Origin of the sequence: Pseudomonas sp. RC4D1 (assembly GCF_018390395.1) — a bacterium.
In the GTDB taxonomy this organism is placed as follows: Bacteria; Pseudomonadota; Gammaproteobacteria; order Pseudomonadales; family Pseudomonadaceae; genus Aquipseudomonas; species Aquipseudomonas danubii.
The window spans coordinates 1,505,810-1,621,152 of the sequence record NZ_JAHBAW010000002.1; the positions used below are offsets into that span (position 1 = coordinate 1,505,810).

A 115,343-nucleotide genomic window follows, 5' to 3' on the forward strand; every position below is an offset into this window, starting at 1 on the left:
TGTTCGTCGCCCCCGACCACCGCGGCCAGGGGCTGGCCGGACAGTTGGTGGAGCGGGCGCTGAAGCAGGTCGAAGGGCCAGTCTGGCTGTTCTGTCACCCGGACCTGGAAACTTTGTATCAGCGCATGAGTTTTTCCACCGCGACCCGATTACCCCAGCCCCTGGCCGAAAGGCTGGCTCGCTATCAACGCAGCAAGCCGCTGCTGGCCATGGGGACCGACAGCGTTTGCCTGGGTCCGTAGGCTTGGGCGTTACGCGTCAGCGTTGGGATCGAGGTCGGGAAACAGCACCTCGGTGAAACCGAACTTGCTGAAATCACTGATCCGCGACGGGTACAGCCGCCCGATCAAGTGATCGCACTCATGCTGCACCACCCGGGCATGAAAGCCCGAGGCCACACGCACGATAGGCTCGCCCTTGGGGCTGAAACCTTCATAGCGAATGTGCTGGTAGCGCTGCACCGCGCCCCGCAGCCCCGGCACCGAGAGACAACCTTCCCAGCCCTCTTCCAGCTGCGGACTCAAGGGCGTGATCAAGGGATTGATGAGGATGGTCTGAGGCACTGCCTCCGCCTCCGGATAACGTTCGCTGTGCTCAAAGCCGAAGATCACCAGTTGCAGATCGACACCGATCTGCGGTGCTGCCAGGCCAACGCCACCGACACTTTCCATGGTCTGGAACATATCGTCGATCAGTTGCCACAGCTCGGGGCTGTCGAACATCTCGGGCGCCACCGGGGGCGCAACACGCAGCAGGCGTTCATCGCCCATTTTGAGGATTTCACGGATCATGTTCAGGCTTCGTCAGTGGTCGGATGGCGCGAGTGATCCCGGCCCAGTCCCGATACGTGTTGTTTATCGCCGGGCCCGTCAAAGTCCTTTTCGCCAGGTTCCTTGCCTTCGGCCGACATGTGTTCGATCACCGCGTTCATCTCCGCCCCCAGCAACAGCACTGCAGCAGAGATGTAGAAGTAAAGCAGCAACACGATGATCGCGCCGATACTGCCATACATGGCGTTGTAGTTAGCGAAGGTTTTCACGTAGTAGGCAAAGCCCAGGGACGCGACAATCCAGACCACCACCGCCAGCACCGAGCCCGGCGTGATGAAGCGAAACTTCTGCTTCACATCGGGCATCACGTAGTACATCAAGGCCACGGCCACCATCATCAGCAGCACGATCACCGGCCAGCGCAGGATGGTCCACAGGGTGACGATGAACTCTTCCAGGCCCACCTGCCCAGCCAGCCAGGTCATCACCTGGGGCCCCAGTACCATCAGGGCTGCCGCGGCCAGGAGCATGCCGGCAATGCCCACGGTATAGAACACCGACAGCGGAAAGCGCTTCCAGATCGGCCGGCCCTCGACCACATCGTAGGCTGCGTTCATTGCGCTCATCATCAGGCGCACGCCTGCCGAGGCGGTCCACAGGGCGATGACGATACCCACGGAGAGCAATCCGCCCTTGGACTGTTGCAGTTGATCGATCACCGGATTCACCTGCTCCAGGGCCTGGGGCGGCAGCACCAGTTCCGATTGCAGGCGCAGCCAGGTAAAGAAGTCCGGCAGATGCAGGAAACCGATCAGGGCAATGAGAAACAGGATGAAGGGGAACAGCGAGAACAGCATCTGGTAGGCCAGCGCCGAGGCATAGGTGGACATCTCGTCCGCGATGAATTCATTGACCGTGCGGATCAGCACACGGTGCAGGGGCAAACCTTTGAGGTCCGGAAAAATCATAGCGTCTCCTTTCGCCGCAAAAAGGTTGAAGTCGATGGCGACTCAGGGGGCGTTTTCTACAACAAATTAGCCTAGTTGGCGAACCGCAACCATTCGCACGGGCTGATTACGGGTCCTCGACGGTAACGCACACATGAAAACGGCCATCCGAGGATGGCCGCTGCGGTGCATCATCGAAGGCCTCGTACTCAGGCCTTGTCGATGGTCTTTTTCACTGCATCCTTGGTCTTGCCAAGGGCTTGCTGGGCTTCGCCTTTCTTCTCCTGCAACTTGCCCTCTGCCTGCAGTTTGGGGTTGTCGGTGGCCTTGCCAACACCCTGCTTGACGTTGCCGATGGCTTCGTTGGCCAGACCTTTTGCCTTATCTGCTGTGCTGCCCATGGTATTTCTCCGTAGAACATTCATTGATCAAACAAAGAGGATTTGCGTCGTTACCCAAGGTTGACTCGTGGCCGTTGCGCAGAGTTTCAATTATTTTTCGTCAGGCATTTCATCGCAGGCCCGAGGTTGCCCTTTATGTTTGTCGGGCAACCCGGGAGAATGCTCGACCTGTTCAGGCCAAGCACTGAAGATCCAATCCCCGTAGGAATGTTATGAAACTCGATAAAAAGCAGGCCATTGCCCGTAGAAACCAGGAACTGGGCGGTGCGGTGCTGGGCGTCAACAACTGCCATTTCGCGGAACTGAACCGCAATCGCAATATCTGGTGGTTCGATATCCTGGTGACCCGTCTGGCCATTGGTCAGTACGAATGGGTGCACCTGCTGCTGCACACCCCGGACACCAACCAGTTGCTGCACCTGAAAGTGCCGACCGTGTTCCTGCGGGAAAAGATGGAAGGCCTGGTGATCCGCAATGAAGGCAAGCGCAAGGCCGCCCTGAGCCTGGAGTTGAGTGCCGACAAGGACTCCTTCCTCAAGGACGTGCGCCCGGCCGGCACCGGCGTGAACTTTGCCCAGTTCCAGCAGTAAGCCGGCACAAGTTACGAACCCATGAAAAAGCCCCGCACTGGCGGGGCTTTTTTGTGGATGCTGCGGCTTACTTCTTCACGCCGAGCTTCTTCAACTCTTCGTCACGCAGTTCACGGCGCAGGATCTTGCCGACGTTGGTGGTCGGCAGCGCATCGCGGAACTCCACGGCCTTGGGCACCTTGTAGCCGGTGACATTGGCGCGCATGTGTTCCATCACCTGCTCCTTGGTCAGGGTCACGCCTGGCTTGGCGACGATGAAGATCTTGATGATCTCGCCAGACTTCTCGTCCGGTACGCCGATCGCTGCACACTGCAGGACCCCCGGCAGGGAAGCCAGGACGTCTTCCAGTTCGTTGGGGTACACGTTGAAACCCGAGACCAGGATCATGTCCTTCTTGCGGTCGACGATGCGGATATAGCCGTCCGGCTGAATCAGGGCGATGTCACCGGTCTTCAACCAGCCGTCGCTGAGGACTTCGTCAGTAGCGTCCTGACGCTGCCAGTAGCCCTTCATCACCTGCGGGCCCTTCACGCACAGTTCACCCACTTCCCCGAGGGGCAGTTCGTCGCCCGCGTCGTTGATCACCCGACACAAGGTCGAAGGCACTGGAATGCCGATGGTGCCGATCTGGATGTTCTGGATCGGGTTGACCGTGGCCACCGGACTGGTCTCGGTCATGCCGTAGCCTTCACAGATCGAGCAATTGGTGACCGACTTCCAACGCTCGGCGGCCGCCAGTTGCAGGGCCATGCCTCCGGACAGCGTGACTTTGAGCGCGGAAAAATCCAGTTTGCGGAACGCTTCGTTGTTGCACAGGGCAACGAACAGGGTGTTGAGACCGACAAAACCGCTGAACTTCCACTTCGACAGTTCCTTGACCATCGCCGGCAGATCCCGCGGGTTACTGATCAGGATGTTGTGGTTGCCCATGAGCATGATGGCCATGCAATGGAAGGTGAACGCATAGATGTGGTACAGCGGCAGCGGAGTGATGAGGATCTCGCAACCTTCATTGAGGTTGGAGCCCATCAGCGCCTTGCACTGCAGCATGTTGGCCACCAGATTGCGATGGGTCAGCATCGCCCCCTTGGCCACGCCGGTGGTACCGCCGGTGTATTGCAGTACCGCCACGTCGCCGCTGGCAGGGTTGGCTTCCTGTACTGGCTGGCCGTGGCCCTTGCTCAACACCTCATTGAACTTGACGGCCTGGGGCAAGTGATAAGCCGGCACCATCTTCTTCACGTACTTGACCACACTGTTGATCAGCACACGCTTGAAGGTGGGCAAAAGGTCCGCCACTTCGGTGATGATCACGTGCTTGACCGAGGTTTTGGGGACCACGGTCTCTGCCAGGTGGGCCATGTTGGCCAGGCAAACCAGAGCCTTGGCTCCAGAGTCGTTGAACTGGTGCTCCATCTCCCGCGCGGTGTACAGCGGGTTGGTGTTGACCACGATCAGGCCGGCGCGAATAGCACCGAACACCGCAATCGGGTATTGCAACAGGTTGGGCAACTGCAGGGCGATTCGATCGCCAGGCTGCAAATCGGTATGCTGCTGCAGGTACGCGGCGAAGGCCCCAGACAGTTCGTACAGTTCACCGTAAGTGATTGTCTTGCCGAGGTTGCTAAAGGCCGGTTTGTTAGCAAAACGTTGGCAGGACTGCTTCAACACCGCCTGAATATTCGGATACTCGTCAGGATTGATATCGGCAGCAATCCCAGCTGGGTACTTATCCTTCCAAAAGTCTTCGATCATGGAAGCCCACTCCTCAGCAACGCGAATTCATCACCGCATTTGATGCGATTATTATTTGTCTGTGTTTTTTATTGGTGTCTATTGTTGGTGAGTCTGGCTTTTACTTAGGCCGAGAAGTCACAAAGCGCGCCGAGAGTAGCAGCTTTGGAAAAGGCCGCCTAGAGCCAAAAAAGGCCTCAATAGTCACATTTATGACTCAAGACATTCTAATAGTCATTTTTAGAGTAAAAATTCTACAACCTTGAATTCCGCTCTGGCACGGGGCTTTGCGCCCCCAGAATGCATCGCGGGCAAGCCCGTTGAGCCAACAGGCTTGCCCGCGATGGAAAAAGCCAGGGATCAGGCGATGTCGCGCAGCTCGCGACGCAGGATCTTGCCCACAGGCGTCATCGGCAAAGACTCACGCAGCACGATGTGCTTGGGCACTTTGTACCCCGTGAAATTCTCCTTGCAGTAGGCCTTGAGCTCTTCAAGGCTGACCCCCGCCTCACGAGGCACCACAAACAGCTTCACCGCCTCGCCGGAACGCTCGTCCGGCACCCCGATCACCGCGCAGTTGGCGACCTTGGGGTGAGCCATGACCACATCTTCGATCTCGTTGGGGTAAACGTTGAAACCCGAGACGATGATCATGTCCTTCTTACGATCAACGATGCGCACGAAACCATCGGGATCGATCACTGCAATATCGCCGGACTTGAACCAACCCTCGGCATCCAGCACTTCGGCCGTGGCCTCCGGCTTGTTCCAGTAGCCCTTCATGATCTGTGGTCCCTTGATGCACAGCTCGCCACGCTCGCCCAGCGGCAGCTCGGTGCCCTGGTCATCGATGACCTTCAAGGTGGTGCCCGGCACTGGCAGACCAACCGTACCCAACCGCGAGCGGTCGCCATAAGGGTTGGTGCAGGCCACCGGCGAGGTTTCGGTCAGGCCATAACCTTCGGTGATCCGGCAGCCGGTGAGTTTCTGCCAGCGCTCAGCCGTGGCCTTGACCAGGGCCGTGCCACCGGAGTTGGTCAGCTTGAGGTTGGAAAAATCCAGGTTCTTGAATTCCGGGTGATCCATCAGGGCCACGAACAGCGTGTTGAGCCCCAGCAAGGCGGAAAAACGCCAGTTCTTCAGTTCCTTGATAAAGGCGCCGATATCCCGCGGATTGCTGATCAGCACGTTGTGGTTGCCCGTGACCATCATGCACATGCAGTTCGCGGTGAAGGCATAGATGTGGTACAGCGGCAGCGGCGCGATCATCACTTCCTGCCCTTCACGCCACTGGCTATGACCGTCGGGCCCGTGCTGGCCGAGGCAGGCCCGGGCTTGCTGCATGTTGGCCACCAGGTTGCCGTGGGTCAGCATCGCGCCCTTGGCCAGGCCGGTAGTACCGCCGGTGTACTGCAACACGGCAACATCATCGAGCCCCACCTGCAGCGGCTTGATCCCCTGGCCACGCCCCAGGCGCAGGGCACTCTTGAAGGAAATGGCCTGGGGCAGGTGATAGGCCGGGACCATCTTCTTGACCTTGTCCACCACCATGTTGACCAACCAGCCCTTGGCGGTGGGCATCAGGTCGCCCATCTTGGCCTCGATCAGGAACTGGATATCGGTATCCCCCAAAACTTCCTGGACCTTCTGCCCGAAGACATTCAGGTAGACCAGGGCCCGGGCTCCTGAATCCTTGAACTGATGACGCATCTCCCTGGCGGTGTACAGCGGATTGGTGTTGACCACCACCAGACCGGCCCGCAGCGCACCGAAGACCGCGATCGGGTACTGCAGGACGTTGGGCATCTGCACCGCAATACGATCCCCCGGAACCAGATCGGTATGGCTTTGCAGATAACCGGCAAAGGCCGCGCTGTAGCGTTCCAGCTCGGCGTAGGTGAGGGTCACCCCCATATTGCTGAAGGCCGGGCGATCAGCAAATTTCTTGCAGGAACGCTCAAACACCTCGATCACCGACTTGAAGGCCCCCAGGTCAATCTCGTTGGGGACGCCGGCGGGGCGCTTATCATTCCAGAAATCAGGTTGCATTATTCTTGTCCTCTCATTACCTGAACGGTCCGGGCCGCCTCTGTAACGCTATCAGCGGCGGGGCTCCTCGGACGTTAGCAGCTATGGTGAATCAGGCAAATATGCGCAAGTGTGTCATTAATTTTATGAATCTTGCTTCCAACAGGCGTGCGCATCAGACGCACACGCGGCGATACGCTATAAAGTGCAGCGTCTTCGTGCAAAGGAATCGCCATGACCCACGACACGTTCTGGTTGACCACGAGTGATCACCAACGCCTCTTCGTCAACCTGTGGCTGCCCGAGCGCCCGCTCAAGGCACTCATCCTGCTGTCCCACGGCATGGCCGAGCACAGCGGGCGTTACGCTCGCCTGGCCGAGGCCCTGTGCGCCGAGGGTTATGGAATCTATGCCCCGGATCAACGCGGCCACGGTAAAAGCGCGGAACACGGGGTCCTCGGTCACTATGCAGACCAGGGTGGCTGGAACAAGGTCGTCGGCGACCTGGCCAGCCTCAACCAGCACATCGGCCAGCAACACCCCGGCACGCCCATCGTGCTGTTGGGCCACAGCATGGGCAGCTACATCGCCCAGGCCTACCTGCAACATCACAGCGCCAGCCTCCACGGGGCGATTCTCAGCGGCTCGAACTTCCAGCCAGTGGCCCTGTACCGCGCCGCCAGCCTGATCGCGCGGTTCGAACGCTGGCGCCAGGGCGGCCAGGGACGCAGCGCACTGATCGAGTGGCTGTCGTTCGGCTCCTTCAACAAGGCCTTCAAGCCCAATCGCACCGCCTTCGACTGGCTCAGCCGCGACCCGGCCGAAGTCGACAAGTACGTGAACGACCCGCTGTGTGGCTATCGCTGCACCAACCAGCTGTGGATCGACCTGCTCGGTGGCCTGCAGCAAATCAGCAAGATTTCCAACCTGGCGCAGATCGATCCCGGCCTGCCGTTGTTGGTCATGGGCGGAGAATGTGATCCGGTGAGCGATGGCAAGCGTCTCAAGGATCTGGCCAACGCATTGCGCGAGGCCGGCAGCCAGTGCCTGCAACTCAATATCTACCCACAGGCACGTCATGAGCTGTTCAACGAAAGCAACCGTGATCAAGTGACCCACGACGTACTGGCCTGGCTGGACCAAGCGCTGCAACATCGCCGGCCTCCACGGTCGGAGTAAGCGACGGCGCGGTCAGTGCGCTCATTTACCTGTCAGAGGATTTCAGCAACATGACCCAGGTTACCAACACCCCTTACGAAGCCCTGGAAGTCGGTCAGACCGCCCAGTACAGCAAGACCGTCGAGGAGCGTGACATCCAGCTGTTCGCCGCCATGTCCGGCGATCACAACCCGGTGCACCTGGATCCCGAGTTCGCCGCCGCCACCATGTTCAAGGAGCGCATTGCCCACGGCATGTTCAGCGGCGCCCTGATCAGCGCCGCCGTGGCCTGCGAATTGCCTGGGCCGGGCACCATCTACATCGGCCAGCAGATGAGCTTCCAGAAGCCTGTGAAGATTGGCGACACCCTGACCGTACGCCTGGAAATCCTCGAAAAACTGCCGAAATTCCGCGTCCGCATCGCCACTCGCGTATTCAACCAGCGCGACGAGCTGGTGGTGGACGGCGAAGCCGAGATTCTCGCCCCACGCAAGCAACAGACCGTGACCCTGCCGACCCTGCCGGCCATCACCATTGGCTAAACCGCGCCCCACGTAGTCCTCCAGGAGCCGGCTTGTCGGCGAAGGCTTTACTCGTCATGGCTTGCGCCAGCAAGCCGTCTCCTACCGTCCACTGCCCTCCTCGACCTGCACGCTGGCGGTCATCCCGGCGCTCAGGTTGATGCCTTCAGGCACCTTGTCCAGCTTGATCCGCACCGGAATCCGCTGGGCCAGACGAACCCAGTTGAAGGTCGGCTCCACCTCCGCCAGCAATTGCCCGTCAGGGGTGGCATTGCGGTCGGTGATCCCCCGGCTGACGCTTTGCACATGGCCCGGCAGGGCATCGCCGGCACTCATCAGCCAGACCTTAACCCGGTCGCCGACCTGGATTCGCGGCAGCTTGGTTTCCTCGAAATAAGCCTGGACATAGAACGTCGAATCATCGATCAGCGCCATCACTGGCTGCCCGGCATTGACGTAGTTGCCCTCGGCCAGGCGCAGGTTGGTGATATGCCCGTTACGGGGGGCGCGTACCTGACTGCGGGCCAGGTTGAGCTCCGCGACCTTGGCCTCGGCCTGGGCCTGACGCAGTTCGCCCCGGGCTATGCCGGCATTGATCTGGGCGTTCTCGCGCAGCTCGGCACTGATGGCCTGGGGACCCAGGGCAGCACGGCGACTGGCCTCGTGCTCGCGCAGACTCAATTGCTGCTGACGGGTCTGAACCACGGCCTGGGCCTTTTCCAGGGCCGCCTCGAACCGGTCGCGGTCGATGCTCAGCAACAAGTCTCCGGCCTTCACGGGCTGGTTGTCCGCCACCTTGAGCTCGCGCACCCAGCCGGATACGTCCGGGGCCACGATCACCACGTCGGCGCGAATCCGCGCGTCCCGGGTCCAGGGCGTCAGCATGTAGTACTGCCACAGGTGATAACCGGCGAAGATCGCCACCGCCACCAGGCACAGGGTAAATACGACACGTACGGGTGTACGCATAATCAACTCCTTATAAAGGTCCCAGGACCACAGTGATCACCGTCAATACACAGACGTACAGGGCACAATCGAACAGGGCTTCATGCCAGATCCAGCGCCCCAATCCGGTGACCCGTACCAGCACTCGCAGCACGCCGGTGACCACCAGCGCCAGCACCACGTAAATCAGAAACGGGCTGAGCAGCACCCCGCCCAACGACCACTCACGCAGCCCCATGACTGTCCTCCTGCTGCCGGCACCAACTGCGCCAGCTGTTTTGCAATTGCAGCACCGCCCCCTTGGCCAGTTTCAGCGCGTCACTGGGTGGCTGCCGGTCCAAAGCGTCAAGCAAGGCCGCACTGGGCGCCACCAGGGCTTCCTGGCGATGACCGGCCGGGCCCTGTTCGAGGATGCGTTGCAACTGCTCGAAATACTCGCGCTGCGCCGCACTCACCGGCACCTGGGCCACCGCCAGGCTCAGACGCAGGTGCATCAGTTCATCGCCGACGTCCAGGCCCAACAGGCCATCGTCCCAGCGACTGCGGGCCTGTTCCGGCAGCTCCGGATAATGCCGGGCCAGTTGCAGCAGGCGATCGGCCATGCGCCCGCCGAACCAGCTTTCCGCGCCCCGCAGGTTGCGTCGGGTCAAACGCACCAGATCACTCAGGGTCGCCGCCAGCAGGCGCCGGCCATGCCAGGCCGGGTTACGCAGAATCAGCAGATGGAAGGCCAGTACCGCGGCGCCCACCCCCAGCACCATGGCCTGGGCATTGTTGAAGAAGCTGGCGACATCGAAACTCATGCGGTTCATCGGCGAAATCAACACGATGAAATGCAGGCAGAACGAAGTGGCAGTGGCGCCTATCTGTGGCTTGGCCATGCCCAGGGCGCCGAAGAACAGCGGCACGCCCATGGCCATGGCCAACATCGCAAAGCCGCTCCATTGAGGCAGGAGGATCTGCCCCACCAGAAACGCCGCCGGAATCGCCAGGAAGATTCCGCGCATGAAGCTCATGCCAATCTGCGCGCCGTTCTCACGGCTGGCGAACAGGCTGCAGACCACACACGTCAGGAGCATGGCCCCGGAGGCAGCAGGCCAGGCAGTGGCCAGCCAGAAGCTGGCTACCGTGAGGAACGCCAAGGCACTGCGGGCACCGAATACCAGGGCCAGCGACAGATCACGATGGGGAGTCAGGGTTGCCGGTTGCTCCACCGGCGCCCGCCCCTCCTGCACCGCGTCCAGGGCCTGGGTTGCCGCCAGGGCGGTATCCAGCAACAACGCAAAACGCGCCAGGCAAAAGCTCTGCGCCGGACTGATCTGAAGCTCATGGGACGCTTCCTGCAGGCGTGGACGCAGCGCTTGCAGACCAGCCTTGTCGGCCACCGCCAGGGCTTCCTGAACCCGATCCATCCAGGGCTGCAGTTGCCGGGCTTCGTCGGCGTCCAGTTGTTTCCACTGGCGCCGCACCGAACGGGAGATCCGCAACAGCATCAGCAGCTTCTGGCTCAGGCCACTGATGGCCCGGGCCCGCTGGCGCCCCGATGGACCTTCGAACCAGGCGTGTTCGCGCTGGGAGTCCACGGCGACGATGCGCCCGAGAATTTCCAGCAGGCCCTTGCGCGCCAGGGCATCGCCGGCCAGGGTGGCGCGGGCCGCCTGCATGCCACTGTGCCAGGCGCTGCGGGCCTGATCCGCCAATTGCCGCTCTACCCGCATCGGCCAGATCAGGGCACTGCTGGCAGTGGCGCAGATGATCCCCAGGGAGATTTCCGTGCAACGGGCCACGGCCTGATCGAACACGGTCAACGGGTGACTGATGGCGGGCAAGGCGATGATCGCCACGGTGTAGCCCGCCAGCACGAAGGAATAGGACCAGGCACTGCGCAGCAGCGTGGAACTGGCGGTGCACAACCCCAGCCACAGGGCCAGGGCCAGCAGGAACAGCCAGGGCGTCTGGGCGAACAGGCCCATGAACAGCACCGACATCAGCGTACCGACCAAGGTCCCCAGCAGCCGGGCCAGCCCCTTTTGCAGAACCATTCCGGACAACGGCTGAGCGACGATGAACGCGGTCATCAGGGCCCAGGCCGGCTGCTCCAGGCCCCAACGCAACGCCAGCCACAGCGCCAGGCCGCCACCCAGCAGCGTCTTGATCGCGAACTGCACCGCAGGAAGGCTGGGAGCAAGCAAGGCCTGCAAGGTAATGGGCACGAACAAGGACTCTTTGAAGGACTGAATAACCATAGTCGGGATCGCCACGAGTGGGCGCGAGCTAATTATTAGCTAGCTAACTAATTCCCGTCCAGCACTAAATCACAGGCATAAAAAAACGCCAGACTGGCTGGCGTTTTTGACAGGTTTTAACCGTTACGAACGGGCACGGGCCTGGTTGCGCAAGGCTTTGACCTGATCGTGATTGCGTTGCACGCCGTGGTACTGGCGCTCTACCACATCACGAATACCCACCAGGTTGTGCTTGCTGATTTTATCCAGCGCCTCCTTGTAGGACTTCAAGGCATGGTCTTCGCCACGCTCGGCCTCGTTGAGCACCGATTCCTCATCCTTGCCGGTCACCAGTGACTTGAGGTCGACCCAACGACGGTGCAGATCGCCACTGACGCTGGTGGAGGTTTCCGGTTCGCCACCCATGGAGCGCACCACGGACTGCAGTTCGGCGGCGGCGGTAGCGCAATCGGTGGAGCGCTTGATGAACAGCGCCTTGAGTTCTGGGTGCTTGATGTCTTCAGCACAGGTCTTGAACCCTTCCTGACCATCCTTGCTGGTCTCGATCAGGCTGTTGAGCACCGAAATTGCTTCTTTATTCAAGTCAGTCATTTTCTGGTTCCTTGCGGGTTGGGAGAGTTGAGTCAACTGCTGAGTTAACTGCTGAATTAACCGTTGCACCCGCCATGCCAGACTTTGAATTTATATTTTTTGCTTAATTTTCAATAAGTTATCTTTTAACTGAAAATCTGTATCCGCGTTATTTGCATGATCTGTCATTTGGCCTGCATGCAGAATGCCTGTATTTTCCATGGCGTTCGAATCACACGAAAGTTGCGCCATGACCCCCGAGACACTTGAACTGCTGATCACCCGGGAAATGCCCTTCGGCAAGTACAAGGGCCGCATCCTGGCCGACCTGCCCGGCCCCTACCTGAATTGGTTCGCCCGCGAGGGCTTTCCCAAGGGCGAACTCGGCGGCCTGCTGGCCCTGATGCAGGAGATCGATCACAACGGCCTGTCCGACCTGCTCGACCCGCTGCGCGCCAAACACGGCAAACCCAAGCCCCGTCACTGAAAAAGAGCCCACCATGCCAAGGACTGCAGCACCCCTTGCCCATGACGAAGACCATTGGCGTGCAATCGCCCGGCAGTTCGACATCGATCCTGGGCCGATCAATCTGGAAAACGGCTATTTCGGGCGCATGACGCGCAAGGTGGCCGAGGAGTACCAACACAATATCCAGTGGGTGAACCGCAGTAACTCGGTGCATGTGCGCCAGCGCTTCGAACAGATCGAGGCCCTGCAGATCCGTGGCCAGCTGGCAGCTCTGCTGGAGGCCCCGGAGAATGCCGTGGCCCTGACTCGCTGTGCTTCCGACGCCCTGCAATCCTTGATCCGCAACTACAACCGCCTGCAACCCGGCGACCAGGTGCTGCTCAGCGACCTGGAGTACGACACGGTGAAAAGCGCGATGCGCTGGCTGGCCCGTCACCGGGGTGTGGAGGTGATAGAAATCGAGCACCAGCACCCTGCCAGTTTTGACAGCCTGGTCGACACCTATACAAGCGCGTTCGAGCGTTACCCGCGACTCAAGCTGATGCCGCTGACCTATGTCACCCATCGCAGCGGACTGGTCATGCCAGTCCAGGCCATTGCCGCCGCCGCCCGGGAACACCAAGTCGACATCATTCTCGACGGCGCCCACGCCCTGGGCCAGATCGAGTTCGACCTGCCCCAACTGGGGATCGCCTTCGCTGGTTTCAACCTGCACAAATGGATCGGCGCGCCGCTGAGCCTGGGCTTTATCTACATCCACCCGGAACGCCTGGAGGATATCGACCCGGACATGGGCGAGTTCCACTTCCCCACCGACGACATCAGGGCCCGAACGCCCTACAGCACACCGAACATCCCGGCGCTGATGACCTTGCCCCTGGTGTTCGAGGAGCATCGAGCCATGGGCGGTTCGGCGGCCAAGGGCGCACGCCTGAACTACCTGCGCGCGACCTGGACCGAAGCCGTGCGCGAGACGCCAGGGATCGAAATCCTGACCCCGAAAGACCCGCGCCTGTGCTGCGCCATCAGCGCCCTGCGCTTTACCCGCCACGCCGACCAGCAAGCCCTGGTGGAGCGCCTGCTGCGCGACTACAACCTGTTCGCCGTAACCCGCACCGGCGCCGGTTTTGGCCCCTGCATCCGCATCACCCCGGGGCTGGTGACGCCTCTGGAGCACATCCAGTGCTTGATCAGGGCCCTTGGGGAATTGGCCAACCAGTGACGCCTCCCTCTCTTCAAGCGAGGGGCGAGGCTTTTTCTCCAGGCAAAAAAAAACGGTGCACCGACCAAGCGCACCGTAAAGCCGTAGAACACACCAACGAATCAGGTAAAAATTTCAGTCCAGCAGAGACAGGGCCTCGGCCGTGCACTCTTGAATCCGCGCCCAGTCGCCGTTCTTGATCCACTCGGGATCGAGCATCCAGCTACCGCCCACGCACATCACATTCTTCAACGCCATGTAGCTCTTGATATTGGCCGGGCCAACGCCGCCAGTCGGGCAGAATTTCACCTCACCGAACGGACCGCCCAGGGCCTTGATCGCCGCCACGCCACCGCTGACTTCAGCCGGGAACAGCTTGAAGCGACGATAACCCAGGGCATAACCCTCCATGATCCCGGAAGCATTGCTGATCCCCGGCAACAGCGGGATCGGACTGGCGACACTGGCCTGCAACAAGTCACGGGTGATACCCGGGGTGACGATGAACTGCGAGCCTGCCGCTTCCGCCGCGGCGAGCATGTGCGGATCAAGCACAGTGCCGGCACCGGTCACCAGTTCCGGGCGCTGCTCGCGCAGGATCTGGATGGCCTTGAGGCCGAACTGCGAACGCAGAGTCACTTCCAGGGCCGTCAGGCCGCCTGCCGCCAGGGCGTCTGCCAGTGGCAGCACATCCTGCTCACGGGCGATGGTGATCACCGGCAGAATCCGCGCCTTGGCACAGAGGCTGTCGATCAGGGCAACTTTGTCCGCCATGGAAACGGTCGGGGGTAGGTTTGTCATAGCGGCTGATCCTTGGCTCATGGGCACCAGTAAATCTCTAACGGGGTTTGCAGGAAGGCGCGAATCGGCATTTCGGCAACAGCGTCACCGGCCAGTGCGGCACTCAGGGTGGTCAGCTTGGACTGACCGGAAATCGACAACAGCTGATGGCGGGCCGAGGCCAGCAAGGCCCGGCTCATGCTCAGGCGCTGATGGGGCACAGTGGGCGCCAGCATTGGCCAGCAGCGACGGCTGCCATCGACCCGAAGCGCCTCGGCCAGGTTCGGGCTGTTGGGGAACAGCGAGGCGGTATGACCGTCATCACCCATGCCCAGCACCAGCACATCAATCCCCGGCAACTCGGACAACAGACGATCGGCCTGCTGGGCCGCTTCTTCCAGGTTGGCCGCCGCGCTATAGAGGCTGAGGAAGCTGGCCTTGGCCACCGGCCCCTGGAGCAGATAGCGCTTGAGCAGACCGGCATTGCTGTCGGCATGCTCCACCGGCACCCAACGCTCGTCCGCCAGGGTGATCAGCACCTTGGACCAATCCAGCTCCTGCTTCACCAGGGCCTGGAAAAACGCCACCGGGCTACGGCCACCGGATACCACCAGGGTCGCGTTGCCGCGGGCGGCAATCGCCTCGCGCAGCAGCTCGACCACTCTCAGTGCCTGGCCTTCAGCCAACAAGGTAGGACTGCGGAATTCGTGGGCTGCTACCCCCGCCGGCAGTTGCAAATCAGATATCGCCATACCAAGACCTCCCGTCCCGCGTGATCAGTGCAATGGAGCTCATCGGCCCCCAGGACCCGGCCGCATACGGCTTGGGCGCATCACCGGATTTTTTCCACCCGGCGATCAACTGGTCACACCACTTCCACGCGGCTTCGATTTCATCTTTGCGGACAAACAGGTTCTGATTGCCGCGCATCACTTCCAGCAACAACCGCTCGTAGGCATCGGGAATCCGTGCACTGCGATAGGTATCGGAAAAATTCAGCTGCAACGGACCGCTGCGCAGCTGCATGCCCTTGTCCAGGCCTTGTTCCTTGGTCATCACCCGCAACGAGATGCCTTCATCCGGTTGCAGGCGAATGATCAGCTTGTTGCTGATCTGCAGGCGCTGCTCGGGGGCGAAGATATAGTGCGACGGCTCTTTGAAGTGGATGACGATCTGCGACAGTTTTTGCGGCATGCGCTTGCCGGTACGCAGGTAGAACGGCACCCCGGCCCAACGCCAGTTGCGGATGTCGGCACGCAGGGCGACGAAGGTTTCGGTGTCGCTCTGGGTGTTGGAGTTTTCTTCCTCCAGGTAACCGGGCACCGATTGGCCCTCGCTGTGACCGGCAATGTACTGGCCACGCACCACCTGGGTGGTCAGGCCTTCCGGGCTGATGGGCGCCAGGGCCTTGAGCACCTTGACCTTCTCGTCACGGATGCTGTCGGCGGACAGGTCGGCCGGTGGGTCCATGGCGATCAGGCACAGCAACTGCAGCAAGTGGTTCTGGATCATGTCCCGCAGCTGGCCGGCCTTGTCGAAATAGCCCCAGCGGCCTTCGATGCCAACCTTCTCGGCCACGGTGATTTCCACGTGGGAGATGTAGTTCTGGTTCCACTGGGTTTCGAACAGGCTGTTGGCGAAGCGCAAGGCGATCAGGTTCTGCACCGTCTCCTTGCCCAGGTAGTGGTCGATCCGGTAGATGCGGTTTTCCGGGAAGAACTGGGCCACCGCGTCGTTGACCTTGCGCGACGATTCCAGGTCCGAGCCAATGGGTTTTTCCAGGACCACGCGAGTGTGCTGGTTGAGTCCGACCCGGGACAGGTTCTCGCAAATCGCGCCATACACCGCCGCCGGTGTGGCGAAGTAGGCGATCAAGCGTTGTTCGCCGCCGGCGCGCTCAGCCAGGGCCACATAGTCCTCGGCCTTGAGGAAGTCCACATGCAGGTAGCTCAGGCGAGCGAGAAAAGTCTGCAGGACCTCACTGTCGATGTCCTTGTCGCCGACGTACTTGCGCAGCTCGGTTTCGATATTCGCCAGGTGATCTTGCTCGCTGCCCGGCTCACGGGCCAGGGCCAGAATCCGCGTGTCTTCATGCAACAGACCGGCGGCATCGAGTTGGTACAAGGCAGGAAACAGCTTACGCAGCGCCAGATCGCCCAGCGCGCCGAACAAGGCAAAGGTGCAGGGTTCAACCGTTATCGAAGGCATGATGTTTGTTCTTTTATCAAGTTAAGCTACAAATACCTTTTTTCAAGGCATCACTCAAGGAAAAATGTAGTAATAAACACAACATTTTTACAAAATACAGATTCCAGGTGGTGGTCGATCCAGGCCATCAGTAGGATAGGCCACCTCTCAACTTCGCATTGCGGGCGCTCTAGCGGCTCTGCTGCTGCGCCTGTCTAGCCGATCTAGGAAACCTGAATGGACCGAGTGCGAAATCTTCTGGAGCAGATCCAGAACCGCCTTGAAGAACTGAACAAGGCGGAACGTAAAGTCGCCGAAGTCATCCTGCTCAACCCACAGCAGGCGACTCGCTTCAGCATCGCTGCGCTGGCCCAGGCCGCTTCGGTCAGCGAACCGACGGTCAATCGCTTCTGCCGCTCGTTCGGTGTCAGCGGCTACCCGGAACTCAAGCTGCAACTGGCCCAGAGCCTGGCCAGCGGCGCCGCCTACGTCAGCCGCGCCGTAGAGGCCGACGACAACCCCGAGGCCTACACACAAAAGATCTTCGGCAGTGCCATCGCCTCCCTGGACAGTGCCTGCCAGGCCCTGGACCCGAACCTGATCAGCAAGGCCGTTGACCTGTTGATTCAGGCTCGGCAGATCCACTTCTTCGGCCTCGGTGCCTCGGCCCCGGTGGCCATGGATGCGCTGCACAAGTTTTTCCGCTTCAACCTGGCAGTGACGGCCCATGCCGATGTACTGATGCAGCGCATGATCGCCTCGGTGGCCCACACCGGCGAATTGTTCGTGATCATTTCCTACACCGGCCGGACCCGCGAACTGGTGGAAGTGGCACGCATTGCCCGGGAAAACGGCGCATCGGTGCTGGGACTGACCGCGGAAAACTCGCCACTGGCCAAGGCCAGTACCTTGAGCCTGAACATCCCACTGCCCGAAGACACCGACATCTACATGCCGATGACCTCGCGGATCATCCAGCTCACCGTGCTCGACGTGCTGGCCACCGGCATGACCCTGCGCCGTGGCGTGGACTTCCAGCCGCACCTGCGCAAGATCAAGGAAAGCCTCAACGCCAGCCGCTATCCGGTGGGCGACGAGTTCAACTGAGGCTGGCCGGTTCGCCGGCCTGCCGACTCCTACACCGCTGCCCGCGCCTGCAAGCTCAGGTGCGCCTGCTCCCCCGGCGCCAGGCACAGGCTGTCGGTGCCGCCGGCAGCCGCTTCGACGCAGACAAACCGCGACACCTCATTCCAGCTCACCCCCAGCAAGGGCCGGGTGCCGGGGTGCCAGACCACGGTGTCGGCATCGTCACCGGTATCGATACACAGCTCGCGCTGCCAGGCGTGGTCCTTGAGCTGCAATTCGCCTTCGTGCTGGAACACCCGCTGGCACCCGCCCTCGACCCGCAACTCGCCCTGCTGCTGACAGACCTGGCGGTTCAACTGGTCATAACCCTGGGCGCCATCAAGCCCGGACAGCGCTACCTCACCGACGTCACCAATACGCCAGTAGGCATGCAAAGCCTGGCTCAACTGACAAGGTTCACTGTCCTGGTGCTCGGTGCTCAGGCGCAGATCCATGCTTTGCCCCAGGTGTGCGTGCAGATCGACCTTCCAGTCGCACAACTGCAATTGCCAGTGCAGGCGCACGCCGTCCTCTTCGCTGCTGCTGTCCAGCAGTTTCCAGTCCAGCAGCCGCGCCCAACCGTGGGACGGCCAGGCATTTTCACTGGGATGGCGACCGTACCAGGGCCAGCACACCGGCACACCACCGCGGATCGCCCCCACTTGCGGCCACTTCGAGGCACACCACAGCCAGGGCTTCTGCCCGGCCGGCTGAAAGTGCAGCAGTTGAGCGCCCTGGCGACTGAACACCGCCTGGCACAGCGGGTGATCGATCACCAGCACATCGCGCATCTGATAGCGCTCCCAGGCGAACACCGGGCGTTCGCGCAGGGATTTGAAAAAGCGTTGTAGCGGATGCTCATGCATGGGCCGCGGTCCTGAAATTCACTGCTGTCTCGATACTCATCAGGGGGACTTGCAATCCCCACAAAAAAAAGCGGACGGCCTGGGCCATCCGCAAAATGCGCACATGGAGGAGGAGCTTATCGCAACAGCTCTAGAACACCGACTGAATTTTCAGACCGGCCACCAACGCGTTATCCACTTCATCCACACCGCCCGGATGGGTGATGTATTGCAGGTTGGGGCGTACGGTCAGCCAGTTGGTGACGTGGAAACCGTAGTTGATCTCGTAGTTGTATTCCGTGTCGCGCAGCGGCATGTACAGCGGGTTGTCGTAGTTGCTGATGCCGTTGTCCTCGTTGATCAGCTGGGCGTTCTTGCGCACATCGTCGTTGACGTGGATCCGCGCAAAACCGATGCCCACGTCATCTTTCGGACGCGCATCGAACGGCCCCTTGTACACGAACATCAGCGACTGGTAGTTGTCGACGACGTTGGTGTCCTTGTCATGGAAGGTGGCGTTGGCGGCGATGTTCAAGCCACGGGAAGCGTCACCGTTGTGGGTGGTGAGTTGCTGCTGAGCGACGAACCAGTAGCCGTGCTTGCTGTTGTGCACGCGATAGGCGTCGCCCGTGTCCGCGGCGTCCTGGCCGTTGGCGTCCTTGCGCACATCATTGGCGTCGGCCGTGCTCTTGTAGTAACCCACGCGGTACTCGCCCGGCAGGCTATTGAGCTTGGGCGACCAGACCAGTTCCACCGGCAATACCGTGCCCTTGGTGCCGCTGCCGCTGAGCTTGAAGCCGTTGCCGTGCTCCAGCTGCGACGGGTTCTGGTTGTAAGCGCCGATCTGCGCATACAGCTCGGGGGTGATGTGGTATTTGACCCGCAGCGCTGCCTGGCTGACCGGCCAGTTGTACCAGATACCGGTGGCCCAGTTGCCCACCTGGGAGCCGCAGAAGGCCAGGTTCTGGAACTCGCAGGGGAAGGTGTTGAAGTCTTCGCCTTCGCCGAAGTAACCGGCCTTGACGTCCAGCTTGCCGTCGAGGAACTGGTGCTGAATCCACAGCTGGGTCAGACGCACCATATGGCCACGACCGTACACCTCCTGGGAAGAACTCAGGGTGCCGGCACGCGGGTCGCCGATGCGATCGTTGGAAATGTTCTGGCCGTTACGGTTGGTCAGCTGGATCTTGGCCTGGGTATTGTCCCAGCCCAGCAGCTTCTGCAGATCCAAGGCCACGCCGAGACCGAACTGATCGCTGTAGCGCCCGGTCTTGTCGTCGTTGTAGCCGCCATGCAGGTTGGCGCCCATTTCACCGACGTAGTCGGCCTTGATGTCGATCCCCTGCTCGATCAGCTTGGTACGCTCACCCCCCCAGTCGCCGGTCATCCACTTGGAGTCGGCGCTGAACGCCTCGTCCGCCATGGCATTGGCGGACAGGACCAATGCCGCAGCCGCTGACAACTGGCAAAGCAGCCGGGTATTGCTGTGTTGCTTTTTCATCCCTACATCCTCGTCTTTATTGTTATTAACGATTTATCCAACGCGGTTTACAGCGGGTGCGACGGATGACAGGCCATCCGCCACGGATTCATCGCCCCTTGAACTGCGCCACGTTGCCGCTACGGGGCTCGGACACAGGCGCGCCGGCCGCTCCCAGGCGCTCGCCGCTCTGGGCATCGAACAGCAGCACTCGGGCCGGATCGAACTGCAAGGTCAGGGTTTCTCCTGCCTCGGGCGCCTGATCCGGAGCCAGGCGGCAGCAGACCTTGGTGCCATTGAGGGTGACGAACACCAGGGTGTCGGGACCGGTGGGCTCAACCACCTGGACCTCGGCGCGCAAGGTCGGCAAGCCATTGGCTTCGGTGGCGGCCAGGGCAATCTGCTCCGGACGAATGCCGAGGATCACCTCGCGGTCTTCGAGCCCCGCGTCCTGCATGCCCAGAGGCAGCTCGCAACGGGCCTGGCCACTGTCCAGTAGCGCCAGCAGGCGGCCGTCCTTGCGTTGCAGGCGCAGGGGGATGAAGTTCATCGGCGGCGATCCGATAAAACTCGCCACGAACAGGTTGGCCGGATCGTTGTAGATCTGCTTCGGGGTGCCGAACTGCTGGATGATCCCGTCCTTCATCACCGCGACCTTGTCGCCCAGGGTCATGGCTTCGATCTGGTCGTGGGTGACGTAGACCGTGGTGGTCTTGAGGCGCTGGTGCATCAGTTTCATTTCGGTGCGCATCTCGACCCGCAGCTTGGCGTCGAGGTTGGACAGCGGTTCGTCGAACAGGTAGATCTTCGGCCGCCGCGCCAGCGCCCGGCCCATGGCCACCCGCTGCTGCTGACCGCCGGAGAGCTGGCCCGGCTTGCGGGTCAACAGGTGCTCGATCTGCAGCAGCTTGGCCACCCGCGCCACTTCCGCGTCGATCTCGGCAGTGGGCATCTTGCGGATCTTCAGGCCGAAGGCGATGTTGTCGCGCACGCTCATGGTCGGGTACAGCGCGTAGGACTGGAACACCATGGCGATGTCACGATCCTTGGGGCTCATGCCGCTGATGTCGGCGTCGTCCACCAGGATTGCCCCGCCGCTGATGTTCTCAAGGCCTGCGATGCAGTTCATCAGGGTGGATTTGCCGCAGCCGGACGGGCCGACGAGGATCAGGAACTCACCGTCGTCGATCTTCAGTTCGATGTTCTTCAGGGTGTCCGGCAGGCCGGCACCGTAGGTCTTGTTGACGTTGCGTAATTCGAGAGTGGCCATGCTTTACCCCTTGACTGCGCCGGACGTCAGCCCGCGCAGGAAATACTTGCCGGCGAAGATGTAGACCAGCAGTGTCGGCAGCCCGGCGATCATCGCCGCCGCCATATCAACGTTGTATTCCTTGGCCCCGGTGCTGGTGTTGACCAGATTGTTCAGGGCCACGGTGATCGGTTGCGCATCGCCGCTGGCAAACACCACGCCGAACAGGAAATCGTTCCAGATCTGGGTGAACTGCCAGATCAGGCAGACCATGATGATCGGCACCGACATCGGCAAAAGGATCTTGCCGAAGATGGTGAAGAATCCGGCGCCATCCAGGCGCGCGGCCTTGACCAGGGCATCGGGGATGCTCACGTAGTAGTTGCGGAAAAACAGCGTGGTGAAGGCCAGGCCGTAGACCACGTGCACCAGCACCAGGCCGGTGGTGGTGTTGGCCAGGCCGAACTTGCCAAGGGTGAACGAGGCCGGCAGCAGCACGGTCTGGAATGGCAGGAAGCAGCCGAACAGCAGCAGGCCGAAGAACAGCTGGGAGCCGCGAAAGCGCCACATCGACAGCACGTAGCCGTTCATTGCACCGATGAAGGTGGAGATCAGTACCGCCGGCACGGTGATCTTCACCGAGTTCCAGAAGTAGCCGCCCACAGCGTCCCAGGCTTTGATCCAGCCGATGCCGTCCACCACCTGGGGCCAGCTCAGCAGGTTGCCGGTGCGGATGTCTTCCGGGGTCTTGAAGCTGGTCAGCAGCATCACCACCAAGGGAATCAGATACACCGCCGCCGCCAGCAGCAAGGTGGCGTAGATGGCGATCCGACTGAAGTTCAGGGTCGGCTTGGCGAGGGAGTTAGTCATGGCGCTTGCCTCGCAGTTCGGAGTACAGGTACGGCACCAGGATGGTCAGCACGGCACCGAGCATCAGCATGGCGCTGGCCGAGCCGATGCCCATCTGGCCCCGGCTGAAGGTGAAGGAGTACATGAACATCGCCGGCAGGTCGGAGGAGTAGCCCGGGCCGCCCGCGGTCATCGCCGCCACCAGGTCGAAGCTCTTGATGGCGATGTGGGCGAGGATCATGAAGGCACTGAAGAACACCGGTCGCAGGCTCGGCAGCACGATCCGCAGGTAGATGGTCGGCAGGCTCGCGCCGTCCACCTGGGCGGCGCGGATGATCGACTGGTCAACACCGCGCAGACCGGCGAGGAACATCGCCATGACAAAGCCCGAGGCCTGCCATACGGCGGCGATCACCAGGCAGTAGACCACCCGGTCCTGATCCACCAGCCAGTCCAGGCGAAAGCCTTCCCAGCCCCAGTCACGGAGCATCTTGTCCAGGCCCAGGCCAGGGTTGAGCAGCCACTTCCAGGCAGTACCGGTGACGATCATAGACAGTGCCATGGGGTACAGGTACACGGTGCGGATGAAGCCTTCCTTGCGGATGCGCTGGTCCAGCAGCACCGCCAGGAACACCCCCAGCACCAGGCTAATGGCAATGAACATGCCGCCGAAGAGCGCGAGGTTCTTGCTCGCCACCCACCAGCGGTCGTTGTCCATCAAGCGCAGGTATTGCTGCAGGCCGACCCACTTGTAGCTCGGCATGAAGCTGGAATTGGTAAAGGACAGAATGAACGTCCAGATGATGTAGCCATAAAACCCCACGAGCACGATCACCATGCTCGGCGCCAGCACCAGCTTGGGTAGCCAGCGCTGCAGTGCGTCCAGGGGTGAGGCCTTGCTGAAAACCGCCACAGAGCTCATCGCAAAAACCCAGTTATTGAAGTGAATCCGGGATGCACGCCGCCGCTGCATGGACGTAAGCCCTGCAGGGCGGCAACACAGTCACAGGTCAGCCGCCGGCGTACCGGCGGCGGGGTCAAGGATTACTGCGCGGCTTTGACCGCCGAGGCCAGTTGCGCACTGGCCTTGGCCGGGTCCGCATCCTTGTCGTTCATGAAGTTGGTGACCACATCGAAGATCGCACCCTGCACCGCCAGGGAAGTGGCCATGTTGTGCGCCATGCTCGGCTGCAGGCCCCCGGTCTTCTCGTCGGCCAGGAAGTCCTTGGCCGCTGCCTGGGCGCAGGAGTCGAAGCCCTCGGCGCTCATGTCGTTGAGCATGTCGGTGCGCACCGGGATCGAGCCCTTGTTGATGCTGAAGACCTTCTGGAAGTCCTTGCCCAGGGCGACCTTGGCCAGGTCCTGCTGAGCGGCGATATCACCTTTGCGATCGGCCTTGAGCTTGAACACCGCCAGGGAGTCGATGTTGTAGGTGAAGGCCTTGTCAGTGCCCGGGAACGGCACGCACTGGTAGTCCTTGCCGGCAACTTTCTTCGCCGCCGTCCATTCGCTCTTGGCCCAGTCGCCCATCATCTGCATGCCGGCCTTGCCGCCGATCACGTCGGCAGCCGCAATGTTCCAGTCACGCCCGGCACGGTTGGGGTCCATGTAGCCGGTGATTTTCTTCAGTTCGGCGAAGGTCTTGGTCATTTCCGGGCCGGAGAGGGTTTTCTGGTCCAGGTCCACCAGGGCTTTCTTGTAGCCTTCAGGGCCCATGACCGAGAGCACCACGTCTTCAAACACGGTGCTGTCCTGCCACGGCTGGCCACCGTGGGCCAGGGCGATAAAGCCCGCGGCCTTGAGCTTGTCGCCGGCGGCATAGAACTCTTCGAGGGTGGTCGGGGCCTTGTCGATCCCGGCCTTCTTGAACACTTCAGGGTTGATCCACAGCCAGTTGACCCGGTGGATGTTCACCGGCACTGCTACGTAATCACCTTCGTACTTGACGGTATTGGCCACCTTGGACGAGAGCAGGCCGTCCCAGTTTTCCGCTTTGGCCACGTCCTTGAGGGTGTCGGTGCTGAGCAGGCCGGTGCTGCCCCATTCCTGGATATCCGGGCCCTTGATCTGGGCTACGCCCGGCGGGTTGCCGGCCACGGCGCGGCTTTTGAGCACGGTCATCGCAGTGGAACCGCCACCACCGGCCACGGCGCCGTCCTTCCAGGTGAAACCGTCTTTTTCCACTTGGGCCTTGAGCACATCGACGGCAGCTTTTTCACCACCCGAAGTCCACCAGTGGACGACTTCCACGGAACCTTTGGAATCGGCGGCGAGGGCACTCAGGGGAAACAGAGAGGCAAGGGAAATGACAGTGGCGAGGCGAGAAATCGCATTCATTTGAAGTACCTTTCTTGTTGTTATGCATGCAAGTCTGGTGCTTGCGCTGCATACGAGTCTAAACAGCCTAGTCGAACGTTCGGGTAACGAAGCGACGGGGAAATGTCACGACATGGTTACACAAGGCCCGGAACAGACGCTTGGGCCAAAGCCGAGGCCATGCTCGGTGCCAGAGGCAGACGCGGAATCAGCACGGCTTGCCAGGCGTGATAGAGGTCCGGCTTGCCGCCCCAGATCTCGGCAGCCGGGCGGTTGTCGCGGCCCAGTTCGTGATGCCAGCTGCCCTGCTGATGATCGATGAAATGGGCTTCGCAGAACTCCCAGAAACGCCGGTACCAGACCTCGTATTGCTCCTGGCCGGTGCGCTTGAGCAAAGCGCTGGCGGCGGCGCTGGCCTCGGCATGGGTCCAGTGCAGGCGCTGGTGCACCACTGGCCGGTTGTCCCAGTCCAGGGTGTAGACGATGCCCGGGGCACCATCCACGTCCCAGCCGTGGCGGCAGTTGCTCGCAAACAGACGTTGCGCATCCAGCGCCAGCCAGCCCGGGGTCAACAGGCCGGCCTGGACCCGCGATGCCTCCAGGTGCAACAGCAGGCGCGCCCATTCGAAACCGTGGCCCGGCGTGGTGCCGAAGGGCCGGAAACCATCGGCGGGAAAGGCCCGGTTGTAGTCGCGCAGGGGCTGCCAGTCAGCGTTGAAATGCTCGATCACCATGAAGTCATTGGCGGCGGCGTGCTGATGGATCACCCGCTCGACGATGCGCAGGGCGCGGTTGAGCCAGCGCGGGTCCTGGGTGACATCGGCCAGGGCCAGGAAGGCCTCGGTGGCGTGCATGTTGCTGTTGGCGCCGCGATAGGCTTCCGGCTCGCGCCAGTCACGGTTGAAGGACTCGAGCATGGCGCCCTCCTCCTCGCTCCAGAAATACCCGTCGACGATCCGGATCGCCTCCTCAAGTAGGGCCTGGGCACCCGGCCGCTGCGCCACCACCGCAGAGCTGGCGGCCAAGGCGACAAAGGCATGCAGATAGGCAGCCTTGGTGCTGTTGCCATCGGCCTGACCGGCCACGGCGAACCAGCCGCCGTGCTCGGCATCGCGCAACGGCCCCATGAGCGCGGCGATGCCGTGATCCACCAGCCCGGCATAACCCGGCAGGCCCTGGATGTGCGCCATGGCGAAGCTGTGGGTCATGCGCGCGGTGTTCATGGTTTCGGCCTGGGCACCGGCGGGCAGGCAGCCCCGGGCATCGAGGTTGCCGAAGCCTTCGGCGAGTCGTGAAGCCTTGGCGAAATCAAGCAGGCGCTGGCCTTCGGCGGCGAGCCAGGAATGGTGAGCGGGCGCGTTCAGCCAACTGCGCAGCGGCAGGGGGAGAGAGTCCATGAGTGGCCTGTTGTTGTTTTTATCGAAGGCTTGAGTCTAATCAAGCCGCTCGCAACCGCAGGTAACGAAGGGCCAGCACAATGTCACCAAACCGTGACATTGCGCGGCTCCACCCGTAGGAGCCGGCTTGCCGGCGAAAAGGCCCTTGAGTCCTGCAGTGCCCTTGGGAACGCCTTCGCTGGCAAGCCAGCCCCTACACAAGTCAGCGTCTGCACAGGCCAGCCGCTCAGTCGAAGGTCCGGGGCAGGTACAGGGTCACCCGCAGGCCGCCTTCGCGCAGGTTCTGCAGGCTGACTTCGCCGCCATGGCTGTGGGCAATGTTGCGGGCAATCCCCAGGCCCAGGCCGTAGCCCTGCTGCTGGCCGGCCAGACGGAAATGCGGCTCGAACACCTGCTCCAGGCGCTGCTCCGGTACGCCCGGGCCTTCGTCGTCTACATGCAGGACAAAACCGCTGTCGTCGTCTTCGATGTGCAGATGGGCGTTCTGGCCGTACTTCAGGGCGTTGTCGATCAGGTTGCCCATGCAGCGCTTGAGCGCCAGGGGCTTGCCCGGGTAGCTGGCCAGCGCCCGGCCCTGCTGGGTCACGCGGCCATTGCCGTTGGGTGCCAGGTAAGGCTCCACCAGGCAGTCGAGCACCTGATTGAGGTCCACCGGCTCGATGTTCTCGTGGATGTCGGTGTCCTTGACGCATTGCAACGCACCTTTGACCAGCAGTTCCAGTTCGTCCAGGTCGCGGCCGAACTTGGCTTGCAGTTGTTCGTCCTCCAACAATTCGACCCGCAGGCGCAGGCGGGTGATGGGGGTGCGCAGGTCGTGGGAGATGGCGCTGAACAGCTGGCTGCGCTCGGTCAGGTAGCGGCTGATGCGTTCGCGCATGCTGTTGAAGGCCCGCCCCACTTCCACCACTTCACTGCCGCCGCCCTGCGCCACCGGCTCGACATCGGCGCCCAGGGACATGTCCCGCGCCGCCCGGGCCAGACGCTTGAGGGGCCGGCTCTGCCAATGCACCAGCAGGCCGATGAACAGCAGCAGAAAACCGCTGGTGAGCAGGATGAACCACACCTGCTGCGCCGGCAGCCCCTGCTCTTCGAGACTGGTGTAGGGCTCGGGCAACAGCGAAGCGATGTACAGCCATTCTCCCGGGGCCATCTGGATCTGGGTCACCAGCACCGGCGGGTTCACCGGCTCCAGGGTCAAGGCGTAATGGGCCCAGGAGCGGGGCAATTCGTCGAGCTTGAGGCCGCCATTGAAGATCCGCAGATCATCGGGGCTGACAAAGGTCACGGATAAATCCGCGTCGTTGCCCAGGGACTGGCGCAGCACTTGCTCCACCGCCTGCAATACCGCCTCTTTGCGCGGTGTAGCGGGCAGCACCTGCATGCCCAGGGGCTTGTCATTGAGGGTCACGACAAAACGGGTACCGCCCATGCTGCGCAACTGGTCGAGCACCAGGGGGCGATAAGCCACCGGCAGCGAACGCAGGTAACTGACGCTGGCGGTCATCGAGTGAGCCAGGCTGCGGGCGCTGGTCACCAGGCCTTCGAGCTGGGTAGCGCGCAACTGCGAAACCCAGATCACGCTGGACAGGGCCTGGGCGAACAACACCGCCAGCAAGGTCAGCAGAAGCATGCGCCCCAGCAGCGAGCGGGGCACCGGCACCCGCCGCAATACTCTGCGCACTGCCTCAGTGACCATTGCCGGCAACCACATTGGCTGCCAATTGATAGCCACTGCCACGCACGGTACGGATCAGCCGCGGCGGCTTTTCCGTGTCCCGCAGACGCTGGCGCAGGCGGCTGACAGCCATGTCGACGATGCGGTCCAGGGGCATCAGGTCACGCCCGCGCGTGGCATTGCCGATGGTGTCGCGGTCGAGGATTTCCTGGGGGTGGTCGAGGAACAGCTTGAGCAGGGCAAAGTCGGCGCCGGAGAGGATCACCTCCTCGCCGTCGTTATGAAACAAGCGGTGACTGATCACATCCAGGCGCCACTCGTCGAAGCACAGCACGTCACCTGCAACCCGCTCCTGGGCGAACTGCACCCGGCGCAACAGCGCCTTGATCCGCGCCTGCAACTCCCGTGGGCTGAAGGGCTTGCCCAGGTAGTCGTCGGCCCCCAGCTCCAGACCGATCACCCGGTCGGCCTCGTCGGAGCTGGCGGTGAGCATGATGATCGGCACCTGACTGCACCGTGGGTGCTGGCGAATCCAGCGGCACAGGCTGAAGCCGTCTTCGTCGGGCAGCATCACGTCGAGGATCACCAGGTCGCTGGGTGCCTCGCTCAGGGCCTGGCGAAAGCCGGCGCCATCGGCGGTCGTGCGCACCTGGAAGCCGCAGCGGCTGAGGTAGGTTTCCAGCAGCTCGCGAATTTCCTGATCGTCGTCAACCAACAAAATCGACTTACTGACTGAACTCACCGGGGCCGTCCTTATTGTTAGGCAGGGAGCGCGATTATGCCTGATGCCGGGAGGCGTGTTACCGCCTCTTCGCCGGTAAGCCTGCTCCTACGCCGTGCGGCTCAAGGTCAACCCTGGGCCTGCTCCAGCGCTACGCCAGCACCGGTCAGCCCGGAATAGGGCGCCGTCACCAACCACACCGGAATGCCCTTGAAGTAGTCGCTCATGCAGCCCTTGTCGGCAAAACTCCTGGCAAAGCCGCTGTGGATGAAGAAATCGGCGAAACGGGGAATCACCCCACCGACGATATACACCCCGCCCCGCGCGCCCGTGGTCAGCACGTTGTTGCCCGCCACTCGCCCCAGCCAGCAGCTGAACTGCTCCAGCACTTCCCGGGCAATCGGGTCGCCGGCCAGCCCGGCAGCGGTGATGGCCTCCGGGGTATCGAGGCGCGGCTCATGACCGTCCACCGCACAGATCGCCCGGTACACCCGCGGCAATCCACTGCCGCTCAAAGCGGTCTCGGCGCTGACATGGCCAATTTCATTGTGGATGTGCTGCCACAGCTGGGTTTCCCGCGGGCTGCTCAAGGGCAGGTCGACATGCCCCCCCTCCCCCGGCAAGGCCATGTAGCGGCCGTCGCCGAAATTCAACAGGGTACCGACGCCGAGACCAGTGCCCGGGCCGATCACCACCGCCGGACGCAAGGGCTCGGCAACGCCTTCGCAGACCACGCGAAACTCATCGGGCTGCAAGCGGGTCATGCCCAGGGCCATGGCCGAGAAATCGTTGACCAGCAGCAACTGCTCCACCTGCAAGGCCTGGCAGAACGCCTGGCGACTCAGGCGCCAGTGGTTGTTGGTAAAACGGAACTCATCGCCGCTGACCGGACCGGCCACCGACAGGCATACCGAACCGATGGAACCCAGGGCCAGGCCCTGGTCTTGCAGGTACGCCTTGATGGCGTCTTCCGGGCAGCGATAGTCCGCCGTTGCATGGACCTGGATCGCGTCCAGTTGTTGGTCTTTCCACAACGCGAAGCGCGCGTTGGTGCCACCGATGTCACCGACCAGGGCCAGTTTCAATTAAGCGTCTCCAGAGCAGAGGTAAAGGCGCTGGCGCCCTGCTCTGCCGAGCTGAAGGCCATGCGCATGAAAGCGAAGAGTTCACGACCGGTGCCGACGTTGTTGCCCAACAGGCCCTTGGCCGGTTCCCGGGCGGCGAATTCGGCGGCGTCGACCTTGAGTTCCAAGGTGCCCTTGACCCCGTCAACGCGAATGATGTCACCGTCCAGCACCCGAGCCAGCGCACCGCCGACCTGGGCCTCGGGGCTGACATGGATCGCCGCCGGAATCTTGCCCGAGGCACCCGACATACGTCCATCGGTCACCAGCGCCACCTTGAAACCACGGTCCTGCAGAACCCCGAGGAACGGGGTCATCTTGTGCAGCTCGGGCATGCCGTTGGAGCGCGGGCCCTGGAAGCGCATCACCGCGACGAAATCTTTTTCCAGCAGGCCGGCCTTGAAGGCGTCGGCCAGGTCCTGCTGGTCCTGGAACACCACGGCCGGGGCTTCGACGACCTGATGCTCGGGGGCCACGGCGGACACTTTCATCACCCCGCGGCCGAGGTTGCCTTCCATGACCCGCAAGCCGCCTTCCGGGGAGAAGGCCCGGGCCACCGGCCGCAGGATGTTTTCGTCGAGGCTTTCGATCGGGCCTTCGCGCCATACCAGCTTGCCGTTATCGAGGAACGGCTCCTGGGTGTAGCGGCTCAGGCCGCGGCCGGCCACGGTATTGACGTCCTCGTGAAGCAGGCCGGCTTCCAGCAGTTCACGGATCAGGAAGGACATGCCGCCCGCTGCCTGGAAGTGGTTAATGTCGGCCTTGCCGTTGGGATAGACGTGGGACAGGGTCGGCACCACCTCGGACAGATCGGCCATGTCCTGCCAGGTCAACTGGATGCCTGCCGCCTGGGCTATGGCCGGCATGTGCAGGGTGTGGTTGGTGGAACCGCCGGTGGCGTGCAGAGCGACGATGGAGTTGACCAGGCAACGCTCGTCGACGATTTCGCCGATGGGCGTGAAGCTGCCGCTCTGCTTGGTCAGGCGCGTGACCTGCTGCGCCGCCTCATGGGTCAGGGCGTCGCGCAGCGGCGTGTTGGGGTTGACGAAGGAGGCGCCCGGCAGGTGCAGGCCCATGACTTCCATGAGCAACTGGTTGGTGTTGGCAGTGCCGTAGAAGGTGCAGGTGCCCGGGCTGTGGTAGGACTTCATTTCCGATTCCAGCAACTCCTCGCGGCTGGCCTTGCCTTCAGCATAACGCTGGCGCACATCGGCTTTCTGCTTGTTGGAAATCCCCGACACCATCGGCCCGCCCGGGACGAAGACCATCGGCAGATGACCGAAGCGCAGGGCGCCCATCATCAGGCCCGGGACGATCTTGTCGCAGATCCCCAGCATCAGCGCCGCGTCGAACATGTTGTGCGACAGGGCCACGGCCGTGGACAGCGCAATCACCTCGCGGCTCGGCAGGCTCAGTTCCATGCCGGCCTCGCCCTGGGTCACGCCATCGCACATGGCCGGGGTGCCGCCAGCGAACTGGCCCACCGAACCGATCTCGCGCAGGGCTTTCTTGATCTGCTCGGGAAAACGCTCGTAAGGCTGGTGAGCCGACAACATATCGTTATATGACGAAACAATTGCCACGTTGGCCGCATTCATCATCCGCAGGCTGTGTTTGTCGTCGGCGCCACAACCGGCCACGCCGTGGGCGAAGTTCGCACACTGCAACTTGCCGCGCTGCGGACCATCGCTGGCGGCACCACGGATCAACGCCAGATAAGCCTGGCGAGTGGCGCGACTGCGAGCGATAAGCCGTTCGGTGACCTCAAGAACGCGGGGATGCATATGTAGAACTCCAGGCTAACGGATGTGGCGACCTGTTTGTCTATGCTGATCAGAAGCCCCGCCACCGAGGGACAGTGGAGGACATTTCTGACCATTTGGACCAGTTGATTCAGGTCACTCGTTGTAGATAAGACAAAATATTGCCACTAAAAAGGCTTGTTTTCTATTTCTATGCGAATAATCTTGTAATTCCAACAACAAATTTAACGACAGGCGTTTGCACATGACTCTTCGAATCGCAATCAACGGTTTTGGCCGTATTGGCCGTAACGTCCTGCGCGCACTCTATACCCAAGGCTATCGTCAGGATCTGCAGATCGTCGCCATCAACGATCTGGGGGACAGCGCGATCAATGCCCACCTGCTGAAATACGACACCGTCCACGGCACCTTCGACGCCGAAGTCCAGCACGACCAGGAAAGCCTGACCGTCAACGGCGACCGGATTGCCGTCAGTGCCATCCGCAACCCGGCCGAACTGCCCTGGGCCGCGGAAAAGATCGACGTGGTCTTCGAATGCACCGGCCTGTTCACCGACCGCGCCAAGGCCGCAGCCCATCTTACTGCCGGCGCCCGCAAAGTGATCATCTCGGCCCCGGCCAAAGGCGCCGACGCCACCGTGGTCTACGGGGTCAACCACGACATCCTGCGCCAGTCGCACCAGGTCATTTCCAACGCTTCGTGCACCACCAACTGCCTGGCCCCGGTGGCCCAGGTGCTGCACCGCGAGCTGGGCATCGACAACGGCCTGATGACCACCATCCACGCCTACACCAACGACCAGAACCTCACCGACGTCTACCACAGCGACCCCTACCGCGCCCGTTCGGCCACCCAGAACATGATTCCGAGCAAGACCGGCGCAGCTGAAGCTGTGGGCCTGGTGTTGCCGGAGCTGGCGGGCAAGCTGACCGGCATGGCAGTGCGGGTACCGGTGATCAACGTATCCCTGGTGGACCTGACCGTGACCCTCAAGCGCGACACCACCGCCGAAGAGGTCAACGCCCTGCTCAAGAGTGCCAGCCAGCATTCGAAGATCCTCGGCTACAACACCCTGCCGCTGGTCTCCAGCGACTTCAATCACAACCCGCTGTCGTCGATCTTCGACGCCAACCACACCAAGGTCAGCGGCGGTCGCTTGCTCAAGGTGCTGGCCTGGTACGACAACGAGTGGGGCTTCTCCAACCGCATGCTGGATAACTGCCTGGCCCTGTGCAACGCGGAATAAAACGGATATTCGTCGATGATCGGTATCAGTTTTACCCAAAAGACCATGGCGGCGCGCAAGCGCATCGCCCTGGTCGCGCATGACCACTGCAAGGTCTTTCTGCTGGACTGGGCCGAGCGGCAGAAGTCACGCCTGGCCGAACATGAACTGCTGGCCACCGGCACCACCGGGCTGCTGCTGAGCAAACGCCTGGGACTGCCGGTGCAAAGCATGATCAGCGGCCCTCTGGGCGGCGATCAGCAACTGGGCGCGCAGATTGCTGAACAGCGGGTCGACCTGCTGGTGTTCTTCTGGGACCCCTTCGAACCCCAGCCCCACGATCCGGATATCAAGGCCCTGCTGCGCGTGGCGGCGGTGTGGAACATTCCCGTGGCCTGCAACGAGTGCAGCGCCGACTATCTGCTCAGCAGCCCACTGATGAGCCAGGCCCATGAACACCGGATTCCCGACTACCAGGCGTACCTGGCCGCTCGGGGATAAATCACACAAGGCTTGACCATTGACGCAGATGACAATCATTATCATCTGCTGCAAAAATGGATCAGGCCTTGCTGTGAGTCAATCGCACTTCAACCACGTCTTCCTCACTCAACGAATTTCTCTGCTGCGAACGCTGGAGCGGATGGTCAACAACCACAGCACCGCCGAAGACCTGCTGCAGGAAACCTATCTGCGGGTGACCCGCGCCCTCAGCGAGCGGCCGATCACCCACCTTGAGCCCTTCGTGTTCCAGACTGCACGCAACCTGGCGCTCGACCACCTGCGGGCCCGGCGTATCCAGGGCCGCACCCTGCTGGAAGATGTGCCACCGGAGGTGGTGGAGAGCGTCGCCGCTCCCCTCAGCAGCGCCGAGGACGCAGCCCACGCCGAGCAATTGCTCGAACGCCTGAACCTCAGCCTCGGTCAGCTCAGCCCGCGCCAGCAGCAGATCTTCATCCTCAGCCGCCTGCACGGCCACAGCTATCAGGAGATCGCCGACGCACTCGGGGTGTCGCTGAGCACCGTGCAAAAGGAACTGAAATTGATCATGGCCATCTGCATCGGCGTCGCCGAACGTCTCGACGGCCAGTGAGTCTCAACCGCTGAGCACAATGACTGCGTCAGCCCCAGGCCTTTGTTAACCTTGGCCGGCTTTCGCTCTCTCTTGAAAAAACAGCTGCGCACAGACGCCGCCGAGGAACACCCGTGACGGATTTTCACAGCGCCGAGCCGCCCACCCCTGCCGGCTCGCACTCAAGCACCCTTGCCATGGATCAGGCGCTGGATTGGCTGATCGAGCTGGAACATCCGAACGAGGAACACGTGCGCCAGTTTCATCAGTGGCTGGCGGCTTCACCGCTCAATGCCCAGGCCTTCGAAAAGGCCCAGGCCATCTGGAACGGACCGCAAGTGGCGCTCTGTGCCCAGGCCCTGGCCGCCCCTGCACCGAAGGTTTCACGCCTGGCTCGCCTGCGCCCCCACTGGAAGCCCCTGGCCACCGCCGCGGTGCTGGTGCTTGGGCTGTTCAGCTTCAGCAACCTGCCCCTGCGCCTGCAGGCCGACCACCTGACCCTGGTGGGTGAACGCCAGCGCCTGCAACTGGAAGACGGCTCGAAAGTCCTGCTCAACACCAACTCGGCGTTTTCCAGCCAGATCAACGATCACCAGCGCGTGGCTCGGCTGTACCAGGGCGAAGCCTTCTTCGAGATCCCGGCCACTCTCGGCCGGCCCCTGGAACTGGACGCCGGTCCGGTCAAGGCCAGCGTGGGCGACACCGCCTTCGCCGTGCGCTATCTGGACGGCATCGCCCAAGTCCAGGTGCAACGCGGCGATATCGACCTGCGGGCGACCCACGCCGACCAGCGCATTCGCTTGAGGGCCGGAGAAAGCGTACGCGTCGGCCCTCAGGGGTTTGAGCGCCCGGCCAAGCTCGATGCTGGCAAGGACCTGGCCTGGGTCGAGGGGCGCCTGGTGTTCGAGAACTGCCCCCTCAATCAGGTGCTGGCGGAACTGCGGCGTTATTACCCGGGCTGGATCGTCAACAACAACGAGCAGTTGGCAAGTGTTGCGGTCACCGGCAACTACCGCCTGGACCAGCCCCTGGATGTGTTGCGTTCCCTGGCCCATATCACCTCGGCGCGACTCTCGGAATTCCCGGCGCTGGTGATTCTCAACTGAGAATAATTATTTTTACGCGATAGCCATGGGTCATACGTCTCGTTATAGCCAATGCAACTGATTCGCATTTTTAATGCGTGTCTGCACCTATAAGATTCGTGCGACCCGGAGCGCTCTCGATGTCCCCTCGCCTCAACAGCCGATCCTCTGTTCCCTGTACCCGTCTGCAGAACTGCACGCTGTCGCTGCTCACCGCAGCGATCCTGCTGGCCGGCGCTCACGCCACTCCTGTCATGGCCGCCGATGCCCCGGCGCCTTCCAGCCAGCGCATGGGCAACTACAACTTCGCCATTGCCGAGCAACCTCTGGTCTCGGCGCTCAATGCCTTTACCGCGGTCACCGGCTGGCAAGTGGGCCTGCCCGCTGAGCAGGGCTCCGGCGTTGCCTCCCCCGGCGTACGCGGCTCGCTGCCGCCGGAAAAGGCCCTGGATCGGCTGCTCAGCGGCACCAGCCTGAGCTACCGCAAACTGGGCAACAACAGCATCGTCCTGGAGAAGCGCAGCGGCGCCAACGTGGTGAACCTGCAGCAAGTGACCATTAGCGCTACCCGCCAGGAGCAGGACATCAACTCGGTGCCGAGCACCGTGAGCGTGCAGACCCGGGAAGAACTGGACCGCCAGAACGTCAACACCATCAAGGATCTGGTGCGCTACGAGCCTGGGGTGTCCGTCGGTGGTGCAGGTCAGCGCGCAGGACTCAGCGGCTACAACATCCGCGGCATCGACAGCGACCGGATTCTCACCCAGGTCGATGGCGTGGAAGTGCCGGATCACTTCTTCAGCGGTCCCTACGCCAAGACCAACCGCAACTATGTCGACCCGGAAATCGTCAAGCGCGTGGAAATCCTCCGTGGCCCGGCCTCGGTGCTCTACGGCAGCAGCGCCATCGGCGGCGCCGTCAGCTACTACACCCTGGACGCCGACGACATCATCAAACCCGGCCAGGACGTTGGCGCGCGCCTGAAGAGCGGCTACAGCTCGGCTGACGAAAGCTGGCTGAAATCCGCCACCGTCGCCGGCCGGGCCAGCGACTTCGACGCCCTGCTGCATCTGAGCCGGCGTGATGGCCACGAAACCGAGTCCTATGGCAGCAACAACGGCACCGGCCTCAACCGCACCGCCGCCAACCCGGAAGACGCCCGCACCACCAACGTCCTGGCCAAGCTCGGCTGGAACTATGCACCGGATGCTCGCCTGGGCCTGACGTACGAAAAGTACAAGGATGACCGCGACACCAACCAGAAAAGCGCAGTAGGCGGCCTGTTTCTCAACGGCGTCGGTCAGAACTGGTATCGCTCGCGGGTCGGCAACGACACCATCACCCGTGAGCGCTTCGGCCTGGAAAACAGCTTCGCCGTGCAATCGCCGATCGCCGACCAGATCAAGTGGAGCCTGAACTACCAGATCGCCAAGACCGACCAGACCACCAGCGAACGCTACAACATTGCCCGCGACGTGCTGCGCCAGCGCGAAACCCTCTACCAGGAGAAGCAGTGGGTATTCGACGCCCAGATGGACAAGGCCTTCAGCCTGGGTGAAACCGAGCACCAGCTGACCTACGGCACCACCCTCAAGCAGCAGAAGGTCACCGGCTCGCGCTACGGCACCGCCACTTGCCTGAAAGTCGGCGGCGGCTGCACCGCGGTTGGCGCACCCAGCCCAAGCGCCAGCGACAGCGTGAAAAAATCCAGCGACTTCCCGGACCCCACCGTCAGCACCTACAGCCTGTTCGCCCAGGACCAGATCAGCTGGAATGCCTGGACCTTCACCCCTGGCCTGCGCTACGACTACACCCAGCTCAAGCCGAAACTGACCCAGGAGTTCCTCAATGTCGCCAACCCTACCGGCAACTTTCCGGTCAGCGACGACAAGAAGACCTGGCACCGGGTTTCGCCCAAGTTCGGCCTGACCTACGCCTTCGACGAGCACTACACGGCCTATGGCCAGTATTCCGAGGGCTTCCGCACGCCGTCGGCCAAGGCGCTCTACGGCCGCTTTGAAAACCTCGCCACCGGGTACGTGGTCGAGCCCAACTCCAACCTCAAGCCAGAAACCAGCAAAGGTTATGAAACCGGCCTGCGCGGCAACTTCGACGCAGGCTCCTTCGATGTCTCGGTGTTCTACAACCAGTACCGCGACTTCATCAACGAAGACGCCATCACCGCCGGCGCACTGCAATCGGTGATCCAGAGCAACAACATCAAACACGCCACCATCAAGGGCGCCGAAGCCAGGGGCCGTCTGAACCTCGATGCCTTCGGTGCACCACAGGGCCTGTACAGCATCGGCTCGCTGGCCTACGCCTACGGTCGCAACAATGACAACGGCGAGCCGATCAACAGTGTCAACCCGCTCAAGGGCGTATTTGGCCTCGGCTACGACCAGGACAACTATGGCGCGCTGCTGAGCTGGACCCTGGTCAAACGCAAGGACCGGGTCGACAACAGCACCTTCAAGGCCCCGGATGGCCGCGCCACCAGCGGTCAGTTCAAGACACCGGGCTACGGCATCCTCGACCTCAGCGGCTTCTACAAGGTCACCGATGACCTCACCGTGAACGCCGGCCTGTACAACCTGACCGACAAGAAATACTGGAACTGGGACGACGTGCGCGGCTACGACAGTGTCGGTGAGGCCGGACAAACCGCACCCGCCAACCTCGACCGCCTGACCCAGCCGGGCCGCAACTTCTCGGTCAACCTGGTGTGGGACATCTGACCCCAAACCGCCTCACTGCCCTTTTTCATCCGGGGCAGTGAGGATTTTTTACTGTGTCGCGTCTTCTTGTTCGTCTAGTCACTAAGTGCCTCTCATTCTCAAGGACATCTGCATGACCTCCCAGGATTCCTCCCAGCGTCATCACCTGCGCTCCCAGCGTCTGAACCAGATCACCCACGAGCCCCATTCCAAGCTCGACGCCCTGGTCAAGGCCCACGCACCGTTTGAAACCCAGGGCGCCTTCGCCCGCTTCGTGGTCGCCCAATACCTGTTCCAGTCGGAACTGGTGGAGCTGTACAACGATGCCGAACTGAACCGCATCGTGCCTGACCTGGCCGAGCGCTGCCGCGCCGAAGCGGCCAAGGCCGACCTGGCGGACCTGGATACTGAAGTGCCAGCACCGGTAGCCGGCGCCGTGCGCAACCCGAGCAAGGCCGAAGCCCTGGGCTGGATCTTCGTTTCCGAGGGTTCCAAGCTCGGCGCCGCGTTCCTGATCAAGCGCGCCGTGGGCCTGGGCCTGAGCGAAACCTTCGGCGCCCGGCACCTGGGCGAACCGGCCGGTGGCCGTGCCGAAGGCTGGAAGACCTTCACCCGCATCCTCGACGGCCTGGAATTCACCGCCGAAGAAGAAGCCGCAGCGGAAAAAGGCGCCCTGGATGCCTTCAACCGCTTCACCGTACTGCTGGAGCAGGCTTACTCCAGCGCCGCGCAACCGGCCTGACCCCGACGTTGTGGGCACGGTGGCGGCTGACCCCTCTGCCCTGCCCACAGCGGTATTTTGTCGGCCGGCATCTTCCCCGGATTGAGCCACACGACGCGTTACCTCATCATCGAAGCCATGACCCCCACTCGCCCCTCCTCGTCGAAAATATCCCGCCTGCTGTTTGGCGTGCTGGCCTATATCAGCCTGGCTATCGGCCTGATCGCCATCGTCGTACCGGGCCTGCCGACCACCGAATTCATCCTCCTGGCCGCCTGGGCCGCTACCAAGAGTTCGCCACGCCTGAGTGCCTGGATGGAGAACCACCGGCTGTTCGGCCCGATCCTCTGCAACTGGCGTAACGGCCGGATTGTCAGCCGCAAGGCCAAAGTCAGCGCCACCCTCAGCATGCTGCTGTGCGCCGGCCTGATGCTGACCCTGCTCAATCATCACTGGACGATGTACGCCGCCATCGCTGGCATGACCCTGGGCAACCTGTGGATCTGGTCGCGCCCCGAAGCCCTGCCGCAAACCTGCACCCCGCCTCTGTAACAGCCCGCTTGCCGGGTAGAGCGCCCTCAGCATTGCCATGAAGTTCACGGACCTTTTCGCTGGTAAGCCGGCGCCTACGCGGCGAAGGCCTCATACCTACCGTTCGTCGGCTAAACCTCACGCAAAAGCTGGCCAAGCCGATGTTCCAAACATGGCGCTGAAAGGACTTGGCGACCGGAATCAACCGATTCCGTGCTTACCATCCGTCCTTTCGCGAGATCGCCTCATGTTCGACTCTCTCTCCATCCGCCTGAAAATCGTGCTGTTGTCTGGACTGTGCCTGTTGGGCGTGGTGGCGCTGATCGTCGGCATGAACATCTATCAAAGCCAGCAGAACAACCAACTGGTCAACACCTCCAGCACGCAGATGCTGACGGCCGGTGTCGAGGACCTGCTGCAGGCCAAGGCAGCCGAACAAGCGGCACACATTCAGAAGACCTTCGGCGAAAGCCAGCTGGTGATCACCGCCCTGGCGGATCAGGTCCGGGACCTACGAGACCTGGCCAACCAGCGCGGCCTGGATGCGGCAGCGCTGCGCGAAGAACTCAACCGCAGCCTGAAAACCGCCTTCGAGCGCAACCCCAAGGTGCTCGGCATCTGGCTCGCCTATGAGCCCAATGCCCTGGATGGCAAGGACAGCGAGTTCGCCAACGATGCCACCCGGGCCTCCAACGAGCGCGGACGTTTTGCTAGCTACTGGAGTCGCGCCGGCGGCCAGCAACTCAATACCGTGATGGCTGAGGAGGACATGACCAAGACCACCCTCAACCTCAGCGGCACACCCTACAACATCTGGTACACCTGCCCCCGGGACACCCGACGCATCTGCTTGCTCGATCCCTATGCCGACACCATCGGCCAGGACAAGAAACAAGTGCTGATGACCACCATCTCCCTGCCCCTGCTGGTGGACGGCAAGGTGCTGGGGGTGATTGGCGTCGACATCGCCCTGGACTCCCTGCAAGCCGCCGCTGTCGAGGCACAGCGGGACCTGTTCGACGGAGCCGGGCACATGATGATCCTCGCCGGTAGTGGGCTGCTGGCCGCTGTCGGCACCGATGCCGGCCAGGTCGGCAAGAACATCAATGAAACCTATGGCGCCCAGGGCAAGGACATCCTCGCAACACTCAGCGGCAGCCCATCGAAAATCCTCCAGCAAGGCGACCTGATCCGCGCGGTCTATCCCTTCAGCCCGATTGCCGATGCCAAGGCCTGGGGCGTGACCATCGACCTGCCACAACAGGTGCTGCTGGCGGACTCGGTCAAGCTGCAAACCCTGCTGGATCAAGCCCAGACCAGCGGCACCCTGAAAACCCTGCTGGTCGCCGTCGGTGCCGGCCTGCTGGGCCTGCTGTTGATGTGGCTCAGCGCCTCCGGCGTGACCCGGCCGATCAACAGCGTGGCGCAGATGCTCCAGGCCATCGCCAGCGGCGACGGCGACCTGACCCAGCGCCTGAACTACAGCAAGAAAGACGAACTGGGCGAGCTGGTGAGTTGGTTCAACCGTTTCCTCGACAAGCTGCAACCGACCATTGCCCAGATCAAGCAAAGCATCATCGAGGCCCGCGGCACCGCCGACCAGTCTTCGGAAATCGCCCGCCAGACCAGCGAAGGCATGCAAGTGCAGTTCCGCGAGATCGACCAGGTGGCCACCGCCTCCAACGAAATGAGCGCCACCGCCCACGAAGTCGCCAGCAGTGCGTCCAACGCCGCCCAGGCCGCCCGTGGCGCCGACCAGTCGGCCAAGGAAGGCATGAGCATCATCGAACGCAGCACCCGGGACATCAGCCTGCTGGCCGACGAGGTGAGCAAGGCGGTGGGTGAAGTCGAAGCCCTGGCGGTGAGCAGCGAGCAGATCGGCTCGGTGCTGGAGGTGATCCGCAGCATCGCCGAGCAGACCAACCTTCTGGCCCTCAACGCCGCCATCGAGGCGGCCCGTGCCGGCGAAAGCGGCCGCGGCTTTGCCGTGGTCGCCGATGAAGTGCGCAACCTGGCCAAGCGCACCCAGGACTCGGTGGAGGAAATCCGCGTGGTGATCGAACGCATCCAGAGCGGCACCCGCGATGTGGTCAGCACCATGCACGCCAGCCAGAGCCAGGCGCAGAACAACGCCGGGCAGATCCAGCAAGCGGTCCAGGCCCTGGGCAAGATCAGCGACGCGGTCACCGTGATCAGCGACATGAACCTGCAGATCGCCAGCGCCGCCGAGGAGCAGAGCGCGGTGGCCGAAGAGGTCAACCGCAACGTCTCGGCGATTCGCAGCGTGACCGAGACCCTGACCGAGCAAGCCAGCGAGTCAGCCCAGGTCAGTAGCCAGCTCAATGCCCTGGCGACCCAGCAGATGAAGCTGATGGATCAATTCCGGGTATAAGCGCAGGTTCTCGCCCCCCGGCCGCCCGCCGCGGCCGATGACCGGGGGTGATCGACAGGGGCGGCGGTTTCAGGGTGCAATGCCCTCCTCTGAACCGGGGAGTGCGTCATGACCGAACTACTGGTCACCCTCCAGGCCGCGCTGGGCCTGGCGCCCGCAAGCGTCCGACAAACCGGCCAGGGCGCCCTGCCCTCGGCCTTCGCCGTGACCGACCTGGCCTGCGCCAGCATCGCCGCCGCCGGGCAAGCCCTGGCCGAACTGCTGTACAGCCAGACCGGACGCCGGCCAGAGGTCAGCGTCGACCGGCGCCTGGCCTCGTTCTGGTTCGCCGGTTCAATCCGCCCGCAAGGCTGGAGCCTGCCCTCTCCCTGGGACCCGATTGCTGGGGATTACCCCAGCCGCGACGGCTGGATTCGTCTGCACACCAACGCGCCCCACCACCGCGCCGCCGCCGAACGGGTGCTGGGCGCGGTGACCGGGCGCGACGCGATGGCCGCCCGAGTGGCCACCTGGGACGCGCTGGAGCTGGAACAGGCCATCGTCGATCAAGGCGGTTGCGCCGCGCAGATGCGCAGTTGGGCGCAGTGGCAGGCGCACCCGCAGGGTCAGACCGTCAACGCCGAACCCCTGGTGCACTGGCTGCCGCACAGCGGCTCGCGGCCAAGCACCTGGAGCGGTTCCAGCGCCCGGCCCCTGGCCGGACTGAAGGTGCTGGACCTGACCCGGGTCCTGGCCGGCCCCGTGGCCAGCCGCCTGCTGGCGGGGCTGGGCGCCGAGGTACTGCGCATCGACCCGCCGGGCTGGAACGAACCGGCCCTGGAGCCGGAGGTGACCCTGGGCAAGCGCTGCGCACGCCTGGACCTGCACGACCTTGAACAGCGCGCGGTATTCGAGGGCCTGCTGGCCGACGCCGACCTGCTGCTGCACGGCTATCGCGCCGATGCCCTGGAACACCTGGGTTACCACGCCGAGGCACGCCAGCGCATCGCCCCGGGGCTGATCGAGGTCAGCCTCAACGCCTATGGCTGGAGCGGCCCCTGGCGCAACCGCCGGGGCTTCGACAGCCTGGTACAGATGAGCGCCGGCATCGCCGCAGCCGGAATGGACTGGAAAGCTGCGGACCAACCGCTGCCACTGCCGGTCCAGGCCCTGGATCACGCCACCGGCTACCTGATGGCCGCCAGCGCTCTGCGGGCCCTGAACCTGTCCTTGAGCGGCGGCCAGGGCCGCTCGGCGCGCCTGTCCCTGGCGCGCACCGCCAAGCTTCTGGTTGAGCATTGCCCGTCAGCGGAAAACGCAACGCCGCTACGCTCGGAAGACGCTGACGATCAGGGGCTGGTTCAGGAACAGCCCCCTTGGGGACCGGCCCGACGCCTGCGGGTGCCGTTGCATATCGCAGGAACTCCCGTGCAGTGGGATTGCCCCGCCGGCACCCTGGGCGCCCATCGCCCCCAATGGTGATGAGCCCTCGATCACAGCGCCAGCAGACCGCTGTACAGGCCATAAGCCGCCAGCGAAGCGCCGATGATCACAGCACTGAAGATCAGCTTTTCCAGCGGGGTGAACAGCGGCTGGCCCTGCTCGCGCTTGGCCTGGGCAAACAGAATCACCCCGGGCGCATAGAGCAGCGCCGACAGCAGCAGGTACTTCAAGCCGCCGGCGTACAACAGCCAGATGGCGTAGCTCAGGGCCACGACGGCGATGAACAGGTCCTTCATCCGCTCCCGGGAGGCTTGCTCGTAGGTTTCCCCACGGCCGCTGAGCAACACCGCGTAGGCCGCCGACCACAGGTAGGGCACCAGGATCATCGACGATGCCAAATAGATCAGGCTGGTATAGGTGCCGGCGGAAAACAGGGTGATCAACAGGAAGATCTGGATCATCACGTTGGTCAGCCACAGGGCATTGACCGGCACATGGTTGGCGTTCTCCTTCTTCAGGAACGCCGGCATGGTCCGGTCCCGGGCGGTCGCGTAGAGAATCTCCGCGCACAGCAGGGCCCAGGACAACAGCGCCCCCAGCAGGGAAATCGCCAGGCCAATGCTGATCAGCAAGGCGCCCCAGGGGCCGACGATATGTTCCAGCACCGCTGCCAGGGAAGGGTTCTGCAGCTTGGCCAGTTCAGGCTGGCTCATGATCCCCAGGGACAGCACATTCACCAACACCAGCAGCGCCAGCACCCCCAGGAAGCCGATCACCGTGGCCCGTCCGACGTCCGCGCGTTTCTGCGCCCGGGCCGAGTAGACGCTGGCGCCCTCGATGCCGATGAACACGAATACCGTGACCAGCATCATGTTGCGCACCTGGTCCATCACCCCGCCAAAATTCGGATTGCTGCGGCCCCAGATATCGCGGGTGAAGATGTCGGCCTTGAACGCCACGGCCGCAATGACGATGAACATCACCAGCGGCACAATCTTCGCCACCGTGGTCAATTGGTTGATGAAGGCCGCCTCCTTGATCCCGCGCAGCACCAGAAAATGCACGGCCCACAGCAGCAATGACGCACAACCGATGGCCACCGGGGTATTGCCCTGGCCGAACACTGGGAAGAAATAGCCCAGGGTACTGAACAGCAGGACGAAGTAGCCGACGTTGCCCAGCCAGGCACTGATCCAGTAACCCCAGGCGGACGAGAAGCCCATGTAGTCGCCGAATCCGGCCTTGGCATAGGCATAGACTCCGGAATCCAGCTCCGGCTTGCGATTGGCCAGGGTCTGGAAAACGAACGCCAGGGTCAGCATGCCCACAGCGGTAATTCCCCAGCCGATCAGCACCGCACCGGCATCTGCCCGGGCGGCCATGTTCTGCGGCAGGGAAAAGATCCCACCGCCAATCATGGAACCCACGACCAGAGCGATCAGTGCACCGAGTTGAAGCTTCTGCGCCGGTTGTGTCATCCCTACCTCTGCCTCAGTGAGTCGATCTGGCGATAAACCTGAAGTTTATTAAATAACGTCTACAAACGTGCGTCTAACAGTAACAGTCAATTAATCATCCTTTATCCGCACTGGCTTTAGATACCCTGCAGAAGACACTGAATAACCGAGTGTTTTGTTCTGTAAATGTACTAAGTGCCATCATCAGTAAGTGATTAATAAACACCCGTAAAGATTTGCACATTCTGCAAAAGGGTCTAGTTTCAAACATCGTCGGTAATGAGAACCCCTACTGATTAGGAGATCACAAAGCGTCTGGAATGGCCCTTTCAGGGCAGCATTCTACCTCCCGTAATAAATCTTAAGTCATTCATTCACAACGGAATGTAGCGATGAACTGATCTAAGTCAGCTGTTCGGATTGCCAGCAGATTTACTCTGAAGTCTCTCTTCTCCTGCATTGGAGTCACGCAATGTCTGAATCCCCCGGTAAACTAAGACTGGGCGCCTTAGTCGCCCTGGTAGTGGGTTCCATGATTGGCGGCGGGATCTTCTCCTTACCGCAAAATATGGCAGCCAGCGCCGATGTCGGTGCAGTTCTTATTGGTTGGGCAATTACCGCTGTCGGCATGTTGACCCTGGCATTTGTCTTCCAGACCCTGGCCAATCGCAAACCTGATCTGGACGGTGGTGTATATGCCTACGCCAAGGCCGGATTCGGCGACTACATGGGTTTCTCGTCAGCCTGGGGCTACTGGATCAGCGCCTGGCTGGGCAACGTCGGCTATTTCGTCCTGCTGTTCAGCACCTTGGGCTATTTCTTCCCGATCTTCGGCGAGGGCAACACCCCGGCCGCGGTGATCGGTGCCTCGGTGCTGCTCTGGGCCGTGCACTTCCTGGTGCTGCGCGGCATCAAGGAGGCGGCCTTCATCAACCTGGTGACCACGGTCGCCAAGGTCGTACCGCTGCTGCTGTTCGTGCTGATTGCCCTGTTCGCCTTCAAGCTGGACATCTTCACCGCCGACATCTGGGGCGTGAAGAACCCGGACCTGGGCAGCGTGATGAACCAGGTGCGCAATATGATGCTGGTCACCGTCTGGGTGTTCATCGGCATCGAGGGCGCCAGCATCTTCTCCTCCCGGGCGGAAAAGCGCTCGGACGTGGGCAAGGCCACTGTCATCGGCTTCATCACCGTGCTGCTGTTCCTGGTGCTGGTGAACGTGCTGTCCCTGGGGATCATGACCCAGCCGGAACTGGCCAAGCTGCAGAACCCGTCCATGGCTGCCGTGCTGGAGCATGTGGTGGGCCACTGGGGCGCGGTGCTGATCAGCGTCGGCCTGATCATCTCGCTGCTGGGGGCGCTGCTGTCCTGGGTGCTGCTGTGTGCGGAGATCATGTTCGCCGCGGCCAAGGACCACACCATGCCGGAGTTCCTGCGCCGCGAGAACGCCAACCATGTACCGGCCAACGCCCTGTGGCTGACCAATGCCATGGTGCAGATCTTCCTGGTCATCACCCTGTTCTCGGCCAGCACCTACCTGTCGCTGATCTACCTCGCCACCTCGATGATCCTGGTGCCCTATCTGTGGTCCGCGGCCTACGCGGTGCTGCTGGCGGTGCGCGGCGAAAGCTACGAACAAGCCCTGGCCGAGCGCAAGAAGGACCTGATCATCGGCGGCATCGCCCTGCTCTACGCGATGTGGCTGCTGTATGCCGGCGGGGTCAAGTACCTGCTGCTCTCGGCCCTGCTCTACGCCCCCGGCGTGGTGCTGTTCGCCAAGGCCAAGATGGAACTGCACAAACCGATTTTCACCAACGTCGAGAAGCTGATTTTTGCCGCGGTGGTCATAGGCGCCCTGGTGGCGGCCTACGGGCTCTACGACGGCTTCCTGACCCTGTAACACCGCCTTTCAAGCAACACCCGATTGTTTTGTCTCTGGAGGATCACAGTAATGACCACGGAAAAAGTTAAGTACGGCGTCCATTCCGAAGCCGGTAAACTGCGCAAAGTCATGGTTTGCTCCCCAGGCCTGGCCCACCAGCGGCTGACCCCGAACAACTGCGACGAACTGCTGTTCGATGATGTGCTGTGGGTGGCCCAGGCCAAACGCGACCATTTCGACTTCGTCACCAAGATGCGCGAGCGGGACATTGATGTGCTGGAAATGCACAACCTGCTGACCGACATCGTCGCCATCCCCGAAGCCCTGGACTGGATTCTGGAGCGCAAGATCACCGCCAATCAGGTCGGCCTGGGCCTGGTCAACGAAGTCGGCTCGTGGCTGCGCAGCCTGGAACCACGCAAGGTCGCCGAGTTCCTCATCGGCGGCGTCTCCGCCGACGACCTGCCCAGCAGCTTCGGCGGCAAGACCATCGAGATGTTCCGCGACTTCCTCGGCCACTCCAGCTTCATCCTGCCGCCGCTGCCCAACACTCAGTTCACCCGCGACACCACTTGCTGGATCTACGGTGGCGTGACCCTGAACCCGATGTACTGGCCGGCGCGACGTCAGGAAACCCTGCTGACCACTGCCATCTACAAATTCCACCCCGAGTTCACCCACGCCGACTTCCAGATCTGGTACGGCGACCCCGACCAGGAACACGGCAATGCCACCCTGGAAGGCGGCGACGTGATGCCTATCGGCAATGGCGTGGTCCTGATCGGCATGGGCGAACGCTCCTCGCGCCAGGCCATCGGCCAACTGGCACTGAGCCTGTTCAAGCACAAGGCCGTGGAACGGGTGATCGTTGCCGGCCTGCCGAAGTCCCGCGCGGCCATGCACCTGGATACCGTGTTCAGCTTCTGCGACCGCGACCTGGTCACAGTCTTCCCGGAAGTGGTGAGCCAGATCGTCGCCTTCAGCCTGCGCCCTGACGAAAGCAAACCGGGCGGCATTGACGTGCGCCGCGAAGAAACCAGCTTCCTCGACACCGTGGCCAAGGCCCTCAACCTCAAGGCCCTGCGCGTGGTGGAAACCGGTGGCAACAGCTTCGCCGCCGAGCGCGAGCAATGGGACGACGGCAACAACGTGGTGGCCGTGGAGCCGGGCGTGGTCATCGGCTACGACCGCAACACCTACACCAACACCCTGCTGCGCAAGGCCGGGGTCGAGGTCATCACCATCAGCGCCGGCGAACTGGGTCGCGGCCGTGGCGGTGGTCACTGCATGACCTGCCCGATCATCCGCGATCCGATCGACTACTGAGCCTTTAGACGACACCCTCTCCGACCGCGCCTACCCGGCGCCGGTCGGACCGATTACCGAATCCGAGGAAATTAATCATGGCGTTCAACATCCACAACCGTAACCTGCTGAGCCTGGAACACCACACCCCACGCGAACTGCGCTACCTGCTGGACCTGTCCCGTGACCTCAAGCGCGCCAAGTACACCGGCACCGAGCAGCAGCACCTCAAGGGCAACAACATCGCCCTGATCTTCGAAAAGACCTCGACCCGCACCCGTTGCGCCTTCGAAGTGGCCGCCTATGACCAGGGCGCCAACGTCACCTACATCGACCCCAACTCGTCGCAGATCGGCCACAAGGAAAGCATGAAGGACACCGCCCGGGTGCTGGGGCGCATGTACGACGCCATCGAGTACCGCGGCTTCAAGCAGGAAATCGTCGAAGAACTGGCGAAATTCGCAGGCGTCCCGGTGTTCAACGGCCTGACCGACGAATACCACCCAACCCAGATGATCGCCGACGTGCTGACCATGCGTGAACACGCCGACAAGCCGATCCACGAGATCAGCTACGCCTACCTGGGGGACGCCCGCAACAACATGGGCAACTCGCTGCTGCTGGTGGGCGCCAAGCTCGGCATGGACGTGCGCATCTGCGCGCCCAAGGCGCTGTGGCCCCATGACGACCTGGTGCAGCGCTGCAAGCAATACGCCGAGGAAAGCGGTGCCCGCATCACCCTCACCGAAGACCCGAAGGCCGCGGTCAAGGGCGTGGACTTCATCCACACCGACGTCTGGGTCTCCATGGGCGAGCCGGTGGAAGCCTGGGCCGAGCGCATCGAGCAACTGCTGCCGTACCAGGTCAACGCCCAGCTGATGAAAGCCACCGGCAACCCGCGGACCAAGTTCATGCACTGCCTGCCGGCCTTCCACAACAGCGACACCAAGGTGGGCAAGCAGATCGCCGAGCAGTATCCGCACCTGGCCAACGGCATCGAAGTCACCGACGACGTATTTGAGTCCCCGGCCTGCATCGCCTTCGAGCAAGCGGAGAACCGCATGCACACCATCAAGGCGATCCTGGTTTCGACCCTGGCCGACCTCTAACCCGCCTCCCCTGCAGGTGCTGGCTTGCCAGCGCCTGCAACCTCTAGAAGGACTGCATTATGCGTATCGTCGTTGCACTGGGCGGTAACGCCCTGCTCCGCCGTGGTGAACCCATGACCGCGGACAACCAACGCGCCAATATCCGCATCGCCACCGAACAGATCGCCAAGATCCATCCCGGCAACCAGTTGGTGATTGCTCACGGCAATGGCCCGCAAGTGGGCCTGCTGTCGCTGCAGGCCGCCGCCTACACCCAGGTTTCGCCCTACCCGCTGGACGTGCTCGGTGCCGAGACCGAAGGCATGATCGGCTACATCATCGAACAGGAACTGGGCAACCTGCTGGACTTCGAGGTGCCCTTCGCCACCTTGCTGACCCAGGTGGAAGTGGACGCCAAGGACCCGGCCTTCAAGAACCCGACCAAGCCCATCGGCCCGGTCTACAGCCAGGAAGAGGCCGAGAAGCTGGCCAAGGAGAAAGGCTGGGCCATCGCCCCGGACGGCGACAAGTACCGCCGGGTGGTGGCCAGCCCGAAACCCAAGCGCATCTTCGAGATCCGCCCGATCAAGTGGCTGCTGGAAAAGAGCAGCATCGTGATCTGCGCCGGCGGTGGCGGCATTCCGACGATGTACGGCGAGGACGGCAAGCTCAAGGGCATCGAGGCGGTGATCGACAAGGACCTGTGTTCGGCGCTGCTGGCCGAGCAACTCGAAGCCGATCTGCTAGTGATCGCCACCGACGTCAACGCGGCATTCATCGACTTCGGCAAGCCGACCCAGAAGGCCATCGCCCAGGCCCACCCGGATGAAATGGACAAGCTGGGCTTTGCCGCCGGCTCCATGGGGCCCAAGGTCCAGGCCGCCTGCGAATTTGCCCGCCACACTGGCAAAGTCGCGGTGATCGGTTCACTCTCGGACATCGAAGCGATCGTCCAGGGCAAGGCCGGCACCCGCATCAGCACAGCGAAAGCCGGCATCAGCTACCTGTAAGACGCTTGCTGTGAGAACACGGGGCAGGCCCGCTGCCTGCCCTCATTCAAAGCCCTGGAGGAGAGACGCCTATGGCCATGTTTGAGCCCGGTCACCTGCATATAGAGCGCCATGCGCTGAGCAAGGACGACTTCAGCTACAACCTGTGCATCGACTACGAACTGGCCCAGGACCCCAAGGAGGGTCATGGCATGCTGTTCACCCTGCACGGCACCATTGAAGACAAATCCTTGAAAGAGCAGTTCTTCCTGGCCAAGGACCTGGCCTTTGACTTCGCCCGTCACGCCACCCGCATCGCCCAGCAGTACGGCTTGCCCAAGAGCGCCAGCATTGCCTCCATGCACAAGTACTACGACGAGATGTTCGAAGACGTACGCAAGCAACTGAACGTCAAGCCCGGCGACCCGATCAACCCCGAACACCTGGCATGACCCCCCTTCTGTAGGAGCCGGCTTGCCGGCACGCCGGCTCCTACAACGCCCCATCGATTTCGACTAAGGCCCTCGCCCAAGGCATACTGGCGCACTTCAGTGTCCCAGAATCTTCTGTCATCCCATGCGTATCCACGTCAGTTTCATCGACCGCGTCGGCATTACCCAGGAAGTCCTGGCCCTGCTGGGCGGACGCAATCTCAACCTGGATGCGGTGGAGATGGTGCCGCCCAACGTCTATATCGACGCCCCGACCCTGAGCCCCCAGGTACTGGAAGAGTTGCGTGATGCGCTGTTCAACGTACAGGGCGTGCAGGCGGTAACGGTGGTCGATATCCTGCCCGGCCAGCGTCGCCACTTGCAGTTGGACGCCTTGCTGGCGGCCATGACCGATCCGGTACTGGCCCTGGACAGCGCCGGCAAGGTATTGCTGGCCAACCCGGCGCTGATCGCCCTGTATGGTCGTGAACCGGCGGGAGAAAGCGTCGCCGAACTGTTTGCCGATGCCGCACTGCTGGAGGCCCTGCTGGAAAACGGCTTTCGCCTGCCGCTGCGGGAAATCATGGTCAACGGACAGACGCTGCTGCTGGATGCCACGCCCATTACCGATGCCGGCGCGCTGCTGACCCTGTATCAACCCAACCGCATCGGCGAGCGACTCTCGGCCCTGCACCATGATCACGCCGAAGGCTTCGATGCCCTGCTCGGCGAATCCCCGGCAATTCGCACGCTCAAGGCCCGGGCCCAAAGGGTCGCGGCCCTGGATGCACCGCTGTTGATCCAAGGGGAAACCGGCACCGGCAAGGAGCTGGTGGCCCGCGCCTGCCACGCCATCAGCGCTCGGCACAGTGCGCCCTTCCTGGCCCTGAACTGCGCAGCACTGCCGGAAAACCTCGCCGAGAGCGAACTGTTCGGCTACGCCCCCGGGGCCTTCACCGGGGCCCAGCGCGGCGGCAAGCCGGGGCTGATGGAGCTGGCCAACCAGGGCACGGTGTTTCTCGATGAGATCGGCGAGATGTCGCCTTACCTGCAGGCCAAGCTGCTGCGTTTTCTCAATGACGGCAGTTTTCGCCGGGTCGGTGGCGATCGCGAGATCAAGGTCAATGTGCGCATCCTCAGCGCCACCCATCGTGACCTGGAAAAGATGGTCGGCGAAGGCAGCTTCCGCGAAGACCTGTTCTACCGCCTCAACGTATTGAATGTCGAAGTGCCGCCGCTGCGCGAACGTGGCCAGGACATCCTGCTGCTGGCCCGCTACTTCATGCAGCAGGCCTGCGCGCAGATCCAGCGCCCGGTGTGTCGCCTGACCCCGGGCACCTACCCCGCCCTGCTGGGCAACCGCTGGCCGGGCAACGTGCGGCAGTTGCAAAACGTGATCTTTCGCGCCGCTGCGATCTGCGAAAGCAACCTGGTGGATATCGGCGACCTGGACATCGCCGGCACCTCGGTGGCACGACAGAACGATACCGAAGTCGAGAGCCTGGAACAGGCAGTGGAAGCCTTCGAGAAGGAACTGCTGGAAAACCTCTACAGCAACTACCCTTCGACCCGGCAACTGGCCAACCGCCTGCAGACCTCCCATACCGCCATCGCCCATCGCCTGCGCAAATACGGCATCCCCAGCAAGGCCTGACCTGCCCCCTCACCCGTAGGAGCCGGCTCGCCGGCGAAGAGGCCCTCAAGCCCTGTGTCGCTCTTAAGGGTGCTTTCGCTGGCAAGCCAGCTCCTACCTCCCCGCCGCGTCTACCGTTCTAGAAACGACCTGCAACTGTACTGAAAGCGCTACAGCGGAACGATTTCGCTACACAGCCTTGTAATCGCTGCCGTGCAAGGCTTTGATCCTCAAAGCCTTTTTTCTACAGCATCAGGTGTAGCGATTTCGCTACACGCGAAAATTTCAGGCCAAAGAGAAAAACACTCAAGCCATTGTTTTTAAAGGATTAAGTATTTATTGGCCGTGTTCTTGCTATGGACATTGTCATTCGGCTCGGCCCTGCACGAGCATTCAATCGCGTCCACCAGACGAGTCTGGCCCTTGAGGAGTTTCCATGAGCGAGTTGCGTTTTACTGAAGATCACGAATGGCTGCGTAGCGAAGCGGATGGCAGTGTCACCGTCGGCATCACGGCTTTCGCCCAGAACGCTCTGGGTGATGTGGTGTTTGTGCAACTGCCAGAGCTGCAGAGCTACGACAAGGGCGCCGAAGCCGCCACCGTGGAATCGGTAAAGGCCGCCAGCGGCGTGTACATGCCCCTGGACGGTGAAGTGGTCGCCACCAACCCGGCCCTGGAAGACAGCCCGGAACTGGTCAACGAAGATCCGCTGGGTGAAGGCTGGTTCTTCCGCTTCATTCCCGCCGATGCCGCCGCTGTCGGCCAACTGCTGGATCAGGACGCCTACGACCGCCTGATCAAAGCCAGCGCCGAAGCCTGAGGAGCCCGTCATGACCGTCAACCTGACTACCGCCAACGAATTCATCGCGCGCCACATCGGTCCGCGCCAGGGCGATGAGCAAGCCATGCTCAACAGCCTGGGCTTCGACTCCCTGGAAGCCCTGAGCGCCAGCGTGATTCCCGACAGCATCAAGGGCACCAGCGTGCTGGACCTGGGTCAGGGCCAGAGCGAAGCCCAGGCCCTGGCCTCGATCAAGGCCATCGCCGCCAAGAACCAACTGTTCAAGACCTACATCGGCCAGGGCTACTACAGCTGTCACACGCCTTCGCCGATCCTGCGCAACCTGCTGGAAAACCCGGCCTGGTACACCGCCTACACCCCCTACCAGCCAGAAATCTCCCAAGGTCGCCTGGAAGCCCTGCTGAACTTCCAGACCCTGATCAGCGACCTGACCGGCCTGCCGATCGCCAACGCCTCGCTGCTGGACGAAGGCACTGCCGCCGCCGAAGCCATGACTTTCTGCAAGCGCCTGAGCAAGAACAAGGGCAGCCACGCCTTCTTCGCTTCCGTGCATTGCCACCCGCAAACCCTGGACGTACTGCGCACTCGTGCCGAGCCCCTGGGGATCAACGTGGTGGTTGGCGATGAGCGCAAACTGACCGATGTCAGCCCGTTCTTCGGTGCTCTGCTGCAATACCCGGCAAGCAACGGCGACCTGTTCGACTACCGCGAACTGGCCGAGCGCTTCCACGCTGCCAACGCCCTGGTGGCCGTGGCCGCCGACCTGCTGGCCCTGAGCCTGCTGACCCCGCCGGGCGAGTTCGGTGCCGACGTGGCCATCGGCAGCGCCCAGCGCTTCGGCGTGCCGTTGGGCTTCGGTGGTCCGCACGCGGCTTACTTCTCCACTCGCGATGCCTTCAAGCGCGACATGCCGGGCCGTCTGGTCGGTGTCTCTGTAGACCGTTTCGGCAAGCCGGCCCTGCGCCTGGCCATGCAGACCCGCGAGCAGCATATCCGCCGTGAAAAGGCCACCAGCAACATCTGCACCGCCCAGGTCCTGCTGGCCAACATCGCCAGCATGTACGCCGTGTACCACGGCCCCAAAGGCCTGATCCAGATTGCCCAGCGCACCCACCAACTGACCGCGATCCTGGCCAAGGGCCTGAAGGACCTGGGGCTGGCCGTGGAGCAGGACAACTTCTTCGACACCCTGAGCCTGCGCACCGGTGCCGACACCGCCGCGCTGCACGACAAGGCTCGCGCCCAGGGCATCAATCTGCGGGTGATCGACGCCGAGCGCCTGGGTCTGTCCCTGGACGAAACCAGCACCCAGGCCGACGTTGAAGGCCTGTGGAACCTGCTGGGCGAAGGCAAGGCCGCGCCGGACTTCGCCGCCCTGGCGGCTGCGGTCACCAGCAGCATCCCCGCCGCCCTGGTCCGTCAGTCGGCGATCCTCAGCCACCCGGTGTTCAACCGCTATCACTCGGAAACCGAGCTGATGCGCTACCTGCGCAAATTGGCGGACAAGGACCTGGCCCTGGATCGCACCATGATCCCGCTGGGTTCCTGCACCATGAAGCTCAACGCCGCCAGCGAGATGATCCCGATCACCTGGGCCGAGTTCGGTGCTCTGCACCCCTTCGCTCCGGCCGAGCAAAGCGCCGGCTACCAGCAACTGACCACCGAGCTGGAAGCCATGCTCTGCGCCGCCACCGGCTACGACGCCGTCTCCCTGCAGCCCAACGCCGGCTCCCAGGGCGAGTACGCCGGTCTCCTGGCCATCCGCGCCTATCACCAGAGTCGTGGCGATGACCGTCGCGACATCTGCCTGATTCCTTCCTCGGCCCACGGTACCAACCCGGCCACTGCCAACATGGCTGGCATGCGCGTGGTGGTCACCGCCTGCGACGCCCGCGGCAACGTCGATATTGAAGACCTGCGGGCCAAGGCCATCGAGCACCGCGAACACCTCGCCGCGCTGATGATCACTTACCCGTCGACCCACGGTGTGTTCGAAGAAGGCATCCGCGAAATCTGCGGCATCATTCATGACAACGGCGGCCAGGTGTACATCGATGGCGCCAACATGAACGCCATGGTCGGCCTCTGCGCGCCGGGCAAATTCGGTGGCGATGTGTCCCACCTGAACCTGCACAAGACCTTCTGCATTCCCCACGGCGGTGGCGGTCCGGGCGTTGGCCCGATCGGCGTCAAATCGCACCTGGCGCCTTTCCTGCCGGGCCACGCGGCGCTGGAAAACAAGACAGGCGCGGTGTGTGCCGCACCGTTCGGCAGCGCCAGCATCCTGCCGATCACCTGGATGTACATCCGCATGATGGGCGGCGCCGGTCTCAAGCGCGCTTCGCAGCTGGCCATCCTCAATGCCAACTACATTTCCCGGCGCCTGGAAGAACACTATCCAGTGCTCTATACCGGCAGCAACGGCCTGGTGGCCCACGAATGCATCCTCGACCTGCGTCCTTTGAAAGACAGCAGTGGCATCAGCGTCGATGACGTGGCCAAGCGCCTGATCGATTTTGGCTTCCACGCGCCGACCATGTCGTTCCCGGTGGCCGGTACCCTGATGATCGAACCGACCGAAAGCGAATCCAAGGAAGAACTGGACCGCTTCTGCGACGCCATGATCCGCATCCGCGAGGAAATCCGCGCCGTGGAAAACGGCACTCTGGACAAGGACGACAACCCGCTGAAGAACGCTCCGCACACGGCAGCAGAACTGGTGGGCGAATGGTCCCATCCGTACAGCCGCGAGCAGGCCGTGTACCCAGTGGCCTCGCTGATCGAAGGCAAGTACTGGCCGCCGGTTGGTCGGGTCGACAACGTGTTTGGCGACCGCAACCTGGTGTGCGCCTGCCCGTCGATCGAAAGCTACCAGGACGCCTAAGCCGTCCATCACAGGAGAGCCGTGCCCCTGCAGATACCGCGTATACCTGTAGGAGCCGGCTCGCCGGCGATGAGCAATAACGCATCAATCGGGCAGAGCAGCGGCGCCTGAATCGCGGGCAAGCCCGCTCCTGTAAGTGCCTGCTTGCCGATCAATACAATAAGAAACCGGAGAACCAACATGTCCCTGAGCGTGTTCGACCTGTTCAAGATTGGCATCGGCCCCTCCAGTTCCCACACCGTCGGCCCGATGCGCGCAGCCGCGCGTTTTGTCGAAGGCCTGCGGCGCGATCAACTGCTGGCCAGCACCACCTGCGTCAAAGTCGAGCTGTACGGCTCGCTGGGCGCCACCGGTAAAGGCCATGGCAGCGACAAGGCGGTGCTGCTGGGCCTGGAAGGTGAACACCCGGACACCGTGAACACCGAAAACATCGCCGCACGCCTGCAGCAAATACGCAGCAGCGGACGTATCGATCTGCTCGGCGAACACAGCATTGCGTTCAACGAGAAAGAACACCTGGCAATGATCCGCAAACCCCTGGCCTATCACCCCAATGGCATGATTTTCCGTGCCTTCGATAGCGCCGGTCTGCAGATCCGCAGCCGTGAGTACTACTCCGTTGGCGGCGGTTTCGTGGTCGACGAAGACGCCGCCGGCGCCGACCGTATCGTCGAAGACACCACTCGCTTGACCTTTCCTTTCAGGAACGCCAAGGAGCTGCTGCAGCACTGCAGCACTTACGGCTTGTCCATCAGCCAGGTGATGCTGACCAACGAAAGCGCCTGGCGCCCGGAAGCGGAAACCCGTGCCGGACTGCTGAAGATCTGGCAGGTGATGCAGGACTGCGTGGACGCCGGTTGTCGCAATGAAGGGATTCTGCCCGGCGGACTCAAGGTCAAGCGCCGCGCTGCCGCCTTGCATCGCCAACTGTGCAAACACCCGGAAGCGGCACTGCGCGATGCCCTGTCAGTACTGGACTGGGTCAACCTCTACGCCCTGGCGGTGAATGAAGAAAACGCCAACGGCGGGCGAGTGGTCACCGCCCCTACCAATGGCGCGGCCGGAATCATTCCGGCGGTGCTGCATTACTACATGCGCTTCATCCCCGGGGCCAACGAAGACGGGGTGGTGCGTTTTCTCCTCACGGCTGCGGCCATCGGCATTCTGTACAAGGAAAACGCCTCGATCTCCGGCGCCGAAGTCGGCTGCCAGGGCGAAGTGGGCGTGGCCTGTTCGATGGCGGCCGGGGCCTTGTGCGAAGTCCTCGGAGGCAGCGTGCAGCAGGTGGAGAACGCCGCGGAAATCGGCATGGAACACAATCTCGGATTGACCTGCGACCCGATTGGCGGCCTGGTGCAAGTGCCCTGCATCGAGCGCAACGCCATGGGGTCGGTCAAAGCCATCAACGCGGTGCGCATGGCCCTGCGCGGCGACGGGCAGCATTTCGTCTCCCTGGATAAAGTCATTCGCACCATGCGCCAGACCGGCGCCGACATGAAAAGCAAATACAAGGAAACCGCCCGTGGCGGTCTGGCCGTGAACATTATCGAGTGCTGATGCCCAAGCGACGCATCCGCACATTTTTCAGGAGTTGCCCATGTCCACCGAAACACTGTTGAAAACCCCATTGCACAGCCTGCACCTGGAACTCGGCGCCCGCATGGTGCCGTTCGCCGGCTACGACATGCCGGTGCAGTACCCGCTTGGGGTAATGAAAGAGCATCAGCACACCCGTGAGCACGCCGGTCTGTTCGATGTGTCCCACATGGGGCAGATCCGCTTGAGCGGCGCCAATGCCGCCCAGGCCCTGGAAACCCTGGTGCCGGTAGACATCATCGACTTGCCGGTGGGCATGCAGCGCTACGCCATGTTCACCAACGAACAGGGCGGTATCCTCGATGACCTGATGGTCGCCAACCTGGGCGACGGGCAACTGTTCCTGGTGGTCAACGCCGCGTGCAAGGAGCAGGACCTGGCCCATCTGCGCCAGCACATCGGCGATCAATGCGACATCCAACCCCTGTTCGAAGAACGCGCCCTGCTGGCACTGCAAGGACCGGCAGCAGTCACCGTACTGGCACGCCTGGCGCAGGAAGTGGCGCAGATGACCTTCATGCAGTTCAAGCCGGTGCAGGTGCTGGGCGCCGACTGTTTTGTCAGCCGTTCGGGTTACACCGGAGAGGACGGCTTCGAAATCTCGGTACCGGCTGATCAGGCGGAAAAACTTGCCCGGGCGCTGTTGGCCGAGCCGGAAGTGGCGGCCATTGGGCTGGGCGCCCGTGACTCCCTGCGCCTGGAAGCCGGCCTGTGCCTGTATGGCCACGATATGAACAGCGACACCACGCCGATCCAGGCCAGCCTGCTGTGGGCTATCTCCAAGGTCCGCCGTGCCGATGGTGCCAGGGCTGGCGGTTTCCCAGGCGCCCAGGCGATCTTTGCCCAACAGCAAGATGGCGTCAGTCGCAAACGCGTCGGCCTGCTGCCCCAGGAACGGACACCGGTACGAGAAGGCGCGGAAATCGTCGACGCCGAAGGCAACATCATCGGTAGCGTCTGCAGCGGCGGCTTCGGCCCCACCTTGGGCGGTCCATTGGCCATGGGTTACCTCGACGTGAAGCACAGTGCACTTGATACGCCGGTTGCTGCGATAGTTCGTGGGAAAAAGGTGCCAATGCTTGTAAGCAAAATGCCATTCGTGCCACAACGCTACTACCGTGGCTAAAGGACTGTTTCTATAAGTAACGCGGTTGCGTTAGAAGTGCACTAATCTGTAACGCAACCGCCATAAAACAGTGCATATTTTCGATACTGAACGCTACTTATAACGCCCGAAAACAATTGAACAACTCTATCGAATAAGCCCTGCACGCTAGTTCCGCCAAACCTCGGAAAGCTGAGTAAAACCGGGGCTTCGCGGGGCTTGTTTTTTCTCCCATAGTTGGCGTAGAGTTTCCCCACTGTGTTTGCATGGGTCGCTTGGAATCGTGACCTGGGCAGTAGCTAACAAGTTTGCTACAACCCGTTCGACGTCTCTTACTTTCCTGCAACCCAGCCCAGTACTCTTTCATGAGGAAGAGACTGTCATTAATTTTTTAGCGTCAAAGGAAATAAGAAATGTCCCAACGTCAGAGCGGTACCGTCAAGTGGTTTAACGACGAGAAAGGTTTTGGTTTTATCACTCCAGAAAGCGGTCCGGATCTGTTCGTACACTTCCGCGCCATTCAGGGCAACGGCTTCAAGAGCCTGAAAGAAGGCCAAAAAGTGACCTTCATCGCTGTGCAAGGCCAGAAAGGCATGCAGGCTGACGAAGTACAAGCAGAAGCTTAATCGTCTGTAACGAAAAAGCCCCTGATGCTGACATCAGGGGCTTTTTTGTGCGCGCAATTCCGTAAAATGGCTTCTTTTTTCAGTCGAGAGCCTGTCATGTCGAAACATCTGCTAAGCCCCCAAGGCGAATTCCCCGCCGCCGGTCTGGGTCGTCGCCTGGCAGCGATGTTCTATGATTTTCTACTCTGCGTCGCCCTGCTGATTGTCACGGGCGGCCTCTACAAACTGATCCAGATGCAAATCATCGGCGAAACGCGGATGCGCGCCCTGACCGAGTCTGGAGCCCTGGACGGCGATCCACTGTACTCAACCGTACTGCTGTTCGTGCTGTTCGGTTTTTTCGCCAAGTTCTGGACCCATTCCGGACAGACCCTGGGCATGCAAGTCTGGGGCATTCGGGTGCAGAACGCCGATGGCAGCCGCATCAGCCTGTGGCAGGCGCTGTTGCGTTTCATGGTGTCCATCGCGTCCTGGCTGTGCGCCGGCCTGGGCTTCTTCTGGGTGCTGGTGGACAAGCAGAAACGCAGCTGGCACGACATCTATTCCAATACCCAGCTGGTGCGTATCCCCAAGAAAAAGAAATAGCCCGCCACTCACAAAAACGCCCCGACAGATCGGGGCGTTTTCATGATAACGGGAGAAAACCGATCAGGCGTTACCCGCCAGTTTCATCCGCGCCGCCTGGGTAAAGTCCAGCATGCGCTTGAGCGGCCGAACCGCATTAGGGATCAGCGCCGGGTCCACATAGATCTCGTTGCTGCCCTGCTGCAGGCACTGCAAGGTGCGCTCAAGGGTATTCATGGCCATCCACGGGCAATGGGCACAACTGCGGCACGCCGCGCCGTTACCGGCAGTAGGCGCCTCGATGAACACCTTGTCCGGGCACAGCTGCTGCATCTTGTAGAAGATGCCGCGGTCGGTAGCGACGATGAAGGTCTTGTTCGGCAAGCGCTGCGCGGCCGCGATCAACTGGCTGGTGGAGCCAACCGCGTCAGCCAGATCGATCACCGAACTGGGGGACTCCGGGTGCACCAGGATCGCCGCCTCTGGGTACAGCGCCTTCATGTCTTCCAGCTGCTTGGACTTGAACTCTTCATGAACGATGCATGCACCGTCCCAGAGCAGCATGTCGGCACCGGTCTGGCGCTGGATGTAAGTACCCAGGTGCTTGTCCGGCCCCCAGATGATCTTCTCGCCGTTATCCATCAGGCTTTCGACGATCTCCAGGGCGCAGCTGGAGGTGACCACCCAATCGGCGCGGGCTTTGACCGCTGCCGAGGTGTTGGCATACACCACCACGGTACGCTCGGGATGCTGATCGCAAAAAGCCGAGAACTCATCCACCGGGCAACCCAGATCGAGAGAGCAAGTGGCTTCCAGCGTCGGCATCAGCACGCGTTTTTCAGGATTGAGAATCTTCGCCGTTTCCCCCATGAAGCGGACACCGGCAACCACGACGGTCTTGGCCGGATGGGCATTGCCGAAGCGCGCCATTTCCAGGGAGTCGGAAACACAGCCACCGGTTTCTTCGGCCAGGGCCTGAATCACCGGATCACAATAGAAATGTGCAACCAGCACCGCATCCTGAGCCTTGAGCTCGGCAGCGATGGCGGTACGCAGATGGGCCTCTTGCTCAGCGCTCAAGGGTTTGGGCTGCTTGGCGTCGAGGTGGGCTTGAACCAGAAGGCGTTCAGAAATTTGCGTCATGTTCGCAAGACCTGCAGGCGCTTGGGCGCGAAAGTCGAGTATACCACCGGCTCCGGACCGCTTAGGGCCCCGCCGGGAGAGTGAGTTCATCAGGTACGGACAGCATTGGAGCCGCGCAAGGCTACAGAATATCCAGGGTATTCAAAAGCCTATTCTGCCCAACAGCCACGCCCTGCCCCGCCGGCTCCGTATCTGCCCCGGGCGCGTTCAAGACGCGCCTGGACCGTCGGTCGGGCCGAACACTACCCAGCCCCGGTCCGGCATGCACCACCAGGAGGTGCAAGGAACGACCCGACGGGAACTTCACCCGCCTCGAACAACCCACAACCGCTCACCAAGCGATTCGCGGCAGGGCAGTGCGATCCAGAAGCCAGGTCGCCACATCAGGGCTGTTGATCACTGAAGCATGGTGACTCCGCTCATCCCGCCAGTAGCGATTGTCCTGGGCCGGATCGAGGCCCAAGCCCTGGGCCAGCGCCTCGGCGCTGCGGCCAGCGGACAGCAGCACATCCACCGCGCGCCCCTTCAGCGACACGGCCTGCCACTCAGAGAGCAGCAGGATATTGCCGTGGACACAGTCGCGGCTGACCAACTGTGCATCCACCAAGTCGTCGATATAGGCGTACTGCGGGTCGGCTTCCAGGCGCTGGGCAATGGCGGCCGGGGCCAGTCCTCGTAGCTCGGACAGCCGTGGCGGGTCCACCAGCAATACGGGCTGCGGCGCACTCGCCGGGCCCCGCTGTGCCACGCAACAAGCGGCCACATAGGCGCCGAATGAGTAACCCAGCACCGCGTCCACTGTACTCAGGTCATGCTCCTGGGCAATGTTTCGGGCCAGGGTGCCGACACTGGAATAGGGCCAGTAGTCGCTGTAGTTGACCTGCACCAGCGACACCCGCCCCTTGAGCGCCCTCCCCAGGGCGGAAAAACAGATCGGATGGCCGACAAAGTCGGGAAAGCAGATCAGCCTCATCGCCGTTCCCCCGCCGCAACAAAAGACTCAAGGAAGGCCCGGGCCTGCGGCTCTGGCAAATAGCTGTTGAGCAGCACCTCGCAGCCCTGGGGCGACTTGACCACCGTCAGATCGAGCAGGGTCTTGGGCCACTCAGTGACCGGGTTGGCGATCCGGGTTTGCAGCCACTGTGCATCACTGGCCGGCAGCTCGACGAAGTTGCACAGGAACGCCGGGGCAAAGCCATACAAGCCCAGCGCAGCCAGTATCTCCTCATAGCCGAGCGCCGCTCGGGCCAGCTTGGCATTCAGGTAGTCCATGGTGGCTTGCGGCTCGCAACCCTGGGCAAATCGCCCCGCTGTCAGCGGCACCGGCACGGTGTAAGTGGAGAAACCGCTGATCACCGCCTGCTCGGCCCAGGCGAACAGCAGATTGACAATCGGCGCCTCAATTCCCAGTCCCCCGACGCAGCCCTGGCGAAACGCCTGCAACAGGTGGAACAGACGTTGTGGCGAGGCCAGCTTCAGCGGGTCCATGGCCAACCGCGTCCGCATCTGTACCGCCTGGGCGGTGGCCACTGGCGCTACGACATCGGCCAGCGGCGCATACTCCTCGGCCTCCTGCTCCCAGGCCTCGGTGCCGCCATCTGCCAGGCGTTCATAGTCCTCGACCTGCATCAGGTTGTTACCGATAAAGGAAAAATCCGCCCCCTCCACTATCAACTGCGGGTCCTGCGCCAACTGCTCAACGCTGCGCAGCAGGCTCAGTTGTCCAACGTGGTTGCCGAGAATGTGATGCAGCCACAGCCCCAAGTGCAGGACGCCGTCGATGCGCACCTTGAACAGGCTGCACAGGTCCTGTTCGAACAATGACAGCGGCCGCTGGAGGAAGTGTTCCACACAGGCCTCCTGGCTGGGGAACTCCGCCACGGCGTCCAGCCACAGGCGCGCCGGCGGCTCGGGAGCCAGGTCGAAACAGTACTCGCCCTCGACCCGGGCCACTCGACAGCCCGCTAGCGGATAACGCTGCTTCAGCCCCTGGGCCAGCGTCGCCAGGTCCAGCCCGGCGGCCGGCAACTGCTCGGGCCGGAACAGATAGAGCACGTTGTTGGCCCGCAGGTCCTTGTGCAACAGCTCGGCATACACCATCGACAGCTGGCTCTTGTTCAGGCCGATCCAGCGACTGTCACCAGCCGCCTGCAACGGCTCGGGAACGTTGCGCAACACCTCCCGGGCCTGGCTGGCGGAGGTGGCGCGGACCACGGCAAAACGCCCCAGGTGGCTGTTGATCGAAAACCCTGCATGGGCTTCGGACAGCGACTCCTGCTGCAGCGGCGTGACGTAGTATTGCTCGGTGCCCCTTTCCAGCAACGACGCCAAAACGGGCTGCGCCTGCAGCCAGTCCAGCAACTGCTGCAGGCTGCTCATGCGGTAGAACTGTTCCAGGCCCAGGCCCTCCCGGCCCAGGTGCCGGTTCACCGTATCCACCAGCTTGATCGCCCCCAGTGAGTTGCCTCCGTTGTCGAAGAAACTGCGCTGACGGTCATGAGCGCACACGCCAAAGCGCGCGAGAAAACGCCCCGCTGCCGAATCGTCCACGTCCCGGGGCCGCTGCTCGCCGCACAGGCGCTGCTTCAGTTCAGCGATATCCAGCTTGCCGGACGCCCGCAGGGGAAAGCGTTCAAGCCCGACAAAGCGCTGCGGCAACATGAACGGCGGCAGGCGTTGCCGACCATACTCGGCCAGCGCCCCAGGCTCGACACCGGGGGCTTCCAGGTACACCAGCAGCAACTGCGCCTCGCTCCCCAGATCATCCAGCAGCACCGCACAGTCGAGCATTCCCGGATAACGCTTGAAGGCCGCAGCCACCTCAGTCAACGACAGGCGCTGGCCACGCAACTTGATCTGGTCATCGCTGCGGCCGTGAAAGTGATACAGCCCCTGGCCATCGCGGGAAACCAGATCACCGCTGCGGTAGCAACGCAGAGTCTGGCCCTGCCACGGCCGTTCGATGAAGCGCTCCCGGGTCAGCGCCGCGTCCCCAAGATAACCGGGGGACAGCCCATCTCCGGCAATCAGCAATTCACCGGGCTCATCCACATCGCATTCCTGCCCGTCGGCCCGCACCAGCAGCAAGACAGCATCGTCCACGCCATGGCCGATGGGAATCTCCCGGGTGCTGTCAAAGTCCCGGGGAATGGCATAGACGCAAGTGCCCATGGTGTTTTCCGTGGGGCCATAACCGTTGTACAGCGTCAGCCCGTCGGCGGCGGCATAGGCCTGCTGGATATGCCCCGCGGACAGCACCTCGCCGCCGACCATCAGCCGCTGGACACCCCGCAGCCAGTCGCGATCGATGTCGATGAAGGTGTTGAACAGGGTCGAGGTCAGCCACAGGCTGTCGACCCCGGCGTCATGGATGTAACGCCGCAGGTGCCCGAGGGTCAGTGGACCGGGGACATGAATATGCAGCTCGCCGCCATTGAGCAGCGCGGTCCAGATCTCGAACTGCGAGGCATCGAAGGTCAGGTTCGAGGCATAGAGCATGCGAAAACCCGGCTGCAACGGAAAGTGTCGCGGGCGGTCGCAAAAGCCCAACACCCCGCGATGGGTGCAGGGAATGATCTTCGGTGCGCCAGTAGTGCCGCTGGAAAAGTTCACGTACACCGGCTCGGCACCGGTTAGCTGCGGCCAGCACGGCCGCTCGTCCGTCGGCGCCAGCAATGGCTCCAGTGCCAGATACCCGGGGCCACCGGCAGCCTCCTGAGTGATGCGCCAATGCACGCCGCTGCGCTCACAGACCGACTGGTTCCACTGGGGCGGATTGCTGCGGTCTAGATAGCAGTACGACAGGCCTGCCCGGACCATGCCCACCAGCAGCACCAGTTGCTCGATCGAACGCTCCACCTCCAGGCCCAGGGTGCTGCCCGGCGACAGGCCGAGGCCCAGCAGCCGCGCCGCCACAGCGGCCGAGCGCTGCTCCAGCTCTCGGTAGCTGAGCCGTGCGCCGTTGCAGCTCAGCGCGGTGTCCGTGGCGTGGCGAGCGAAGACTTCATCCAGGCGCGAAGCAATAGATAGATGGCCCATGCCGTTAATCGTCCCTGTGCTTGATCAGGTTGATTCCAGGGGCGAAGAACGCCTCTGAGTTGTAGGTCTGCAACGCCTTGTCCAGATTCATCTCGACTCGCTGCAAGTGCTCCAGCCAGGCCTTGCCGGCCACCAGATAGTCGAGGCAGCGCGTGATGTTGCGCTCCACACTGGCTTCCCCCACCGGGCACTGCACGTTCTTGAGGCCATGATGGTAAGCGTCGTCGCGATAACCGTTGCCGCAGCGGGAAACGTTGACGATGTCGATGTTGCCCATTTGCGGCGAGAGCTCCAGGGTCAGGCTGACTCGCCCGACATTCACCAGCCGCGAACGGGTCTGCCCGTTACCCTCCGGATTGAGCAGGGCCAGCAAGCGCGGAAACAAGGCGCTGATATCGCCATCGATGCACAGGAAGATCCGGGTGAAGCGTCCGGCCATCACCCCAGGCTCGGCCAGCAGGTCGAGCACCTGCACTGGCAGGCCCGGATCGATGGCAGCCGGGTTCAGGTCGGCAACCCAGATCTGCGCGTCATGACAGGCCGCCACCAGGCCGAGCATCTTGCCCACCAGGCCCATGCCCACCACCAGAATCTGTTCCCCCGCCTGCAATTGCGCACGGTCAACCGCATGCACGGCCGTGGCACCCAGGGTGGCGAGAATCGCCTGGTCCTGAGTCAGTGACGGCGGCACCTTGCACACCAGGCGCTGCGGCACCTGGATCCAGTTGGAATGGGTGGCGATCTTCCAGCCCATGGCCACCACCCGGTCCCCCGGTTGCAAGCCTGCAACCTTGGCCCCCACTGCGTGAACCACCCCGACCGCGCAATAGCCCAGTGGCAACTGCTCGCCCGTCTCGCGAACCTGCTGCAGGTAGTGGCGCTCGGTCCCCGGGCTGACCATGGAATAGTCCACCGCCACCCGCACTTCGGTGGCCGCCAGTGCGGCGAGCGGCGCCTCAAGGGCAATCACGCCATTGGCGCCACAGGCGGTGAGTGTGTAGCAATCGGCGCGCATCAGGCCTCCCGTCCGGTCAGGCGATCCAGGCATTGGGCGAACCCTGGAAAGGAAGTCTGGTAGCAATGCCCTTCGAGGATGGTGGCCTTGAGCCCGTGGGCCAGCAGCAATACGTGAGCGGTCATCGACAGGCGATGGTCACCGAAGGTCGGGATCGCCCCTTGCACCCGCGGTGTCTGCCCGCCCGACACGTGCACGTCGTAGCCCTCGACCCGATAGTCCAGGCCCAGGGCATTGAGCATGCTGCGGGTGGCGGCGATCCGGTCCGACTCCTTGAAGGTCAGTTCGTAAAGGTCACTGAAGGTCGCACTTCCCGGCAGCACGCAGCTGATGGCCAGGGCCAGCGGCACCTCGTCGATCATCGCGTGGAACTGGTGCTTGTCGCGCAAGTCGTGGGCCCTGGGTCGGCCACCGCCGCGCAGCAGCAGACGCCCCACCGGCTCGCCATGGCGAATGCTGTCCACTTCCAGCGTCAGGTTGAAGCCGCAGGCCAGCAGCCAGTTGAAGAAGCCCAGGCGCGTCGGGTTCAGGCACAGGTTGTCGAAGCTCAGGCACTGCTGCTCCTGGTGGCGGTTGCACAGCAGGAACAACGCCGCGGGATAGGCAATGGCCGATGGGTCACGGGGCACGCTGATCTCGGTGGGAATCGCACAGTCACGGGGCTGATAGTGGATCTGCAGCTGCTCGTCCTGCAGCCAGTCGCCAAAACTGTTGATGATGCGCTGGGTGTGATCCCGGGCCACCACCGGGTAACGGATCGACATTGGCTTGCGTGCCGCGACCCCGGCGAACAGCAAGGTACTGATGGCCTGGGCGCTGCCAATCCGGATCTGCGCCGCACCGCCCTGGAACGACGCCTGATGAATGCGGATTGGCAGCGCTCCCGGTCGGCCCAGGTACTCCAGGTGGGCGCCCATCTGGTTCAAGGGCTCGACGATCCAGTCGAAGGGACGATTGCGCAGGGTCTCGTCGCCGTCGACGATGCACGGCACATTGAGCCCCACCAGCATCCCGATCAACAGCCGCGCCGCAGCGCTGGAGGGCCCCAGGTCGACCCGCCGATCATGGGTTGCCTGGGCGAACTCACCGCTGATCTCCAGGGTCTGTGGCGCTTGCCCCGGCGTGACCTCAAGGCCCAGTTGCTGCAGGGCATCGAGCAACAGGGTCACCGCCTTGCCCCGGTTCAGGTCCCGCAGGCGCACCGGGTGCCGAGCCAGCGCAGCGAACAGGATCATCCGGTGGCTGATGGACTTGTCCGACGGCAAGTAGTCGTCGATGTTGGCCCAGACCTGCTGTTCACGGTCCAGGGTGAAATCGATGGGCCGGTCCGGATAATCGATCATGGGGTACTCCTGTACTTGGCGGGGTTGATCAGTTCGGCGTCGTCCACCAGCGCTTCGTCGTCGAAGGAGTCGCCCACGCCGGGGCCGGCGGGCAGCACCAGCGGCTGGGTTTCGTAGAAGCGCCGGCGGTTCTTCTTGCGTTCAAGGCCGAGGTTGAAGCCACTCAGGTCGACGCCCCAGCTTTCCAGCCGGCCGTGGGCGATCGCACTGTCCACCAGGGCCTGGCCCCTTTCGGTACGGATCAGCGCACGGCCGTGTTTCTGCTCCTGGGAGCCGTTGAGGCTGGCTTCAAAAATGTTCGGGTCGCCGTCACAGACGCTGACGTCGGCCAGCCCGCTCATCCAGTCACCGCAACTGAGGCAGCGAAAGGTCTTGTTGTCCTTGAGCTTGCCGAGGATTTCCCAGAAATCGATGCCGAAGGTCTGGCTGTCCAGCAGGGTGACTTGCAGGCGCCCGGGGTAATCGCCTTCGCGGTACTTGATGCCGCGGACCTGTTGCGGGTCCTGCCCCAGCACTTCGCTGATGATGCTGCGGGTGCCGGCCGGCAAGGTGTTGGAGGAACAGGCGGTCTCGATCACGCAAACGATCTGACTGCGAGCCCAGTGGCCGATGGCCGTGTCCCGACGCTGCAACTTGCGGATCGCCTGCACGTGGCAAGCCAGCCCCACCAGGGCGATGCGTGCCTTGGGCTGCTGTTCGTAAACTTCACGCAGGGCATTCAGGTAAGGCGCCAACTGGTAGGTGGACTGGGCATTGTTGATGATCGCCTGCGCGGCGCTGCCCAGCTGCGGGGCACTGCGCCAGCCCTGCTCGGGGTGACGGCCCATGGTCAGGGTCAGGTCCACGGCGAAGTGGTCCCGAGCAGTCAGCAACAAGGTGGTGGCGGTGCCGCCACTGGCCGAGCGCCGGACAATCTGCGGATCGGTGGAGCGCGCGCCGATGGCCTGGCGGCTGATTCCCAGCCAGCGCTCATCGGCGCGGCGGGTACGACCGAACAACTCCAGCTCGGCGCGATCGGTATCCGGCTGCAACCCCGGACACACCGCCAGGCACTCGGTACAACTCCCACAACTGTCGCCGATGCCCTCCAGCAAAGGCACCACCCGATCCGGGTCGAAGCTGATCAGTTGCTCTGGACACACCAGGGCACAGGCGCCGCAACCGGCACACAGATTCTGATCGAGCACCGTTAGTTTCAATAACATCCCTGTCATCTTGGACAAGCCTCGTGTGCCGTTTTCCGGGTGCAGCCGGCCGCGCCCCTGCGAATCAGGAGCGGGCAGAACCTGCAGTGCTGAAGTGGCCGCTGACAGTCAGCTCAAAGCGGGCGTTCCATCTTGATGATTTCGATGGAGACCGGGCTGTTGCCTCGGCTGAAAGTACCTTCGCCGATCTTCTGGAAGCCGTGATGGGCATAGAAGCCTTCGGCCGTCAGGGTCGCCTCCAGGTAGGCGGAGCGGGCACCGCTGGCCCGCAGTCGAGCGAGTGCCACCTCCAGCAAGCGGCTGCCGATACCGCGCCTGGCACCGTCGCCACGCATGAACAACTTGCTGATCTCGTTGCCGTCGAGCTCGACGAAACCTTCGATCTGCTCGCCCTCGGCCAGCCACAACAAGCCCTTTTCCACGGCTTCGCGGTAGGTTTCCGGCGAGCGCCCATCGAGCCACATGCGGATCTGCTGATCGCTGTATTCAGAGGTGCACAGGCGCTCTACCGAGTTGCGGTGGGCCTCGAAAATACCGATCAGATCGTCCGTGGTTGCCTGGCGTATCCGTACATTGCTCATTCAGCTGAACTCCACTTTCTTGGGGGCGGGGTGGTAGCGAAACTTGAAGTTGATCAGGCTGCCCAGCATCACCAGGGCGCTGCCGAGCATCAGGTGCAGGCTCAGGGGCGTCTCCCCCAACCACGCCGACAGGTAGCTGGCACCAATCGGGTACAGCACGCCGACGTAGCCGGCGTTTTCGGCGCCCATGCGTTTGATCAGGTCGATGAACAGCACGAACACCAATGCCGAACACACCACCCCCAGGTACAGCAGGATGCCGAGGTCGGCCAGGGTTGCGGGCAGCTGCAGCCCCTGGCCGCTGAGCAGCAGGCTGATGGCGTACAGGGCGCAGGCCCAGCCGGACGCGACCTTGTTGATGTGCAGGGTGCCGAGCTGGAAGGTCTTCTGGATATGTTCGGAAAGCACCGAGGCGATGGCCACCGCCAGAAAGGACGTCAGCCCCAGAGCCACCCCAGCCAGCGACAGCGGCCGTCCCGGATCGCCAAGCATGAACACCCCCAGCCCGGCAATGCACACCACTGCGCCGAGCAGGTTATGCAAGGCAACCGGCACATGCAGGAACACCCGCTTGAGACCGATGATGAAGAAAATAACGAAGGCGCTGAGGCAGGCCATCTGCGCAGCGCCCAGGTAGGCAGTGGCCAGGTAAGCCAGGCCAATGCCGGCATAGAAGTACACCGCCCCCACCGTGGCCATCAGCAGGTAGGCCTTGCGTGCCACCGGTTGCCGGGGGCCGGCGAACAGCCGTTGCCACAACCACAGCACGCCATAGGCGATCAGGAAGCGCAGCATCAGCGAAGAGCCGACGTCGCTGCGCTCCACCTGCAGGGAGATGGCGATCCAGTTGGTGGACCAGATCAGCAGGCAACCGAGAAACATCAGCACGGCAACCAGTGAACGAGGTTTCTTGTTGTTATCGGGCATGGCGTTCATGGAGGTTTCTCTAGTTCAAGGCAGTGACGATTCCGCTCAGCAACGACTCCAGGCGCTCGGCGCCGAAGACCTGCGGGTCGTAATCGATTTTCAGCAACAGCTCGCCCGCAGCCAGGTAGCCGGTGAACTCCAGGTGATGGCTGGGGCTGCCCTGCATCAACTGCAGGCTCAAGGGATGCACGCCGACCCGGGCCCCAGGTTCGTTCTCCACGGCGCCGAGGAAGTTGTAGCTGTAGCCACAATCGAACAGGCCCTTGAGCCGCTCGGCCTCGGGCGTGGCGAAATAGCGGTTGCCGAAACTGTGGGCGATCCCCTGGCTGGCCTGCTGGCTGGCCTTGATTGCGCCGGCAATCGCCTGCAGGTCCAGGCTGGTGATCTGCAACACCAGGGGGTAGATCACTGTCAGCCAGCCGAACACGCTGTTGAGCTCGGCGCCACTCTTGTCCAGGGCCCGGCCGTGATCCAGCACATGGACTTTCTGGAACGGGTTGTCGTCGCCCTGGCTCATGGCACGGAGAATCGCCGCCAGCAACAGCTGGCTGGTCTCGGCAACGCCCTGGGCCCACTGCGGCAGGTCGCGGACCGGCCCCAGCGACAGCTCGACACGCCGAAAAGCCTCACGCCGGGGAAACTCGGGCGGCTGCTCCGTCAACGCCCCGCAGCGGCTCCACGGCAGCGCCTCCCAGAACGCCTCATGGGTAGCAGCGGCATGCTCACGCTGGTAGGTCTGCTGCCACTCCTCGAAAGCCGTTGGCCGAGCCCAGCGCTGCATGCACTCCAGGCCCCGTACCAAGCATTCGTCCAGCTCGGAAACCAATAGCATCCAGGAGTACCGATCGACGTGGAACTGATGCCCGGCAATGATCAGGTGGTGGCCATCGGCGTCCTGTTGCTGACTGAAACACAAGTGCTGCCCCTGACTCAGGGAGATGGTCGCGCAGGTCTGGGTCACGGCTTGCTGCAGGTCCGTCGTGGCGGGCAGCAAGCCGAGGTCCTGCACACCTTGCTCGATGAAGTGATGGCTGAATATCGCCCGCAACGCCTGACTGACCCGCCCTGGCTCCTCGCCTTCGGCGATATCCAGCACCAGGGCCTGGTTCCAGTGGTCCAGGTCGCTGATCCCGCGGCTGAGCAGAAAACGCCGATTGGGCAAGCCAATGGCCTGTGCTCGGGAAACTCCGGGACGGGCCTTGGCCTTCGCTGGCAGAAGCTGCAACTGCCCCAGCGCCTGATCCGACAGCAGCTCTTCCAGGTCCAGCACCAGACCTTTTCTCTTCAGCGTGGCGACCACCTGCAAGGCCCGCAGCGAATCACCGCCATTGTCGATAAAACTCCTGGCCGGGTCCGCACTCTGCCCGCCGAGCACCTGGCCGATGGCCTGCCACAAAGGCTCCGATGCGGCCTCTGTTGACGTTGGTGCCATGGCACTGGCGGCCAGTTGCGCGAGCGCCTGCCGGTCGATCTTGTTATTGCGGTTCAGGGCGAAACGCTCCACCAGCATGAACCGCGCCGGCACCCTGTGCGCCGGTAGCGCGGCCCTGGCGGCCTGACGCAGCAGGTCTTCGTCGAGGCTGGCTTCGCGGGCAATGACAAAGGCCACCAGGGCCACGTTATCCCCCGCCTGATGGGCGATCACGCAGGCTTCCTGCACCTGGGCCAGGGCCTTGAGCTCCGACTCCACCTGAACCAGGCTGACCTTCTGCCCGTTGACCTTGATGATGGAGTCCTTGCGCCCCAGCAGGCGAATGGCGCCATCAGGCAGGCGGCACGCCAGATCGCCGGTGGCGTAGCACGGGCGCTCCGGGTCCATGGGGCTGGGCTGGGTCAGATCGACGATCAGCCCGCTGGCCGGGTCAAGGCGCCGGGCAACCAGGGAGGAATAGAGCAGCAATTCACCCACGCCCTCGCCATAGGGCTGCCCTGGCTCCTGGGCGATCTCCAGGGTTACACCCTCCACCGGACGATCCAGGGCCCAGGTCGGGTCCTGCAGGGTCTGCCCCTGATCGATCCTGGCGTAGAACGCGGTGGTGCACTCGGTCGGCCCGTAGGCGTTGAACAATTGCGAACCTGGCGCAAAGGCCTGGTTGAAACGCTGGATGTCCGAGGGGTGGATGATCTCGCCACCGATCACCAACCGCTTGGGCCGGGCGTAAGTGGCGCTGGCGTCGCTGTAGAAGGCTCGCAGGTAAGGCACGGTCATGTGCAGCACGTCGATGTCGTGCTCGGCGATCATTGCCTCGACGGCGGCGAAATCATGTTCCCGGGGATTGAGGCTGCACAGGGTGGCGCCGGTCTTCAGGCTGGCAAAGATGTCCATCAGGCCGGCGTCCCAGCCCGCAGAAGCCAGTTGCAGGACACGCTGCCCGGGGCCGATACCGACATAGCCGATGTAGTTGTCGATGTGCCGACCCAGGGCCTCGATGCGCTGCACTATGGCCTTGGGCTCGCCGGTGGAGCCGCTGGTGAAGATCACGTACTCCTGGCAGCGCAGCGGGTATGCACGGCCAGGGGCTGCGGGCCGGGGCTGCAGCTGCAGCAGGTCGAGCACCGGCAAGGAGGCGCTCAGTTGCGCGCCGGGCCGCGTCGTGCCATTGAGGATCAGGTTCACACCCAGGCGCTCAAGCACCGGCGCCAGTTCGTCCAGGTTGCTCGCCGGGTCAATGAACACCACGCGCCGGGCGCTGGACAGGGCCGCGATCAGCGCCGCATACATGGCCCGGCCATGGCTGGCATACAACGCCACCACCGGCTGCTGCAACCCTTCCAATTCGGCACTGAAGGCCTCGCGCAACTGGTCTAGCTCGGCAAAACCAAGGCTGCCCTGGACATCAATGATTCCTGCAACATCGGTACCCGCCATGCGAGCAAAAGCCTGCAACATGATATCCCTGCCTTGTTGTTATTAGAGGGAGCGGCAAACGCCCTGCAGCGTCTGCATGAATGCCTGGATTTCCTGCCGGGAGATGCTCAGTGGCGGGGTCAGCTTGACCGTCGCCGGATTGCGTCCGCCGGTGCGCACGATCACGCCGTGCTCCAGCAGGCGGTTGCGCAGGGCCAGTACATCACCGCCTTGACCCTGGCCCTCGAAATCGAAGGCGAGCATCAGGCCGCAACCGCGCACATTGACCACCCGCGCATCCTGCGCCCCCAGTTCCTCAAGGGCCTGGCGCAGATAGGCGCCGTTGCTCGCCGCCCACTCCCAGGGTTGCTCCTGGTGATAGATGTCCAGCACCTTGGAGGCCACGGCGCAGGCCAGGGGCATCAAGGTGAAGGTGGAGGAGTGCTCGGCATACCCCAGGCAGTCCACCAACTCCGGGCGGCCCACCACTGCAGAAATCGGCAGGCCGTTGCCCAGGGCCTTGCCCAGGACCAGCAAGTCCGGCAGTAGCTGCGGGTTGCTGAAAAATGGGGTCCCGGTGCGACCGAAACCGGTGTAGATCTCATCGAAGATGGTGATCACGCCGAAGGTCTTGCCCAGTTCGACAATCGCTTCGAGCAACGCCAGGGGCACCGGGTACATGCCTTCCGCCGCCTGGATCGGTTCGATGATCAGCGCCGCCGGCAAGCGATTGGCCTGCTGCGCCTGGCGCAGATCCTCGGCCAGTTGCTCGCGCCACAAGGCGGCTCGGGCCGGGTCCTGGTCGGCGTCATAATCCAGGGCCAGGGCGGTCAGTTGCAGGCTGTCGCTACCGGCCAGGTGCTTGCGAAAACCGCGGTTGGAGGTCACCGACAAGGCGCCCTGGGTCTTGCCATGGAAGGAATTGTGGAAATACATCACGCCCTGGCGTCCGGTCGCGGCGCGGGCAATTTTCAGCGCTACCTCGATCGCCTCGGCACCGGTGACCGCGGCAAACACCGAAGCTTGCGCGTAGGGCACCAGGCCCTCCAGCTTGGCCACCACTTCATGGCGCTGCGGGTTGTCGATGTTCCAGCCGGTATGAATCAGCAGTTCGGATTGACGCTTGAGGACCTCGACCAGGTCATCGCGCTGATAACCCAGGTTGGCGGCGCCGCTGCCACCGGACATGTCGAGAAAGGATTTGCCCTGCTCATCGTAAAGAAAGCATCCCTTGCCACGAACAACGGAAGGGCTGGAGGGGGCGCTGCGCTTAACGGATATTGCAACCGCTTCTGTGAACATCCTGTCACCTTGAGTAAGCCGGGCTTGTGACTCACGCACATACTCAGGGACAGATTCGTGCAGGCAGGGCAAAGCCCTGCTGGTTGCGAAGTTACCGACCCTGGTACGTGTTCTCCTTGCCAGGGACGCAACCCCTGTCGGCAATGGCGGCAAGATTTACGCGGGAGGCATTTGCACTGTCAACGAGACCCACACTTATTTCGAATTTAAAGCGATAACCACTGAAAAAAAGTGGGAATTCAGATAAAGCCCCTGAATTTATCAAGGTTTTTAGGGAGGAGTCGGGCTACCGGCAAAAGGCCAGTCGTTACAGAAACACGGGGCTTTGAGTCGTGGGGGGAGCTGGGGAGTTGAACCATCGCAGCGCGGCAGGGGCGTTTTTGCAAGGCAAAAAAAAACCCGGAAATCCTCACTTTCGTGGGCCTTCCGGATTTTCTAAACCGCCAAATATGGTGGGTCGTGTGGGATTCGAACCTACGACCAATTGGTTAAAAGCCAACTGCTCTACCAACTGAGCTAACGACCCGCTGTGTGGTGGCGCGTATAATACTGATTTCTAACGGGAATTCAACACCCTATGTGAAAAAAATCAAAAATAAGGTGTTGGATCGCTGATACCGGCTGCATTGAAGCCCTCCGCACGCAGACGGCAGCTGTCACATTTACCGCACGCATGCCCCCTGTCGTCCGCCTGGTAGCAGGAAACCGTCAGCCCGTAATCCACTCCCAGGCGCACCCCGGCCTTGATGATCTCGGCCTTGCTGAGGTTCTGCAGAGGCGCCTGGATACGGAAGCCCTGCCCTTCGACACCGGCCTTGGTCGCCAGATTGGCCATGCGCTCGAACGCCTCGACAAACTCGGGACGGCAATCCGGATAGCCGGAGTAATCCACGGCGTTGACGCCAATGAAGATATCCCGCGCCTCCAGGACTTCCGCCCAGCCCAGGGCCAGGGACAGGAATACGGTGTTACGTGCCGGCACATAAGTCACCGGAATACCTTCACCGGGAGTTTCCGGCACATCGATGGAACTGTCGGTCAGTGCCGAGCCGCCAATACCGTTGAGGTTCAGGCCAATCACCTTGTGCTCCACCACGCCCAGATCCCGCGCCACGCGCTCGGCAGCGTGCAACTCGGCACGATGGCGCTGGCCGTAATCGAAACTCATGGTGTAGCAGCGGTAGCCTTCGGCGCGGGCCATAGCCACCACGGTCGCCGAGTCCAGGCCACCGGAGAGCAGGATCACTGCACGTTTTTCGGTCAAGGTTTGGTTCTGTGCTTGCTCAGTCATGTCAGCGCCCCGGCTCATCATTCCAAAGGTATTTGTGCAGCTGCAATTGCAGGCGTACCGGCAGGTTGTCAGCGACGATCCAGTCCGCCAGGTCCCGTGCATTCAGGTCGTGGTGGCTCGGCGAAAACAGCACTTCGCCGGCACGTCGCTCAAGGCCGTACTGGATCAGCTTGGACACGGCCCAGTCATAGTCCTCGCGGGAACAGATGACAAACTTGACCTGATCGTTGGCGGTCAGCAGCTCGATGTTCTCGTAGCGATTGCGATGAGCTTCCTTGGAGCCCGGCGTCTTCAGATCAAGGATCCGACTGACGCGCTGATCCACGGCCGAAATATCCAGGGCGCCGCTGGTTTCCAGCGACACTTCATAACCGGCATCGCACAGCTGCTTGAGCAAGGGAATGGCATTGGGTTGGGCCAGCGGCTCGCCGCCGGTGACGCAGACGTAACGCGGACGGAAATCGGCAACCTGCTCCAGCAGGCTGTCGAGAGTACGCAGGGTGCCGCCGCTGAAGGCGTAGGCACTGTCGCAGTATTGGCAACGCAACGGACAACCGGTCAGGCGCACAAAAACCGTGGGCAGCCCGGCAGTCCGAGTTTCCCCCTGCAACGAGTAGAAAACTTCGGTGATTCTCAATGTGTCTTGCATAGTCGCCACGGGCGTAACAGCTAAACAGGCTGTCCGCCTCCGTCAGGCACTTCAAGGAACCCCGCCATCGCGCAGATCCCAGGAAGCGTGTTTCAGAAAAAAGGGCATGGATTCTAACGAAAAAACCCGCGGCAAGCGCGGGTTTCTTGTAACGGCCGCCAACGCATTTACATGCGTTGCAGATCCCGTTGTGCCAACTGAGCGGCGGAAGTGCCCGGATACTGGGCTACCACCTGCTGCAGAATGCCTTTGACCCGGTCGGTATGACCCAAGCGGCGCTCTACATCAGCCAGCTTGTACAGCGAGTCCGGCACCTTGGCGTGCTTGGGATACAGCTGGGAAACCTTGGCGAACGCCTGACCTGCGCCTTGCAGATCGCCCTTGGCCAGGTTCACTTCACCCAGCCAGTACTGGGCGTTGCCGGCGTACTGACTGTTGGGGTACTTGCGCAGGAATGCCGAGAAAGCCTGGCTGGCCTTGTCGAAATCCTTGGCTTTGATCAGGTCGAAGGCAGCATCGTAATAGAGCTTTTCCTTGGCCGGATCACCGGGTTCGCTGCTGGCAGCTGGTGCCTGGGCAGCAGCGCCGGCGGCACCGGCGGCATTGCTATCGCCACCGGTAGAAGAATTCTCAGGAGTCGCGGCGGGTGCAACACCGCTTCCTATGCGCCGATCAAGATCCTGATATCGCTCCAGGCTTTCTTGCTTCATGCGCGCTACATCATTTTGCAGAACTTCGATCACGCCTTGTTGGCGTGCAATCTGCTCCTGCATTTGCTGCAGTTGCTGGAACAGCTCGCCCTGTGCCGAGACAGGGGTCGAAACCCCTCCCCCGGCATAGGCGCCGTTCGTGCCATAACCCGCTGGCGGATAACTGCTCCCGCTATTGTTATAGCCGGAGTTGTTATCGACCACAGGAACCGCAGACCACGCCGCAAGCGGCGTGAGACTGAGAGCCAAAATAGTTACAGCACGACGGCACGTTCGCATGACGAATTACTTACGCAGTTCGACGCGACGGTTTTGAGCCCAGGACTGCTCGTCGTGGCCAGTAGCAACTGGACGCTCTTTACCGTAGGAAACCAGCTCCAGCTGTGCAGGGGAAACGCCCTGCAGAACCAGGTAGCGCTGAACGGCTTTCGCACGACGCTCGCCCAGAGCCATGTTGTACTCACGAGTACCACGTTCGTCGGTGTTGCCTTCCAGAACAACGCGAGCGCCGTTTGCTTTCAGGTCTTTGGCGTGAACGTCCAGAGCGCGCATGGCTTCTGGCTTCAGGTCCGAGCTGTCGTATTCGAAGTAGAAGGTGGTGATTGCGCGCAGAGCAGCTTCTTCGCTCAGGGAGCCATCAACAGCACCAGTGTTAGCGCCGTAACCAGCGTTTGGATCAACAGCGCCTTCGCCGGCGTTGTCGCCACCTTTGGAGGAGCAACCTACAGCCACAGCCATGGCCAGAGCCAGCGCAGCAAACTTACCAAACTTCAACATTTCCATCGTGAAACTCCTAATGAACCCCAGTGTGTTAAGTGAAACATTGTAGCGCCGCGTCAGTTCAGGTAAGGGGACCAGGACGGTTCTCTGACTTCGCCTTGAGCGGTAGGAAGCGGGAGCCTCACACGTCCATTAATGGACACGAGCATCAAGACTCCCCGGCCCTGCTGGCGGGTGGCGTAGATTACCATGGTGCCGTTGGGCGCAACAGTAGCTGACTCATCAAGGTTGGTGTCTGTAAGGATTTTTACGCTACCGCGCTGCAAATCCTGAGCCGCCACCCGGAAGTTGGTGAAACCATCCTGGCGGTGAATCATTACCAGGGTCTTTTCGTCAGCAGAAAGTTTCGGGTTGGCGTTGTAGTTACCAATAAAGGTCACACGCTCGGCGCCACCACCGTTGATATTGCTTTTATAGACCTGCGGCTTGCCGCCACGGTCGGATGTGAAATAGATGGTGGAACCATCCTTGCCCCAGAACGGCTCGGTATTGATGCCCGGGCCACTGGTGACACGGCTGATTTGCCGGGATGCCATGTTCATCACATAGATATCCGGGTTGCCATCCTTGGACAGCACGAATGCCAGGCGGCTGCCATCAGGCGACCAGGCAGGTGCACCGTTCAAGCCTTCGAAGTTGGTGATCTGCTCACGGCGCCCGGTGTCGATGTGCTGGACGAAGATGCGCGGACGCTTCTGCTCGAACGACACGTACGCAATGCGCTTGCCATCCGGTGCAAAACGCGGCGACAGAATCGGCTCGCGGGACTGCAACAGAGTCACGGCCCGCGCACCGTCGTAGTCCGAACGCTGCAGGGTGTAACGGGTGTTGTTCACCGAAAAACGCTCAGCCGTCACATACAGCAGGCGCGTCGAGAACGCGCCCTTGATGCCGGTGAGCTTTTCAAAGGACTGGTCGGAAATGTAGTGCGACATGTCACGCAACTGATCGACGCTGCCCGACACGCTACCGGTCAGCACTTGCTGCTCGGTGGCGACGTTGAACAGTGCGTATTGCACCTGCAGGCGACCACCCGCTGGAACAATGCTGCCGACCATCACGTACTGCGCGCCCAGGGCTTTCCAGTCACGGAAGATGACTTCGCTGGCCTGGGTCGGCAGGCTGATCATGTTCTGCTTGGGGATAGGTGCGTAGTAACCCGAGTTGCGCAGGTCGTCACCGATGATCTGCGCCATGTCGTCCGGCAGCACGCTACCGCCCTGCCAGCCAAACGGCACTACCGCGATCGGAGTGGCCCGATCACTGCCGCTGGTGACCAGAATGTTTTTTTCATCCGCTGCCGCTATCCCTGCCATACAGCAAATAACGACAAGCATTCCTCGAAGAAGGTTTCTCACAAGGCTAGATCCTCAGGTGTGAATGTCATCTTGAATGAACGATAGGGAGCGAAGTCCTTCGGACTCAAACCCTGCATTTCTGTCAAACGCCCAATGTTCTTGACTGCCGCCACCGCCGAGGCGTCGAACGGACCATCACCACTGGACTTGATCACGCTAACCGTAGTCACCGTGCCATCAGGCAACATGCCGATCCGCAGTTCCACCGTCATGCCCTTGCGCGCCGAAGGAGGACGAGCCCAGCCTTCCGCTGCACGGATACGAATCAGGTCATCGAAACTGCCCGCGACACTGTCCCCCACCTCATCCGACTTCGTGGCTTCACGCTCCGGCGTATCGGATAGCAAGTCTGCCAGGGCCTGAGCCTTTTTCTCTTCGGCAGATTTGCGCGCTGCTTCCTGGGCCTTTTTCTTCGCGGCGTCGGCAGCAGCTTTTTTCTTCGCATCCTCAGCGATCTTTTTCTTCGCCTCGTCAGCTTCAGCTTTCTTCTTCGCGTCTTCCGCGGCTTTCTTCTTCGCGTCTTCGACGATTTTCTTCTTCGCTTCTTCAGCGGCCTTTTTCTTGGCCTCTTCTTCAGCGGCTTTCTTGGCTTCTTCTTCGGCTTTCTTCTTGGCTACATCAGCCAATTGCTTCTCTTCAGCCTTCTTGGCTTCCGCAGCTTTCTTGGCTTCATCAGCCTTCTTCGCCTCGTCAGCTTTCTTGGCTTCATCGGCCTTTTTCGCTTCCGCGGCCTTTTGAGCAGCCTCTTCTTTCTTTTGTTCCGCAGCCTTGATCTCTTCCTGCTCGACCTTCTTCTGCTCCAACTGCTCGGCTTCGGTCTGACGCGCGGCGGATTTCTTCGCCTCACCCGCAATTTTTTGATTGGTCTGGGTGGTCGCCGGGCTCTTGGATTTCAGCTGATACAGGGTCGCCTGGACGATCGGCTTGGCCGGGGGCAATTCCGGGGTCATGGCGAAGCTGACAAACAGCATGCCAAACACCAGCACGTGCAGGGCGATTGCCCAAACACTAGGCCAGAAGTAGCTTTCCGAGGCGGACGGCTCTCGCTGTTGGTGCATCAGGGCGCCTCGGTAATCAAGCCAACGTTACCGACTCCGGCTTTCTGCAGGCCGCCCATGGCACCCATCACGGCGCCGTAGTCGACGGATTTATCACCGCGAATGAACACCTGGGTGTGTTTGCCGCCTTCGTTGCCGGCACGGATGATCTTGGTCACCGCGTCGGTCATCTGCGGCAAGGTCATCGCCTTGTCCTGTTGCTTTTCGGTGTCGACTTCACTGCCAAGGTTCCAGTAGTAGGTCTTGTCAGCCTTGATCGAAATGGTCAGTACCTGGGTGTTGTTGTCCTGGGGCAAGGCTTCACTGGAAACCTTGGGCAGATCAACTTTCACGCCCTGATTGAGCATCGGCGCGGTCACCATGAAGATAACCAGCAGTACCAACATCACGTCGATGTAGGGCACCACGTTCATCTCGGCAACCGGCTTGCGTTTGTGGCGAACTCGGGCCATTGGGTTTACCTGCTCACTCTTCGCTGGTGTGCACTTTACGGTGCAGGATCGCCTGGAACTCGTCGGCGAAGGTGTAGTAGCGGCTGATCAGCGTCTCGCCACGAGCGGCGAAACGGTTGTAGGCGATCACCGCCGGGATGGCCGCGAACAGGCCGATGGCCGTAGCGATCAGGGCTTCGGCGATACCCGGGGCCACAGTGGCCAGGGTCGCTTGCTGTGCCTGAGCCAGGCCGCGGAAGGAGTTCATGATCCCCCAGACAGTACCGAACAGACCGATGTACGGGCTGACGGAACCGACGGTGGCGAGGAACGGCAGGCTCTGTTCGAGCTTTTCTTCTTCGCGGGAAATCGCTACACGCATGGCGCGGGCCACACCTTCCATGACCGCTTCAGGATCGACGCCCGGTTGCTGGCGCAGACGGGAGAACTCCTTGAAACCGGCACGGAAGATCTGCTCTACGCCCGAATCCGGGTCAGGGTTGCTGCCCGCCTGACGGTACAGCTTGGACAGGTCGATACCGGACCAGAAGCGCTCTTCGAAGCTCTCCAGGGCACGTCGACCGGCGCGCAGCAGGTTGCTGCGCTGAAAGATCATGATCCATGAAGTCACCGATGCGGCAACCAGGGTCAGCATTACCAACTGCACTACAACGCTGGCATTGCTGACCAGGCTCCACATGGAGGAATGGTCGACGACGTTAGCTTCCACGCTTTATCTCCTGCTCTGAGTGTGTACCCGCGCTGCTCTCGTCGGCAAAGGCCGTACGCAGAGCGTCTGGAATGGCGCGGGGTTTGAAAGTGTCGGCGCGCACACAGGCCACCAAAAACTGCCCTTCACAGAGCAGCGCATTATCCGTGGATCGCCTGACCTGCTGAGTGAAGCGCAGGCTGACCCGGTTCAATTCGGTGACTTGGGCACTGACCAGAAGCTCGTCGTCCAGTCGCGCCGGCGCGTGATAACGCGCTTCGCTGGAATGCACGACGAATAACAGGTTCTCCCCTGCCAGCTGCGATTGGGCAAAGCCCAAGTGTCGTAGCCGCTCGGTTCGAGCCCGCTCCATAAACTTAAGGTAATTAACGTAATACACGATGCCGCCAGCATCGGTGTCCTCGTAATAAACGCGACAACGATGTGCGAACGGCTCAAGCCCGTTTTGCGCGCGCATACTCTAGTGCTTACTCCTCAGGTTGCCAATCCGGCCAGGCAACTGTTTTTTCATTCTTGAACGACTTTTCGTGAAGTTTTAACGACGCCAGTCCCTAGGACAGCACAAACCCCGAATAAATCGACAAGGCGCGGGTTACTAATCGTCCACGGCATCGAGGAATTCGTCTACCACGGGCATGTCCCCCATTCGTGACGGAATGTTTAGACCGAAGTGCAGGTACGCATGCCGGGTCACCACACGACCACGAGGGGTACGCATGATGTAGCCCTGCTGGATCAGGTACGGTTCCAGCACATCCTCGATGGTATGACGCTCTTCGCTGATGGCCGCAGCCAGGCTGTCGACCCCTACCGGGCCACCGTCGAACTTCTCGATCATGGTCAGCAGTAGACGCCGGTCCTGGTGGTCGAAGCCACGCTCATCAACGTCCAGCAGGTTCAGTGCCAGATCAGCGATCGGCTTGGTGATATGGCCCTTGGCTCGCACTTCGGCAAAATCCCGCACCCGGCGCAATAGCCGATTGGCGATCCGCGGAGTACCCCGGGCACGCCGAGCCACCTCGAAGGCGCCCTCCGGGTCCAACGGCAAGCCGAGAATGCCGGCGGAACGACTGACAATGGTCGCCAGATCCGCCGTGCTGTAGAACTCCAGGCGCTGGACGATACCGAAACGATCGCGCAACGGGTTGGTCAGCATCCCCGCACGCGTGGTCGCCCCCACCAGAGTGAACGGCGGCAGGTCCAGTTTGATCGAGCGCGCCGCAGGGCCTTCGCCGATCATGATGTCGAGCTGGAAGTCCTCCATGGCCGGGTACAGCACTTCCTCGACGATCGGCGACAGCCGATGAATCTCGTCGATAAACAGTACGTCATGGGGTTCAAGATTGGTCAGCAGCGCCGCCAGATCACCGGGGCGCTCCAGCACCGGGCCGGAAGTGCTCTTGATCGATACCCCCATTTCCTCGGCGATGATGTTGGCCAGGGTGGTCTTGCCCAGTCCCGGAGGGCCGAAGATCAAGGTGTGATCCAAAGACTCGTTGCGCCCGCGGGCCGCCTGGATGAACAGCTCCATCTGCTCGCGCACGCTAGGCTGGCCAATATAGTCGGCCAGACTGACTGGACGAATCGCCCGGTCCTGGATTTCCTCGCGCTCACGGGGGCCCGTGGCGGCGATCAGACGGTCAGCTTCAATCACTTAAATCATTCCCTTCAGGGCTCGGCGGATCATGTCTTCACTGCTCAAGCCTTTGTCTTTGATCGCGGAAACCGCCTTGCTGGCTTCCTGCGGCTTGTAGCCCAGGGAGATCAGCGCACTGACCGCATCCGACTCGGCGCTGGCCACCGGCATCGGCGCATCCGGCTGGTTCGGCACCAGGGCAAACATGCTCGGTACGGTTTCCCAGGCTTTGAAGCGGTCCTTGAGCTCCACCAGCAAGCGCTCGGCGGTTTTCTTGCCGACCCCGGGCACCTTGGTCAAGGCCGAGGTGTCCTGGGCCTGCACGCAACGCACCAGCTCATCCACCTCAAGGCTGGACATCAAGGCCAGGGCCAGTTTCGGGCCCACACCGTTGAGACGGATCAACTCCCGGAAAAAGTCTCGCTCGCGCTTGCTGGCGAAGCCGTAGAGTAACTGCGCATCCTCGCGGACGACCAAATGGGTGTGCAAGGTCAGGGGTTCGCCGACCGACGGCAGGCGATACAAGGTGGTCATCGGCACTTCGACTTCATACCCCAGCCCATTTACATCAAGAATCAGGTGCGGCGGCTGTTTCTCAGCCAGAGTGCCGCGCAAGCGTCCAATCACGTTTCAGATCCTTAGGCGATGGCCAGCCCGCAGCTGGCGACTCACAGAGCAAGCGTGCGGGCCGGGGACTCGGCCGCGCAACGCTCCACTCCTAAAATGACTGCGCTGATGCTATCAGAGACGCAAGCGACCGCCACGACTGCGTGCCGTTCCCAGCCCATGAGGCAGCAGACTGGAACGGGTGTGGGCGTGACAGATGGCGATGGCCAGGGCGTCCGAGGCATCGATCTGCGGCTTGGTGGTCAATTTGAGCAGGTGCATGACCATCATTTGCACCTGTTCCTTATTGGCGCCACCGGTACCGGCCACAGCCTGCTTGACCTGGGTGGCGGTGTACTCGGCAATCTCCAGTCCTTCTTCGGCGCCGGCGACAATCGCTGCGCCACGTGCCTGACCGAGCTTCAGCGCCGAGTCGGCATTGCGCGCCATGAACACCTTCTCGATCCCCATGGTCACCGGACCGTAGGTCTGGATGACCTCACGAACACCGCGATAGACGATCTGCAGCCGCTCCGGCAATTCGCCGGCGCCGGTACGGATGCAACCGGAGGCCACGTACACACAGCCGCGCCCCGTGTCTCGAACCACGCCATAGCCGGTAATGCGCGAACCGGGGTCGATGCCAAGAATAAGAGTCATAACGCCTGCTGCTTGAGTAAAGAGGCTTGCCGGCCACGACCGGAACAGCGAAAAGGCAGAAGCCGGAGGCACCCCGCCGCGTAACACTCACGGCTTCGCACATCCGGCCTCAAGGTTAGTGCAGTTGAATCAGCCGAGCTGCTCGGCGACCGACTCAGGAATATCGGCGTTGGAATAGACGTTCTGCACGTCATCCAGGTCTTCCAGCATATCGATCAGCTTGAGAACCTTTTCCGCGCCTTCCAGATCCAGTTCGGCACTGGTGGTGGGCAGCATGACGATTTCTGCGTCCGCAGCAGTGAAACCTGCCGCTTCCAGGGCATTGCGCACGCCATAGAAACCGGCGAACGAGGTGAACACGTCGATGGAACCGTCTTCATTGGTGACCACGTCGTCGGCATCGGCTTCCATCGCCGCTTCCATCAGCGCGTCTTCATCGACACCTTCGGCGAAGGTGATCTGCCCCTTGCGCTCGAACAGATAGGCCACCGAACCGTCGGTGCCCAGATTGCCACCGCACTTGCTGAAGGCATGACGAACAGCAGCCGCTGTACGGTTGCGGTTGTCGGTCATGCATTCGACCATCACCGCCACGCCGTTGGGGCCGTAACCTTCATAAGTCAGCTCGACCACGTCGTCGCTGCCGGCAGCGCCGGTGCCACGGGCGATGGCACGATCGATGATGTCGCGACTCATGTTGGCGCCCAGGGCCTTGTCCAGGGCCAGGCGCAGGCGTGGATTGGAGTTCGGATCGCCACCGCCCTGGCGGGCGGCAACAGTCAGCTCACGAATCCACTTGGTGAAGATCTTGCCTCTCTTGGCATCCTGACGCTCTTTGCGGTGCTTGATGTTCGCCCACTTGGAATGACCTGCCATAACTTGCTCCAAATTCTCTTTGAAACATTGCCCGCGCCACTTGGCGGGTACGGACAACAAAAACTCGACCCATAGAAAAAGCGCACCCGAAGGTGCGCCTTATCGGGCCGGCTTATTCAGCCTTAGGCTGTTCACGCAGACGGATGTGCAGCTCGCGCAGAGCCTTGGCATCCACCAGACCCGGTGCCTGAGTCATGACGCAGGCAGCGCTCTGGGTTTTCGGGAAGGCGATCACTTCACGGATCGACTGGGCGCCGGTCATCAGCATCACCAGACGGTCCAGACCGAAAGCCAGGCCACCGTGCGGCGGCGCGCCGTATTTGAGGGCGTCCAGCAGGAAGCCGAACTTCTCTTCCTGCTCGGCTTCGCTGATACCCAGCAGGCGGAACACCGCTTGCTGCATTTCCTTGCGGTGGATACGGATCGAACCGCCACCCAGCTCGGTGCCGTTCAGAACCATGTCGTAAGCGCGCGACAGAGCGGTAGCCGGGTTGGCTTCCAGCTCTTCAGGCGAGCATTTCGGTGCGGTGAACGGGTGGTGCAAGGCGGTGAAGCTACCGTCGTCGTTCTCTTCGAACATCGGGAAATCGACTACCCACATCGGAGCCCATTCGCAGGTCAGCAGGTTCAGGTCGTGACCGAGCTTGATGCGCAGGGCGCCCAGGGCTTCGCTGACGATCTTGGCCTTGTCGGCACCAAAGAACACGATATCGCCGTCGACCGCACCCACGCGATCCAGGATCACGTTCAGGTTGGCTTCCGGAATGTTTTTCACGATCGGCGATTGCAGGCCTTCAACACCCTTGGCGCGCTCGTTGACCTTGATGTACGCCAGGCCCTTGGCACCGTAGATGCCGACAAACTTGGTGTAATCATCGATCTGCTTGCGCGGCATGCTCGCCCCGCCAGGAACGCGCAGGGCGGCAATACGGCATTTCGGATCGTTGGCCGGGCCGCTGAAGACCTTGAATTCCACTTCCTTGAGCTGATCGGCAACGTCCACCAGTTCCAGCGGGTTGCGCAGGTCTGGCTTGTCGGAACCGTAGCGGCGCATGGCTTCTTCAAAGGTCATGTGCGGGAATTCGCCGAACTCCAGACCCAGCACTTCCTTGAACAGGTTGCGGATCATGCCTTCGGTCAGGCCCATGATGTCTTTTTCGTCGAGGAAGCTGGTTTCGATGTCGATCTGAGTGAACTCAGGCTGACGGTCGGCACGCAGGTCTTCGTCGCGGAAGCACTTGGCGATCTGGTAGTAGCGGTCGAAGCCGGCCACCATCAGCAATTGCTTGAACAGCTGTGGCGATTGCGGCAGGGCGAAGAAGCTACCGGCGTGGGTACGGCTCGGCACCAGATAGTCGCGAGCACCTTCAGGGGTGGCGCGAGTGAGGATCGGGGTTTCGACGTCGAGGAAACCGTTCTCGTCCAGGTAGCGACGGATGCTGGTGGTCATGCGCGAACGCAGACGCAGCTTCTCGGCCATTTCCGGACGGCGCAGGTCGATGAAGCGATAGCGCAGACGGGTTTCTTCACCCACGTCGGAGTATTCGTTGAGCGGGAACGGCGGGGTTTCCGCTTCGTTCAGCACTTCCAGCTCGTAGCCCAGGACTTCGATCATGCCCGAAGCCATGTTGGCGTTGCCGGCACCGGCCGGGCGCAGACGCACCTTGCCGGTGATCTTGACTACGTATTCACTGCGCACGCGGTCGGCGGCGGCGAAGGTTTCAGCGCGGTCCGGGTCGAACACCACCTGGGCCAGACCTTCACGATCACGGATATCGAGGAAAATCACCCCGCCGTGGTCACGGCGACGGTGGACCCATCCGCAAAGGGTTACTTCCTGACCTTCCAGGCTTTCGTTCAGTTGGCCGCAATAATGGCTGCGCATCATGGTAGTGGTTTCACTTCTCGTAATTCGAAATTCGATGGAGGCCTTGCGCACCATGAGGTGCCGGATAGTGCAAGAACTCGCGCGTGTCGTTCAACTTAGTCAGCTTTGTCGCCACCGGCCAGGTTCTTCTTGGAGCCGGTCTTGAAGTCGGTTTCATACCAGCCGGTACCACTAAGGCGGAAACCGGGCATGGACAGCATCTTTTTCAGTTCAGGCGCCTGGCAGGCAGGGCAGTCGACCAGCGGCGCGGCGCTGATCTTTTGAATGGCTTCCAACTGATGACCACAGGAAGCGCATTGGTAGTCGTACATGGGCATGGGGGGCGTCTCGGCGATCCAGATTACTGCTTGAACTACAGCCAGAGCCCACGCCAAAGCTCGGGCTACTTAGCAAAGAGCGGGATTATATCCATTAAATCGGCCCTGTGCAGCCGTATGACCATATAGATAGCGGACGCTGTGAAAAGGCGCGAATGACGCCCAGGGCGCCATTCGCGATTACAGGCTTAACGATTTTCCAGCAGAGAACGCAGCATCCATGCGGTTTTTTCATGCACCTGCATACGTTGGGTCAGCAGATCCGCCGTCGGTTCATCGCTGACCTTGTCCAGCAACGGAAAGATGCCGCGGGCGGTGCGGGTTACCGCTTCCTGACCGGCCACCAGCTGCTTGATCATTTCTTCAGCCGCCGGCACGCCCTCCTCCTCCTTGATCGAGGACAGTCGGGCATAAATGGAATAAGCGCCCGGAGCCGGGAAGCCCAAGGCACGGATACGTTCGGCAATCAGGTCGACGGCCAGGGCCAGTTCGTTGTATTGCTCTTCGAACATCAGGTGCAGAGTACGAAACTGTGGACCGGTGACGTTCCAATGGAAGTTATGGGTTTTCAGGTACAACACGTAGGTATCCGAAAGCAGACGGGAAAGGCCGTCGACGATGGATTTACGATCTTCTTCGCTGATACCGATATCAATTGCCATGTTTCTCTCCGTTAACGGGATGGATTCACCCAATCAGCTGCCGGACCACTCTAGCAAGAGTACTGCTCCCTCGCCGACCAGGATCGTCGATCAGCCTGCGGTGGATTGTCTCGCGGCCCAGCCAAGGCGTTTAAGCCTTGAGTTCGAGCCGATTTTGACAGCAGGGAAAAACCGACGTTCCTTGGAAAACCCTCTGCCATCTGTCTAGAACAGGCCTTTGCCCAATACTGCGAACCCACCGCCTGAGCCACGGCATTTGCGCCCCCCGCCAACGGGCCGCTGCTGATTTGAGAAGGCCTGGGCTTTGCTGTTAAATAGAGCCCGTGTCGCTGTTGCCTATTTCTTCGGCCAGCGCGCATAGGCTGACACCGCGTACGTAACCACCGCCTCACCTATTTGTTCAGAAGCGAACCGTGCGTGATCAGCTCTTCCTTGTGCTTCCTTCTTAACGTGAGTTAATCAAAATGTTGAAAATCGTCCACCTGCTGACAGGCATTGCAGCTCTGCTGCTGTCCTTGATTCCGAGCCTTAGATCCGACGCAATTCCCTACCTGCAACAACCCGATGCTATTTACCTGGCCCTTTTCGGCCTGCTCAACCTGATCCTCGCTCCAGTTATCCCTTACTGGAACAAAGGCTCGCGCCATCATCTGCAGAACCTGGTCAGTGCCCTGCTGGTGCTGGTTGTGGTCCTGCAAACCCTCACCCTGCTGGCACCCATGCCTGTCATTGGCGGCCAACCGGCAGTCCTGGCCAGTTTGTTGATCGCTGTGCTCGCCGTGGCCCTGCATCTGGCCATCAGCTTTTACAAGTCCTCACCGGCGGCCTCCACTGCGCCTACTTACGACATGAGCAATCGCGATACCGGTACCGTGAAGTGGTTCAACACCTCCAAGGGTTTCGGCTTTATCTCCCGGGACTCCGGCGACGATATCTTCGTGCACTTTCGCGCCATTCGCGGAGAAGGCCACCGTGTCCTGGTAGAAGGCCAGCGCGTAGAGTTTTCGGTGATGAACCGCGACAAGGGCCTGCAAGCCGAAGATGTCATCGCCGCACTGCCACGCCGCTGATCCACGCCCACAAAAAAACCGCGCCAAGGCGCGGTTTTTTTATGCATCAAAGACACCTGCTCTCCCTCAATAATGTGGCGGCGGCGCCTCCTCCTCGAAAGATTCGAACTGCCCGACCATTTCTTCCTGGCGCTTGAGCAAGGCACTCATCTGCAACTGCAGGCGTTCCACAACCTTCTGTTGCGATACCAGCACATCGTTCAAGGCTTGAATGGTGTCATCCTGGAACGCCAGACGGCTCTCCAGATCGGTTACACGTTCTTCCAGGCTCATAGTTCAGTCCTCCAGAAACTGGAAATCATCGGCCAACACCACCCGCAACCGATCACGGATCGCCTCAACCTGCTGCGCACTATAAGGCTTGGCCGGATGCTTGCCCCAAACCGGCGCGGGCCAGGCGGCATCATCACGCTTACGCACGATCACATGCATATGCAACTGGCTGACCACATTACCCAGGGTCGCCACATTCATCTTGTCGGCGTCGAAGGAGTCCTTGAGCACTTCAGCCAGAGCCGTGGTTTCCCGCCACAGTTGCTGCTGCTCGGTGACATCCAGCTGAAACAACTCACTGATATCTTCCCGACGTGGCACCAGGATGAACCAGGGATAGTTTGCATCATTGGACAGCAACAACCGGCAGAGGGGGAAATCCCCAATGGGCAATGTGTCTTGTTGCAGCCGTGAATCTAAAGTGAACACCGCGCTTACTCCCGCTCAACTCATTCCAGCCTGGTTTTCAGCATCAACGGCACTGGCCAGGCGACAGACGCGCAGCATACCTGCGAATGCATCGGGCTTCATGATCAATGAGCCTGAGCCCGGATAGCGCCCCCGCACCACTTGGCAAGGAGCCACCTCAATGCAAGAGCCACGCCCCACAGCAGGACACTTTCCGGCGCTTCGCACCATTTGCGTACAAGGCACAGGAAACACCCGAAAAGTGACTGGCCAAGCCATTGATGTTCCTCACCCTACTTGCCCATGACTGTATGAACCGTGCACAGCGTTGCAAAAGTTTTGCACCAGAATCGTACAGACGGTCTACGCTGGAATCCTCAAGCATCCGCCGTCTACTCACTTTGCAGTGTGCGGCGGTAACGTTTTGGCACGCTGTGCAACTTATTGCACAGCCCTGCACCAGGAAGAGCATGGCGTCAAGCCAAACAAAAAGACGCTTGGAAGAGCGATTTTATGCGGTTTTTACAGGTCAGCATGCCGCCCAGCAGAAAAAATACGGGGCAAAATCGGTTTGTGCACGCTTGTTGCATTCAACCCGACATTGTCTGCGGCGGACCACCCGAAGTGGCCCGTCACAGACTCATAATAATAGTGGCAGGGTTGCCCCGCGGTGCTTTGTAGAGTGTGTACATGGGGGGCTCAATTCCTCGTGATATTGCTTCGAAGAACACTGCATAAGTTGTTGGTCCGGATACAGAGTGGCTGCAGAATTGCGACACCAATCGAGCAATTTGCGACAGGGTCGTAAAGAAGCTGAAAGGATAGATAGGCAAGTATCGCCAACATTGTCAGCGTGATATAAGTTTGCGCCGACACAAAAAGAAAGAGCCGCCCAGATAATAAAACAGGTGGGACGGCAGTACTCTTCTAAAACCAAAGGAGCAAATCACGATGCGCGTGATGAAGTGGAGCATGATCGCCCTGGCTGTATCAGCAGGCACCTCGCAGTTCGCAATCGCGTCCTCCCAGGACGACGCAAAGGGCTTTATCGAAGACAGCACCCTGACCGCGAAAACCCGTCTTGAGTACATGAACCGTGACTTCAAGAACGGTGCAGGTAACCGTCAGCGCGACGATGGCACTTTCAAAAGCGGCTATCGCCAAGACACCGGCCTGAGTGAACTGCTGCAGTACAGCTCCGGCTTCACTCAAGGCACCGTAGGTGTAGGCGTTGATGCTTTCGCCATGGGTGTGATCAAGCTGGATGGTGGTGCTGGTCGTTCCGGTAACGGCATGGCAGCCAACAACCGCCTGGGCGAGCCTGAAAAAGACTCGTCTGCTGTAGGTGGCGCAGTCAAGTTCCGCATCTCCGATACCGTACTCAAGTACGGTAATCAAATGGTTGCCAGCCCAGTATTCTCCACCGACGACAGCCGTCTCCTGCCTGAAGTCGCCACCGGTACCTTGATCACCAGTAACGAGATCAAAGGCCTGGAGCTGAATGCGGGTCACTTCACCGCCCTGCGCTCGCAGACCGGTCAGTACAATGACAGCATCAACGGCCGTAACGGCGACACTGGCCTGAAAAACCCAGGTCTGACTTCCGCTGACTTCGCTGGCGCTACCTACCAGTTCACCGATAACTTCGTCGGTGGCGTGGCAACGTCCAAGGTCGATGACTACTTCAAGAAGCAGTACATCAACCTGAACTACACCTTCCCGATCGCCGATAGCCAGTCGCTGAACCTCGACTTCAACGGCTATCGCACCACGGACGATGGCAAGAAACTGTACGGCAAGCTGGACAACAAACTGTGGAGCCTGGCAGCAGCCTACAGCATCGGCCCGAACAAATTCACCATCGCCCACCAACGCTCTACCGGTGATACCAACTACCAGTACGGTGTTGACGGCAACGGCACTGTCTACGTAGCCAACTCCATCCAGATCTCCGACTTCATCGGCGAAGACGAGCGCTCCTGGCAGGCTCGCTACGACCTGAACATGGCGACTCTGGGTGTTCCTGGCCTGAGCTTCATGGCCCGTTACGTGAAGGGTGACAACATCACCACTTCGTCGAACACCGAAGGCAAGGAAAACGAGTTCAACTTCGAAACCAAGTACGTGATGCAAGAAGGTCCAGCCAAAGACCTGTCGTTCCGCCTGCGTAGTGCTGTGTACCGTGCAAACGGTGCTTACAACACTGATTACACCGCAGATAACAACGACGTTCGTATCATCGTAGAGTACCCGCTGAGCATCTTGTAATAACGCTGCCCAGCAGATTGCGCTAACACGCAATATCTATAGAAGCCGCCGCCCCTAATCAGGGCGGCGGCTTTTTTTTGATCATTAAAAGTATCAGGCGGAAGACAAAATAAAATAGCAAGCTAACTAACATAGTGATCAACGACAGTTGCTATATAACAGTCTGCAAAATCTGCCCCACTACAAGCTCTTGGTGGAACCTCAAAAACAAACAAGGGGCCGATAGCCCCTTGTCTTGAACAGCATTAGTTGACTGTACGGCCAACTTTTGAAACTGACTTACTACACTGCGGCTTCCTGAACCACACGAATCACTCGCTGCGGGAAGGGAATATCGATTCCCGCTGCCTTCAAGCGATCACGGGACAGTTCATTGAACTGGAACATTACGTCCCAGTAGTCCTCAGTCTTGACCCAAACCCGCAGCGACAGAGTAATCGCGCTGTCTCCAAGAGTGGACACCACAGCTACCGGTGCAGGATCGGCCAGCACACGTTCGTCTTTCGCCAACTCCAGCAGCACCTCGCGGGCTTTCTGCAGATCCGCGTCGTAGTCCACACCCACGTCGAACACCACCTTGCGGGTCGGCTGACGGTTGTAGTTGGTAATAATGCCGTTGGACAGGTTGCCGTTAGGCACGATCACCGTCTTGTTGTCACCGGTACGCAACACGGTGTGGAAGATCTGAATGCTGTCCACGCTACCGCTGATGCCCTGGGCCTCAATGAAGTCGCCAATACGAAATGGGCGGAACAGCAGGATCAGCACCCCGCCGGCGAAGTTCGCCAGGCTGCCTTGCAAGGCCAGGCCGATGGCCAGACCGGCAGCACCGATCGCGGCGACGAAAGAGGTGGTTTCGACACCAATCATCGAGGCCACGCTGACGATCAGCAGCACTTTGAGAATGATGTTGGCCAAGCTGCTGATAAAACCCTGCAACGCCAGGTCGGCATTGCGCAGCGCCAGCAGCTTGCCCACTTTATGAGTCAGTTTGTTGATCAGCCACCAGCCGATGGCCAGGGTGATTACCGCCAGCAGCACCCGGCTGCCGTATTCCATGATCATGGGAATCCAGGCTTGGGAAGCCCGGACCAGGTTGTCTACTTCAGCGTTCAAATCCATCTATCTCTCCAGATTCCCAGGGTTGCGGCGTGCATGACTGACCGGCAGAACGACCGGCTCACCTGGAGCTCAATCGTTTCTGCCATTGCTCCGGCCTCGGACGCCAAAAAGCTCTAGAGGTTCCCGGAGAAGTGGATCAGTCGCGGAAGTTGTTGAACTGCAGCGGCATGCCGAATTCCTTGGCACGCAGAGCAGCGATGGCCTCTTGCAGGTCGTCGCGCTTCTTGCCGGTAACCCGTACCTGCTCGCCTTGAATCGCCGCCTGCACTTTCAGCTTGGCATCCTTGATATGGGCGACGATCTTCTTCGCCAGCTCTTTATCGATGCCTTCCTTTAATACGGCTTCCTGCTTCATCACCTTGCCCGAGGCAAAAGCGTCCTTTACCTCCAGGCACTGCACGTCGATCTTGCGCTTGACCAGAGCCAGCTTGAGGATCTCGATCATGGCCTCGAGCTGGAATTCAGCTTCGGCGGTCAGGTTGACGGTCAGTTCCTTGTCCTTGAACTCGAAGCTGCCCTTGCCCTTGAGGTCATAGCGGCGATCCAGTTCCTTGACGGCGTTTTCCACCGCGTTGGTGACTTCGTGCTTGTCCAGTTCGGATACCACGTCAAACGACGGCATGTACTCTCTCCAAATAAAAAGGGGCGCTGTTCAAAACATCGAACACGCCCGGCTTGCGGTTAAAATCCGCGCTCATTATAACGGGTCTTTCCACTCCTTCACCGCGCGCCCTTTGCGGGGCTGCGAAACAGAGCGAAAACTTGATGTCCACGACCTGGCATGTTCTCGGCGCCGGCAGCCTCGGCACCTTATGGGCCACCCGCCTGGCCCGCGCCGGCTTGCCCGTGCGCCTGATCCTGCGCGATCAGTCACGCCTGCTGGCCTATCAGGCGGCAGGCGGCCTGACCCTGGTGGAGCAGGGCCAAAGCAGCTTGCAGGCCATACCCGGGGAAACCTGCGATAGCACCGCCCCCATCCATCGCCTGCTGCTGGCGTGCAAGGCCTACGACGCCGAAGCCGCGGTAGCAAGCATCGCCCCCCGCCTGGCCCAGGGAGCCGAATTGATCCTGCTGCAAAATGGCCTGGGCAGCCAGGACGCAGTGGCCGCCAGAGTACCCCAAGTGCGCTGCATCGCCGCCTCCAGCACCGAAGGCGCATTTCGCGACGGTGACTGGCGAGTAGTCTTCGCCGGCCATGGCTACACCTGGCTGGGCGACTCAGGCCACCCTACCCCGCCGATCTGGCTGGATGAGTTGAGCAGCAGTGGCATCCCCCACGAATGGAGCACCCAGATACTGACCCGACTCTGGCGCAAGCTGGCGCTCAATTGTGCGATCAATCCTTTGACGGTGCTGCACGACTGTCGCAACGGCGGCCTGCAGCAACACCAATGCGAAGTGGCAACCTTGTGCGCCGAGCTGAGCGAGTTGCTGCAATGCTGCGGCCAACCTACTGCGGCGCAGAACCTGCAGCAGGAGGTGGAGCGGGTCATCCAGGCCACCGCTGCCAACTACTCCTCGATGCATCAGGATGTGGCCAGTCAACGGCGGACCGAAATCAGCTATTTACTGGGCTACGCCTGCCAGGCCGCCGCCCGTCACCGCTTGCAACTGCCTCATCTGCAACAGTTGCAGCAACGCCTGGTGAGTCACCTGCGTTTACTCGGATTGCCCAGCGACTGAGCAGCGGCTACGCTGCCCACTTGCTCATTTCCAGCGATACAGCCGATGCCATTGCGCCAGCGTCTTGAAAACCTGCCCGTGGGCCAAAAGCTCCTGGCTGCCCTGCTTGTCCTGCTGACCACCGTGCTGCTGGTCGCCAACCTGACCTTTATCAGCGCCGCTTACTGGATATCCCAGGAAAGCATGGCGCCCCAGGCGCTACAGACGATCGGTCGGCTGGTGTCCAACCCAGCCCTGGCGGCACAGGCCCTGAACTCTCCCGAGGATGCGCAAAAGCTGCTCAGCGAGCTGGACAGCTATACCCCCCTGCGGGCGGCCGCTCTCTATGACGGCAAGGGCATGCGCCTGGCCCAACTGCAACACGGTGAACACCTCAAGCTGCCCGAACGTTACCGACACATCGAAGCCTGGCAACTGACCGAGTTTCGCAGCAACCAAGTGATTGCCCTGCCCCGCCCGGGCCAGGCGCCTGGCCATCTGCTGCTGGTGGCTACCAGCGAACTGCCGATGGCGTTCTACACCGGCACCCTCACCGCAAGCCTGGGGATCCTGATTTTCAGCGTGTTGCTGTGGCTGATCATCGCCCGGCAGATCAAGCGCCTGATCACCCAGCCCATTCACCAGCTCGAGGTGCTTTCGCGCCAGGTGACTCGCGAAGAGAACTACTCCCTGCGCGCCTCCCGAGGCAACCACGATGAAATCGGCAGCCTGGCGGAAGCCTTCAACACCATGCTGTCGCGTATCGAAGCCCGGGAACAACAGCTCAAGCGTGCCCGGGACGACTCCCAGGCCGCCTACGATCAGGCCCAGGGGCTGGCGGAGGAAACCCGCCATACCAACCGCAAGCTGGAACTGGAAGTCCAGGTGCGCAGCAAGATCGAGAAGAAACTCACCGGCTTCCAGAACTACCTCAACAGCATCATCGACTCCATGCCCTCGGCGCTGATCGCCCTGGATGAGCAGTTGTACGTCACCCAATGGAACCAGGAGGCCAGCGCCCTGTCCGGCACCCGCCTGGACGAAGCCCTGAACCAGCCGATCTTCCTCGCCTTCGAACCCCTCAAGCCGTTCCTGCCGCAACTCAAGGAAACCGTCGAGCAGCACACCGTCACCAAGGTCGAGCGAGTGACCTGGTTCAAGGATGAGGAAGCCAAGCACTACGCCCTGACCTTCTACCCACTGATGGGCGGCGCCGGTCGCGGCGTGGTGATTCGGATCGACGACATCACCCAGCGCCTGTCCCTGGAAGAAATGATGGTGCAATCAGAGAAGATGCTGTCGGTGGGTGGTCTTGCGGCCGGCATGGCCCACGAGATCAACAACCCTTTGGGAGCGATCCTGCACAACGTGCAGAACATTCGTCGCCGGCTGTCTCCCGACCTGCCCAAGAACCTCGAACACGCGCAGCAGATCGGCGTCGAGCTGCAAACCGTCAACCACTATCTGGAAAGCCGCGAAGTGCCGCAGTTGCTCGATGGTATTCAACAAGCCGGGGCCCGCGCCGCCAAGATCGTCACCCACATGCTCAGTTTCAGCCGGCGCAGCAATCGCCAGATGGCCCCCTGCGATCTGCCGGCACTGATTGATCAGGCGGTGGAAATCGCCAGCAATGACTTTGACCTGGCCATAGGCTTCGACTTCAAGGGGCAGGCGATTATCCGTCAGTTCGACCCGAACCTGGGGCCCGTGCCCGGCACCGCCAACGAGCTGGAGCAAGTGTTGCTCAACCTGCTGAAGAACGCCGCCCAGGCCATTCACCAGCGTGAGGACGACAGCGAACCCGGTCGTATCATCCTGCGCACCAAACTGAATCCGCCCTGGGCGGAAATCCAGGTGGAAGACAACGGCGTCGGCATGAGCGAAAGCGTGCGCAAACGCACCTTCGAGCCCTTCTTCACCACCAAGGAGATCGGCCAGGGCACCGGACTCGGACTGTCGGTGTCGTACTTCATCATCACCAACAACCACAAGGGGCAAATGGAAGTGCAATCGACCCGGGGCCAAGGCACCTGCTTTACCTTGCGCCTGCCCCTGGCCAGCAGCCAGCCCCAGATTCAAGAACCCCTACCACTGGAGAACTAAGCATGGGTTTTCGCTTGTCGAAGATTTACACCCGCACCGGCGACAAAGGCGAAACCGGACTCGGAGACGGCCGCCGGGTTGCCAAGGATCATCCTCGAGTGGAAGCCATCGGTGAGGTCGACACCTTGAACAGCCAGTTGGGACTGCTCCTGGCCGGCCTGGAAGAGCAGGTTGATACCTGCCAGGGCTTCAAGGAAATCATCGAGGTATTGGCCCCCTGTCAGCACCGGCTGTTCGATCTGGGGGGCGAACTGGCAATGCCGGTGTATCAAGCCCTCAATGAGGCCGAGGTGGAACGTCTTGAGGCGGCCATCGATGTCTGGAATGAAGAGCTGGGCCCCCTGGAGAACTTCATCCTCCCCGGTGGTTCGTCACTGATCGCCCAGGCCCACGTTTGCCGCAGCCTGGCTCGCAGCGCCGAGCGTCGCTGCCAACACCTGAATGCCGTGGAACCCTTGCAGGGAGTGGGACTGGCCTACATCAATCGCCTGTCGGACTTGCTGTTTGTCGCGGCGCGCCTGATTGCCAAGCGCCAGGGCATCGCCGAAATCCTCTGGCAGGCCGCCGCCAAACCCTCCGCGTAGGAGCGGGCTTGCCGGCGATCGGGCCCACGAGCCTTGGGCAACGGCCGACGATGCGCTGGCAAGCCAGCTCCATAGACAGCCGCTAGCCAGCACTGCCACAGAGGATGCCTTCAGTCCTGGGGCCAGAAGGCACGGATACCGGCAACACCTTGAGCACCGGCTTCCCAGGCTTGCTGGCACTCGGCAGGCCCCACGCCTCCCAGCAGATAGGCAGGCCTGTTGAAACCACTGAGCAACTGCTGCGCCTGCTCCCAGCCCAGGGGTTGGGCGTCGGGGTGAGTCTGGGTCGGCTGCACCGGGGACAAGGTCACGAAATCCACATCCATCTGCTGCGCCAGGGACAGTTCCTCGGCGTTATGGCAGGAGGCGGCCAACCAGCGATCCTTGCCAAAAGGCCGCCCAGCGCTGGCGTACTTGCGCAATTGCGCCGCAGTAATGTGCCAGCCGGCGGAGGGAAAATCCCCCAGCCACTCGAAAGGCCCCTTGAGCATCAACTGCGCCTTGCCCGCACACAGGCCCACTGCGTCCACCGCCAGATCGCGGTACTGCGGATCGTAGCCACCAGGGGCGCGCAACTGAATCAGCTTGCTGCCCTGGGCAATGGCCTTCTGCATGCCTCGCAGCAAGGTCGGAGTTTCCAGACCTTCTGGGGTAATCAGGTAGTGAGCGGGTAAACGCGCTGCAGCGACAATCGGCTGATTGGCCGCGGGGAATTCATAATCGGCCAGCTCACGAGGGCTGACCCAGGCCAGGGGCTGGCCTTCGGCGCCGTGAGGCTCGCCGCTGAATGCCGAAACCTCCCAGACATCCAGCAACACCTGTTTATCCGGGTAATCGTGCTGCACCTTGATCAGCGGGCGCGCCGTCTGTACGACGATACCCAACTCTTCCTGCAGCTCGCGGGCCAGCGCGGTTTGTACCGCTTCTCCAGCCTCGACCTTGCCTCCGGGAAACTCCCACAGGCCACCTTGATGCTGAGTATCGGCACGCCGGGCAATCAGGATCTTGCCGCTGGCATCCCGGATGACGGCCGCAGCCACATGTACTCGTTTCACCGCACTGTTTCCTCTGATCAGGCATTGGGCCTGGCCCTCACGGGCCAGGCGTTGAGATGCGCGCTTCGCCGGCAAGCCGGCTCCCGCAGTGGCTGGAGCAGCGTTGCCGGAGAGGTGCTTAAGTGCGGTATTCCGCGTTGATCTTCACGTACTCGTGAGACAGATCAGTGGTCCAGATGGTTTCGCTGCAAGCACCACGCCCCAATTCGATGCGAATGGTGATTTCTTCCTGCTGCATCACGGCCGCGCCCTGGGCCTCGGTGTAGCTGGCAGCACGCGCACCACGGCTGGCAATGCAGACTTCACCGAGGAACACATCGATCTTGCTGACATCCAGATCCGCTACGCCAGCACGGCCGACGGCGGCGAGAATGCGGCCCCAGTTCGGATCGGAGGCGAACAGGGCGGTCTTGATCAGCGGCGAGTGAGCCACGGTGTAGCCCACGTCCAGGCATTCCTGGTGAGTGCCACCGCCGTTGACTTCAACGGTGACAAACTTGGTTGCACCTTCGCCATCACGGACGATGGCCTGGGCCACGTCCATGCACACCTCGAACACCGCCTGCTTCAGGGCAGCGAACAGCGGGCCCTCGGCCTTAGTGATTTCCGGCAGCTTGGCCTGACCGGTAGCGATCAGCATGCAGCAATCGTTGGTGGAGGTATCGCCGTCGATGGTGATGCGGTTGAACGACTTGTTGGCACCGTCCAGCAACAGGTTTTGCAGCACTTCCCGGGAGACTTTGGCATCGGTGGCGATGTAGCCGAGCATGGTGGCCATGTTCGGACGGATCATCCCCGCCCCCTTGCTGATGCCGGTCACGGTGATGGTCACGCCATCGTGCTGGAACTGGCGGCTGGCGCCCTTGGGCAAGGTGTCAGTGGTCATGATCCCGGTAGCCGCAGCCGCCCAGTTGTCCACGGACAGGTCATCCAGTGCGGCTTGCAGAGCCCCCTCGATTTTCTCTACCGGCAGCGGTTCGCCAATCACCCCAGTGGAGTACGGCAGCACAGCGCTGGCATCGACGCCGGTCAGCTCCGCCAGCTTGGCGCAAGTGCGGGTGGCAGCAGCCAGGCCCGGCTCGCCGGTACCGGCGTTGGCATTACCGGTGTTGGTCAGCAGATAACGCACCGCCCCCTGCACACGCTGCTTGGCCAGGATCACCGGCGCGGCGCAGAACGCGTTGAGCGTGAACACACCGGCTACGGTGGAGCCTTCGGCACAGCGCATGACCACCACATCCTTGCGCCCGGGGCGCTTGATGCCGGCCGAAGCGATACCGAGCTCAAAACCGGCAACCGGGTGCAACGTAGGCAAAGGACCAAGACCAACAGCCATGAATGCGCTCCTCTTATCAGGTGTCTGCACCGTCGTCTCAAAAGACGGTGTTGCAAATGGAAAAACGCCGCGACGGCGGATGCCGTCACGGCGCGGGTGTTTCAGTGTCTGGCGAGGATCTTAGTTGATCTGGCCGTGACAGTGTTTGTACTTCTTGCCCGAACCGCAGTAGCACAGTTCGTTGCGTCCCAGTTTCTGTTCGTTGCGCACCGGCGCGGTAGCCAGGGCGACATCGACATCCACCCCTTCTTCCTGCGCTTGCGGCTGATCCAGACCCGGAGCCTCGGCGTGTTCGAACTGCAGGCGCTGAGCCAGTGCCTCGGCTTCCTGACGCAGGCGTGCCTCTTCCTCAGCCGGATCTTCGCGGCGGACCTGCACATGGGACAGGACGCGGATCGAGTCGCGCTTGATGGAATCCAGCAACTCGGAGAACAGGGTGAAGGACTCGCGCTTGTACTCCTGCTTCGGGTTCTTCTGCGCATAACCGCGCAGGTGAATACCGTGGCGCAGGTGGTCCATGGTGGACAGGTGGTCTTTCCACAAGTCATCCAGTACCCGCAGTACGATCTGCTTCTCGAAAGAACGCAGCGCTTCGGCACCGGCCTGGTCTTCTTTCTCGTTGTACGCGGCGATCAACTCGTTGAGTAGCTTCTCGCGCAGGGTTTCTTCGTACAGGTGATCGTCTTCGTCGAGCCACTGCTGGATCGGCAGGCTTACACCGAAACCGCTCTGGATCGACTCTTCCAGACCGGCCACGTCCCACTGCTCGGGCAGCGATTGCGGCGGAATATGCGCGCTGACGGTGGCGTTGAGAACGTCCTGGCGGAAATCGGCGATGGTTTCGCCAATGTTGTCCGCAGCCAACAAGGTGTTGCGCATGTGATAGATCACTTTACGCTGCTCGTTGTTGACGTCGTCGAACTCCAGCAATTGCTTACGGATGTCGAAGTTGCGGCCTTCCACCTTGCGCTGAGCCTTCTCGATGGCGTTGGTCACCATGCGATGCTCGATAGCCTCGCCGGACTGCATGCCCAACGCTTTCATGAAGTTCTTCACCCGGTCAGAGGCAAAGATGCGCATCAGGCTGTCTTCCAGGGACAGGTAGAAACGGCTGGAACCGGCGTCACCCTGACGACCAGCACGACCACGCAGCTGGTTGTCGATACGGCGCGACTCGTGACGCTCGGAAGCGATTACCTGCAGGCCACCGGACTCCAGCACTTGCTGGTGACGCTTCTGCCAGTCGGCCTTGATCTGGGCGATCTGCTCAGGCGTCGGGTTCTCCAGAGAGGCGACCTCCACTTCCCAGTTACCACCCAGCAGGATGTCGGTACCACGACCGGCCATGTTGGTGGCGATGGTCAAGGCCCCCGGGCGACCGGCCTGGGCGATGATTTCCGCTTCCTTCTCGTGGAACTTGGCGTTCAGGACCTTGTGCTCGATGCCTTCCTTGTTGAGCAGGTTGGACATGTGCTCGGAGGTTTCGATGGTCGCAGTACCTACCAGTACCGGACGGCCCTGGGCCATGCACTCCTTGATGTCATTGATGATCGCGGCGTATTTCTCGTCCGCGGTCAGGAACACCAGGTCGTTGTAGTCCTTACGAGCCAGCGGCTTGTTCGGCGGAATCACCATCACCTGCAGGCCGTAGATCTGATGGAACTCGAAGGCTTCGGTGTCGGCGGTGCCGGTCATGCCGGACAGCTTGGTGTACAGACGGAAGTAGTTCTGGAAAGTGGTCGAGGCCAGGGTCTGGCTCTCGGCCTGGATGTTGAGGTTTTCCTTGGCTTCGATGGCCTGGTGCAGGCCTTCGGACAGGCGACGCCCCGGCATGGTCCGGCCGGTGTGCTCGTCCACCAGGACCACTTGGCCATCCTGGACGATGTATTCGACGTTGCGATTGAACAGCTTGTGGGCACGCAGGCCGGCATAGACGTGAGTCAACAAGCCCAGGTTGTGGGCCGAGTACAGGCTTTCGCCTTCCGCCAGCAGGCCGACCTGGGTCAGCATTTCTTCGATGAACTGGTGACCGGCTTCGTTGAGTTCGACCTGACGGGTCTTCTCGTCGACAGTAAAGTGACCAGCCTTGGTGACCTGACCTTCCACTTCCTCGATGTGCTGCTCGAGACGCGGGATCAGCTTGTTGATTTCGGTGTACAGGCGGGAACTGTCTTCAGCCTGACCGGAGATGATCAACGGGGTACGGGCTTCGTCGATAAGGATCGAGTCGACTTCGTCGATCACGGCAAAATTGAGCTCGCGCTGGAACTTGTCTTCCATGCTGAAAGCCATGTTGTCGCGCAAGTAGTCGAAACCGAATTCGTTGTTGGTGCCGTAGGTGATGTCGGCGGCGTAGGCGGCGCGCTTCTCTTCCGGCGGCTGGAACGGCGTGACCACGCCAACAGTCAGGCCGAGGAATTCATAAAGCGGACGCATCCAGTTGGCGTCACGGCGAGCCAGGTAGTCGTTCACCGTCACTACGTGCACGCCCTTGCCGGACAGTGCGTTGAGGTAGACGCCCAGAGTTGCCACCAGGGTCTTGCCTTCACCGGTACGCATCTCGGCGATCTTGCCTTCATGCAAGGTCATGCCACCGATCAACTGCACGTCGAAGTGACGCATCCCCATGACGCGCTTACCGGCTTCACGGGCGACCGCGAAGGCTTCGGGAAGCAATTTGTCGAGGGTTTCACCCTTGGCGATACGGGCCTTGAACTCGGCAGTCTTGGCACGCAATTGATCGTCCGAAAGGGCCACCATTTGCTCTTCGAAGGCATTGACGATTTGTACCGTCTTGAGCATGCGTTTGACTTCACGCTCGTTCTTGCTTCCAAAAAGTTTCTTTAACAAAGGCGCAAACATATCGGCAGGATCTTCCACACATAGGGTTGGAGGGCGGCCCCGTGAGTCGCCCGAGCAGCCCTCATGGCCGCATGCGAACGAGCATTCTACCCGGAAACGATGGTGAGGAAAGTGGCGTTATTCCACGATGCTGGCACAGCGCTGTGACGGGGCTCACCTAAAATAAGGGCTTTTTGCCGAACTTCAAGCCCATTGACCACAGAACTTAATGATTACGATCAGCAAAGCGCCAGAAAGTAGTCAAAGTACGAAAAAGCAATGAAAGCGGTGCCCCGGGCGCTTTCTGCTACCATGGCGCCTCTGTAACTTCAGGTTTCTGATCATGGCATTTCGCCCCCTTACGGCACGCGCGCCTGCCGTTCTTCTTCGCGAAGCCAAGCCACTCAAAGCCATACTCGGCCACGCCCAGCGCCTGGCGCATCTGCAGCGCCTGCTGGAGAGCCAGTTGCAACCGGCTGCTCGCGAACATTGCCACGTCGCCTCCTGGCGAGAAGGCAGCTTGCTGCTGATCGTCACCGATGGCCACTGGGCTACGCGCCTGCGCTATCAGCAAAAACGCCTGCAGCGCCAATTGCAGGAGTTCAACGAGTTCAGCAACCTCACGCGCATCCTGTTCAAGGTCCAGCCACCCACGGTCCAACAGGGCGCAGTGGGGCACACCATGGATCTGTCGAACAACGCCGCCGAAACCATCCAGGCCACAGCCGAAGGCATCACCGATCCCAATCTGCGTGCCGCCCTGGAGCGCCTGGCCAGCCACGCCAAACCACGGGGCTGACCCAGACGCCAGGCTTCAGCGCCGCTTGCTGCCACCCAGCAACGACCCCATCAGCCCCCTGACCAATTGCCGGCCCAACTGATTGGCCGCCTGACGCATGGCTGACTTCAACGCCTGCCCGGCCGCCGTGCCGAGGAACTCACCCGCCCGGTCAGCCAGGCTCGGTTCTTCAGCGCCGGGCTTGTCGGGCGTCGCCTGCGCTTCAGGCGCCAGGTCCTTGCGCCCCATCAACACCTCATAGGCAGACTCACGATCGATAGGCTTGTCATAACGCCCCTGTAACGGCGAACTGGCGATCAGGGCCTTGCGCTCAGCCTCAGTCAAAGGTCCGACTCGCGATTGCGGAGGCGCCACCAACACGCGCTGGACCATCTCCGGCGTGCCCTTATCTTGCAGAGTACCCACCAGCGCCTCGCCGATACCCAGCTCAGTGAGCACCGCCAGCGCATCGAAGTCCGGGTTCGGACGGAAACCATCGGCCACAGCCCGCAACGACTTCTGCTCCTTGGCGGTGAACGCCCGCAAGCCATGCTGAATACGCAGGCCCAGTTGAGCCAGCACATCGTCCGGCAAATCCCCTGGCGATTGGGTCACGAAATACACCCCCACCCCCTTGGAACGAATCAGCCGTACCACCTGCTCCAGTCGATCCTGCAAAGCCTTGGGAGTGCCCGCAAACAGCAAGTGGGCCTCGTCGAAAAACAGCGCCAGCACAGGCTTGTCCGCATCACCGCGTTCCGGCAATTGCTCGAACAACTCAGCCAGCAGCCATAAAAGGAAGGTCGCATAGACTTTCGGCGCCTCATGCACCAGACGGCTGGCATCGAGCAGATGAATCCGCCCACGGCCATCGGCCGCCGGTTGTAGAATGTCTTCCAGTTGCAACGCGGGCTCACCGAACAGAGCTTCCGCCCCTTGCTGCTCCAGGGTCGCCAAGCGCCGCAACAGCGCCTGACTGGAGCCTGTGGTCATCAGCGCCGCGTCATCTCCCAGCAGTTGGGGGTTGTCCTTGAGGTGATTGAGCAGCGCCTTGAGATCCTTCAAATCCAGCAACAAAAGCCCTTCACGGTCCGCCACCTTGAACGCCGCATACAACGCCGACTGCTGACTGTCGGTGAGCTCAAGCAGGCTGCCCAACAATAGCGGACCCATTTCGCTCAAGGTGGTGCGCAAGGGATGACCGGACTGGCCCTGGATATCCCACAGCGTTACCGGATACGCCTGAGGCTTATGCTCAAGCCACGACATGCCGGCGATCCGTTCGGCGATCTTGCCCTGTGGATTGCCCGCCGCCCCCAGCCCGCACAGATCGCCTTTGATATCCGCGGCGAACACCGCCACCCCGGCGTCACTGAAGGCCTCGGCCAGGCGTTGCAAGGTCACGGTCTTGCCAGTGCCGGTGGCGCCCGCCACCAGGCCATGGCGGTTGGCCAGGCGCATGGCCTGAGCGATCGGCTGACCACCAAGGTCGGCACCGATAACGAGTTGCGATGAATCAGGCATTTTGTCACCCCTGGTTAAGCTTTGGCCTTACACGGTCGATATGAAGAAATGATGGATCAGAAGTATCTGAAATAAAGGTCAGGTAATTCCTTTGGGATAGATGGAGATATCAGCTTACTTATAACACCGCCCATTCTGCGCGCTTTTCCAACCCGATGCCCTGGACTCAAAGACCTTAGCGGACACACCAAGCCATGAACAAAAATCTGCGCTTCAGCCACAAGATCCTGCTTGCCGCCTCGCTGATCGTCATAGCTGCATTTGCGCTATTCACGCTCTACAACGATTACCTGCAACGCAACGCCATTCGTGATGATCTGGACAACTATCTTCAGGAAATGGGCGACGTTACGGCAAAAAATATTCAGACCTGGCTCGCCGGTCGCGCCTTGCTGATCGAGAACATCTCGCAATCGGTAGCGCTGAACCCCGACCCGACCAATGTCAGCAATCTGCTGGAACAGAAGTCCGTGAGCTCAACCTTCATGGGGGCTTACCTGGGTAACAAGGATGGCACCTTCATCATCCGCCCCAACAGCAAGATGCCCGACGGCTACGACCCTCGCGCACGTCCTTGGTACAAGAGTGCCGAGAGCACCAATGGCTCGGCCCTGACCGAACCCTACATCGACCTGGCCTCCGGCCAACTGGTGATTTCCATTGTCGACAGCGTGATCAAGGCCGGCCAGCGTGTTGGTGTAGTGGGCGGCGACCTCAGCCTGCAGGTGATTGCCGACAGCATCAATGCCCTGGACTTCGACGGCATGGGCTACGCCTTCCTGATCAGCGCCGACGGCAAGATCCTGGTGCACCCGGACAAGAACCTGGTGATGAAGAATCTCAAGGACGTCTATCCCCAGGACACCCCACGTATCAGCAGCGAGCTCAGTGAGGTCAGCGTCGACGGCAAAACCCGCATCGTCACCTTCACCCCGATCAAGGGCCTGTCTTCGGTGAACTGGTACATCGGCCTGTCGGTGGACAAGGACAAGGCCTTCGCCATGCTCAGCGAATTCCGTACCTCGGCCCTGATCGCCACCCTGACCGCCGTGGCCCTGACCATCGCCCTGCTGGGCCTGCTGATTCGCCTGCTCATGCAGCCCCTGCATGTGATGACCCGCGCCATGCAAGACATTGCCGATGGCGAAGGCGACCTGACCCGCCGCCTGAACATCCACAACCAGGACGAATTCGGCATCCTCGGTACCGCCTTCAACCGTTTTGTCGAACGTATCCACGGTTCGATCCGCGAAGTCTCCTCGGCCACCGAGCATGTCAACGAAGTAGCCCTGCGGGTGGTCAGCGCCTCCAACTCATCGATGCTCAACTCCGATGAGCAGGCCAGTCGCACCAACAGTGTCGCCGCTGCCATCAATCAACTGGGGGCCGCGGCCCAGGAAATCGCCCGTAATGCCGCCCAGGCCTCGCAGCAGGCCAGCGACGCCCGCAACCTGGCTGAAGACGGCCAGCAGGTGGTGGATCGCAGCATCCAGGCGATGAACCAGCTGTCGGACATGATCAGCGCCTCCAGCAGCAACATCGAGACCCTGAACAGCAAGACCGTGAACATCGGGCAGATTCTCGAAGTCATCACCAGCATTTCCCAACAGACCAACTTGCTGGCACTCAACGCCGCCATTGAAGCCGCCCGTGCAGGTGAAGCCGGCCGCGGATTTGCCGTGGTTGCCGACGAAGTGCGCAACCTGGCGCACCGCACCCAAGAGTCGGCGCAGCAGGTACAGACCATGATCGAGGAACTGCAAGTGGGCGCCCGCGAGTCGGTGAGCACCATGAGCAACAGCCAGCGTCACAGCCAGGACAGCGTGGAGATCGCCAACCAGGCAGGAGAACGCCTGAACAGCGTGACCCAGCGCATTGGTGAAATCGACGGCATGAACCAGTCGGTGGCCACCGCCACCGAGGAACAGACTTCGGTGGTGGAGTCCATCAACATGGACATCACCGAAATCAATACGCTGAACCAGGAAGGCGTGGAAAACCTCCAGGCGACACTGCGGGCCTGCTCCGATCTGGAACAGCAAGCAGCGCGCTTGAAGCATCTGGTAGGCAGTTTCAGGATTTGATGACGGGCCTCAGGGCCCTTTCGCCGGCGAGTCGGCTCCTACGCGAGGAGCCGATTGCCAAGCTTTAAAATAGAAGCCGGCTTGCCGGCGAACCACTCACTGCGGTTGCGGCGCGAGCTCCTGCTGCAACTGTTCCCACAGTTGGGCGGCACCCGGAAACTCGGTGCCGTCATCGGCATCAAGTTCATCGGGGTCATAGCGGCTCAAGCACCCCTCGCCGAGGGTCGCGGGGGCCTGGGAAGTGGCTTTATCCAGTGGATCGGTCATCGGGCTGACCTCGTGATTTACAGAACCAGGAGCGGGATATTGAACCCCCGCTCCTGGTTTTTTTTCAATCAGAACACCACGGTCTTGTTGCCGTGCACCAGCACACGGTCTTCCAGGTGGTAGCGCAGGCCGCGGGCCAGGACCATCTTCTCCACATCACGACCGAAACGCACCATGTCCTCGATGCTGTCGCTGTGGCTGACCCGTACCACGTCCTGCTCGATGATCGGACCGGCGTCCAGCTCTTCGGTGACGTAGTGGCAGGTGGCGCCAATCAGCTTCACCCCACGCAGAGAAGCCTGGTGGTAAGGCTTGGCACCGACGAAGGACGGCAGGAAGCTGTGGTGGATGTTGATCACCTTGTGCGCATATTCGCTGCACAACGCCGGCGGCAGGATTTGCATGTAGCGCGCCAGCACCACCACTTCGGCGTCGTGCTGTTTGACCAGACGCGAGACCTCGGCGAAAGCCGGCTCCTTGTCCTGGGGATTGACCGGTACGTGGTAATAAGGAATACCGTGCCACTCGACCATGCTGCGCAGGTCATCGTGGTTGGAGATCACACAGACGATCTCACAGTCCAGCTCATCGCTGTGCCAGCGGTGCAACAAGTCGGCCAGGCAATGGGACTCGCGACTGGCCATGAGCACCACACGCTTTTTCTCGGCGGTATCAGTGATTCGCCAGTCCATCGAGAACTCTTCGGCGATCGGCGCAAATGCCTCGCGAAAAGCCTCCAGGCCAAAAGGCAGGGAATCGGCACGAATCTCGTGGCGCATGAAGAACCAGCCACTGAGGTTGTCCGAGTGGTGGCTCGCTTCGGTGATCCAACCGTTATGGGAGGCCAGAAAGTTACTGACTTTGGCAACGATGCCAACGCGGTCAGGGCAAGAAATCACCAACCGAAAGGTGCGCATGAGGGGGAAACTCCAGAACTTCGCAAAGGTCGCCATTCTAGCCACTGCGCGAAAAAACTGCAGTATCCATTGCGCGCCGGGCCTTGATTAGATTGGCAATCGCCGCTTGAAACGCCTAATCCACAGCCACTGCAACGACAGATACCGACACTTGCCAATAGCGCACAACTAGTTTGTGAATAGCGCAGTTGAACCCTTCGACCTATTAAATACCGAAATGATTTTTACGTCTAAACACACTAAGAGAGACAAATAAAACAGCGGTATTATGTTTACTTGCACATACTCTCTGACTATTATTGCGACATTGTCACCCAGCCACTCAGCGCTCAATAAGGTAGTCCACATGTCCCTGATCAACGAATACCGTGCTACAGAAGAAGCCATTAAAGAACTGCAAGCACGTTTGAAAAACCTGTCCCAAGACGACAAACTGAAAACCGAACTGGAATTCGAAGGCAAACTGCGCAGCCTGATGGGCGAGTACTCCAAGTCCCTGCGCGACATCATCGCCCTGCTGGATCCGGACTCGAAAGTTAAAGCACCACGCGCCGCAGTAAAAACCACCGGCACCAAGCGTGCTCGTAAAGTTAAACAGTACAAAAACCCGCACAACGGTGAAGTCATCGAAACCAAAGGTGGCAACCACAAGACTCTGAAAGAGTGGAAAGCCAAGTGGGGCGGCGATGTGGTTGAAGGCTGGGCAACCCTGCTGGGCTAAGCCTTGCCAGTGAGCGCCCGGGCTCCTGCAGTCCGATTGAAAAACGCCAGCCCGCTGGCGTTTTTTTATGCCCCGGCAACCTGTTCCAGAGCCGGGGCCATCGTTCAAAGAGCCAGGCGCCCAGCCAAGGCCCGAACATGCTCGCGCCACTCATCCAGCACCTGGCGCTGCTTCGGATCAGCACTTAACAACGATTGCTCAAGTCCCTGAGCAAAACTTTCCAGGGTATTGGGCGCGCCGAGTTTCGGGTCAAGCAAACGCTGCTGACAGAACCCGCGCCAACGCTCTTGCTCAGTTTTATCCAATGTCTCTGGAAAGTTGCGGGCACGGTAGCGAAAGAGCAATTCAGGCAAGCGCTCATCATCAAATGGCCACTGTTGCTGAGCCAAATGCAACGGATCAGCCTCACGCACTTGCTCACACAAACGCCGGTCGCGATCACCAATAAAGCCGTCGTACAACTGTTGCTCCGGGTCCTCGCTGGCCGCGAACTCGTCAGGGCCATAAATCACCGAAAGTTTATCCCGCCAAACTTCCTGGGCTTCAGTCAAAAGCAAGCCACGGCGCTGGTACTGCTCCATGTCCAAGTGCAGCCGTTGTTGATCCTCCACGCGCAAGACATTCAAGGGCGCCACTACCGGGCAGCGATTGATATGGATGAGTTTCAACGGCACTGGCAGCTCACCCTCCAGAAGATCTTCGCGCCGCGTATATAAACGCTGACGCAAGGTTTCGGCATCCAGATCCAGCAGCCCCTGCGGATCCAGATGCAGATCACAAACGATCAGCGCATTGCGGTTGCGTGGGTGCCAGGCCAGGGGCAGCACCACCCCGATGTAGTGCCGGGCCGCAGAGAAACGCCCGGAAATATGCACCAGAGGCTGCAGCAGGCGGATCTGATCCATCACCCGCTGCTTGCTGCGCAGTTGAAACAGCCAGTCATAGAGCTTGGGTTGCTTGTCGCGAATCAGACGCGCCAAGGCAATGGTGGCGCGGACATCGGACAGTGCATCGTGGGCCTGGCCGTGGTCGATACCATTGGCAGCGGTCAGGCGCTCCAGCTTGAGGGTCACCTGCCCCTGCTCCTGCGGCCAGACGATCCCCTCGGGACGCAGAGCGTAGGCCGTACGCACCACATCGATCAGGTCCCAGCGGCTGTTGCCGCCCTGCCATTCACGGGCATAGGGATCGAAGAAATTGCGGTACAGGCTGTAGCGGGTCACTTCATCGTCGAAACGCAAGGTGTTGTAGCCAACGCCGCAAGTCCCAGGGCGCGCCAGTTGCCCGTGCACCCGGGTCATGAAATCCGCCTCGCTCAAACCCTGCGCCGCCAGACGGCTCGGGGTGATGCCAGTGATCATGCAGGCCACCGGGTGCGGCAGGATATCGTCGCTGGGCTGGCAGTAGAGGTTGACCGGCTCGTCGATCTCATTGAGCGCCAGATCGGTGCGAATACCGGCCACTTGTAACGGGCGATCGCTGCGAGGATTGATGCCGGTGGTTTCGTAGTCGTACCAAAAGAGGGAAGTCACGGCCTGTTCCTGAACTGAAAGACCGCCGCAGTCTAGGCGCTCAAGCATCCCCAGGGCCAGCCGCGCGAACCGGCGGCACGCAGAGCGCCACGTTGAATTAGCAGTTAATGATGTCGTTTGCCCCTCGGACACTGCTAGCATCTGCGCTGGATTTTTCTCTACCAGGCCAAGCCCCAAAGTTGCCCATGCTTGAGACGACAGCAACGCCAAGGAACGCATCGCTGCACCCGCCACTGGATACGCGGTATCAGGTCGAAACCCCCGAGGGCATCGATCTGCCGCTGCGACCGGCGGGATTGCTGGTGCGTACCCTGGCGTTTGCCCTCGATCTGGGCATCCGCGGGCTGGTGTTGGGCCTGCTGTTCATTGTGCTGGGCTTTTTCGGCGAGATCGGCATCGGTCTCGGTTCGATCCTGCTATTTCTGATCAGCTGGTGGTACATGGTGCTGTTCGAGGTGCTGAACCAGGGCCGCTCTCCCGGCAAGCAAATAATGGGACTGCGAGTGGTTCAGGACGATGGCACCCCCATTGGCTGGAGCGCCTCCCTGACCCGCAACCTGCTGCGCTTTGCCGACATGTTGCCGTTCGGCTACTTCCTTGGCGCGATCAGTTGCCTGCAGCATCCGACCTTCAAGCGCCTGGGCGACCTGGCCGCCGGCACCCTGGTGATCTATCGCGAGCAGTCGGTCAAGCGCCCGGAACTGCCACCCGCCGTCCCCCGCTCCGCGCCTTTTGCCCTGAGCCTGAACGAACAACGGGCGATTCTCGGGTTTGCCGAACGTCAGAATCAACTGTCGGCCGAGCGCACCCGGGAACTGGCGGCGATCCTCGCACAACCGCTGCATGTACCCACCGCCCAGGCCACTGCCGAACTCAACGGCATCGCCCGCGGTTTTCTGGGAACGACATGAAACAAAGCCTTTTTGAGAACCGTCATCAGGCGCAATGGCAACAGTTCGAGCATCTGCTGGACCAGTTGGAGCGACGCCGGGTCAAAGCCGAGGACTGCCAGAACTTCGTCCAGGACTACCGCCGCCTGTGCCAGCACCTGGCCCTGGCCCAGGAGCGCGGTTACAGCAGTTACCTGATCGATCCATTGCAGCAGTTGGCATTGCGCGGCCATCAGCAGTTGTACCGGCAACGCACCGCCATCAGCGCCAACGTCCTGGGCTTCATACTGGCCGGTTTTCCGCGTCTGGTGCGCCAGGAGTGGCGCCTGGTACTGATCGCCAGCCTCCTGTTCTTCGGCAGCCTGCTGGGTATCGGCCTGTTGGTGTACCTCTACCCCGAACTGGTCTATAGCCTGGTGAGCCCGGAGCAGGTGTCGGAAATGCAGAGCATGTACGAGCCCACCGACGGACGCCTGGGACGGGTCGCCGAACGCGCCTCAAGCCAGGACTGGGTGATGTTCGGCTACTACATCATGCACAACATCGGCATCGCCTTTCAGACCTTCGCCAGCGGCCTGCTGTTTGGCCTGGGTAGCGTGTTCTTCCTGTTTTTCAACGGCCTGATGATCGGCGCCATCGCCGGCCACCTGACCCAGATCGGCTTCGGCCAGACCTTCTGGCCCTTTGTCATCGGCCATGGCGCCTTCGAGCTGAGCGCCATTGCCCTGTCCGGTGCGGCCGGGTTGAAACTGGGCTGGGCACTGATCGCCCCCGGTCGCCTGAGCCGCGGCGAAGCCCTGTTGCAGGCTGCGCGGATAAGCGTGCAATTGGTCTACGGGGTCATCGTATTCCTGCTGATCGCGGCCTTTATCGAAGCCTACTGGTCCTCCATGACCTGGCCCGCGCCCTGGATCAAATACAGCGTCGGCGCCGCCCTGTGGAGCCTGGTGGTGGCGTACCTGACCCTGGCCGGACGTGAATCTCATGCGCCTGAGTGACGCCAGCGTGACGATCCGCCCACGCAACCCCTGGGAAGCCATGGACCTGGGGATACTGCTGAGCCAGCGTCACCGGAGCCTGCTGATGACCAGCTGGGCCATCGTCAGCCTGCCGGTGTTTGCCCTGCTGAGCCTGCTGCTGTGGCAATCCCCATCCTTGGCAGTGCTGTTGTTCTGGTGGCTGAAACCGGCCTTCGAACGCCTGCCACTGTTCATCCTCTCCAAAGCCCTGTTCGGTGAAACCCCAAGCCTGGCAGAGGCGCTGAGGCAGTGGCCACGCCTGCTCAAGCCACAATTGCTGGCCAGCCTGACCTGGCGCCGCTTCAGCATGAGCCGCAGCTTTGTCATGCCGGTCGTGCAACTTGAAGGCCTGAGTGGCGATGCCCGGCAACAACGCCTGGCGGTCCTGCTGCAGCGCAATGCCGGGGCCGCACGCTGGTTGACCCTGATCGGCATGCACCTGGAAGGCGCCTTGTGGATCGGGTTGATGGTGCTGTTCTACCTGCTGCTGCCGCAACAGATCGAACTGGACTGGAGCTGGCAGAGCCTGGTCATCGCCGCCCAGCAGGACTGGTTCTGGCTGGAACACCTGACCAACGCCTTCTACGCTCTGGTCCTGGTGATCTGGGAGCCCATCTACGTGGCCTGTGGCTTCAGCCTGTACCTCAACCGCCGCACCGAGCTAGAGGCCTGGGACATCGAACTGGTTTTCCGCCGCCTGCGCCAGCGTCTGGCGGGCGTCGCGGCGCTGCTGCTGGTGACCGGCCTGATGCTGGCGATGCCGGGCGCATCGATCTGGGCAGCCACTCCCAGCAGTTCCGTGGCTGGCCCCGAAGCGCCACGACTGCTGCAGCAACCGCTGACCAGCAAAGCCTCGAAGGACAGCATCCAGGGCATCCTGGAAAAGCCGCCGTTCAAGAACCAGGAGTCGGTCACCCGCTACCGCTTCGGCGAAGAGCAGGCACAGAAGAAAGACGCCAAGGACAAGCCGCCGGGCTGGCTCAAGAGCCTGCTTGAGAACCTCGACAACAACAGTTTCGGTAGCCTCGCCAAGGGCCTGGAAATCCTCCTCTGGGCCTTGCTGCTAGGGGCCCTGGGCTGGCTGATCTGGCGCTACCGCGATTGGCTGCGAGCCTTTGTCAGCCGCCGTCCGCTACCGCGCAAAAAACGCCCCGCCGCGATCCCCCAGCAACTGTTCGGCCTGGACGTCAGCAGCGAAACCTTGCCTGCGGATGTGGCTGCCCGCGCCGAGGAGCTCTGGTCCAGCCAGCCCCGAGAGGCCCTGGGCCTGCTTTACAGGGCACTGCTCAGTCGCCTGCTGGAAGACTTTCATCTGCCCCTGAGCGTGGCCGATACCGAAGGCCAGGTACTGGAGCGGATCAAGACCTTGCAGCAACCGCCCCTGGAAGCCTTCAGCCGTGAACTGACGGAGCATTGGCAGAACATGGCCTACGGTCACCGGATTCCCGGCGCCGATCTGCAGCCGCAACTGTGCGACGCCTGGCGCAGTCTGTTCGGCCCAGGAGCGCCAGCATGAAGCGCTATCTTTGGGGCAGCCTGGCCCTGTTGCTGATCCTGGTACTGGGAGCCACCGGCTACTACCTGTACCGCCACGCCACGCCCTATCAGGAACTCGTCGATCACGGCCCGTCGCCCGAAGCCCGCGCCAATCCCTACCTGGCCGCCGAGATGTTTATGCGCGAACGCGGCCTCAAGGTCGATCACGCCAACGGCCTGGAAGTACTGGCCACCTTGAAGCCCGCCGGCAACAGCCTGCTGTTGCTGGGGGAGCGCTCGAACATGAGCCCGCGCCAGGCCGACCAGGTGCTGGATTGGGCCCGTGCCGGTGGCCGGCTGATTTTTGTCGCCGAAGCCCTGTGGGACGATGACACCCAGCAAAGCGGTGACTTGCTGCTGGATCGGGTGCAAATCCATCAACAGCTCAGTGAAGACCTCGAGGAGCCGCCGGAACAGGAAGCCAACGACGCCTTTCCAAAGCTGACCAAAGTCTATCTGGAAGACGAACAGGCCCCGGCCTACATCGGCTTCGACACCGCCTTCCACCTGGACGACCCTGACAGCCTGGCCCAGTCCTGGGCCAACAGCGGCGTGGCCACCCACATGATCCAGCTCGACTACGGCCAGGGCTCGGTCACCGTGCTGACCGACGCCGACATCTGGAAAACCCCGGCCATCGGCCTGTACGACAACGCCTGGCTGCTGTGGTACCTCAATACCGATACGGCCGTGACCCTGCTGTTCAACACCGACCACCCGAGCCTGTGGCAATTGCTCTGGCGCTATTTTCCCCAGGCGTTGGTAGCCCTGGCGCTGTTGATCGGCCTGTGGCTGTGGCAGGCCGGTAGCCGCCAGGGGCCTTTGCTGGCGCCGGCCCCCAAGGCCCGGCGTCAACTGCGTGAACACCTGCGCGCCAGTGCCGATTTCATCCTGCGCCATGGCGGCCAGGGCCCACTGCTGCAGGCCCTGCAACTGGATATCCGGCGCCGGGCACGACGTCGCCATCCGGGTTTCGAACAACTGGAACCCGAAGCCCAGTGGGACGTCCTCGCCCTGCTCAGCCAGCAGCCTGTCGATGCTGTGCGCCAAGCCCTGCAACCGGTGTCCGGGCAGCGCCTTTCCGGTGCTGATTTCAGCCACCAGGTCGCCCACCTGCAAACTCTCAGGAATGCCCTATGAGCGAACAACCCGTCGAATCCCTTGACTCCTCCGAGGCGCCTCAGCCCCAGGTCCATGCGGCCCAGCAGCGGCAACGGGCCAGCCAGCTGGCGCAGGCGGTGCGCCAGGAACTGCAGAAGGTGGTGATCGGCCAGGAGGCCGTGATCGATGATGTGCTGACGGCGCTGATCGCCGGTGGCCACGTGTTGCTCGAAGGCGTCCCAGGCCTGGGCAAAACACTGTTGGTACGGGCCCTGGCCCGCTGCTTTGGCGGAGAGTTTGCACGCATCCAGTTCACCCCGGACCTGATGCCCAGCGATGTCACCGGCCACGCGGTGTACGACCTGCAGACCGAGCAGTTCAAACTGCGCAAGGGTCCGCTGTTCACCAATCTGCTGTTGGCGGACGAAATCAACCGCGCCCCGGCCAAGACCCAGGCCGCGCTGCTGGAAGCCATGCAGGAACGCCAAGTGACCCTGGAAGGCCGGGCCCTGCCCATCGCCCAGCCATTCATGGTCCTGGCGACCCAGAACCCCATCGAGCAGGAAGGCACCTACCCGCTGCCGGAAGCCGAACTGGACCGTTTCATGCTCAAGTTGCGGATGGACTACCCGGACGCCGAGGAGGAGCTGAACATGGTTCGCCAGGTGGCTCGCTCGACCCGCGCCGACATGCTTGATGTCCAGCCCCTGCGTACCGTGCTCCAGGCCAAGGACGTGCTGGCCCTGCAGCGCATCGCCAGTGAACTGCCCCTGGACGAACAGGTGCTCGACTATGCCGTGCGCCTGGCCAGGGCCACCCGCAGCTGGCCGGGACTGACGCTGGGCGCAGGCCCGCGTGCCTCCATTGCCCTGGTGCGCGGAGCCCGGGCCCGGGCCCTGCTGCGGGGCGGCGAATTCGTGATCCCGGATGACATCAAGGGCTGCGCCTTGGCCGTGCTACGGCATCGGGTACGGGTCGCTCCGGAGCTGGATATCGAAGGGCTGTCGGTGGAACAGGTGCTCAAGCAGATGCTCGAGCAGATTCCGGCACCGCGCCTATGAGCCGCCCACACTGATGAAGCCGACTCGTCTGTTGCTGATCTGGCTGGGCACCCTGACCGGCCTGTACATCCTTCTGGGAACGGTGCGTGCCCTGGGTATCGAGGCGGTGCCGCGCCTGGACTCGATCGCCTGGGGCCTGTTGCTGGCGCTGTTGCTGCTGGCGCTGCTGGATGCCCTGCGCTTGTCGCGCCTGGCGTCGCCCGAAATACAGCGTCAGTTGCCCGGCAGCCTACCCCTGGGACGCTGGAGCGAAGTGCAACTGGAGATCCGCCACCCTTATCGGCAAGCGCTTGAGGTGCAACTGTTCGACCATCCGCCCCAGGGCTTGAGCTTTGAGCACCTGCCACAATCGGTGAGCCTGGAGCCGGGCCAGGTCAGCCGAGTGGGGTATAGCGTGCGACCGCTGCAACGAGGGCATTTCAACTTCCACCAGTGTGAAGTCAGCCTGCCCAGCCCCTTGGGCCTGTGGAGCGCCAGACGACGATTGAAAGTCCACGACAGCTCGCGGGTCT

At 61.6% G+C, this 115,343-nt stretch carries 103 protein-coding genes, 1 tRNA gene and 1 pseudogene (2 of these 105 running past the window's edge); 43 read left to right on the top strand and 62 right to left on the bottom strand.

The annotated features are described in order from the left end of the window. Positions 1-242, top strand: the 3' portion of a protein-coding gene (locus tag KHO49_RS22495; protein ID WP_213665843.1) for a GNAT family N-acetyltransferase. It extends 184 nt beyond the left edge of the window; 242 of the gene's 426 nt are visible here — the last part of the coding sequence; its start codon lies beyond the left edge, outside the window; it ends in the stop codon at positions 240-242. A 9-nt stretch (positions 243-251) separates the two neighbouring features. Here KHO49_RS22495 and def read toward each other — a convergent pair whose 3' ends face one another. The 3 genes from def to KHO49_RS22510 all read right to left on the bottom strand — a co-directional run bounded on the left by def (position 252) and on the right by KHO49_RS22510 (position 2,118). Next, entirely contained in the window at positions 252-791 is a 540-nt protein-coding gene (gene def / locus KHO49_RS22500) for a peptide deformylase (RefSeq protein WP_110594817.1), read from the bottom strand. 2 nt (positions 792-793) lie between these two features. Continuing rightward, complete coding sequence (locus tag KHO49_RS22505; protein WP_102860618.1) at positions 794-1,738, bottom strand: YihY/virulence factor BrkB family protein; 945 nt, start codon at positions 1,736-1,738, stop codon at positions 794-796. A 188-nt stretch (positions 1,739-1,926) separates the two neighbouring features. After that, on the bottom strand, positions 1,927-2,118 hold the full coding sequence (locus KHO49_RS22510; protein WP_110594819.1) for a CsbD family protein: 192 nt from the start codon (positions 2,116-2,118) through the stop codon (positions 1,927-1,929). Positions 2,119-2,330: 212 nt separating this feature from the next. Between KHO49_RS22510 and KHO49_RS22515 the strand changes: the two genes are divergently transcribed. Next, positions 2,331-2,708: a hypothetical protein gene (locus KHO49_RS22515; RefSeq protein WP_110594821.1), complete on the top strand. Its 378-nt coding sequence runs from the start codon at positions 2,331-2,333 to the stop codon at positions 2,706-2,708. A 67-nt stretch (positions 2,709-2,775) separates the two neighbouring features. On the opposite strand, the gene fadD1 is transcribed toward KHO49_RS22515, so the two are convergent. Both fadD1 and fadD2 read right to left on the bottom strand, forming a co-directional pair. Further along, positions 2,776-4,464, bottom strand: a complete 1,689-nt coding sequence (gene fadD1, locus KHO49_RS22520; RefSeq protein WP_102860615.1) for a long-chain-fatty-acid--CoA ligase FadD1 — start codon at positions 4,462-4,464, stop codon at positions 2,776-2,778. Positions 4,465-4,803: 339 nt separating this feature from the next. After that, the gene (gene fadD2 / locus KHO49_RS22525) at positions 4,804-6,492 is read right to left on the bottom strand and encodes a long-chain-fatty-acid--CoA ligase FadD2 (protein WP_102860614.1); all 1,689 of its coding nucleotides are present in this window, start codon (positions 6,490-6,492) and stop codon (positions 4,804-4,806) included. A 213-nt stretch (positions 6,493-6,705) separates the two neighbouring features. On the opposite strand from fadD2, the gene KHO49_RS22530 reads away from it, so the two are divergent. Further along, positions 6,706-7,650 (top strand): alpha/beta hydrolase, encoded by a 945-nt coding sequence (locus KHO49_RS22530; RefSeq protein WP_110594823.1) that lies wholly within the window; start codon positions 6,706-6,708, stop codon positions 7,648-7,650. Between the two features lie 50 nt (positions 7,651-7,700). Beyond that, positions 7,701-8,171 (top strand): MaoC family dehydratase, encoded by a 471-nt coding sequence (locus tag KHO49_RS22535; RefSeq protein WP_011062855.1) that lies wholly within the window; start codon positions 7,701-7,703, stop codon positions 8,169-8,171. A gap of 81 nt (positions 8,172-8,252) precedes the next feature. On the opposite strand, the gene KHO49_RS22540 is transcribed toward KHO49_RS22535, so the two are convergent. The 4 genes from KHO49_RS22540 to KHO49_RS22555 all read right to left on the bottom strand — a co-directional run bounded on the left by KHO49_RS22540 (position 8,253) and on the right by KHO49_RS22555 (position 11,935). Further along, a complete protein-coding gene (locus tag KHO49_RS22540) occupies positions 8,253-9,119 on the bottom strand; it encodes an efflux RND transporter periplasmic adaptor subunit (RefSeq protein ID WP_102880649.1) in 867 nt (288 codons plus the stop codon). A 10-nt stretch (positions 9,120-9,129) separates the two neighbouring features. Continuing rightward, positions 9,130-9,336: a DUF1656 domain-containing protein gene (locus KHO49_RS22545; RefSeq protein WP_102860611.1), complete on the bottom strand. Its 207-nt coding sequence runs from the start codon at positions 9,334-9,336 to the stop codon at positions 9,130-9,132. After that, positions 9,323-11,311 (bottom strand): FUSC family protein, encoded by a 1,989-nt coding sequence (locus tag KHO49_RS22550; protein ID WP_213665844.1) that lies wholly within the window; start codon positions 11,309-11,311, stop codon positions 9,323-9,325. Before KHO49_RS22550 ends, KHO49_RS22545 begins: the two co-directional genes overlap by 14 nt. 156 nt (positions 11,312-11,467) lie before the next feature. Beyond that, positions 11,468-11,935 (bottom strand): ferritin-like domain-containing protein, encoded by a 468-nt coding sequence (locus KHO49_RS22555; protein WP_102860610.1) that lies wholly within the window; start codon positions 11,933-11,935, stop codon positions 11,468-11,470. 229 nt (positions 11,936-12,164) lie between these two features. Here KHO49_RS22555 and KHO49_RS22560 point away from each other — a divergent pair, with 229 nt between their 5' ends. Together KHO49_RS22560 and KHO49_RS22565 are read left to right on the top strand one after the other, a co-directional pair. Continuing rightward, the gene (locus KHO49_RS22560; protein WP_025126856.1) at positions 12,165-12,401 is read left to right on the top strand and encodes a DUF3820 family protein; all 237 of its coding nucleotides are present in this window, start codon (positions 12,165-12,167) and stop codon (positions 12,399-12,401) included. 13 nt (positions 12,402-12,414) lie between these two features. Continuing rightward, entirely contained in the window at positions 12,415-13,605 is a 1,191-nt protein-coding gene (locus tag KHO49_RS22565) for an aminotransferase class V-fold PLP-dependent enzyme (RefSeq protein ID WP_123394103.1), read from the top strand. A 114-nt stretch (positions 13,606-13,719) separates the two neighbouring features. Here the strand turns inward: KHO49_RS22565 and KHO49_RS22570 are convergent, their stop codons facing one another. From KHO49_RS22570 to zwf, 3 genes are read right to left on the bottom strand one after another with little or no spacing between them, the layout of a single operon-like run. Beyond that, positions 13,720-14,385 carry a bifunctional 4-hydroxy-2-oxoglutarate aldolase/2-dehydro-3-deoxy-phosphogluconate aldolase gene (locus tag KHO49_RS22570; protein WP_102880651.1) on the bottom strand — a complete coding sequence of 222 codons (666 nt, stop codon included), beginning with the start codon at positions 14,383-14,385 and terminating at the stop codon, positions 13,720-13,722. Between the two features lie 17 nt (positions 14,386-14,402). Then, positions 14,403-15,116 carry a 6-phosphogluconolactonase gene (gene pgl / locus KHO49_RS22575; RefSeq protein ID WP_213665845.1) on the bottom strand — a complete coding sequence of 238 codons (714 nt, stop codon included), beginning with the start codon at positions 15,114-15,116 and terminating at the stop codon, positions 14,403-14,405. Beyond that, positions 15,103-16,572 carry a glucose-6-phosphate dehydrogenase gene (gene zwf / locus KHO49_RS22580; RefSeq protein WP_213665846.1) on the bottom strand — a complete coding sequence of 490 codons (1,470 nt, stop codon included), beginning with the start codon at positions 16,570-16,572 and terminating at the stop codon, positions 15,103-15,105. Before zwf ends, pgl begins: the two co-directional genes overlap by 14 nt. A 225-nt stretch (positions 16,573-16,797) precedes the next feature. Between zwf and KHO49_RS22585 the strand changes: the two genes are divergently transcribed. After that, positions 16,798-17,658: a MurR/RpiR family transcriptional regulator gene (locus tag KHO49_RS22585; RefSeq protein ID WP_170001736.1), complete on the top strand. Its 861-nt coding sequence runs from the start codon at positions 16,798-16,800 to the stop codon at positions 17,656-17,658. Positions 17,659-17,687: 29 nt separating this feature from the next. Here KHO49_RS22585 and KHO49_RS22590 read toward each other — a convergent pair whose 3' ends face one another. From KHO49_RS22590 to edd, 11 genes are all read right to left on the bottom strand, one after another. Then, positions 17,688-18,542, bottom strand: coding sequence for a D-hexose-6-phosphate mutarotase (locus KHO49_RS22590; protein ID WP_110594833.1), 855 nt, complete (start codon positions 18,540-18,542; stop codon positions 17,688-17,690). Between the two features lie 130 nt (positions 18,543-18,672). Continuing rightward, the gene (locus KHO49_RS22595) at positions 18,673-20,022 is read right to left on the bottom strand and encodes a carbohydrate porin (RefSeq protein ID WP_110594835.1); all 1,350 of its coding nucleotides are present in this window, start codon (positions 20,020-20,022) and stop codon (positions 18,673-18,675) included. A gap of 88 nt (positions 20,023-20,110) precedes the next feature. Further along, on the bottom strand, positions 20,111-21,271 hold the full coding sequence (locus KHO49_RS22600) for an ABC transporter ATP-binding protein (protein ID WP_110594837.1): 1,161 nt from the start codon (positions 21,269-21,271) through the stop codon (positions 20,111-20,113). 3 nt (positions 21,272-21,274) lie between these two features. Beyond that, on the bottom strand, positions 21,275-22,120 hold the full coding sequence (locus KHO49_RS22605) for a carbohydrate ABC transporter permease (RefSeq protein WP_102880657.1): 846 nt from the start codon (positions 22,118-22,120) through the stop codon (positions 21,275-21,277). Further along, positions 22,113-23,021, bottom strand: a complete 909-nt coding sequence (locus KHO49_RS22610; RefSeq protein WP_102860601.1) for a carbohydrate ABC transporter permease — start codon at positions 23,019-23,021, stop codon at positions 22,113-22,115. The genes KHO49_RS22605 and KHO49_RS22610 overlap by 8 nt, the downstream gene beginning before the upstream one ends. 122 nt (positions 23,022-23,143) lie before the next feature. Next, positions 23,144-24,436, bottom strand: coding sequence for an ABC transporter substrate-binding protein (locus KHO49_RS22615; protein WP_102880658.1), 1,293 nt, complete (start codon positions 24,434-24,436; stop codon positions 23,144-23,146). Between the two features lie 116 nt (positions 24,437-24,552). Continuing rightward, complete coding sequence (locus KHO49_RS22620; RefSeq protein ID WP_213665847.1) at positions 24,553-25,812, bottom strand: D-mannose isomerase; 1,260 nt, start codon at positions 25,810-25,812, stop codon at positions 24,553-24,555. A 226-nt stretch (positions 25,813-26,038) separates the two neighbouring features. Then, entirely contained in the window at positions 26,039-27,508 is a 1,470-nt protein-coding gene (locus KHO49_RS22625; RefSeq protein ID WP_110651422.1) for an ATP-binding protein, read from the bottom strand. After that, the gene (locus KHO49_RS22630) at positions 27,498-28,229 is read right to left on the bottom strand and encodes a response regulator (RefSeq protein ID WP_102860596.1); all 732 of its coding nucleotides are present in this window, start codon (positions 28,227-28,229) and stop codon (positions 27,498-27,500) included. The genes KHO49_RS22625 and KHO49_RS22630 overlap by 11 nt, the downstream gene beginning before the upstream one ends. Before the next feature lie 107 nt (positions 28,230-28,336). Next, positions 28,337-29,293: a glucokinase gene (locus KHO49_RS22635; RefSeq protein WP_213665848.1), complete on the bottom strand. Its 957-nt coding sequence runs from the start codon at positions 29,291-29,293 to the stop codon at positions 28,337-28,339. Then, complete coding sequence (gene edd, locus KHO49_RS22640) at positions 29,290-31,116, bottom strand: phosphogluconate dehydratase (protein ID WP_102860594.1); 1,827 nt, start codon at positions 31,114-31,116, stop codon at positions 29,290-29,292. The genes KHO49_RS22635 and edd overlap by 4 nt, the downstream gene beginning before the upstream one ends. 223 nt (positions 31,117-31,339) lie before the next feature. On the opposite strand from edd, the gene gap reads away from it, so the two are divergent. The 9 genes from gap to KHO49_RS22685 all read left to right on the top strand — a co-directional run bounded on the left by gap (position 31,340) and on the right by KHO49_RS22685 (position 42,302). Next, complete coding sequence (gene gap / locus KHO49_RS22645; RefSeq protein ID WP_102880664.1) at positions 31,340-32,344, top strand: type I glyceraldehyde-3-phosphate dehydrogenase; 1,005 nt, start codon at positions 31,340-31,342, stop codon at positions 32,342-32,344. A 15-nt stretch (positions 32,345-32,359) separates the two neighbouring features. Then, a complete protein-coding gene (locus tag KHO49_RS22650) occupies positions 32,360-32,824 on the top strand; it encodes a methylglyoxal synthase (RefSeq protein ID WP_102880665.1) in 465 nt (154 codons plus the stop codon). A 73-nt stretch (positions 32,825-32,897) separates the two neighbouring features. Beyond that, a complete protein-coding gene (locus KHO49_RS22655; protein WP_102860591.1) occupies positions 32,898-33,416 on the top strand; it encodes an RNA polymerase sigma factor in 519 nt (172 codons plus the stop codon). Positions 33,417-33,529: 113 nt separating this feature from the next. After that, positions 33,530-34,501 (top strand): FecR family protein, encoded by a 972-nt coding sequence (locus KHO49_RS22660; protein ID WP_110594843.1) that lies wholly within the window; start codon positions 33,530-33,532, stop codon positions 34,499-34,501. A 119-nt stretch (positions 34,502-34,620) separates the two neighbouring features. Continuing rightward, complete coding sequence (locus KHO49_RS22665) at positions 34,621-37,218, top strand: TonB-dependent receptor (protein WP_213665849.1); 2,598 nt, start codon at positions 34,621-34,623, stop codon at positions 37,216-37,218. Positions 37,219-37,330: 112 nt separating this feature from the next. Continuing rightward, the gene (locus KHO49_RS22670; protein WP_110651420.1) at positions 37,331-37,939 is read left to right on the top strand and encodes a biliverdin-producing heme oxygenase; all 609 of its coding nucleotides are present in this window, start codon (positions 37,331-37,333) and stop codon (positions 37,937-37,939) included. Positions 37,940-38,056: 117 nt separating this feature from the next. Beyond that, positions 38,057-38,470 (top strand): YbaN family protein, encoded by a 414-nt coding sequence (locus KHO49_RS22675; protein WP_102880668.1) that lies wholly within the window; start codon positions 38,057-38,059, stop codon positions 38,468-38,470. Positions 38,471-38,696: 226 nt separating this feature from the next. Then, a complete protein-coding gene (locus KHO49_RS22680) occupies positions 38,697-40,841 on the top strand; it encodes a methyl-accepting chemotaxis protein (protein WP_213665850.1) in 2,145 nt (714 codons plus the stop codon). Between the two features lie 108 nt (positions 40,842-40,949). Next, positions 40,950-42,302, top strand: a complete 1,353-nt coding sequence (locus KHO49_RS22685; protein WP_213665851.1) for a CoA transferase — start codon at positions 40,950-40,952, stop codon at positions 42,300-42,302. 11 nt (positions 42,303-42,313) lie between these two features. Here the strand turns inward: KHO49_RS22685 and arcD (KHO49_RS22690) are convergent, their stop codons facing one another. Continuing rightward, positions 42,314-43,741 carry an arginine-ornithine antiporter gene (gene arcD / locus KHO49_RS22690; RefSeq protein ID WP_102880671.1) on the bottom strand — a complete coding sequence of 476 codons (1,428 nt, stop codon included), beginning with the start codon at positions 43,739-43,741 and terminating at the stop codon, positions 42,314-42,316. 451 nt (positions 43,742-44,192) lie between these two features. On the opposite strand from arcD (KHO49_RS22690), the gene arcD (KHO49_RS22695) reads away from it, so the two are divergent. The 12 genes from arcD (KHO49_RS22695) (at position 44,193) to KHO49_RS22750 (ending at position 58,646) form a co-directional block, all read left to right on the top strand. Then, positions 44,193-45,620 (top strand): arginine-ornithine antiporter, encoded by a 1,428-nt coding sequence (gene arcD / locus KHO49_RS22695; protein ID WP_102880672.1) that lies wholly within the window; start codon positions 44,193-44,195, stop codon positions 45,618-45,620. Positions 45,621-45,671: 51 nt separating this feature from the next. Further along, complete coding sequence (gene arcA, locus KHO49_RS22700; protein WP_102860582.1) at positions 45,672-46,928, top strand: arginine deiminase; 1,257 nt, start codon at positions 45,672-45,674, stop codon at positions 46,926-46,928. 77 nt (positions 46,929-47,005) lie between these two features. Next, positions 47,006-48,016, top strand: coding sequence for an ornithine carbamoyltransferase (locus KHO49_RS22705; RefSeq protein WP_015636749.1), 1,011 nt, complete (start codon positions 47,006-47,008; stop codon positions 48,014-48,016). Positions 48,017-48,075: 59 nt separating this feature from the next. After that, a complete protein-coding gene (arcC, locus tag KHO49_RS22710; protein ID WP_102880673.1) occupies positions 48,076-49,005 on the top strand; it encodes a carbamate kinase in 930 nt (309 codons plus the stop codon). A 71-nt stretch (positions 49,006-49,076) separates the two neighbouring features. Next, positions 49,077-49,436, top strand: a complete 360-nt coding sequence (locus tag KHO49_RS22715; RefSeq protein ID WP_102860580.1) for a DUF5064 family protein — start codon at positions 49,077-49,079, stop codon at positions 49,434-49,436. A gap of 124 nt (positions 49,437-49,560) precedes the next feature. Continuing rightward, positions 49,561-51,069 carry a transcriptional regulator GcsR gene (gcsR, locus tag KHO49_RS22720; RefSeq protein WP_102880674.1) on the top strand — a complete coding sequence of 503 codons (1,509 nt, stop codon included), beginning with the start codon at positions 49,561-49,563 and terminating at the stop codon, positions 51,067-51,069. Positions 51,070-51,484: 415 nt separating this feature from the next. Beyond that, positions 51,485-51,868: a glycine cleavage system protein GcvH gene (gcvH, locus tag KHO49_RS22725; RefSeq protein ID WP_102860578.1), complete on the top strand. Its 384-nt coding sequence runs from the start codon at positions 51,485-51,487 to the stop codon at positions 51,866-51,868. 10 nt (positions 51,869-51,878) lie between these two features. Next, positions 51,879-54,734, top strand: a complete 2,856-nt coding sequence (gcvP, locus tag KHO49_RS22730; RefSeq protein WP_213665852.1) for an aminomethyl-transferring glycine dehydrogenase — start codon at positions 51,879-51,881, stop codon at positions 54,732-54,734. Between the two features lie 180 nt (positions 54,735-54,914). Further along, entirely contained in the window at positions 54,915-56,291 is a 1,377-nt protein-coding gene (locus tag KHO49_RS22735; protein ID WP_102880676.1) for an L-serine ammonia-lyase, read from the top strand. 40 nt (positions 56,292-56,331) lie between these two features. Further along, complete coding sequence (gene gcvT, locus KHO49_RS22740) at positions 56,332-57,456, top strand: glycine cleavage system aminomethyltransferase GcvT (protein ID WP_170001694.1); 1,125 nt, start codon at positions 56,332-56,334, stop codon at positions 57,454-57,456. A gap of 392 nt (positions 57,457-57,848) precedes the next feature. Further along, positions 57,849-58,061, top strand: coding sequence for a cold-shock protein (locus tag KHO49_RS22745; RefSeq protein ID WP_007977299.1), 213 nt, complete (start codon positions 57,849-57,851; stop codon positions 58,059-58,061). A 96-nt stretch (positions 58,062-58,157) separates the two neighbouring features. After that, entirely contained in the window at positions 58,158-58,646 is a 489-nt protein-coding gene (locus tag KHO49_RS22750; RefSeq protein WP_102880677.1) for an RDD family protein, read from the top strand. 63 nt (positions 58,647-58,709) lie between these two features. Here KHO49_RS22750 and nadA read toward each other — a convergent pair whose 3' ends face one another. The 27 genes from nadA to KHO49_RS22885 form a co-directional block, all read right to left on the bottom strand. Further along, positions 58,710-59,768 carry a quinolinate synthase NadA gene (nadA, locus tag KHO49_RS22755; protein ID WP_213665853.1) on the bottom strand — a complete coding sequence of 353 codons (1,059 nt, stop codon included), beginning with the start codon at positions 59,766-59,768 and terminating at the stop codon, positions 58,710-58,712. Positions 59,769-60,099: 331 nt separating this feature from the next. Then, complete coding sequence (locus KHO49_RS22760; protein WP_213665854.1) at positions 60,100-60,741, bottom strand: thioesterase domain-containing protein; 642 nt, start codon at positions 60,739-60,741, stop codon at positions 60,100-60,102. Beyond that, positions 60,738-63,806: an AMP-binding protein gene (locus KHO49_RS22765; protein ID WP_213665855.1), complete on the bottom strand. Its 3,069-nt coding sequence runs from the start codon at positions 63,804-63,806 to the stop codon at positions 60,738-60,740. Before KHO49_RS22765 ends, KHO49_RS22760 begins: the two co-directional genes overlap by 4 nt. A 4-nt stretch (positions 63,807-63,810) precedes the next feature. Beyond that, entirely contained in the window at positions 63,811-64,821 is a 1,011-nt protein-coding gene (locus KHO49_RS22770) for a zinc-dependent alcohol dehydrogenase (RefSeq protein ID WP_213665856.1), read from the bottom strand. Further along, positions 64,821-66,164 (bottom strand): 3-phosphoshikimate 1-carboxyvinyltransferase, encoded by a 1,344-nt coding sequence (locus KHO49_RS22775; RefSeq protein ID WP_102880681.1) that lies wholly within the window; start codon positions 66,162-66,164, stop codon positions 64,821-64,823. The genes KHO49_RS22770 and KHO49_RS22775 overlap by 1 nt, the downstream gene beginning before the upstream one ends. Then, positions 66,161-67,369, bottom strand: coding sequence for a Coenzyme F420 hydrogenase/dehydrogenase, beta subunit C-terminal domain (locus tag KHO49_RS22780; RefSeq protein WP_249735702.1), 1,209 nt, complete (start codon positions 67,367-67,369; stop codon positions 66,161-66,163). The genes KHO49_RS22775 and KHO49_RS22780 overlap by 4 nt, the downstream gene beginning before the upstream one ends. A gap of 113 nt (positions 67,370-67,482) precedes the next feature. Next, positions 67,483-67,950 (bottom strand): GNAT family N-acetyltransferase, encoded by a 468-nt coding sequence (locus tag KHO49_RS22785; protein WP_102860567.1) that lies wholly within the window; start codon positions 67,948-67,950, stop codon positions 67,483-67,485. Then, positions 67,951-68,886: a DMT family transporter gene (locus KHO49_RS22790; RefSeq protein WP_102880684.1), complete on the bottom strand. Its 936-nt coding sequence runs from the start codon at positions 68,884-68,886 to the stop codon at positions 67,951-67,953. Positions 68,887-68,896: 10 nt separating this feature from the next. Next, positions 68,897-71,767 (bottom strand): AMP-binding protein, encoded by a 2,871-nt coding sequence (locus tag KHO49_RS22795; protein WP_213665858.1) that lies wholly within the window; start codon positions 71,765-71,767, stop codon positions 68,897-68,899. A gap of 21 nt (positions 71,768-71,788) precedes the next feature. Then, positions 71,789-73,027 carry an aspartate aminotransferase family protein gene (locus KHO49_RS22800; protein ID WP_213665859.1) on the bottom strand — a complete coding sequence of 413 codons (1,239 nt, stop codon included), beginning with the start codon at positions 73,025-73,027 and terminating at the stop codon, positions 71,789-71,791. 450 nt (positions 73,028-73,477) lie between these two features. Further along, positions 73,478-73,553, bottom strand: a tRNA-Lys gene (locus KHO49_RS22805). A 63-nt stretch (positions 73,554-73,616) separates the two neighbouring features. Beyond that, the gene (gene queC / locus KHO49_RS22810; protein WP_102860563.1) at positions 73,617-74,318 is read right to left on the bottom strand and encodes a 7-cyano-7-deazaguanine synthase QueC; all 702 of its coding nucleotides are present in this window, start codon (positions 74,316-74,318) and stop codon (positions 73,617-73,619) included. A 1-nt stretch (position 74,319) separates the two neighbouring features. Continuing rightward, positions 74,320-74,967 (bottom strand): 7-carboxy-7-deazaguanine synthase QueE, encoded by a 648-nt coding sequence (gene queE, locus KHO49_RS22815; protein ID WP_102860562.1) that lies wholly within the window; start codon positions 74,965-74,967, stop codon positions 74,320-74,322. Positions 74,968-75,134: 167 nt separating this feature from the next. Then, positions 75,135-75,956, bottom strand: coding sequence for a tol-pal system protein YbgF (gene ybgF / locus KHO49_RS22820; protein WP_102880688.1), 822 nt, complete (start codon positions 75,954-75,956; stop codon positions 75,135-75,137). Positions 75,957-75,962: 6 nt separating this feature from the next. Next, entirely contained in the window at positions 75,963-76,460 is a 498-nt protein-coding gene (gene pal, locus KHO49_RS22825; RefSeq protein WP_003227510.1) for a peptidoglycan-associated lipoprotein Pal, read from the bottom strand. 53 nt (positions 76,461-76,513) lie between these two features. Further along, positions 76,514-77,794 (bottom strand): Tol-Pal system beta propeller repeat protein TolB, encoded by a 1,281-nt coding sequence (tolB, locus tag KHO49_RS22830; protein WP_170001676.1) that lies wholly within the window; start codon positions 77,792-77,794, stop codon positions 76,514-76,516. A gap of 17 nt (positions 77,795-77,811) precedes the next feature. Continuing rightward, positions 77,812-78,873 carry a cell envelope integrity protein TolA gene (gene tolA / locus KHO49_RS22835; RefSeq protein ID WP_102860559.1) on the bottom strand — a complete coding sequence of 354 codons (1,062 nt, stop codon included), beginning with the start codon at positions 78,871-78,873 and terminating at the stop codon, positions 77,812-77,814. Then, positions 78,873-79,325 (bottom strand): protein TolR, encoded by a 453-nt coding sequence (gene tolR, locus KHO49_RS22840; protein ID WP_011063015.1) that lies wholly within the window; start codon positions 79,323-79,325, stop codon positions 78,873-78,875. Before tolR ends, tolA begins: the two co-directional genes overlap by 1 nt. A 13-nt stretch (positions 79,326-79,338) precedes the next feature. Then, a complete protein-coding gene (gene tolQ, locus KHO49_RS22845) occupies positions 79,339-80,034 on the bottom strand; it encodes a protein TolQ (protein ID WP_011063016.1) in 696 nt (231 codons plus the stop codon). Beyond that, entirely contained in the window at positions 80,024-80,491 is a 468-nt protein-coding gene (gene ybgC, locus KHO49_RS22850) for a tol-pal system-associated acyl-CoA thioesterase (RefSeq protein ID WP_102860558.1), read from the bottom strand. The genes tolQ and ybgC overlap by 11 nt, the downstream gene beginning before the upstream one ends. Positions 80,492-80,629: 138 nt before the next feature. Then, the gene (gene ruvB, locus KHO49_RS22855) at positions 80,630-81,688 is read right to left on the bottom strand and encodes a Holliday junction branch migration DNA helicase RuvB (RefSeq protein ID WP_011063018.1); all 1,059 of its coding nucleotides are present in this window, start codon (positions 81,686-81,688) and stop codon (positions 80,630-80,632) included. Further along, positions 81,689-82,297: a Holliday junction branch migration protein RuvA gene (gene ruvA / locus KHO49_RS22860; protein ID WP_102880689.1), complete on the bottom strand. Its 609-nt coding sequence runs from the start codon at positions 82,295-82,297 to the stop codon at positions 81,689-81,691. It abuts the gene before it with no gap. A gap of 114 nt (positions 82,298-82,411) precedes the next feature. Continuing rightward, entirely contained in the window at positions 82,412-82,936 is a 525-nt protein-coding gene (gene ruvC, locus KHO49_RS22865) for a crossover junction endodeoxyribonuclease RuvC (RefSeq protein WP_016963215.1), read from the bottom strand. Between the two features lie 129 nt (positions 82,937-83,065). Beyond that, on the bottom strand, positions 83,066-83,812 hold the full coding sequence (locus KHO49_RS22870; protein WP_102860556.1) for a YebC/PmpR family DNA-binding transcriptional regulator: 747 nt from the start codon (positions 83,810-83,812) through the stop codon (positions 83,066-83,068). 112 nt (positions 83,813-83,924) lie between these two features. Then, positions 83,925-85,700, bottom strand: coding sequence for an aspartate--tRNA ligase (aspS, locus tag KHO49_RS22875; RefSeq protein WP_011063022.1), 1,776 nt, complete (start codon positions 85,698-85,700; stop codon positions 83,925-83,927). Between the two features lie 95 nt (positions 85,701-85,795). Beyond that, complete coding sequence (locus KHO49_RS22880) at positions 85,796-86,017, bottom strand: FmdB family zinc ribbon protein (protein WP_010457489.1); 222 nt, start codon at positions 86,015-86,017, stop codon at positions 85,796-85,798. A gap of 188 nt (positions 86,018-86,205) precedes the next feature. Further along, positions 86,206-86,679 (bottom strand): Dps family protein, encoded by a 474-nt coding sequence (locus KHO49_RS22885; protein WP_011063023.1) that lies wholly within the window; start codon positions 86,677-86,679, stop codon positions 86,206-86,208. 464 nt (positions 86,680-87,143) lie between these two features. Between KHO49_RS22885 and KHO49_RS31310 the strand changes: the two genes are divergently transcribed. Beyond that, positions 87,144-87,749: a cold-shock protein gene (locus KHO49_RS31310; RefSeq protein WP_102860555.1), complete on the top strand. Its 606-nt coding sequence runs from the start codon at positions 87,144-87,146 to the stop codon at positions 87,747-87,749. Between the two features lie 66 nt (positions 87,750-87,815). Here KHO49_RS31310 and KHO49_RS22895 read toward each other — a convergent pair whose 3' ends face one another. Together KHO49_RS22895 and KHO49_RS22900 are read right to left on the bottom strand one after the other, a co-directional pair. Continuing rightward, positions 87,816-88,022 carry a SlyX family protein gene (locus KHO49_RS22895; RefSeq protein WP_102860554.1) on the bottom strand — a complete coding sequence of 69 codons (207 nt, stop codon included), beginning with the start codon at positions 88,020-88,022 and terminating at the stop codon, positions 87,816-87,818. A 3-nt stretch (positions 88,023-88,025) separates the two neighbouring features. Next, a complete protein-coding gene (locus KHO49_RS22900) occupies positions 88,026-88,451 on the bottom strand; it encodes an HIT family protein (RefSeq protein ID WP_213665860.1) in 426 nt (141 codons plus the stop codon). A 930-nt stretch (positions 88,452-89,381) separates the two neighbouring features. On the opposite strand from KHO49_RS22900, the gene KHO49_RS22905 reads away from it, so the two are divergent. Continuing rightward, positions 89,382-90,698 carry an OprD family porin gene (locus tag KHO49_RS22905; RefSeq protein ID WP_102880692.1) on the top strand — a complete coding sequence of 439 codons (1,317 nt, stop codon included), beginning with the start codon at positions 89,382-89,384 and terminating at the stop codon, positions 90,696-90,698. Positions 90,699-90,980: 282 nt separating this feature from the next. Here KHO49_RS22905 and KHO49_RS22910 read toward each other — a convergent pair whose 3' ends face one another. Both KHO49_RS22910 and KHO49_RS22915 read right to left on the bottom strand, forming a co-directional pair. Then, positions 90,981-91,820, bottom strand: a complete 840-nt coding sequence (locus KHO49_RS22910; RefSeq protein WP_102860551.1) for a mechanosensitive ion channel family protein — start codon at positions 91,818-91,820, stop codon at positions 90,981-90,983. 136 nt (positions 91,821-91,956) lie between these two features. Then, positions 91,957-92,442, bottom strand: a complete 486-nt coding sequence (locus KHO49_RS22915) for a YajQ family cyclic di-GMP-binding protein (protein ID WP_102860550.1) — start codon at positions 92,440-92,442, stop codon at positions 91,957-91,959. Positions 92,443-92,585: 143 nt separating this feature from the next. Between KHO49_RS22915 and KHO49_RS22920 the strand changes: the two genes are divergently transcribed. From KHO49_RS22920 to KHO49_RS22930, 3 genes are read left to right on the top strand one after another with little or no spacing between them, the layout of a single operon-like run. Beyond that, positions 92,586-93,503: a putative 2-dehydropantoate 2-reductase gene (locus tag KHO49_RS22920; RefSeq protein WP_213665861.1), complete on the top strand. Its 918-nt coding sequence runs from the start codon at positions 92,586-92,588 to the stop codon at positions 93,501-93,503. Between the two features lie 45 nt (positions 93,504-93,548). After that, positions 93,549-95,585 carry a sensor histidine kinase gene (locus tag KHO49_RS22925; protein WP_102860548.1) on the top strand — a complete coding sequence of 679 codons (2,037 nt, stop codon included), beginning with the start codon at positions 93,549-93,551 and terminating at the stop codon, positions 95,583-95,585. A 2-nt stretch (positions 95,586-95,587) separates the two neighbouring features. Beyond that, positions 95,588-96,169, top strand: coding sequence for a cob(I)yrinic acid a,c-diamide adenosyltransferase (locus KHO49_RS22930; RefSeq protein ID WP_170001672.1), 582 nt, complete (start codon positions 95,588-95,590; stop codon positions 96,167-96,169). Positions 96,170-96,279: 110 nt separating this feature from the next. On the opposite strand, the gene KHO49_RS22935 is transcribed toward KHO49_RS22930, so the two are convergent. The 3 genes from KHO49_RS22935 to secA form a co-directional block, all read right to left on the bottom strand. Then, positions 96,280-97,224: a Nudix family hydrolase gene (locus KHO49_RS22935; RefSeq protein WP_110594881.1), complete on the bottom strand. Its 945-nt coding sequence runs from the start codon at positions 97,222-97,224 to the stop codon at positions 96,280-96,282. 118 nt (positions 97,225-97,342) lie between these two features. Continuing rightward, on the bottom strand, positions 97,343-98,560 hold the full coding sequence (gene argJ / locus KHO49_RS22940) for a bifunctional glutamate N-acetyltransferase/amino-acid acetyltransferase ArgJ (RefSeq protein ID WP_102880697.1): 1,218 nt from the start codon (positions 98,558-98,560) through the stop codon (positions 97,343-97,345). Between the two features lie 120 nt (positions 98,561-98,680). Beyond that, positions 98,681-101,422: a preprotein translocase subunit SecA gene (gene secA, locus KHO49_RS22945; RefSeq protein ID WP_102860544.1), complete on the bottom strand. Its 2,742-nt coding sequence runs from the start codon at positions 101,420-101,422 to the stop codon at positions 98,681-98,683. Between the two features lie 322 nt (positions 101,423-101,744). Between secA and KHO49_RS22950 the strand changes: the two genes are divergently transcribed. After that, entirely contained in the window at positions 101,745-102,200 is a 456-nt protein-coding gene (locus KHO49_RS22950; protein WP_102860543.1) for a DUF721 domain-containing protein, read from the top strand. A gap of 15 nt (positions 102,201-102,215) precedes the next feature. On the opposite strand, the gene KHO49_RS22955 is transcribed toward KHO49_RS22950, so the two are convergent. Next, positions 102,216-103,703, bottom strand: a complete 1,488-nt coding sequence (locus KHO49_RS22955) for a helicase HerA-like domain-containing protein (RefSeq protein WP_213665862.1) — start codon at positions 103,701-103,703, stop codon at positions 102,216-102,218. Positions 103,704-103,897: 194 nt separating this feature from the next. Between KHO49_RS22955 and KHO49_RS31590 the strand changes: the two are divergent. Continuing rightward, a pseudogene (locus KHO49_RS31590) lies at positions 103,898-104,929 on the top strand (HAMP domain-containing protein); the annotation flags it as partial. Positions 104,930-105,022: 93 nt separating this feature from the next. After that, positions 105,023-105,787: a methyl-accepting chemotaxis protein gene (locus KHO49_RS31595; RefSeq protein WP_371826169.1), complete on the top strand. Its 765-nt coding sequence runs from the start codon at positions 105,023-105,025 to the stop codon at positions 105,785-105,787. A gap of 96 nt (positions 105,788-105,883) precedes the next feature. Here the strand turns inward: KHO49_RS31595 and KHO49_RS22965 are convergent, their stop codons facing one another. Both KHO49_RS22965 and purU read right to left on the bottom strand, forming a co-directional pair. Then, complete coding sequence (locus KHO49_RS22965) at positions 105,884-106,054, bottom strand: hypothetical protein (RefSeq protein WP_180988429.1); 171 nt, start codon at positions 106,052-106,054, stop codon at positions 105,884-105,886. A gap of 68 nt (positions 106,055-106,122) precedes the next feature. Beyond that, positions 106,123-106,971 (bottom strand): formyltetrahydrofolate deformylase, encoded by an 849-nt coding sequence (gene purU / locus KHO49_RS22970; RefSeq protein ID WP_102880993.1) that lies wholly within the window; start codon positions 106,969-106,971, stop codon positions 106,123-106,125. A gap of 346 nt (positions 106,972-107,317) precedes the next feature. On the opposite strand from purU, the gene mvaT reads away from it, so the two are divergent. Beyond that, positions 107,318-107,692 (top strand): histone-like nucleoid-structuring protein MvaT, encoded by a 375-nt coding sequence (mvaT, locus tag KHO49_RS22975; RefSeq protein ID WP_102860539.1) that lies wholly within the window; start codon positions 107,318-107,320, stop codon positions 107,690-107,692. Positions 107,693-107,796: 104 nt separating this feature from the next. Here mvaT and sbcB read toward each other — a convergent pair whose 3' ends face one another. Further along, a complete protein-coding gene (sbcB, locus tag KHO49_RS22980) occupies positions 107,797-109,224 on the bottom strand; it encodes an exodeoxyribonuclease I (protein ID WP_110594884.1) in 1,428 nt (475 codons plus the stop codon). Between the two features lie 185 nt (positions 109,225-109,409). On the opposite strand from sbcB, the gene KHO49_RS22985 reads away from it, so the two are divergent. The 6 genes in view from KHO49_RS22985 to KHO49_RS23010 are tightly spaced (at most 13 nt apart) and all read left to right on the top strand, a layout consistent with a single transcriptional unit that may run on beyond the window. After that, the gene (locus KHO49_RS22985; protein ID WP_102880700.1) at positions 109,410-110,135 is read left to right on the top strand and encodes an RDD family protein; all 726 of its coding nucleotides are present in this window, start codon (positions 109,410-109,412) and stop codon (positions 110,133-110,135) included. Further along, a complete protein-coding gene (locus KHO49_RS22990) occupies positions 110,132-111,112 on the top strand; it encodes a stage II sporulation protein M (protein WP_102880701.1) in 981 nt (326 codons plus the stop codon). Before KHO49_RS22985 ends, KHO49_RS22990 begins: the two co-directional genes overlap by 4 nt. Further along, a complete protein-coding gene (locus tag KHO49_RS22995) occupies positions 111,099-112,649 on the top strand; it encodes a DUF4129 domain-containing protein (protein ID WP_213665863.1) in 1,551 nt (516 codons plus the stop codon). The genes KHO49_RS22990 and KHO49_RS22995 overlap by 14 nt, the downstream gene beginning before the upstream one ends. Beyond that, a complete protein-coding gene (locus KHO49_RS23000; protein ID WP_213665864.1) occupies positions 112,646-113,809 on the top strand; it encodes a DUF4350 domain-containing protein in 1,164 nt (387 codons plus the stop codon). The genes KHO49_RS22995 and KHO49_RS23000 overlap by 4 nt, the downstream gene beginning before the upstream one ends. Continuing rightward, the gene (locus KHO49_RS23005; protein WP_102860533.1) at positions 113,806-114,831 is read left to right on the top strand and encodes an AAA family ATPase; all 1,026 of its coding nucleotides are present in this window, start codon (positions 113,806-113,808) and stop codon (positions 114,829-114,831) included. The genes KHO49_RS23000 and KHO49_RS23005 overlap by 4 nt, the downstream gene beginning before the upstream one ends. A 13-nt stretch (positions 114,832-114,844) precedes the next feature. Further along, positions 114,845-115,343: the start of a DUF58 domain-containing protein gene (locus KHO49_RS23010; protein WP_102880704.1), read on the top strand. Its footprint extends 833 nt past the window's final position; 499 of the gene's 1,332 nt are visible here — the first part of the coding sequence; it begins with the start codon at positions 114,845-114,847; the stop codon falls past the right edge of the window.

Bases quoted from the DNA above. Each gene is read 5' to 3' on its own strand.
- KHO49_RS22590 (WP_110594833.1), bottom strand. From the start codon at position 18,542: ATGCATGAGCATCCGCTACAACGCTTTTTCAAATCCCTGCGCGAACGC.
- KHO49_RS22995 (WP_213665863.1), top strand. From the start codon at position 111,099: ATGCGCCTGAGTGACGCCAGCGTGACGATCCGCCCACGCAACCCCTGG.
- KHO49_RS22885 (WP_011063023.1), bottom strand. From the start codon at position 86,679: ATGGCAATTGATATCGGTATCAGCGAAGAAGATCGTAAATCCATCGTC.
- gap (WP_102880664.1), top strand. From the start codon at position 31,340: ATGACTCTTCGAATCGCAATCAACGGTTTTGGCCGTATTGGCCGTAAC.
- ybgC (WP_102860558.1), bottom strand. From the start codon at position 80,491: ATGCGCGCGCAAAACGGGCTTGAGCCGTTCGCACATCGTTGTCGCGTT.
- def (WP_110594817.1), bottom strand. From the start codon at position 791: ATGATCCGTGAAATCCTCAAAATGGGCGATGAACGCCTGCTGCGTGTT.
- KHO49_RS22610 (WP_102860601.1), bottom strand. From the start codon at position 23,021: ATGAGCTCTGTGGCGGTTTTCAGCAAGGCCTCACCCCTGGACGCACTG.
- KHO49_RS22750 (WP_102880677.1), top strand. From the start codon at position 58,158: ATGTCGAAACATCTGCTAAGCCCCCAAGGCGAATTCCCCGCCGCCGGT.
- KHO49_RS22760 (WP_213665854.1), bottom strand. From the start codon at position 60,741: ATGAGGCTGATCTGCTTTCCCGACTTTGTCGGCCATCCGATCTGTTTT.
- arcD (WP_102880671.1), bottom strand. From the start codon at position 43,741: ATGACACAACCGGCGCAGAAGCTTCAACTCGGTGCACTGATCGCTCTG.
- queC (WP_102860563.1), bottom strand. From the start codon at position 74,318: ATGACTGAGCAAGCACAGAACCAAACCTTGACCGAAAAACGTGCAGTG.
- KHO49_RS22955 (WP_213665862.1), bottom strand. From the start codon at position 103,703: ATGCCTGATTCATCGCAACTCGTTATCGGTGCCGACCTTGGTGGTCAG.
- KHO49_RS22990 (WP_102880701.1), top strand. From the start codon at position 110,132: ATGAAACAAAGCCTTTTTGAGAACCGTCATCAGGCGCAATGGCAACAG.
- KHO49_RS22685 (WP_213665851.1), top strand. From the start codon at position 40,950: ATGACCGAACTACTGGTCACCCTCCAGGCCGCGCTGGGCCTGGCGCCC.
- KHO49_RS22780 (WP_249735702.1), bottom strand. From the start codon at position 67,369: ATGTTATTGAAACTAACGGTGCTCGATCAGAATCTGTGTGCCGGTTGC.
- KHO49_RS22545 (WP_102860611.1), bottom strand. From the start codon at position 9,336: ATGGGGCTGCGTGAGTGGTCGTTGGGCGGGGTGCTGCTCAGCCCGTTT.
- KHO49_RS22510 (WP_110594819.1), bottom strand. From the start codon at position 2,118: ATGGGCAGCACAGCAGATAAGGCAAAAGGTCTGGCCAACGAAGCCATC.
- KHO49_RS22925 (WP_102860548.1), top strand. From the start codon at position 93,549: ATGCCATTGCGCCAGCGTCTTGAAAACCTGCCCGTGGGCCAAAAGCTC.
- KHO49_RS22910 (WP_102860551.1), bottom strand. From the start codon at position 91,820: ATGGATTTGAACGCTGAAGTAGACAACCTGGTCCGGGCTTCCCAAGCC.
- gcvT (WP_170001694.1), top strand. From the start codon at position 56,332: ATGTCCACCGAAACACTGTTGAAAACCCCATTGCACAGCCTGCACCTG.
- mvaT (WP_102860539.1), top strand. From the start codon at position 107,318: ATGTCCCTGATCAACGAATACCGTGCTACAGAAGAAGCCATTAAAGAA.
- KHO49_RS22965 (WP_180988429.1), bottom strand. From the start codon at position 106,054: ATGACCGATCCACTGGATAAAGCCACTTCCCAGGCCCCCGCGACCCTC.
- KHO49_RS22795 (WP_213665858.1), bottom strand. From the start codon at position 71,767: ATGTTGCAGGCTTTTGCTCGCATGGCGGGTACCGATGTTGCAGGAATC.
- KHO49_RS22680 (WP_213665850.1), top strand. From the start codon at position 38,697: ATGTTCGACTCTCTCTCCATCCGCCTGAAAATCGTGCTGTTGTCTGGA.
- KHO49_RS22920 (WP_213665861.1), top strand. From the start codon at position 92,586: ATGTCCACGACCTGGCATGTTCTCGGCGCCGGCAGCCTCGGCACCTTA.
- KHO49_RS31310 (WP_102860555.1), top strand. From the start codon at position 87,144: ATGTTGAAAATCGTCCACCTGCTGACAGGCATTGCAGCTCTGCTGCTG.
- KHO49_RS22915 (WP_102860550.1), bottom strand. From the start codon at position 92,442: ATGCCGTCGTTTGACGTGGTATCCGAACTGGACAAGCACGAAGTCACC.
- KHO49_RS22615 (WP_102880658.1), bottom strand. From the start codon at position 24,436: ATGAATGCGATTTCTCGCCTCGCCACTGTCATTTCCCTTGCCTCTCTG.
- tolA (WP_102860559.1), bottom strand. From the start codon at position 78,873: ATGCACCAACAGCGAGAGCCGTCCGCCTCGGAAAGCTACTTCTGGCCT.
- gcvH (WP_102860578.1), top strand. From the start codon at position 51,485: ATGAGCGAGTTGCGTTTTACTGAAGATCACGAATGGCTGCGTAGCGAA.
- KHO49_RS22595 (WP_110594835.1), bottom strand. From the start codon at position 20,022: ATGAAAAAGCAACACAGCAATACCCGGCTGCTTTGCCAGTTGTCAGCG.
- KHO49_RS22560 (WP_025126856.1), top strand. From the start codon at position 12,165: ATGACCCCCGAGACACTTGAACTGCTGATCACCCGGGAAATGCCCTTC.
- KHO49_RS23000 (WP_213665864.1), top strand. From the start codon at position 112,646: ATGAAGCGCTATCTTTGGGGCAGCCTGGCCCTGTTGCTGATCCTGGTA.
- KHO49_RS22930 (WP_170001672.1), top strand. From the start codon at position 95,588: ATGGGTTTTCGCTTGTCGAAGATTTACACCCGCACCGGCGACAAAGGC.
- KHO49_RS22625 (WP_110651422.1), bottom strand. From the start codon at position 27,508: ATGGTCACTGAGGCAGTGCGCAGAGTATTGCGGCGGGTGCCGGTGCCC.
- queE (WP_102860562.1), bottom strand. From the start codon at position 74,967: ATGCAAGACACATTGAGAATCACCGAAGTTTTCTACTCGTTGCAGGGG.
- KHO49_RS22770 (WP_213665856.1), bottom strand. From the start codon at position 64,821: ATGCGCGCCGATTGCTACACACTCACCGCCTGTGGCGCCAATGGCGTG.
- KHO49_RS22705 (WP_015636749.1), top strand. From the start codon at position 47,006: ATGGCGTTCAACATCCACAACCGTAACCTGCTGAGCCTGGAACACCAC.
- KHO49_RS22895 (WP_102860554.1), bottom strand. From the start codon at position 88,022: ATGAGCCTGGAAGAACGTGTAACCGATCTGGAGAGCCGTCTGGCGTTC.
- KHO49_RS22650 (WP_102880665.1), top strand. From the start codon at position 32,360: ATGATCGGTATCAGTTTTACCCAAAAGACCATGGCGGCGCGCAAGCGC.
- KHO49_RS22515 (WP_110594821.1), top strand. From the start codon at position 2,331: ATGAAACTCGATAAAAAGCAGGCCATTGCCCGTAGAAACCAGGAACTG.
- KHO49_RS31595 (WP_371826169.1), top strand. From the start codon at position 105,023: ATGCTCAACTCCGATGAGCAGGCCAGTCGCACCAACAGTGTCGCCGCT.
- pgl (WP_213665845.1), bottom strand. From the start codon at position 15,116: ATGGCGATATCTGATTTGCAACTGCCGGCGGGGGTAGCAGCCCACGAA.
- KHO49_RS22785 (WP_102860567.1), bottom strand. From the start codon at position 67,950: ATGAGCAATGTACGGATACGCCAGGCAACCACGGACGATCTGATCGGT.
- KHO49_RS22665 (WP_213665849.1), top strand. From the start codon at position 34,621: ATGTCCCCTCGCCTCAACAGCCGATCCTCTGTTCCCTGTACCCGTCTG.
- KHO49_RS22870 (WP_102860556.1), bottom strand. From the start codon at position 83,812: ATGGCAGGTCATTCCAAGTGGGCGAACATCAAGCACCGCAAAGAGCGT.
- KHO49_RS22745 (WP_007977299.1), top strand. From the start codon at position 57,849: ATGTCCCAACGTCAGAGCGGTACCGTCAAGTGGTTTAACGACGAGAAA.
- nadA (WP_213665853.1), bottom strand. From the start codon at position 59,768: ATGACGCAAATTTCTGAACGCCTTCTGGTTCAAGCCCACCTCGACGCC.
- fadD2 (WP_102860614.1), bottom strand. From the start codon at position 6,492: ATGCAACCTGATTTCTGGAATGATAAGCGCCCCGCCGGCGTCCCCAAC.
- ybgF (WP_102880688.1), bottom strand. From the start codon at position 75,956: ATGCGAACGTGCCGTCGTGCTGTAACTATTTTGGCTCTCAGTCTCACG.
- KHO49_RS22735 (WP_102880676.1), top strand. From the start codon at position 54,915: ATGTCCCTGAGCGTGTTCGACCTGTTCAAGATTGGCATCGGCCCCTCC.
- secA (WP_102860544.1), bottom strand. From the start codon at position 101,422: ATGTTTGCGCCTTTGTTAAAGAAACTTTTTGGAAGCAAGAACGAGCGT.
- aspS (WP_011063022.1), bottom strand. From the start codon at position 85,700: ATGATGCGCAGCCATTATTGCGGCCAACTGAACGAAAGCCTGGAAGGT.
- KHO49_RS22775 (WP_102880681.1), bottom strand. From the start codon at position 66,164: ATGATCGATTATCCGGACCGGCCCATCGATTTCACCCTGGACCGTGAA.
- gcsR (WP_102880674.1), top strand. From the start codon at position 49,561: ATGCGTATCCACGTCAGTTTCATCGACCGCGTCGGCATTACCCAGGAA.
- KHO49_RS22600 (WP_110594837.1), bottom strand. From the start codon at position 21,271: ATGGCCACTCTCGAATTACGCAACGTCAACAAGACCTACGGTGCCGGC.
- KHO49_RS22880 (WP_010457489.1), bottom strand. From the start codon at position 86,017: ATGCCCATGTACGACTACCAATGCGCTTCCTGTGGTCATCAGTTGGAA.
- KHO49_RS22505 (WP_102860618.1), bottom strand. From the start codon at position 1,738: ATGATTTTTCCGGACCTCAAAGGTTTGCCCCTGCACCGTGTGCTGATC.
- KHO49_RS22950 (WP_102860543.1), top strand. From the start codon at position 101,745: ATGGCATTTCGCCCCCTTACGGCACGCGCGCCTGCCGTTCTTCTTCGC.
- KHO49_RS22565 (WP_123394103.1), top strand. From the start codon at position 12,415: ATGCCAAGGACTGCAGCACCCCTTGCCCATGACGAAGACCATTGGCGT.
- KHO49_RS22620 (WP_213665847.1), bottom strand. From the start codon at position 25,812: ATGGACTCTCTCCCCCTGCCGCTGCGCAGTTGGCTGAACGCGCCCGCT.
- tolB (WP_170001676.1), bottom strand. From the start codon at position 77,794: ATGCTTGTCGTTATTTGCTGTATGGCAGGGATAGCGGCAGCGGATGAA.
- KHO49_RS22985 (WP_102880700.1), top strand. From the start codon at position 109,410: ATGCTTGAGACGACAGCAACGCCAAGGAACGCATCGCTGCACCCGCCA.
- KHO49_RS22905 (WP_102880692.1), top strand. From the start codon at position 89,382: ATGCGCGTGATGAAGTGGAGCATGATCGCCCTGGCTGTATCAGCAGGC.
- edd (WP_102860594.1), bottom strand. From the start codon at position 31,116: ATGCATCCCCGCGTTCTTGAGGTCACCGAACGGCTTATCGCTCGCAGT.
- KHO49_RS22605 (WP_102880657.1), bottom strand. From the start codon at position 22,120: ATGACTAACTCCCTCGCCAAGCCGACCCTGAACTTCAGTCGGATCGCC.
- arcD (WP_102880672.1), top strand. From the start codon at position 44,193: ATGTCTGAATCCCCCGGTAAACTAAGACTGGGCGCCTTAGTCGCCCTG.
- purU (WP_102880993.1), bottom strand. From the start codon at position 106,971: ATGCGCACCTTTCGGTTGGTGATTTCTTGCCCTGACCGCGTTGGCATC.
- KHO49_RS23005 (WP_102860533.1), top strand. From the start codon at position 113,806: ATGAGCGAACAACCCGTCGAATCCCTTGACTCCTCCGAGGCGCCTCAG.
- fadD1 (WP_102860615.1), bottom strand. From the start codon at position 4,464: ATGATCGAAGACTTTTGGAAGGATAAGTACCCAGCTGGGATTGCTGCC.
- pal (WP_003227510.1), bottom strand. From the start codon at position 76,460: ATGGAAATGTTGAAGTTTGGTAAGTTTGCTGCGCTGGCTCTGGCCATG.
- zwf (WP_213665846.1), bottom strand. From the start codon at position 16,572: ATGCCTTCGATAACGGTTGAACCCTGCACCTTTGCCTTGTTCGGCGCG.
- arcA (WP_102860582.1), top strand. From the start codon at position 45,672: ATGACCACGGAAAAAGTTAAGTACGGCGTCCATTCCGAAGCCGGTAAA.
- KHO49_RS22765 (WP_213665855.1), bottom strand. From the start codon at position 63,806: ATGGGCCATCTATCTATTGCTTCGCGCCTGGATGAAGTCTTCGCTCGC.
- KHO49_RS22800 (WP_213665859.1), bottom strand. From the start codon at position 73,027: ATGTTCACAGAAGCGGTTGCAATATCCGTTAAGCGCAGCGCCCCCTCC.
- KHO49_RS22540 (WP_102880649.1), bottom strand. From the start codon at position 9,119: ATGCGTACACCCGTACGTGTCGTATTTACCCTGTGCCTGGTGGCGGTG.
- KHO49_RS22675 (WP_102880668.1), top strand. From the start codon at position 38,057: ATGACCCCCACTCGCCCCTCCTCGTCGAAAATATCCCGCCTGCTGTTT.
- ruvC (WP_016963215.1), bottom strand. From the start codon at position 82,936: ATGACTCTTATTCTTGGCATCGACCCCGGTTCGCGCATTACCGGCTAT.
- gcvP (WP_213665852.1), top strand. From the start codon at position 51,879: ATGACCGTCAACCTGACTACCGCCAACGAATTCATCGCGCGCCACATC.
- KHO49_RS22790 (WP_102880684.1), bottom strand. From the start codon at position 68,886: ATGAACGCCATGCCCGATAACAACAAGAAACCTCGTTCACTGGTTGCC.
- KHO49_RS22530 (WP_110594823.1), top strand. From the start codon at position 6,706: ATGACCCACGACACGTTCTGGTTGACCACGAGTGATCACCAACGCCTC.
- KHO49_RS22535 (WP_011062855.1), top strand. From the start codon at position 7,701: ATGACCCAGGTTACCAACACCCCTTACGAAGCCCTGGAAGTCGGTCAG.
- arcC (WP_102880673.1), top strand. From the start codon at position 48,076: ATGCGTATCGTCGTTGCACTGGGCGGTAACGCCCTGCTCCGCCGTGGT.
- KHO49_RS22715 (WP_102860580.1), top strand. From the start codon at position 49,077: ATGGCCATGTTTGAGCCCGGTCACCTGCATATAGAGCGCCATGCGCTG.
- KHO49_RS22570 (WP_102880651.1), bottom strand. From the start codon at position 14,385: ATGACAAACCTACCCCCGACCGTTTCCATGGCGGACAAAGTTGCCCTG.
- KHO49_RS22555 (WP_102860610.1), bottom strand. From the start codon at position 11,935: ATGACTGACTTGAATAAAGAAGCAATTTCGGTGCTCAACAGCCTGATC.
- tolR (WP_011063015.1), bottom strand. From the start codon at position 79,325: ATGGCCCGAGTTCGCCACAAACGCAAGCCGGTTGCCGAGATGAACGTG.
- argJ (WP_102880697.1), bottom strand. From the start codon at position 98,560: ATGGCTGTTGGTCTTGGTCCTTTGCCTACGTTGCACCCGGTTGCCGGT.
- KHO49_RS22670 (WP_110651420.1), top strand. From the start codon at position 37,331: ATGACCTCCCAGGATTCCTCCCAGCGTCATCACCTGCGCTCCCAGCGT.